The 106,620-nt window shown below is 63.5% G+C and carries 99 protein-coding genes and 3 pseudogenes (1 of these 102 only partly in view); 46 read left to right on the forward strand and 56 right to left on the reverse strand.

The window, feature by feature from the left end; genetic code table 11:
- The 4 genes from CK222_RS19750 to CK222_RS19765 all read left to right on the forward strand — a co-directional run.
- Positions 1-2,140 carry the 3' portion of an FAD-dependent oxidoreductase gene (locus tag CK222_RS19750; RefSeq protein ID WP_095801501.1) on the forward strand. 299 nt of this gene lie to the left of the window's left edge, so the window shows 2,140 of its 2,439 coding nt (coding positions 300-2,439); the start codon falls outside the window, past its left edge; the stop codon is at positions 2,138-2,140.
- The gene (locus CK222_RS19755; protein ID WP_095801502.1) at positions 2,140-3,249 is read left to right on the forward strand and encodes a mandelate racemase/muconate lactonizing enzyme family protein; all 1,110 of its coding nucleotides are present in this window, start codon (positions 2,140-2,142) and stop codon (positions 3,247-3,249) included. The genes CK222_RS19750 and CK222_RS19755 overlap by 1 nt, the downstream gene beginning before the upstream one ends.
- A gap of 102 nt (positions 3,250-3,351) precedes the next feature.
- A complete protein-coding gene (locus CK222_RS19760) occupies positions 3,352-3,675 on the forward strand; it encodes a DUF2934 domain-containing protein (RefSeq protein ID WP_067321922.1) in 324 nt (107 codons plus the stop codon).
- A 100-nt stretch (positions 3,676-3,775) separates the two neighbouring features.
- Positions 3,776-4,060, forward strand: a complete 285-nt coding sequence (locus CK222_RS19765; RefSeq protein ID WP_095801503.1) for a photosystem reaction center subunit H — start codon at positions 3,776-3,778, stop codon at positions 4,058-4,060.
- A 145-nt stretch (positions 4,061-4,205) separates the two neighbouring features.
- Here the strand turns inward: CK222_RS19765 and CK222_RS19770 are convergent, their stop codons facing one another.
- Positions 4,206-4,478, reverse strand: a complete 273-nt coding sequence (locus CK222_RS19770; RefSeq protein ID WP_067321928.1) for a PilZ domain-containing protein — start codon at positions 4,476-4,478, stop codon at positions 4,206-4,208.
- A 166-nt stretch (positions 4,479-4,644) separates the two neighbouring features.
- Positions 4,645-4,794 carry a hypothetical protein gene (locus CK222_RS19775; protein WP_095778956.1) on the reverse strand — a complete coding sequence of 50 codons (150 nt, stop codon included), beginning with the start codon at positions 4,792-4,794 and terminating at the stop codon, positions 4,645-4,647.
- A 203-nt stretch (positions 4,795-4,997) separates the two neighbouring features.
- Here CK222_RS19775 and CK222_RS19780 point away from each other — a divergent pair, with 203 nt between their 5' ends.
- A complete protein-coding gene (locus CK222_RS19780; protein WP_095801504.1) occupies positions 4,998-5,180 on the forward strand; it encodes a hypothetical protein in 183 nt (60 codons plus the stop codon).
- Between the two features lie 178 nt (positions 5,181-5,358).
- Here CK222_RS19780 and arsC read toward each other — a convergent pair whose 3' ends face one another.
- From arsC to CK222_RS19795, 3 genes are read right to left on the reverse strand one after another with little or no spacing between them, the layout of a single operon-like run.
- Positions 5,359-5,769, reverse strand: a complete 411-nt coding sequence (arsC, locus tag CK222_RS19785; RefSeq protein ID WP_095801505.1) for an arsenate reductase (glutaredoxin) — start codon at positions 5,767-5,769, stop codon at positions 5,359-5,361.
- Positions 5,766-6,464: an MIP/aquaporin family protein gene (locus CK222_RS19790; protein ID WP_095801576.1), complete on the reverse strand. Its 699-nt coding sequence runs from the start codon at positions 6,462-6,464 to the stop codon at positions 5,766-5,768. Before CK222_RS19790 ends, arsC begins: the two co-directional genes overlap by 4 nt.
- Positions 6,461-6,811, reverse strand: coding sequence for a metalloregulator ArsR/SmtB family transcription factor (locus CK222_RS19795; protein WP_067321941.1), 351 nt, complete (start codon positions 6,809-6,811; stop codon positions 6,461-6,463). Before CK222_RS19795 ends, CK222_RS19790 begins: the two co-directional genes overlap by 4 nt.
- A gap of 42 nt (positions 6,812-6,853) precedes the next feature.
- Between CK222_RS19795 and CK222_RS32360 the strand changes: the two genes are divergently transcribed.
- Positions 6,854-6,991, forward strand: a complete 138-nt coding sequence (locus CK222_RS32360) for a hypothetical protein (protein WP_156751036.1) — start codon at positions 6,854-6,856, stop codon at positions 6,989-6,991.
- A gap of 492 nt (positions 6,992-7,483) precedes the next feature.
- Positions 7,484-7,642 carry a hypothetical protein gene (locus CK222_RS32365; protein WP_176477678.1) on the forward strand — a complete coding sequence of 53 codons (159 nt, stop codon included), beginning with the start codon at positions 7,484-7,486 and terminating at the stop codon, positions 7,640-7,642.
- A gap of 15 nt (positions 7,643-7,657) precedes the next feature.
- Here the strand turns inward: CK222_RS32365 and CK222_RS19800 are convergent, their stop codons facing one another.
- Complete coding sequence (locus tag CK222_RS19800) at positions 7,658-7,840, reverse strand: hypothetical protein (protein ID WP_095778960.1); 183 nt, start codon at positions 7,838-7,840, stop codon at positions 7,658-7,660.
- A gap of 549 nt (positions 7,841-8,389) precedes the next feature.
- Between CK222_RS19800 and CK222_RS19805 the strand changes: the two genes are divergently transcribed.
- Complete coding sequence (locus tag CK222_RS19805) at positions 8,390-9,790, forward strand: sensor histidine kinase (protein WP_095801506.1); 1,401 nt, start codon at positions 8,390-8,392, stop codon at positions 9,788-9,790.
- Positions 9,787-10,431: a response regulator transcription factor gene (locus tag CK222_RS19810; RefSeq protein ID WP_066992920.1), complete on the forward strand. Its 645-nt coding sequence runs from the start codon at positions 9,787-9,789 to the stop codon at positions 10,429-10,431. Before CK222_RS19805 ends, CK222_RS19810 begins: the two co-directional genes overlap by 4 nt.
- A gap of 182 nt (positions 10,432-10,613) precedes the next feature.
- Here CK222_RS19810 and CK222_RS32370 read toward each other — a convergent pair whose 3' ends face one another.
- The 3 genes from CK222_RS32370 to CK222_RS19825 form a co-directional block, all read right to left on the reverse strand.
- Positions 10,614-11,087 (reverse strand): hypothetical protein, encoded by a 474-nt coding sequence (locus CK222_RS32370; RefSeq protein WP_095801507.1) that lies wholly within the window; start codon positions 11,085-11,087, stop codon positions 10,614-10,616.
- Positions 11,088-11,678: 591 nt separating this feature from the next.
- On the reverse strand, positions 11,679-12,185 hold the full coding sequence (locus CK222_RS32375; RefSeq protein ID WP_067321952.1) for a hypothetical protein: 507 nt from the start codon (positions 12,183-12,185) through the stop codon (positions 11,679-11,681).
- A gap of 311 nt (positions 12,186-12,496) precedes the next feature.
- Positions 12,497-13,384 carry a DMT family transporter gene (locus CK222_RS19825; protein WP_095801508.1) on the reverse strand — a complete coding sequence of 296 codons (888 nt, stop codon included), beginning with the start codon at positions 13,382-13,384 and terminating at the stop codon, positions 12,497-12,499.
- A 581-nt stretch (positions 13,385-13,965) separates the two neighbouring features.
- On the opposite strand from CK222_RS19825, the gene CK222_RS19830 reads away from it, so the two are divergent.
- The 4 genes from CK222_RS19830 to CK222_RS19845 all read left to right on the forward strand — a co-directional run bounded on the left by CK222_RS19830 (position 13,966) and on the right by CK222_RS19845 (position 19,136).
- Positions 13,966-15,117, forward strand: a complete 1,152-nt coding sequence (locus CK222_RS19830; RefSeq protein WP_095801509.1) for an acyltransferase — start codon at positions 13,966-13,968, stop codon at positions 15,115-15,117.
- Positions 15,114-16,229 carry a glycosyltransferase gene (locus CK222_RS19835; protein WP_245433104.1) on the forward strand — a complete coding sequence of 372 codons (1,116 nt, stop codon included), beginning with the start codon at positions 15,114-15,116 and terminating at the stop codon, positions 16,227-16,229. Before CK222_RS19830 ends, CK222_RS19835 begins: the two co-directional genes overlap by 4 nt.
- 112 nt (positions 16,230-16,341) lie before the next feature.
- Positions 16,342-17,367 carry a glycosyltransferase gene (locus tag CK222_RS19840; protein WP_095801510.1) on the forward strand — a complete coding sequence of 342 codons (1,026 nt, stop codon included), beginning with the start codon at positions 16,342-16,344 and terminating at the stop codon, positions 17,365-17,367.
- Complete coding sequence (locus CK222_RS19845) at positions 17,364-19,136, forward strand: ABC transporter ATP-binding protein (RefSeq protein ID WP_245433106.1); 1,773 nt, start codon at positions 17,364-17,366, stop codon at positions 19,134-19,136. Before CK222_RS19840 ends, CK222_RS19845 begins: the two co-directional genes overlap by 4 nt.
- Before the next feature lie 232 nt (positions 19,137-19,368).
- On the opposite strand, the gene minE is transcribed toward CK222_RS19845, so the two are convergent.
- The 3 genes from minE to minC all read right to left on the reverse strand — a co-directional run bounded on the left by minE (position 19,369) and on the right by minC (position 21,423).
- Complete coding sequence (minE, locus tag CK222_RS19855; RefSeq protein ID WP_042638296.1) at positions 19,369-19,641, reverse strand: cell division topological specificity factor MinE; 273 nt, start codon at positions 19,639-19,641, stop codon at positions 19,369-19,371.
- Positions 19,638-20,453: a septum site-determining protein MinD gene (gene minD, locus CK222_RS19860; RefSeq protein WP_095783344.1), complete on the reverse strand. Its 816-nt coding sequence runs from the start codon at positions 20,451-20,453 to the stop codon at positions 19,638-19,640. Before minD ends, minE begins: the two co-directional genes overlap by 4 nt.
- A 106-nt stretch (positions 20,454-20,559) precedes the next feature.
- Positions 20,560-21,423, reverse strand: a complete 864-nt coding sequence (gene minC / locus CK222_RS19865) for a septum site-determining protein MinC (RefSeq protein WP_066992899.1) — start codon at positions 21,421-21,423, stop codon at positions 20,560-20,562.
- Between the two features lie 543 nt (positions 21,424-21,966).
- Between minC and CK222_RS19870 the strand changes: the two genes are divergently transcribed.
- Positions 21,967-22,176, forward strand: a complete 210-nt coding sequence (locus CK222_RS19870; protein WP_066992896.1) for a cold-shock protein — start codon at positions 21,967-21,969, stop codon at positions 22,174-22,176.
- A 218-nt stretch (positions 22,177-22,394) separates the two neighbouring features.
- Positions 22,395-22,583, forward strand: coding sequence for a hypothetical protein (locus CK222_RS19875; protein WP_066992893.1), 189 nt, complete (start codon positions 22,395-22,397; stop codon positions 22,581-22,583).
- Positions 22,584-22,678: 95 nt separating this feature from the next.
- Here the strand turns inward: CK222_RS19875 and CK222_RS19880 are convergent, their stop codons facing one another.
- The 4 genes from CK222_RS19880 to CK222_RS19895 all read right to left on the reverse strand — a co-directional run bounded on the left by CK222_RS19880 (position 22,679) and on the right by CK222_RS19895 (position 26,585).
- On the reverse strand, positions 22,679-24,199 hold the full coding sequence (locus tag CK222_RS19880; protein ID WP_095801512.1) for an FAD-dependent oxidoreductase: 1,521 nt from the start codon (positions 24,197-24,199) through the stop codon (positions 22,679-22,681).
- 90 nt (positions 24,200-24,289) lie between these two features.
- Positions 24,290-25,162 carry a ferritin-like domain-containing protein gene (locus CK222_RS19885; RefSeq protein WP_095801513.1) on the reverse strand — a complete coding sequence of 291 codons (873 nt, stop codon included), beginning with the start codon at positions 25,160-25,162 and terminating at the stop codon, positions 24,290-24,292.
- A gap of 305 nt (positions 25,163-25,467) precedes the next feature.
- Positions 25,468-25,893 (reverse strand): globin family protein, encoded by a 426-nt coding sequence (locus tag CK222_RS19890; RefSeq protein WP_095801514.1) that lies wholly within the window; start codon positions 25,891-25,893, stop codon positions 25,468-25,470.
- An 83-nt stretch (positions 25,894-25,976) separates the two neighbouring features.
- Entirely contained in the window at positions 25,977-26,585 is a 609-nt protein-coding gene (locus CK222_RS19895) for a TetR/AcrR family transcriptional regulator (protein WP_164746757.1), read from the reverse strand.
- A 207-nt stretch (positions 26,586-26,792) separates the two neighbouring features.
- Here CK222_RS19895 and CK222_RS19900 point away from each other — a divergent pair.
- A pseudogene (locus CK222_RS19900) lies at positions 26,793-27,918 on the forward strand (alpha-hydroxy acid oxidase).
- Between the two features lie 150 nt (positions 27,919-28,068).
- Here CK222_RS19900 and CK222_RS19905 read toward each other — a convergent pair.
- Together CK222_RS19905 and CK222_RS19910 are read right to left on the reverse strand one after the other, a co-directional pair.
- Positions 28,069-28,908 (reverse strand): BA14K family protein, encoded by an 840-nt coding sequence (locus CK222_RS19905; protein ID WP_095801516.1) that lies wholly within the window; start codon positions 28,906-28,908, stop codon positions 28,069-28,071.
- A 78-nt stretch (positions 28,909-28,986) separates the two neighbouring features.
- On the reverse strand, positions 28,987-30,093 hold the full coding sequence (locus CK222_RS19910; protein WP_095801517.1) for a KamA family radical SAM protein: 1,107 nt from the start codon (positions 30,091-30,093) through the stop codon (positions 28,987-28,989).
- Positions 30,094-30,277: 184 nt separating this feature from the next.
- On the opposite strand from CK222_RS19910, the gene CK222_RS19915 reads away from it, so the two are divergent.
- Entirely contained in the window at positions 30,278-31,213 is a 936-nt protein-coding gene (locus tag CK222_RS19915; RefSeq protein WP_095801518.1) for a hypothetical protein, read from the forward strand.
- A 66-nt stretch (positions 31,214-31,279) separates the two neighbouring features.
- Here the strand turns inward: CK222_RS19915 and CK222_RS19920 are convergent, their stop codons facing one another.
- Positions 31,280-32,836, reverse strand: a complete 1,557-nt coding sequence (locus tag CK222_RS19920) for a serine hydrolase (RefSeq protein ID WP_095801519.1) — start codon at positions 32,834-32,836, stop codon at positions 31,280-31,282.
- Positions 32,837-33,224: 388 nt separating this feature from the next.
- On the opposite strand from CK222_RS19920, the gene CK222_RS19925 reads away from it, so the two are divergent.
- Complete coding sequence (locus tag CK222_RS19925; RefSeq protein WP_095801520.1) at positions 33,225-34,118, forward strand: hypothetical protein; 894 nt, start codon at positions 33,225-33,227, stop codon at positions 34,116-34,118.
- Positions 34,119-34,159: 41 nt separating this feature from the next.
- Here CK222_RS19925 and CK222_RS19930 read toward each other — a convergent pair whose 3' ends face one another.
- From CK222_RS19930 to CK222_RS19940, 3 genes are all read right to left on the reverse strand, one after another.
- On the reverse strand, positions 34,160-35,587 hold the full coding sequence (locus CK222_RS19930) for a hypothetical protein (RefSeq protein ID WP_095801521.1): 1,428 nt from the start codon (positions 35,585-35,587) through the stop codon (positions 34,160-34,162).
- 376 nt (positions 35,588-35,963) lie between these two features.
- On the reverse strand, positions 35,964-36,473 hold the full coding sequence (locus CK222_RS19935) for an Hsp20/alpha crystallin family protein (RefSeq protein ID WP_067322042.1): 510 nt from the start codon (positions 36,471-36,473) through the stop codon (positions 35,964-35,966).
- An 89-nt stretch (positions 36,474-36,562) separates the two neighbouring features.
- Positions 36,563-37,039 carry an Hsp20 family protein gene (locus CK222_RS19940; RefSeq protein WP_066992873.1) on the reverse strand — a complete coding sequence of 159 codons (477 nt, stop codon included), beginning with the start codon at positions 37,037-37,039 and terminating at the stop codon, positions 36,563-36,565.
- Between the two features lie 347 nt (positions 37,040-37,386).
- Here CK222_RS19940 and groES point away from each other — a divergent pair, with 347 nt between their 5' ends.
- The 3 genes from groES (at position 37,387) to htpG (ending at position 41,545) form a co-directional block, all read left to right on the forward strand.
- On the forward strand, positions 37,387-37,701 hold the full coding sequence (gene groES, locus CK222_RS19945) for a co-chaperone GroES (protein WP_095801522.1): 315 nt from the start codon (positions 37,387-37,389) through the stop codon (positions 37,699-37,701).
- Positions 37,702-37,753: 52 nt separating this feature from the next.
- Positions 37,754-39,382 carry a chaperonin GroEL gene (gene groL, locus CK222_RS19950; RefSeq protein WP_066992865.1) on the forward strand — a complete coding sequence of 543 codons (1,629 nt, stop codon included), beginning with the start codon at positions 37,754-37,756 and terminating at the stop codon, positions 39,380-39,382.
- A 270-nt stretch (positions 39,383-39,652) separates the two neighbouring features.
- The gene (htpG, locus tag CK222_RS19955; protein ID WP_067321997.1) at positions 39,653-41,545 is read left to right on the forward strand and encodes a molecular chaperone HtpG; all 1,893 of its coding nucleotides are present in this window, start codon (positions 39,653-39,655) and stop codon (positions 41,543-41,545) included.
- A 160-nt stretch (positions 41,546-41,705) separates the two neighbouring features.
- Here htpG and CK222_RS19960 read toward each other — a convergent pair whose 3' ends face one another.
- The gene (locus CK222_RS19960) at positions 41,706-43,328 is read right to left on the reverse strand and encodes an ABC-F family ATP-binding cassette domain-containing protein (RefSeq protein WP_095801523.1); all 1,623 of its coding nucleotides are present in this window, start codon (positions 43,326-43,328) and stop codon (positions 41,706-41,708) included.
- A 216-nt stretch (positions 43,329-43,544) separates the two neighbouring features.
- On the opposite strand from CK222_RS19960, the gene CK222_RS19965 reads away from it, so the two are divergent.
- The gene (locus CK222_RS19965; RefSeq protein WP_164747035.1) at positions 43,545-43,871 is read left to right on the forward strand and encodes a GYD domain-containing protein; all 327 of its coding nucleotides are present in this window, start codon (positions 43,545-43,547) and stop codon (positions 43,869-43,871) included.
- Between the two features lie 28 nt (positions 43,872-43,899).
- On the opposite strand, the gene CK222_RS19970 is transcribed toward CK222_RS19965, so the two are convergent.
- From CK222_RS19970 to CK222_RS19985, 4 genes are all read right to left on the reverse strand, one after another.
- Positions 43,900-44,643 (reverse strand): 2OG-Fe(II) oxygenase, encoded by a 744-nt coding sequence (locus CK222_RS19970; RefSeq protein WP_095801579.1) that lies wholly within the window; start codon positions 44,641-44,643, stop codon positions 43,900-43,902.
- A 79-nt stretch (positions 44,644-44,722) separates the two neighbouring features.
- Positions 44,723-46,153 (reverse strand): patatin-like phospholipase family protein, encoded by a 1,431-nt coding sequence (locus tag CK222_RS19975; RefSeq protein ID WP_095801524.1) that lies wholly within the window; start codon positions 46,151-46,153, stop codon positions 44,723-44,725.
- An 85-nt stretch (positions 46,154-46,238) separates the two neighbouring features.
- The gene (locus CK222_RS19980) at positions 46,239-46,766 is read right to left on the reverse strand and encodes a hypothetical protein (RefSeq protein WP_095801580.1); all 528 of its coding nucleotides are present in this window, start codon (positions 46,764-46,766) and stop codon (positions 46,239-46,241) included.
- Between the two features lie 5 nt (positions 46,767-46,771).
- Complete coding sequence (locus tag CK222_RS19985; protein WP_095801581.1) at positions 46,772-47,194, reverse strand: OsmC family protein; 423 nt, start codon at positions 47,192-47,194, stop codon at positions 46,772-46,774.
- A gap of 206 nt (positions 47,195-47,400) precedes the next feature.
- Here CK222_RS19985 and CK222_RS19990 point away from each other — a divergent pair, with 206 nt between their 5' ends.
- Both CK222_RS19990 and CK222_RS31795 read left to right on the forward strand, forming a co-directional pair.
- Positions 47,401-48,645, forward strand: coding sequence for a cytochrome-c peroxidase (locus CK222_RS19990; RefSeq protein ID WP_095801525.1), 1,245 nt, complete (start codon positions 47,401-47,403; stop codon positions 48,643-48,645).
- Between the two features lie 130 nt (positions 48,646-48,775).
- A complete protein-coding gene (locus CK222_RS31795; protein WP_141247090.1) occupies positions 48,776-48,973 on the forward strand; it encodes a hypothetical protein in 198 nt (65 codons plus the stop codon).
- Positions 48,974-49,061: 88 nt separating this feature from the next.
- On the opposite strand, the gene CK222_RS19995 is transcribed toward CK222_RS31795, so the two are convergent.
- Positions 49,062-49,649 (reverse strand): dihydrofolate reductase family protein, encoded by a 588-nt coding sequence (locus CK222_RS19995; RefSeq protein ID WP_095801526.1) that lies wholly within the window; start codon positions 49,647-49,649, stop codon positions 49,062-49,064.
- 101 nt (positions 49,650-49,750) lie between these two features.
- Between CK222_RS19995 and CK222_RS20000 the strand changes: the two genes are divergently transcribed.
- A complete protein-coding gene (locus tag CK222_RS20000) occupies positions 49,751-50,167 on the forward strand; it encodes a helix-turn-helix domain-containing protein (RefSeq protein WP_095801527.1) in 417 nt (138 codons plus the stop codon).
- Positions 50,168-50,303: 136 nt separating this feature from the next.
- Complete coding sequence (locus CK222_RS20005; protein WP_095801528.1) at positions 50,304-51,026, forward strand: 3-keto-5-aminohexanoate cleavage protein; 723 nt, start codon at positions 50,304-50,306, stop codon at positions 51,024-51,026.
- 40 nt (positions 51,027-51,066) lie between these two features.
- On the opposite strand, the gene CK222_RS20010 is transcribed toward CK222_RS20005, so the two are convergent.
- The 4 genes from CK222_RS20010 to CK222_RS20025 all read right to left on the reverse strand — a co-directional run bounded on the left by CK222_RS20010 (position 51,067) and on the right by CK222_RS20025 (position 54,616).
- Positions 51,067-51,468 carry a GFA family protein gene (locus CK222_RS20010; RefSeq protein ID WP_095801529.1) on the reverse strand — a complete coding sequence of 134 codons (402 nt, stop codon included), beginning with the start codon at positions 51,466-51,468 and terminating at the stop codon, positions 51,067-51,069.
- 78 nt (positions 51,469-51,546) lie between these two features.
- Positions 51,547-52,539 (reverse strand): adenosine deaminase, encoded by a 993-nt coding sequence (add, locus tag CK222_RS20015; protein ID WP_095801530.1) that lies wholly within the window; start codon positions 52,537-52,539, stop codon positions 51,547-51,549.
- A gap of 143 nt (positions 52,540-52,682) precedes the next feature.
- Positions 52,683-53,741, reverse strand: a complete 1,059-nt coding sequence (locus CK222_RS20020) for a Gfo/Idh/MocA family oxidoreductase (protein ID WP_067325422.1) — start codon at positions 53,739-53,741, stop codon at positions 52,683-52,685.
- Between the two features lie 89 nt (positions 53,742-53,830).
- Positions 53,831-54,616 (reverse strand): ThuA domain-containing protein, encoded by a 786-nt coding sequence (locus CK222_RS20025; protein WP_095801582.1) that lies wholly within the window; start codon positions 54,614-54,616, stop codon positions 53,831-53,833.
- Between the two features lie 217 nt (positions 54,617-54,833).
- Between CK222_RS20025 and CK222_RS20030 the strand changes: the two genes are divergently transcribed.
- Positions 54,834-55,589 (forward strand): DUF4239 domain-containing protein, encoded by a 756-nt coding sequence (locus CK222_RS20030; RefSeq protein WP_067325426.1) that lies wholly within the window; start codon positions 54,834-54,836, stop codon positions 55,587-55,589.
- Between the two features lie 3 nt (positions 55,590-55,592).
- On the opposite strand, the gene CK222_RS20035 is transcribed toward CK222_RS20030, so the two are convergent.
- The 8 genes from CK222_RS20035 to CK222_RS32385 all read right to left on the reverse strand — a co-directional run bounded on the left by CK222_RS20035 (position 55,593) and on the right by CK222_RS32385 (position 64,077).
- Positions 55,593-56,834 (reverse strand): glycosyltransferase, encoded by a 1,242-nt coding sequence (locus CK222_RS20035; RefSeq protein ID WP_095801531.1) that lies wholly within the window; start codon positions 56,832-56,834, stop codon positions 55,593-55,595.
- A gap of 292 nt (positions 56,835-57,126) precedes the next feature.
- Complete coding sequence (locus CK222_RS20040) at positions 57,127-58,713, reverse strand: tlde1 domain-containing protein (protein WP_245433107.1); 1,587 nt, start codon at positions 58,711-58,713, stop codon at positions 57,127-57,129.
- Between the two features lie 507 nt (positions 58,714-59,220).
- Positions 59,221-59,469, reverse strand: a complete 249-nt coding sequence (locus CK222_RS32380; protein ID WP_067325433.1) for a hypothetical protein — start codon at positions 59,467-59,469, stop codon at positions 59,221-59,223.
- A gap of 303 nt (positions 59,470-59,772) precedes the next feature.
- Positions 59,773-60,252, reverse strand: a complete 480-nt coding sequence (locus CK222_RS20050; protein WP_067325436.1) for a DUF2231 domain-containing protein — start codon at positions 60,250-60,252, stop codon at positions 59,773-59,775.
- Positions 60,253-60,641: 389 nt separating this feature from the next.
- Positions 60,642-61,895, reverse strand: a complete 1,254-nt coding sequence (locus CK222_RS20055; RefSeq protein ID WP_095801533.1) for an NAD(P)/FAD-dependent oxidoreductase — start codon at positions 61,893-61,895, stop codon at positions 60,642-60,644.
- Positions 61,892-62,626: a methyltransferase domain-containing protein gene (locus CK222_RS20060; protein ID WP_095801534.1), complete on the reverse strand. Its 735-nt coding sequence runs from the start codon at positions 62,624-62,626 to the stop codon at positions 61,892-61,894. The genes CK222_RS20055 and CK222_RS20060 overlap by 4 nt, the downstream gene beginning before the upstream one ends.
- Entirely contained in the window at positions 62,623-63,690 is a 1,068-nt protein-coding gene (locus CK222_RS20065) for a type III polyketide synthase (protein WP_095801535.1), read from the reverse strand. Before CK222_RS20065 ends, CK222_RS20060 begins: the two co-directional genes overlap by 4 nt.
- 228 nt (positions 63,691-63,918) lie before the next feature.
- Entirely contained in the window at positions 63,919-64,077 is a 159-nt protein-coding gene (locus CK222_RS32385) for a hypothetical protein (RefSeq protein ID WP_176477679.1), read from the reverse strand.
- A 237-nt stretch (positions 64,078-64,314) separates the two neighbouring features.
- Between CK222_RS32385 and CK222_RS32390 the strand changes: the two genes are divergently transcribed.
- The 3 genes from CK222_RS32390 (at position 64,315) to CK222_RS20080 (ending at position 66,062) form a co-directional block, all read left to right on the forward strand.
- On the forward strand, positions 64,315-64,461 hold the full coding sequence (locus tag CK222_RS32390; protein ID WP_082954140.1) for a hypothetical protein: 147 nt from the start codon (positions 64,315-64,317) through the stop codon (positions 64,459-64,461).
- 570 nt (positions 64,462-65,031) lie between these two features.
- On the forward strand, positions 65,032-65,250 hold the full coding sequence (locus CK222_RS20075; protein ID WP_095783325.1) for a hypothetical protein: 219 nt from the start codon (positions 65,032-65,034) through the stop codon (positions 65,248-65,250).
- Positions 65,251-65,357: 107 nt separating this feature from the next.
- Positions 65,358-66,062 (forward strand): SOS response-associated peptidase, encoded by a 705-nt coding sequence (locus tag CK222_RS20080; protein WP_095801584.1) that lies wholly within the window; start codon positions 65,358-65,360, stop codon positions 66,060-66,062.
- Here the strand turns inward: CK222_RS20080 and CK222_RS20085 are convergent.
- Positions 66,059-66,319: a hypothetical protein gene (locus CK222_RS20085; RefSeq protein WP_141247091.1), complete on the reverse strand. Its 261-nt coding sequence runs from the start codon at positions 66,317-66,319 to the stop codon at positions 66,059-66,061. The two genes, CK222_RS20080 and CK222_RS20085, sit on opposite strands and share 4 nt — an antisense overlap.
- A 3-nt stretch (positions 66,320-66,322) precedes the next feature.
- Positions 66,323-66,583 (reverse strand): hypothetical protein, encoded by a 261-nt coding sequence (locus tag CK222_RS20090; RefSeq protein WP_127246657.1) that lies wholly within the window; start codon positions 66,581-66,583, stop codon positions 66,323-66,325.
- Between the two features lie 137 nt (positions 66,584-66,720).
- Between CK222_RS20090 and CK222_RS20095 the strand changes: the two genes are divergently transcribed.
- A complete protein-coding gene (locus tag CK222_RS20095; RefSeq protein WP_095779104.1) occupies positions 66,721-66,921 on the forward strand; it encodes a hypothetical protein in 201 nt (66 codons plus the stop codon).
- A gap of 14 nt (positions 66,922-66,935) precedes the next feature.
- Here CK222_RS20095 and CK222_RS20100 read toward each other — a convergent pair whose 3' ends face one another.
- The 3 genes from CK222_RS20100 to CK222_RS20110 form a co-directional block, all read right to left on the reverse strand.
- A complete protein-coding gene (locus CK222_RS20100; RefSeq protein WP_095801537.1) occupies positions 66,936-68,375 on the reverse strand; it encodes an FAD-binding oxidoreductase in 1,440 nt (479 codons plus the stop codon).
- Positions 68,376-69,030: 655 nt separating this feature from the next.
- A complete protein-coding gene (locus tag CK222_RS20105; protein ID WP_067330684.1) occupies positions 69,031-69,963 on the reverse strand; it encodes a dimethylarginine dimethylaminohydrolase family protein in 933 nt (310 codons plus the stop codon).
- A gap of 31 nt (positions 69,964-69,994) precedes the next feature.
- A complete protein-coding gene (locus CK222_RS20110) occupies positions 69,995-71,581 on the reverse strand; it encodes an amidohydrolase (protein ID WP_176477680.1) in 1,587 nt (528 codons plus the stop codon).
- 82 nt (positions 71,582-71,663) lie between these two features.
- Here CK222_RS20110 and CK222_RS20115 point away from each other — a divergent pair, with 82 nt between their 5' ends.
- From CK222_RS20115 to CK222_RS20135, 5 genes are all read left to right on the forward strand, one after another.
- Positions 71,664-72,560: a LysR substrate-binding domain-containing protein gene (locus CK222_RS20115; RefSeq protein WP_066999260.1), complete on the forward strand. Its 897-nt coding sequence runs from the start codon at positions 71,664-71,666 to the stop codon at positions 72,558-72,560.
- 390 nt (positions 72,561-72,950) lie between these two features.
- On the forward strand, positions 72,951-74,045 hold the full coding sequence (locus CK222_RS20120) for an ABC transporter ATP-binding protein (protein WP_095801538.1): 1,095 nt from the start codon (positions 72,951-72,953) through the stop codon (positions 74,043-74,045).
- Positions 74,046-74,113: 68 nt separating this feature from the next.
- A complete protein-coding gene (locus CK222_RS20125) occupies positions 74,114-75,226 on the forward strand; it encodes an ABC transporter substrate-binding protein (RefSeq protein ID WP_066999254.1) in 1,113 nt (370 codons plus the stop codon).
- A 23-nt stretch (positions 75,227-75,249) separates the two neighbouring features.
- The gene (locus CK222_RS20130; protein ID WP_067330676.1) at positions 75,250-76,083 is read left to right on the forward strand and encodes an ABC transporter permease; all 834 of its coding nucleotides are present in this window, start codon (positions 75,250-75,252) and stop codon (positions 76,081-76,083) included.
- A gap of 4 nt (positions 76,084-76,087) precedes the next feature.
- The gene (locus CK222_RS20135; RefSeq protein WP_095801539.1) at positions 76,088-76,894 is read left to right on the forward strand and encodes an ABC transporter permease; all 807 of its coding nucleotides are present in this window, start codon (positions 76,088-76,090) and stop codon (positions 76,892-76,894) included.
- A 250-nt stretch (positions 76,895-77,144) separates the two neighbouring features.
- Here the strand turns inward: CK222_RS20135 and CK222_RS20140 are convergent, their stop codons facing one another.
- Together CK222_RS20140 and CK222_RS20145 are read right to left on the reverse strand one after the other, a co-directional pair.
- Positions 77,145-77,420, reverse strand: coding sequence for a hypothetical protein (locus CK222_RS20140; protein ID WP_095801540.1), 276 nt, complete (start codon positions 77,418-77,420; stop codon positions 77,145-77,147).
- Positions 77,417-77,776, reverse strand: a complete 360-nt coding sequence (locus CK222_RS20145) for a metalloregulator ArsR/SmtB family transcription factor (RefSeq protein WP_095801586.1) — start codon at positions 77,774-77,776, stop codon at positions 77,417-77,419. Before CK222_RS20145 ends, CK222_RS20140 begins: the two co-directional genes overlap by 4 nt.
- 423 nt (positions 77,777-78,199) lie before the next feature.
- Between CK222_RS20145 and CK222_RS20150 the strand changes: the two genes are divergently transcribed.
- The 3 genes from CK222_RS20150 (at position 78,200) to CK222_RS20160 (ending at position 79,380) form a co-directional block, all read left to right on the forward strand.
- Positions 78,200-78,418 (forward strand): hypothetical protein, encoded by a 219-nt coding sequence (locus CK222_RS20150; protein WP_245299680.1) that lies wholly within the window; start codon positions 78,200-78,202, stop codon positions 78,416-78,418.
- A 115-nt stretch (positions 78,419-78,533) separates the two neighbouring features.
- Positions 78,534-78,779 carry a DUF982 domain-containing protein gene (locus CK222_RS20155; RefSeq protein ID WP_059186167.1) on the forward strand — a complete coding sequence of 82 codons (246 nt, stop codon included), beginning with the start codon at positions 78,534-78,536 and terminating at the stop codon, positions 78,777-78,779.
- 358 nt (positions 78,780-79,137) lie between these two features.
- Positions 79,138-79,380 carry a DUF982 domain-containing protein gene (locus CK222_RS20160; protein ID WP_066999301.1) on the forward strand — a complete coding sequence of 81 codons (243 nt, stop codon included), beginning with the start codon at positions 79,138-79,140 and terminating at the stop codon, positions 79,378-79,380.
- 445 nt (positions 79,381-79,825) lie between these two features.
- Here the strand turns inward: CK222_RS20160 and CK222_RS20165 are convergent, their stop codons facing one another.
- The 3 genes and pseudogenes from CK222_RS20165 to CK222_RS20175 all read right to left on the reverse strand — a co-directional run bounded on the left by CK222_RS20165 (position 79,826) and on the right by CK222_RS20175 (position 82,128).
- The gene (locus CK222_RS20165) at positions 79,826-80,791 is read right to left on the reverse strand and encodes a glycosyltransferase (RefSeq protein ID WP_095801541.1); all 966 of its coding nucleotides are present in this window, start codon (positions 80,789-80,791) and stop codon (positions 79,826-79,828) included.
- A gap of 95 nt (positions 80,792-80,886) precedes the next feature.
- Positions 80,887-81,138 (reverse strand): annotated as a pseudogene (locus CK222_RS33540) (DapH/DapD/GlmU-related protein); the annotation flags it as partial.
- A 330-nt stretch (positions 81,139-81,468) separates the two neighbouring features.
- On the reverse strand, positions 81,469-82,128 hold the full coding sequence (locus CK222_RS20175) for an FkbM family methyltransferase (protein ID WP_127334990.1): 660 nt from the start codon (positions 82,126-82,128) through the stop codon (positions 81,469-81,471).
- An 816-nt stretch (positions 82,129-82,944) separates the two neighbouring features.
- On the opposite strand from CK222_RS20175, the gene CK222_RS20180 reads away from it, so the two are divergent.
- Positions 82,945-83,136 carry a helix-turn-helix domain-containing protein gene (locus CK222_RS20180; RefSeq protein WP_095801544.1) on the forward strand — a complete coding sequence of 64 codons (192 nt, stop codon included), beginning with the start codon at positions 82,945-82,947 and terminating at the stop codon, positions 83,134-83,136.
- A 1,067-nt stretch (positions 83,137-84,203) separates the two neighbouring features.
- On the opposite strand, the pseudogene CK222_RS20190 reads toward CK222_RS20180, so the two are convergent.
- Positions 84,204-85,224, reverse strand: a pseudogene (locus CK222_RS20190) (IS630 family transposase).
- A 487-nt stretch (positions 85,225-85,711) separates the two neighbouring features.
- Between CK222_RS20190 and CK222_RS20195 the strand changes: the two are divergent.
- Positions 85,712-86,077 (forward strand): hypothetical protein, encoded by a 366-nt coding sequence (locus CK222_RS20195; protein ID WP_245433108.1) that lies wholly within the window; start codon positions 85,712-85,714, stop codon positions 86,075-86,077.
- A 346-nt stretch (positions 86,078-86,423) separates the two neighbouring features.
- Here the strand turns inward: CK222_RS20195 and CK222_RS20200 are convergent, their stop codons facing one another.
- Genes CK222_RS20200 through CK222_RS20210 form a run of 3 tightly spaced genes read right to left on the reverse strand, consistent with a single transcriptional unit; the run spans position 86,424 to position 93,861 of the window.
- Positions 86,424-87,686 carry an adenylate/guanylate cyclase domain-containing protein gene (locus tag CK222_RS20200; protein ID WP_095801546.1) on the reverse strand — a complete coding sequence of 421 codons (1,263 nt, stop codon included), beginning with the start codon at positions 87,684-87,686 and terminating at the stop codon, positions 86,424-86,426.
- On the reverse strand, positions 87,683-88,072 hold the full coding sequence (locus CK222_RS20205; RefSeq protein WP_095801547.1) for a response regulator: 390 nt from the start codon (positions 88,070-88,072) through the stop codon (positions 87,683-87,685). The genes CK222_RS20200 and CK222_RS20205 overlap by 4 nt, the downstream gene beginning before the upstream one ends.
- Entirely contained in the window at positions 88,069-93,861 is a 5,793-nt protein-coding gene (locus tag CK222_RS20210; RefSeq protein WP_095801548.1) for a GAF domain-containing protein, read from the reverse strand. Before CK222_RS20210 ends, CK222_RS20205 begins: the two co-directional genes overlap by 4 nt.
- 1,881 nt (positions 93,862-95,742) lie before the next feature.
- Between CK222_RS20210 and CK222_RS32395 the strand changes: the two genes are divergently transcribed.
- The 4 genes from CK222_RS32395 to CK222_RS20230 all read left to right on the forward strand — a co-directional run bounded on the left by CK222_RS32395 (position 95,743) and on the right by CK222_RS20230 (position 102,129).
- Positions 95,743-95,898, forward strand: coding sequence for a hypothetical protein (locus CK222_RS32395; protein WP_176477681.1), 156 nt, complete (start codon positions 95,743-95,745; stop codon positions 95,896-95,898).
- Positions 95,899-95,925: 27 nt separating this feature from the next.
- Positions 95,926-98,832: a DUF5801 repeats-in-toxin domain-containing protein gene (locus CK222_RS20220; protein WP_095801550.1), complete on the forward strand. Its 2,907-nt coding sequence runs from the start codon at positions 95,926-95,928 to the stop codon at positions 98,830-98,832.
- A 118-nt stretch (positions 98,833-98,950) separates the two neighbouring features.
- Entirely contained in the window at positions 98,951-100,804 is a 1,854-nt protein-coding gene (locus CK222_RS20225) for a type I secretion system permease/ATPase (RefSeq protein WP_095801551.1), read from the forward strand.
- Positions 100,801-102,129, forward strand: coding sequence for an HlyD family type I secretion periplasmic adaptor subunit (locus CK222_RS20230; RefSeq protein ID WP_095801552.1), 1,329 nt, complete (start codon positions 100,801-100,803; stop codon positions 102,127-102,129). Before CK222_RS20225 ends, CK222_RS20230 begins: the two co-directional genes overlap by 4 nt.
- Positions 102,130-102,507: 378 nt before the next feature.
- On the opposite strand, the gene CK222_RS20235 is transcribed toward CK222_RS20230, so the two are convergent.
- Positions 102,508-104,472: a BTAD domain-containing putative transcriptional regulator gene (locus CK222_RS20235; protein WP_095801553.1), complete on the reverse strand. Its 1,965-nt coding sequence runs from the start codon at positions 104,470-104,472 to the stop codon at positions 102,508-102,510.
- 160 nt (positions 104,473-104,632) lie between these two features.
- Between CK222_RS20235 and CK222_RS20240 the strand changes: the two genes are divergently transcribed.
- On the forward strand, positions 104,633-105,610 hold the full coding sequence (locus CK222_RS20240; protein WP_095801554.1) for an EamA family transporter: 978 nt from the start codon (positions 104,633-104,635) through the stop codon (positions 105,608-105,610).
- A gap of 762 nt (positions 105,611-106,372) precedes the next feature.
- Here CK222_RS20240 and CK222_RS32400 read toward each other — a convergent pair.
- Positions 106,373-106,528 (reverse strand): hypothetical protein, encoded by a 156-nt coding sequence (locus CK222_RS32400; protein ID WP_176477682.1) that lies wholly within the window; start codon positions 106,526-106,528, stop codon positions 106,373-106,375.
- Positions 106,529-106,620 lie beyond the last annotated feature (92 nt).

The following is a 106,620-nucleotide window of genomic DNA, read 5'->3' on the forward strand; positions in this document are numbered from 1 at the left end:
CGAATTCAAGAGTTATATGAGCGTGGCCGACGTCCAGGGCATGCGCGCTGAGTTGCTGACGCCGGGCGAAGCGAGGCAGCTGGCGCCGCTGCTCGACAACGACCACATGCTGGGCGCGCTTTATCATCCCGATGACGGCCATATCGCGCCGGCCGATGTGACCATCGCCATGGCCAAAGGCGCGCGGGATCTGGGTGCCGAGGTGTACTTGAACACCGAGGTCACCGGCTTCAGGCGCACGCCCGGCGGCGAATGGCTCGTCCAGACTAACAAGGGCGACATCACCTGCGAGCACGTGATCTCCGCGACCGGCAATTATGCGCGCCAGACCGGCGCGCTGCTCGGCCTCGACATCCCGGCGATCCCGATCCTGCATCAGTACTGGATCACCGAAGCGGTGCCGGAAATCGTCGAGCGGAAAAGGCAGGGCCGCCCCGAAATGCCGATCCTGCGCGACGAAGGGTTCGAGGGGTATCTGCGCGAAGAAGGCGACGGGCTGATGTTCGGGCCTTACGAGCGCACGGCGAACCTGAAACTGTTCGCCGAGGACGGCGTCCCTTCCTGGTTCGGCGCCGACCTCGTCGAAGAAGATTTCGAGGCGGTGTCGTGGAACTGGGAGCAGGCTCTGCAGCTGGTGCCGGCGCTGGGGCGCGTCGGCATCAAGGCCAATGTGCGCGGACCGTTCCAGATGACCGCGGACGAGCTTCCCTTGATGGGGCCGGCCTGGGGCCTGCCGAATGTGTGGCTGGCCGAAGGCGTGCCGGGCGGCATCCTGTGGGGCGGCACGATCGGCTATTACCTGTCGGAACGGATCGTCGAAGGCGGCAACAGCCTCGACACCTCGGATCTCGATCCGCGCCGCTTCGGCGACTACGCCAACAAGGCCTGGACGCGCGAAAAGGTCCGCGAGGCCTGGGGCACACATGCGGAGCAGAAATATCCGGGACAGGACATGCCCGCCGCCCGGCCGCAGAAGACCGCGCCTTCCTATGACAGGCTGACCGAGCTCGGCGCCGTCTGGGGCGTTCTCAATGGCTGGGAGATGCCCAACTGGTTCGCACGCGACGGCGTCGAAGCCAAGGACCAGTATAGCTGGCGATGGACGCCGAAGGGGAACCTCGTCGCCGAGGAAGTCCAGGCGGTGCGCACTGCCGTCGGCCTGGTCGAGATGACGCCCATGACCAAGTTCGAGGTGTCCGGACCGAACGCGGCCGCCTGGCTGGACAGGATCATCGCCAATCGCTTGCCGGCGGTCGGAAAGGTGACGCTGGCGCATCACCTCACTGCGGGCGGCGGCGTGCAGGCGGAGTACATGGTGACGCGGCTCCGAGAAGACCTGTTCTACCTGATCTCGACGCCGCGCGCCGAGCGCTGGAATTTCGACGATCTCTCAAGGCTGCTGCCCGCCGACGGCAGCATATCACTGAAGAACGTCACCAACGATCGCGGCTGCTTCACCGTCGTCGGGCCCAAGGCACGCGAAGTGCTGCAGCCGCTGACCGAGATCGATCTTTCGAACGAAAAGTTCCCGTGGTTCAGCGTGGCGACCGGCAGCGTCGCCCTGGCCAGCGACGTGCGGCTGCTGCGCGTCAACTATGAGGGCGAGCTCGGCTGGGAACTCTATCACCCGCTGTCCTATCAGCGGCAGCTGCTGGATGCCATCCTCAAGGAGGGCGAGAAGCACGGCATGCGGCTTGTCGGGCTGCATGCGCTGGAGTCGCTCAGGCTCGAAAAATCCTATCGCGCCATGTATCGCGACATGAACCCTGAGCTCAACGCGCTGGAGAGCGGGCTCGAGCGCTTCATCCGCCTCGACAAGGGCGATTTCGCTGGCCGCGAGGCGGTGCTGAAATACAAGGCGAGGAACAACCAGCGCCGGTCGGTGACGCTCAAGATCGAAACCGACGGCGCGAGCACGCTTGCCTCTGAGGGCCTTTATATCGACGGCGAACTTGTCGGGCGCATTACGTCGGGCGGCTACGGCTATGCGCTCGGCCATGACGTGGCGCTGGCCCTTCTGCCGGAACGTCTGAGCAAACCCGGCACCAAGCTCGAGGTCGCCATTTTGGGAGAATGGAAGATCGCCGAGGTGATCGCGGACTCGCCTTACGATCCGACCTCGGCCAGGGCGCGTATGTGATGCGCGTCGATCGGATCAACGTCTATTCGGCGCAGCTGCCCGTCAAAGGCGGCGTCTACCGCATGGCCAGCGACGACGTGGAGTCGCTGGACTCGACGCTTGTCGAGATCGTGACCGAAGACGGTTTGACCGGTTGGGGCGAGACCTGCCCGATCGGACCGGTCTATCAGCCGCACCATGCGCTGGGCGCTCGCGCGGCGATCGCCGAAATCGCCCCGGGACTGATCGGTGCGGAGATCGCTTCGATCAGACTGCTTGCGAAACAGATGGACGAGCGCCTGAACGGACATGGCTATGCCAAGGCCGCGTTCGACATGGCCTTTCTCGACCTGCTCGGCCAAAAGCTCGGCGTGCCGGTCTCGACGCTGCTGGGCGGCGCGCTGACCGATCGCGTGCCGGCCTATTATTCGCTGATCGTAGGTCCGCCGGACGAAACGGCGAGGATCGCCGCCGACAAGGTGAAGGCCGGCTATCCGCGCCTCCAAGTGAAGATCGGCGGGCGCAACCTCGAAGAAGACGTGGCCGTCGTGCACAAGGTCTGGGAAGCTGTCGGCTACAAGGCGCGCATCGCGGTCGACGGCAACCGGGGCCTGACAATCGCGTCGGCAATCCATCTCGACCGGCTTTGCCACGCCATCCCCTTCGTCTTCGAACAGCCCTGCAACACCATGGATGAAGTCGCTACGCTGAAGGGCCGCGTGACGCATCCGGTCTATCTCGACGAGAGTACCGAGGACCAGAACGCGGTGCTGCGAGCGATCTCCATGGGCATCGCCGACGGCTTCGGCTTCAAGGTGACGCGTCTCGGCGGCCTCACGAAGATGACAACCGTGCGCGACCTTTGCGCCATTCGCTCGCTGCCGCACAGCTGCGACGACGCCTGGGGCGGCGACATCATCGCGGCGGCCTGTGTCCATCTTGCTGCCACGGTCGAGCCGCGCCGGATGGAGGGAGTCTGGATCGCCCAGGAATATATCGACGGGCATTTCGACCGGAAGAACCCGGTCGTGATCGAAAAGGGCTTCATAGCCGTGCCGCAGCGGCCGGGCCTGGGCGTCAAACCGGAACCCGGGACATTCGGCAAGCCGCTGGCGACTTACGGAGCCTGACCACCGGCCAGGCTTTGGCTGGCGCCAGCCGATCACTTCTTGGGCCTCGGGGATCGTTCCGCCTCATCCCGCGTTGAGTGGCACGCAAAGGGAGGAACGGCAATGGATGATGATCGGACCGAGAAGATCAGGCAGCGTGCCTATGAGCTCTGGCAGCGCGAGGGCAGCTTGCATGGCGACCATGAGCGGCACTGGCGCCAGGCCGAGATGGAGATCGATCGCGAGGCGGCGCTGCCGCTCACGGCAGACGATGCGCTGCCTGGAACGCGCGAGATCGACAGCGCGGATGTGCTGACGGTCGAGGCGCTTGCAATACGCACCGGCATATCGGCCCAAGAAGCGCAGGAGTTGCTCGACAGGCTGGGCAGCGACCGCGCCGCGATCGAGCAGGCGGCGCGGAGCATCCGGGCACGGAAAGGGCTGTAGGTCAGGAACCACGACGCGTGCGACGGTTGCCGGCATTCGACGTCGGCGGAACCCTCGTTGCCATCGACAGTTCCCCCTGTCTAACCACAGGAGACCTGTCATGGATCATACCAACCACGTGAGGCTGACAAACGCCGAATTGACTCCCAGCGTTCTCGAAGGCGCCACCATCTACGGCCCCGACGACGAAAAGATCGGTTCGGTCGACCACATGCATGGCAGCCAGGTCGTCATCGATGTCGGCGGCTTCCTCGGCATCGGTGCAAAGCCGGTCGCCGTCAGCGCCAACCAATTGGATTTCATGCGCGACGAGGACGGCGACGTCCACGCCGTGACCAGATGGACGAAGGACCAGCTGAAGTCGATGCCCGAGCATCACGACTGAGCACGGGAGGGTCCGACGAGAGCCGGGCCTCCATTCAGCAGGTCGCGCTCGGCGGCCTGCACGTGGCCCCCGCGCTCAACGAGACGACGGCGGTGGAGAGGCCGGCGACGCCGCTCTGCCCCGTTGCCGGGGCTAACGAAGGCCGTCAGCCCTTCATTGAATTGCTGTAGACCTGCACGCCGACGCGCTCGTTGCGGCGCCAGCGCACCACGGCCCGATAAACGGCGTCGTCATCGGGAACAATGAGCGTGAAACGGTCGGGCAATTCCACCTGCGGCCCGACGCGCAGTTCGGCGCCATGTTCGTGCTGATTACGGACGGAGCACCTGATGCTGGCGTCGCCGGTGACGATTGTCGCCTCCTTCAGCACGAATTCTCGTGAATGAAGACGGCGCTCTAAGTGGGGAAAGGTGGCCATGATGCACTGGTCCCGAAACTTGCCCGGCAGGCTCAAACTTGCTTGCCCGACGCACCACCCTAGCGCGGACGTGTTTCCGTTCCGTTAGCGTTTTCTAATCACTGCCCACTCGCCGATCCCGTTTCCGCACAGGCGGCGCCGGACCGAACGAACTTGTCGCATGCCGCTAATGCCGCTTGAAATACTGCACCTCGCGCTCGTGCTTTTCGGCAGCCTCGCGCGACTTGAAGGTGCCGAGATTCCGGCGTTTGCCGGTCCTCGGATCCACCTTGCGCGAATAGAGCCGGTAGTCGCCGGACTTCAGCTTGCGGATCATGGGACACCTCCTCTGCTCGTAAGTCTATCCACTCGACCTGTCCGGGGTTCCAGCAGCGAACGTGATCCATTTCACGGAAGCGCCGCGCCGAATGTCGGAATCGACGCGGCAGCGACACGATTGGGTCGGATTATTTGTACTCAAACGACTTCCGCGGCGTTAGTCTTTGCGTCCGCGAGCATGCCGGACTGGAGGAGGGTGAGATGGCGACGGCCAAGCTTCACGGCGTTGAACTCGTCAAGGGCCAGAGGTGGACGGTGCGCGTCACCGCCTACGGCACTACGCTGACCTTCCCTTTCGAAGCCGAGCAATATGCGCGCTCCTATGCCGACGGTCAGGCCTTCCGCCTTGGCGTCGAGGTGGTCGAGTTGAAGGACTGCGCCTGAGCGGCTGCCGGCGTAGCGATCGCCGCCATGGGTTCGCCGCGCGACAAATCTATTGCCAAGCTCCGATAGCGGCGGACCTTATGCAGAAACTGGCAAGAAGTCGGTGTCGTGCCGCATCACTTTGTCGACCCGTTCGCAAACCACGAGCCTCGATCTACTTCATGAAGCATCTGGCGCTCTAGGTTTGCGGCAACCAGGCGACCTTCTCGCCATCCTCCTTGATGAATTCGCGCACGGGGTTGTCGAGCAGCGGCAGCACCGCCTCCGACGGCCGGCAGAGCCTCGTGCCCTTGGGCGTCTCCACGATCGGCCGGTTGATGAGTATCGGATGGGCGAGCATGAAACCGATCAGCTCGTCGTCGCTCCATTTCGGATCGGCGAGGCCAAGCTCCGCGTAGGGCGTGCCTTTCTCCCGCAACAGGTCGCGCGGGGTGATGCCCATCGCCGCGATCAATTCGAGTAGCCGTTCGCGGCTCGGCGGCGTCTTCAGGTATTCGATCACCATCGGCTCCTCACCGCTGGCGCGGATCATGGAAAGCGTGTTGCGCGAGGTGCCGCAAGCGGGGTTGTGGTAGATGGTGACCGTCATGGCTCGGCTTTCAGTGGCTCGGATTGCTCGATGGATTCGGGCCGCAGCAGCCATCCCATCAGCGCCAGCGCGATAAAAGCGCCGAGCAGTTCGGCGACGATGAAACCCGGGAGATCGGCCGGCCTGATGCCGGAAAAGCTGTCGGTGAGCGCACGCGCCACGGCGACGGCCGGATTGGCGAAGGACGTAGAGGCGGTGAACCAGTAGGCGGCGGTGATGAAGAGGCCTACCAGCCATGGCACAGCCCGTCGCTCGAAGCGGAGGCCGGCGAGAATTACAGCGACCAGGCCGAATGTCGCGACAATCTCCGAAAACCATTGCGCCGGTCCGGCGCGCAGCTTGGTCGCGATCTCCAAGGGCGGCAGGGCGAACATGAGGTGCGCGGCGATCGTGCCGGCGATGCCGCCGGCGAACTGCGCGGCGAGATAGGCAGGCAGATCGCGCGGCGGGAGCGACCGGTTCAAACAGAAGACGAGCGAGACGGCCGGATTGAAATGCGCCCCGGAGATCGGTCCGAGGATGGTGATCAACACCACCAGCATGGCGCCGGTCGCGAGCGTGTTGGCGAGCAGCGCCAGCGCGGTGTCATGCGTCAGCGTCTCCGCCATGATGCCGGAACCGACCACCGTTGCCACCATCAGGCCGGCGCCCAGGGCTTCAGCAACGGCACGTCGCGGCAGATCGTAAGAGATCATTGCCGGGGCCCCTCGCCCGGCCGGCAGCACGGGGCGGCGAGCGCCGGCGCGCAGATTTCCGGCCGGCCCGAGCAGCAATCCTCCATCAGGAAGCGGATCAGAGCGGAAAGCGCATCGTATTCCGCGCTGTAGACGATCGAGCGTGCGTCGCGGCGCGTGCCGACCAGGCCGGCGCGCTCCAGTTCCTTGAGATGGAAGCTGACATTGGACGGAGATACCTCGACCTGTTCGGCAAGCGAACCGGCGGCGATGCCGTCCGGCCCGGCAACCACCAGCAACCGAAGCAGTTTCAGCCGCGTTTCCTGCGACAGCGCACCAAAGGCCATCAGGGCTTGTCGCTCATCCACGTTTCAACAATCCTCGAAATATTGAAACGAGGCATAGCCGACATGCTCACTCCTGACAAGAAATATCGTCCCCGCTCCTCCATTGGATCCTCGGACCTGACCATCGGCGATCTGCTCCACACGCTGGCTGATTACCAAGACAAGCCGCTGGTGTTTCGTTACGACGCGGCCGGCCGGTGAAATTTCCACCCCAACTAGGATAGTGGGCCGGTTTGAAATCGCGGGTTAGCCAAACTCCCCGTCCATCACGCTCTATTGAGCGAATGTGAATGATCCCCAGCTTCCTCTGAACCCGTGATTGTGATGAATATCCGACCGCCAGAGCACACCCAACAATGTCGCTCTCAGCAAGGAAAAGGGCTCGCGCCTAAACGCCGCGAGCCCTTCTCTTTTTACGTCACGCGCTTTTTTGTAAGGGCGGCGCACTGTTGGCTTCTCGGCTTCGACAAGCGCAACGATGATCGCGCTTCTCCCAAAGCTTGTCGGTGACGCCCGCTTCCGCCTGTTTCCGGACGGGGCCTAGGCGAAAGCGCCTATTCTGATTGGGGTGGACTTTCAAACGACCCACTACCCAAATTAGCGATCTCTTGTATTTCTTGAAAATGAGGACCATGCTTTGCCCAATGCGTGGCAACCTGATGCGCAGCCGGGTGGATAAAAGGGTAAGGCGCCATGGAATTCGCAGTCTGCTATGACCACAGCGTGATCGATCTGGCTTGGTCGATCTTCCTCGGCATCACGACGGTTTTCATGTTCCTGGCGCCATTGGCCGTTGCGCGGCTGATAGCGATCTCGCGCGGGGCACCTGTCGCACGTCTTCAGACGGCCTGACAGCCGAGGCCTTTCCTAGCCGACGATTTTTAGCCCAGGCACTTCACCGAACAGCGCCGAGCAGTCGATCTCGTCCAGGAAAAGCGCGTTGGGATCGAGCACCAGCCACGATGTATGCATACGAAGATCCCTCAGCCTTGCGTTCTTTTCGGCGCGCGCCTGGCGCTCCGCCTCGGCAATCGAGGCCAAGCCTGGCATCTCGGCCTTGTGAAGGTGAGAACTCCTCGACATAGCGAGGCAAAACGCGGTCGCCCTATTTTGCGTTCCAGCCCATCCGCCTGAAAACAAGTGCGGTGATCATACCCGCCGAAAAGCCGGATGGCCAAGGCCACCCCAAGCCGCCGCACGTTTCATTCGCGCCGCCATCGCTACGAGCGGCCCGGCTCGAATCAGCGCAGACCCAGAAAACTCAAAATGGCGATCACGATGACGATAGCACCTACGATCCAGATGATGTTGTTCATGGTCCTCTCCACATGTCAGCGGTCAGGAAACGCGCCTGCCAAGGGGGCATAGGCCGAAGTTTCTTTCGGGAGCCCTCGCAAAGACCTCAACACTTAGAAACTGCTAATGTTCCGCCCGCATCTGTGCCGGGGGCCGGACTAGGCGTTCTTGGCACCTGGAAGCGGTTTCTGCAGCCTCGACGGCCGCGCTGTTAACCGCTCGCCTGAAGGCCGGACCAAGGTCGGTGTCGCAATTGCCGCGGCTGGCCTATACTCTTTGTCCGTGGTGGGGTGAATCGCGCGAATGCTCAGGGAGACCTTGAAGCGACTTGTGCAAATCTGGAGCGGGCTGTCGCTGGCCTGGCAGTTTGTGATTGCCGGCGGCATCGGGCTTTTGGCGGTGATGCTCGTGGTTGGCCTTTGGGTGACGTCGCAAATCCGCGAAGGCGTGATGCACAACTCCGCCACCACGACGGCGCTCTATGTCGACAGCGTGATCGCGCCGCTGCTGCCGGACCTGCGCAAGAGCCGCGAGCTCGACGACACGGTCAAACGGGCGCTGGACGAGACGCTCGGCCAAGGCGCGCTCGGCAAGAGGCTAGTGTCATTCAAGCTGTGGCGGCGCGACGGCACGGTGCTTTACGCCGATAACTCGAAGCTGATCGGCAAGACGTTTCCGCCCAACCCCAATCTGATCTCGGCCTTTGCCGGCAATGTCGTGGCGGAATTCAACAACCTCGCCGACGATCCTGAGACCAGCGAAGAGAAAGCGGTGACCGCGCCGTTGTTCGAGATCTACAACCCCGTGCGCGAACCCTGGTCGGGCGAAGTGGTGGCGGTGTCGGAATTCTACGAAGTCGCCGACGATTTCCAGGAGACGCTGAATTCAGCACTCAGATGGACCTGGCTGGTGGTGGCCGGCGCCACCGCCGCCTCGCTGGCGCTGCTGTCGGGCATCGTGTTTCGCGGCAGCCGCACCATCCAGACGCAGCGTGCCGCGCTGGAAGCCAAGGTCAGCGAGTTGCAGGAGGCGCTGGCGCAGAACTCGTCGCTACGCCAACGCGTGCAGCGCGCCTCGCGGCGAGCCACTGCCATCAACGAACGTTACCTGAGGCGCATCGGCGCCGACCTGCATGACGGCCCGGCGCAGCTGGTGGCACTTGCCGCGCTCAGAATGGACAGTCCGGTGCTGGTCGACCCCGCCACGCCCAAACCGCAGCGCGAGGCGGAAATCGCCGGCATCCATAAGACGCTGGGCGAAGCGATGAGCGAGATACGCGGCATCTGCAACGGCCTGGTGCTGCCGCAGATCGAGACGCAGGCGGTGGCCGACATATTGCGGCTGGCGGTCGCCGAGCATGAGCGCCGCACCGACACCAAAGTGCTGCTGACGCTGCCAGAGCGCTTGCCGGAACTCGGCACCTCAGAGAAGATCAGCATCTATCGTTTCGTGCAGGAAGGACTGAACAACGCCTTCCGGCACGGCAAGGGCAAGGGCCAGCAGGTGAGAGCCACGATGAAGGGCGGCAAGCTTTTGGTCGAGGTGCAGGACACCGGCCCGGGCTTCAATCCTGCGCGAAGCGAAGGCCTCGGGCTCGCCGGTCTCAGGGAGCGTATCGAAAGCATTGGCGGGCAATTCGAGACGCTTTCGGGGCCGGGGGGAACGAGACTGGTAATCACATTGTCTGTCGAGGAGCAGCCGTGACCGCACCCATCCGCATCGCTATTGTCGACGACCATCCGCTGTTTCGTGAGGGCGTGGCGCGCAGCCTCGGCGAGATCGGCGGCTTCGAGCTTGTCGGCGAAGGCGCCAGCGCCGAGGACGCCGAAAAGCTGGTCCGCGCCAGCGCGCCCGACGTGCTGCTGCTCGACATCAGCATGCCCGGCGGCGGCCTCAATGCGCTGGCCAGCATCCTTTCGGCGGCGCCTGAGCAAAAGATCGTCATGCTCACCGTGTCCGAGACCAATGCCGATGTCGCCCAGGCGCTGAAGGCGGGCGCGCGGGGCTATGTGCTGAAGGGCGTCGGCTCCAAGTCGCTGGCCGAGATCCTGCGCGACGTCGCCAACGGCCAGAGCTACGTTTCGCCGACGCTTTCGGCCCGGCTGCTGTCGGATCTCTTGCAGCCCACCAGCCGCAAGCCCGACCCGCTCAGCCAGCTCACCGGCCGCGAGGCCGAGATCCTGGGGCTGGTGGCGGAGGGCCTGAGCAACAAGGAGGTCGCGATGCGGCTGTCGCTGCAGGAAAAGACGGTCAAGCACCACATGACCCGAGTGCTCGCCAAGCTCAACGTGCGCAATCGGACGGAGGCGGCGCTGCTGATGCATGAAGCGAGAGAGAGGAATTAGTGAATAGTGGAAAGTACAGTGAATGGTGAAGCGTCGGCGCGTTCCCATTCGGTGAAGTGCGTTTCGTTGATTACTGTTCCCTATTCACCATTCACCGTCATTTCAAAAGCAAATCACCCCCGCCTCTGAAGGCGGGGGTGACATGCGAAGGCGCGGGAAAAGGGGGTAGCTTCTCTCGGCCCTCACAAGCCTAGCAGACGGGCCAGATCCTTCTCGGTCGCCCGGCGCTCGACGATGGTGCGGCCTTGCGCATCGCTCATCTCGAAGCGTCCGTTCTCGATCTCTTCTTTCATGCCGTTGCGGTGGATGATGGTGATCCTGTTGCCGTCGATCTCGACTATGTCGCCCGTCGCCGCATTGACACGGCTGGCGGCCTTGCCGCCGGGGCTGGTGTTGCCTTTGCCGCTGTTGTTGCCAGGACCGGCATTGGCATTGCCGCCACCGGCATTGCTGTTGCCGGAATTGCCGCCAGCGTTTCCGCCGCCGCCGTTGCCGCCGCCATTGCCGTTGCCGCCGCCGTTGTCGGCATAAGCGGTGGCCACCAGAAGCTTGGCGAGGCTATTGGACGTGAAATGACCAGGCGCGGCAAAAAGCGCCAGCGCGGCCGCGGCGCGCAGCGTAAGGCGGACAAACCTTTTTGAGGCGGGTTCGCGCATGCCGTCCTTGGTTCATGCCGGTTCCGCCTCGGCCCTGCCGAAGTTCCGCTCTCAGCCCGCCAAGGCGGAACCGGTGTCTTGACCAGACAAGATTCACGCTTTGGTAAGGTTACGGAAGCGGCCCACGACCCATGCCATGTCCGGTCGGACCTTTTTGCAGTCACTTGGGGACCATTGTCGCACCAGCCGAGAACACAACTGGAAGCTGCGACTGCCGTCGCGTTAACCAAATCGCTTGGAAAGCGGCCAGCAATTCATTATGACTGTCGCACGCGAGAACGGCGCGGACACTCAACGAACCGCGGCATGCTACGGCGCATGCGCCCTCCTGGACGAAAAAGCGCCGTAACCTTTGGTTTGCGCGTGAAATGTTTCCCCGGACTGCGGGGGCATGCGCCAAGAGCCCGCCTTATCCGGCAGCCGTCTCAAGGGCCCAAAAAAGTACCCCCGCCAAAAGGCGGGGGCAAGGTGAGCAGCGGGAGTTCTGTCGTAAGACGATCAGGACCGAAGAGACGAAGCAAAAGGTGGCAACCTGATTTTGCAGCGCTGGCTTTTGGCCCCTTAAGATCTAATCCAGATAGAACCTCGCTCTCACAAACTCTTTAGGCGATCGAGATCGGCCACTGTGGCCTTGCGCTCGACGATGGTGCGACCAAACTTGTCCTCCATCCTGAAACGGCCGTTCTCGATGCTCTCCTTCATTCCGTTCCGGTGCGTGACCTGGATGCTATTGGCACTGACCTCGACCTTGTCGCCGGTCGCCGCATTCACATGATCATCGACATCGCCGGTTGCTGCAGTGTTCGTTGCGCCCTTGCTGTTGCCGCTGTTTCCGTTTCCGTTGTTACCGCCCGAGTTGCTGTTTCCGCTGTTGCCGCCCGAGTTGCCGTTCCCGTTCCCGCTGTTGCCGCCGCCGCTGCCGTTACCGTTGCCGCCGCCGCTGTTCCCACCGCCATTGCCGTTTCCATTGCCGCCTTTGCCGGCATAGGCCTTGGCCACGACAGGACCGTCGAAGGAGAGATGAAAAGGCGCGACAACAAGCGCCAGCGCAACGAGCGCCCGCAAGACATGCCTGCAGCCCATGCGCGATACGCGCATCCCAATCTCCCCTTGCCAGCCATCCGACCCTTCGGCCGAACTACCCCGCCGGCAATGTCGCAACATCAGCATCCCTAATCAACCCGTCGTGGGGAAGTGGCCCACGACCCTTGTCTTGCTTTTTAAGACCTTTTTCGCAGCCATGTCGGACCTAAGTCCTATCTCAACCACCAGATGTGATCGGGCACGGCTGCGTGCACGGCTTTTTCTGGCGTGGATACCCGCGTGCACGGCTTCGCGCAACGCGCTACGAGTGGTTGTTCTCTGCTCTCCCAAAACCGCCGCGCCCTCAGGCGATATGGCATTGATCCTTAACAGGGTGACGGAACCGGCGCTCTCGCCGTTACGGCCGCGCCGAACGCGGCGGCAATCACGGCGCCAACACCGGCGCATTGCAAAACGCTCAAGCTCTCGTGCAGGAAGAGAAACCCGGTCAGCGCGGCGCCTGCGGGTTCCAGGCAGACGATCATGCCATAGACTTTCGCCGGCATTCTGGCGAGCACCATCATCTCCAGCCAGAAGGGCAGCGCGCTGGAGAACAGCCCGACGACGACCGCGGCCGCCATGACATGCGAGTCGGTGAGATAAGGTTCGGCTGCGGTGAAGCCAAAAGGCAGCGCGACGAGCGCGGCGATCGCCATGCCATAGGCCGAGGTGCGGGCGCCAAGCTCGGCGCCGGCCTTCTGCGCACAGATGATATAGAGCCCCCAGCAGGCGCCGGCGGCAAGCGCAAGCAGCACGCCGATCGGATCGAGCCCGCGGCTGATATCGGCGAACGGCGAGAGCAGCACGATGCCGGCGACCGCAAGCACCACCCAGACGAGGTCGAGAAGGCGCCGCGAGCCGAGTGTGGCGACAAAAAGCGGGCCGGTGAATTCGAGCGCCACGCAGATGCCCAGCGGAATGCGCTCGAGCGCGGCATAGAAGAGCAGGTTCATCACCGAAACGGTGACGCCATAGACGGCGAGCCAAGGCAGACCCTTTCGTGTCGGCAGCACTTTCCATGGCCTGAGCACTGCCGCCAGCATCAGCGCGCCGATGAGGAGTCTCAGCATTGTTGTGCCGTCCGGCCCGAGGACCGGAAACAGGCCCTTGGCGAAGGCCGCGCCAACCTGCACCGAAAGGATGGCACCAAGCAGGCCGAGGACGGGCAAGGCTCCCAGCTGCGCCTGCGGTTTTGCACTCGGCGTCGACGTCACTTCTCCTCCACCCCCCGCGCCCCGGTCCGAGGCGGCGATAGAGACTGGCGTTGCCCCTGTCGTGAGGCAACGGGGGACCGGATGCTGGGACAGGCCTTTCAAGTCTCGCAACTGGATTGCTGCGCCGCACAAGACTTTGAAATTCAATATACTTTTCACAACGCGATTTGAATAGTCTTTGGCTAAATGGAGCGTTACTGTCAATATCGCCAAAACACCCGCTACGGTTGTCGCAATGCGTCACAGCATCCGTAGCGATAAATACTTCAAAAATCAGACCAACCGACCATCACCATATAGGACCATAGGCCAAACTTCCCAAGTCAACTGTCGTCTGCAACCCTCCAAATCACAGCTTTATTTCAAACTCGTAAGCATTGTGTGTTGCGCCGCAACATAAGCGGAGACAGATGTTAACCAACATGGGCAGTGGAGGATGCCGCTACGTTGAGCCGAATGGGCATTCCGCTGACAGCCAAGGACGGCACTCTCGCCCCGGACGGAGATTCGTCGACAGGCGGAGTCGGCGTGCTTTGCAGGTCCAGCGCAGGATCTTACGACGGAGCCTGGGGGCCCCGCCAATGACAGGTCAGCGCGACATCCAGCTTGATGCAGTGCGAGCTGTAGCCGTCACGCTGGTGCTTTACGCGCATTTCCTTGCGCCGAACGGCACCTCCTTCCTCGGCCATCTCGGCGTGCGGCTGTTCTTCGTGCTCTCCGGCTTCCTGATCACCCGGCTTTTGCTTGACGCGCGTGACGGCAACGCATTCGCTTCCGGGCCGGCCCTGCGCGCCTTCTATGCAAGGCGCGTGATCCGAATTTTTCCGCCTTATTTCGCGGTGCTGGCCCTGGTCTGGCTCACCAATCTGGAACAGTCCAGCTCGTCGCTTGCCTGGCATGCGCTTTATCTCTCGAACTTCTGGTATGCGCTGCGCAACGACTGGAACCCCTGGCTGCTCTGCCATTTCTGGAGCCTCAGCATCGAGGAGCAGTTCTATCTCGCTTGGCCGCTGATCGTGCTTCTGGCGCCGCGCCGGCGTATCGAGGCGATCACGATCGGCGTCATCCTCTTCTCGTTCGCGTACCGCTTCTACTGGCCGCTCACCGCCAACCCGGCGCTCGCCCGGGACCTGTTGCCGCCGGCCTCTATGGACGCGCTTGGCTGCGGCGCCCTACTTGCCGTTCGCCGCGCCAGGGGCGCCGATGTGCCGCGCTGGATGCGGCTCGGCTGGCCGGCTTTCGCGGTCGTTTTCCTGCTCGTCGTCTGGTCCGATCCAGGACCGGCGAACTCGGGATGGGAGTGGGCGCACTGGGCGCTGGTGCAGGTGCTGCCGCTGGTGCCGCTGGTGGCGATTGTCGCCGCCTGCTCCAACGGCCTCGGCGGCAGGCTCGGCAAGCTGGCCGAACTGCCGCCGCTGCTTTTCCTCGGCCGCATCAGCTACGGCGTCTATCTCTACCACCCGATCCTTCTCGCCTACGCCGTCAAGGCGCAGCCCTGGATCCCGCTCAACGTGTCGGAGCAAGGGCCTGGCCGCTTCGTTGTCGCAGGCGCCGCCACGCTGCTTGCCGCCTCTCTCTCCTGGGCGCTGTTCGAAAAGCCGCTCAACGGTCTCAAGCGCTATTTCCCCTATGTCGCGCGGCCGCGCGCGGGCATGGCGGGCGAGACAAGTTGGGTCGGCCCGCCGGCCGGGGTATCCGCGCTGGACCTGCAGCAAACCGAGGCGCGACGATGATGGCAAGCGCCACTCCCCTCATCTCCGTGCTGCTGCCGGTCTACAATGCCGAGCCCTATGTCGGCGCTGCAATCCAATCGATCCTGCGGCAGGATTACAGCCGGCTCGAGATCATCGCCATCGACGACGGTTCGACCGACCGGTCGCTGGAGATCCTCGACCGCTGCCGCAAGGCGGACAGCCGCGTATCCATTGTTTCGCGCGAGAATCGCGGTCTCGTAGCCAGCCTCAATGAGGGGTTGGCGAGCGCGCAAGGCGAGCTCGTCGCGCGCATGGACGCCGACGACTTCGCCTATCCCTGGCGGCTGTCGCGCCAGGCGGCGCTGTTTGCAACGCGTCCCGAGATCGGCTTCTGCGGCTCGATCGTCGACATGCTGGTGCGTGGGCGTATCGCGTCCGGCAGGCTCGACCCGGTGTTCCGCCTCGACCTTGCCGTGCTCGCGAAATTCTTCACGATCTTCATGCACCCGACCGTGGTCTACAACCGCCGGGTGATCGGCGAGGCCGACCTTGATTACGACGCCGCCTACCGGCATGCCGAGGATTTCGACCTCTTCCGCCGGCTCGCCGACCGTTATCCGGCGGCCCTGATGGAGGAGAGCCTGCTGGTCTACCGCGTGCATTCCGGCAGCGTGACCAGCCGGCATGTGAAGGAGATGCGGCGCACGCATCTCCGGATCGTCGGCGAAAACCTCGAGCGCGAAGGTCTGACAGACGATACCAAGGACCTGCGCGCCATCGGCGATCAAGTTTCCGTCGCGACGGTGGCCGGGGCGGCGGCCTTCATTCGCGCGCTGGAAGAGCGGATTGCCGCGCTGCCCGCGGCGGTGCGCCCGAGCTTCGAGGCCGGTGCGCTCAACCTCTTCTATTTCCTCTACCAGCTCGTCAACGACGAGGAGCAACCCGCGCTGACGCATGAGCTTTTGACGCTTTCCGCGAAATGGAACGCGATCCGCCGCCGCGAGCAATATGCGTTGCGCCCCGGGGCCTGGGCACCGTGGCTCAGCCAGGCTTCGATGTGGGCCGGCAAGCAGGCCGACAGGCTCGCCTACCGCTTCAAATCCACGCCGGCGGCATCGGTGCTGGCGCCTTACAGGATGGAGGCGGCATGAGCAGCTTTGGCCGCGTCCACTCGCCGGCGGTGGAAATCGGCGAAAGCCGGCGCGACAGCCAATCTCCCCTCACAAGCAGGGAGGTCAGCAGCCTCAGCGCTGAGCCCTCTCCATGAACGACGCGCGCCATCCCCTGCCGCGGCACCCGGCCCTGCCCGCGCCTCCCTGGCCCAGGCAGCGGCCGCAGGTCTCCTTCATCGTCTGCACGCGTGACCGCGCGGCGGTGCTTGAAGCCTGCATCGATTCGATCCGTGCCGCCTGTCTTGCGCATCCCGCCTTCGCCGCCGAACTGGTGGTGGTCGACAACGGCTCGCGCGACGGCACGGCGGAATATCTTTCCCGGATCGCCGCGAGCTCCGACATTCCACTTACGGCGATCTCAGAGCCGCGGCCCGGGCTGGCGGCGGCGCGCAATGCGGGGCTGGCGCGGGCGCGCGGGCACGTGCTGGTCTTCAACGACGACGACTGCAGGCTCGACCGCAACTACCTCGCCGACCTCCAACGGCATTATGCAAGCGGTGAGAAATGGCTGATCCGCGGCGGCCGCGTCGAACTCGGCGATGCGCGCGACCTGCCCTTCACCATCAAGCGCTGCGACGAGCGCCAGCGGCTGACGCCCGCCGTGCATCCGGGCGGCTTCGTGCTCGGCTGCAACATGACCATGCATCGCGACGTCGCCGCTCGCATCGGCCCCTTCGACGAACGCTTCGGCGCCGGCGGGCCGCTGCGCTCGGCGGAAGACACCGACTACCTGGTGCGCGCCATGCTCGCCGGCATGGCGGTGGAATATGTGCCCGACATGACGATCTTCCATCACCACGGCCGGCGTGGCCGCAAGGCGATCGATCGGCTGCACCGCGACTATCATTTCGGCAATGGCGCGCTGTGTCTCAAGCATTTCCGCCGCGCGCCATGGCTGCTTCGCCATTTCTATTGGGCGGCGCGTGCCGCCACGCGCGAGCTGATCGGCGGCCCGCGCTTCGACCAGGATCTCAGGCTCTCGCACTGGCCGATCGTTTTGATGAACCTCGCGGGCGCGGCGAAATTCATGACGCTCGTGCTGGCGGGGCGGCCCGATTGGCAGCCGCGGCACGCCCAGGAAGCCGCCGAGGCCAGGACGGAGGCCGGCGCGCCATGAGCGGGCACCCGACTCTGGCGATGCTGCGGCGGGCGCTCGGCCGCCGTCAGCTCGGCCTGCTGCCCGCCGTCGTCGCGCTCGGGCTTGCCAGTGCTGCGCTCGAAGGCTTCGGCATCGGGCTGATCATCCCGCTGCTCGGCATCATCATGGGACATGGCGAGGCGACCGGCATGGCTGGCCTCTCCGCCCTGCTGCAGAAGGTCGGCGCCGGGCTGGGCGAGCGCGAGCGGCTGATCGCGATTTCGGCCGCGATCCTCGGCTCGATCCTGCTCAAGAACCTGCTTGCCTTCGCCAATGCGGTGCTGACCGCGCATATCTACGGCAAGGCCGGCCAGTCGATCCGCGGCGCGCTCGCCGAACGCCTGCTCAGTGTCGGCTATCCGTTCTTCCTGAAGGAGAGCCCAGGGCGGCTGCTCAACATCATCTCCAACGAATCCTGGCGGGCGTCGGACGCCATGCAGGGGATGCTGGGCGCGATCGTCAGCGCCTCGGCGGCGGTTATACTGCTTGCCTTCCTGCTGCTCTTATCCTGGCAGATGACGCTGCTGGTGATGCTGGGGCTGGCGCTGGTGCAAGCGGCACATATGGCGCTGTCGGCGCATCTCAGGGCGCCGAGCCGCAGCGTCGCGGCCCGCAACAGCGCTTTAGCCTCGCAGATGCTGCACCTGGTGCATGCCGGCCGTCTCATCCGGATCTTCGGCCAGGAGGCGCGCGAGAAGGCCGCCTTCGAGAAGGCGTCGGACAGCGTGCGGCGGGCGGCCTTCACGCTTTCCAGCCGCCAGGGCGCGCTGGCGCCGCTCACCGAAGTGCTGCACGCGGTGCTGTTCCTGGCGGTGGTGATCGGTGCCTGGCTTGCTGGCCTGAGCTTCCCGTTGGTCGCCGCCTTCCTCATCCTGCTTTACCGCCTGCAGCCGCATGTGCGCGCGCTGCAGATGACCTGGAGCCAGCTGCAGGGGCTTTCCGGCTCGCTGGAGGAGGTGAGCTGGCTGCTCGACCCCGAGGGCAAGCCCGTGCCGCCCACGGGCAGCCGCCCGTTCGCGGGACTCGGCGAGAAGATCGCCTTCGAGGGCGTCAGCTTCAGCTATGCCAATGAGGAGCAGCGCGCGGCGGTGCTGCATGCGGCGAGCTTCGACATCGTGAGCGGCCGCTCGACGGCGCTGATCGGCCGCTCCGGCGCCGGCAAGACGACCATCGTCAACCTGCTCTGCCGCTTCGTCGAGCCCGATGGCGGCCGCATCCTCGTCGACGGCGCGCCGCTCGGCGAGATCGACCCGGCCGAATGGCGGGCCCACATCGCTTTGGCCAGCCAGGAGCTGGAGCTGGTCGACGGCACCATCCTCGACAACATCACCTACGGCAAGGACACGGCCAGCGCGGAAGAGGCGCGCCGGGCGGCGATGCTCGCCGAGGCGCATGGCTTCATCGAGACGCTGCCGCAGGCCTACCAGACGGTGGTCGGCTATCGCGGCGTCAACTTGTCGGCCGGGCAAAGGCAGCGCATCGCGCTGGCGCGAGCGCTGCTGCGCGACCCCGACATTTTGATCCTCGACGAAGCCACAAATGCGGTGGACGGGCTCTCGGAAGCGGCAATCGTGGAAACGCTGAAATCGCGCGCCGGCCGCCGCACCACGATCGTCATCAGCCATCACCACTCGACCATCGCGTTCTGCGACGACCTGGTGATCCTGGAGCATGGGCGGGTGAAGAAGCAGGCGCCGTTCGCGGAACTGGCGGCGCGCAGCATGGATGAGCTGTACCAGCCGGAGTGAGGGCTTTCTTTGCGAGGGAAGTGGCGAAGGTTGGCGCGAGACACCCCCCTCTGCCCTGCCGGGCATCTCCCCCGCAAGGGGGGAGATTGGCAGCTCCGGCTGCCGCGCTCTTCCTGCTCCGTCGGAAGTTGGCGAAAGCGGCGACGACATCTGATCTCCCCCTTGCGGGCCCTTGCGGGGGAGATGTCCGGCAGGACAGAGGGGGTGCTGTCCCGCCGGCTCTAAACCAGCTTCACCCCGCCATCGCCAGTGGCGCGGCGCTCTTGTTGGGGATCTGAATGTCGATCTCCAGCGTCGACATGGTGGCGCCGCGATCCATCGAGACCTGGAGATAGTCCTGGTCGATCTGCACATGCTTGGCAATGACGGCCATGATCTCCTCGCGCAGGATGGAGACGAGGTCTGGCTGGCCACGGCTCTGGCGTTCATAGGCGAGCAGCAGCTGCAGCCGCTCGCGCGCCACAGGCGCACTGGTGCGCCGCTTGAAGAGGTCGAGAATGCTCATGCCGCCCTCCTTCCGAGAAGCCGTTCGAGGAAACCCTTGCGCTCGAAGGGGACGACCACCGGCAGGTCCTCGCCTTCCAGGCGCCGTGCCGCTTCGAGGTAAGCCTTGGCGGCGATGTTGATCGGCTCGCTGAGCGTCACCGGCGCGCCGAGGTTGGAGGCCCTGAGCACATCCTGGCTTTCCGGGATGATGCCGAGCAGCGGCGTCGAAAGTATCTCCAGCACGTCGTCGATCGACAGCATCTCGCCGCGCGAGGCGCGCGCCGCGTCATAGCGCGTGACCAGCACGTGCTTCTGGATTAGCTCGCCCTGCTCGGCCTTCATCGTGCGGGCGTCGAGCAGGCCGATGATCCGGTCGGAGTCGCGCACCGAGCTCACTTCCGGGTTGGTGACGATGACCGCCTCGTCGGCGAAGCGCATGGCAAGCTGAGCGCCGCGCTCGATGCCGGCCGGGCTGTCGCAGAAGACATAGTCGAACACCGAGCGCAGCCGGGCGATGACTTCGGCCACACCCTCCTCGGTCAGCGCGTCCTTGTCGCGCGTCTGCGAGGCCGGCAGCAGATAGAGCGTCTCCAGCCGCTTGTCGCGGATCAGCGCCTGCGACAGTTTTGCGGTGCCCTGGATAACGTTGACGAGGTCGAACACCACGCGGCGCTCGGCGCCCATGATGAGGTCGAGATTGCGCAGGCCGACGTCGAAATCGACCAGCGCAACCTTCTTGCCGGTCTTGGCCACGGCAGCGCCGAGCGCGGCCGTCGAGGTTGTCTTGCCGACGCCCCCCTTGCCTGAGGTGACCACGACTACCTTGCCCATATATCCAGCCTCCGTTGGCGATTTTTATTCTCTGGCCGTGCCGGGCACGGCGGACTCATGAAGGACAATGGCACTCGAAACCGGTCCGAAGCTTGCGGCCAAAGACTCAGCCGAGCGGCACCACGCACAGCGCATCGTTTTCGAGGAAGGCCTGCACCGCCTTGCCGCGCGAAACGCCTTCCATCTCCTCGGCCGTGGTGTACCAGCCGTCGACGGCGAGCAGCTCGGCCTCATTCTTGCGGCAGAAGATGCGCGCCGATGTGTTGCCTTCCGAGCCGGCGATCGCCCGGCCGCGCAGCGTGCCGTAGACATGGATCGAGCCGCCGGCGACGATTTCCGAGCCGGACGCGACCGAGCCCAGCACGATGACGTCGCCATGCGGATGAAAGACCGACTGCCCCGAGCGGATCGGCGCCTTGATCATCAGCGTGCCGGCGGAAGGCTCGTGCCGTGCCGGTACAGCACCCTGCCCCGACCCGGCCGGTTCCGACTTGGCTGCTTCGGCGGCTCGCGCGTTCTGCGCATCGAGCTTCGCCAGTTCATCCTGCGGCGCCCTCATTTGCCCCGGCTGCACGTCCTCGACCGTAGCCGTCTCGACCGTGATCTCTTCCGCCTTCGCCTTGCGCGCGGCCCTGCCCAGCAACCCCTCGGCGGTCGCCTCCTTGGCGCCGGCGAGCAGCGGCGGCAAATCGGGGCCGAGCTCGGCGCCCTCGAGCTCGATCGCATAGACGCGGATGCCGCGCCGGGCGAGCGTGCCGACAAGTGCAGCGATCTCCTCCGGGCCCGGCTTCAAAGTGTTGAGATCCAGCACTACCGGGCGGCCGTTGAAATAGCCCGGCGAGTTGCCGATCCAGTGATCGAGCCCCTCCAGCCACTCGTCGATCGGCGCCTCCGGCGTCAGCGTGAAAGCGACGAAGGAGCGGGCGCGGAAGCGGATGGATTTGTTGTGCAAAGGGGCGGCGAAGGTCACGGCCAGACGAATCCTTACTCAATGGTTAAAGGGTGCCGGGCGAATGGTTAACAAAAGGTTAATTTTGCGGGTGGCGGCCGCTGAGGAACTGGCGCGGCTAAGTTTTGTGGCGGGGTGGTCACAGTGCCTGCCCCCGTGTCTAACCAGCACACAATTCGACACGAGGCGTGAGCTGGTAGGAGATGCTCAGCGGGGCTAGCGGGCCAACAATCTGCTCGGCATTTCGGAGCTTGTCGGCGGCGGATGAATATCTGTATTTCGGCGCTTTCATCGGCGCCGGGCGGAAGCCCGCTATAGGAGTCGGGCGGCTCAGGCGCAATTAGTCGCCCGGAAGCTTTCAGGACAACGGCCTTCGATAATATTATTTCGCATCGCCTTGTCGCCGCTGCGGTTAAGCGCTATGTTTTTCAAATCGAACTTGTTGAACGAACGTTGTTTCTGCGCCTTGGCGCCCTGACGATCTTCCCTCTCAATTTCGAAGACTGCGACGTTTGGCACGCAGCCAGGCGGCGATGATTTGCGTCGATTTGAAAGGAAAATCGTATGACTACTGGAACCGTGAAGTTTTTCAACGCCACGAAAGGCTTCGGCTTCATCGAGCAGGGCAATGGGCAGCCGGACGTGTTCGTCCACATCTCCGCCGTCGAGCGCGCCGGAATGCGCTCGCTAGCGGAGGGCCAGAAGGTGAGCTTCGACATCGTGAAGAACCAGCGGAACGGCAAAAGCTCGGCGGAGAATATCCAGGCGGGCTGATGCCGTGCATCCATGGCCTTTGACCGCGGATGTACCGGCATTGGCCTTGGAGCACTTTGATCTTGCGGATGTCTTCGTCCCGAAACCGGCTCCCGATTTCGGGCAACATGTTTTGGGGTTTTACGCATGTCTTCCCCTAACCGGTTTCCGATTTCGGGAGATATGCTTTGAAGGTCGGGCTTGCCCGGCCTTCTTCATTTCAAATTGCGAGGTAGACCATGGCCGAAACCAGTGTGTTCAAGCCGAAGGGCGACGCCAAGAGCGAAGCCACCACGAAGACGGCGCGCACGATAATCGAGGGCGAAGCGGCAGCGCGGCAGGCAAAGACGGAACGGCTCCGCGCGGCCAGGCTCGCCCGCGGGCCGGTTGAAGCGGAGCCAAAGAAGAAGCCGGCAAGGCGAAAATAGCGACAGAGGTCTCCGGGGAAGTCCCACTTCTCCCGACGCGATTCGGCTCGAGTTCTCGCGGCTGGGGATCGCCGATCCAATGCCCTCCAGCCGAACTATCCCAAAGGCCGGATGGCCGGGCCGTTGAGGACAGCTCCGTCCGGCGCGAATTGCGAGCCGTGGCAGGGGCAATCCCAGCATTGCTCGGTCGAATTCCAGTGCACGATGCAGCCGAGATGCGTGCAACTGGCCGAATGCCGGTGCAGCTTGCCGTCGCGATCGCGGCACACGGCGAACTTGCTCAAGCCGTCCTGAAGTATGCCGCCTTCGCCGGGCTCGAGGGCGTCGGCCGACTTGACCTCACCGGGCAGCAAATAGCCGGCAAGGTTCTTCACCGTCGTAAGGTTCTCATTGACGTAATGCGCGAGCGCGGCGGGCGGCGTCCGGTCGGGGGCGTAGACGGCTTCCCAGGAGTTCGATCCGCCCACGATCAGATCGCGGATGAGCAGTCCGGCCAAGGCGCCATGCGTCATGCCCTGGCCGGAGTCGCCGGTGGCGATGAAGACGTTGCCGTTGCCGGGGCTGCGGCCGATGAAGCCGCAATAGTCGATCGTTTCGAGGACCTGGCCGGACCATCGCGCTCGTTCTCCGCCAAGACCGGGCACCAATGCCCTGATCCAGGCTTCGAGCGCGACAAAGCGCGCCGCGCCGTCATCCGCTTCGCCCGATTTGTGATCGCGGCCGCCGGCTATGAGACAGTCCGTCTTGCCGGGGCCGGGATTGAGGCGGACATAATAATAGGGATCGTCCATATCCCAGTAGAGCGCATCCGGGAGGGTTCCCCTGGCAATGTCGAAAGCCATTGCATAGGTGCGGTAAGGCGCCATCTTGCTGTGGATCTTGACCCAGGTGTTGATCGGGGAATTGGTGGCAAACACTGCGTTCGAAGCCGTTACGGTGGAGCCGCCGTCGCATTTCAGGCGAACCTTGTCCCCCTCCTCGATTTCGGTGACGGCGCTGTCAGCGAATGCCTTGCCGCCTCGTTTCTCGAAATCGGCCAGCAGCGCGCGCAAATATTTCAGCGGGTGGAAGGTCGCCTGGTCTGGATAGCGCAGGATGGGCGCCGATTCATGGCCCTTGAGCGGCACACCCTTGCCATGCTCAGCTTCGGCGCCGATCTTTGCCGCAGCCGCATACTCCTTGTTGCATTCTCTGGCGGCCTCTTTCTCGTCCATCCATGCGGCCGGGAACAGGAAGCCGTCCAGCCGGCGGAAATCGCAGTCGATCTCCAGCGTGGCGACATGGCGTTCGATGCGGTCGACGGCGGCCTGCTGGCTTTCCTGGAATCCGCGCGCCAGAGCCTCGCCGCGCATGTCGATCAGCGCGCTCAAGCCGTCGTCGCAGATGGGTGCCAGATGGGCGGTCGTGCGCGATGTCATGCCGCCGAGCAAGGGGCCGCGATCCACGAGCACCACCCTGCGTCCCGCCAAGGCCAGTTCGTAGGCGATGGAAACGCCGGCGATGCCGGCGCCGATGACGGCTACGTCACAATGCTCATCCTGCTCGACGCGAGGCGCGTTGGGCAAGCTGGTGTCGAGTGTCCAAAAAGATCTGGTCGCTTCGCTGCTGACGTTCATTGCCTGCCTCGTCGAAACGAAATCAGATGCCCGCGCCGAATGCTGCTCGGCGCGGGTTGCAGATCATCGTGACCGGCTCCACCCTAACGGCTAGGTGCTCTTGAGCGTTCCGTTCATCCCGTTCGGGTAAAAGCCGCCCTTGCTCACACCCGACTGATCGGTCAGATAGACGATGCGCAGCACCTCCTGCGGCGTCCTTGTGAAGGCAATCGCATCCGGCGTCGAAGGAACGACGTTGGCCTTGCCGTCGACCTGAATGCCCTGGTCTTTGTCCTCGTTCCCATCGATCTTGTCGCGTGCGTCGGAAACCGCATTCGCGGCCTTCCAGGCCTTTTCGCCCATGCGATAGAGCGACGACCGCGCCATTCCCATGTGATAGGCCTCGACCGCGAGAATTCCAGCCGCGGCAGCGAGGAATTCCTTGTTCTTCAGGACAGTCGCCGCACCGGCGTAGGCCGTCACACCGACGTCCTCGAACAGCATACCGCCGAGCACGAAATTCATCTGATTGCCAAACGCATCGAAATCGTCGCCGAGGCCGGCCGCCTTGGCGACCGCGGCAAAGCCGGCATCGAAATCGATCGCCGGCCGGTCCACCGCGTTCGACGCCAGCGTCTTGCGATAGAACCTGACATGGGCAAGTTCGTTTTCCGCGACCTCGCGCATGAATTCACCGAGCGCGGGCGTATCGAAGGCAACCTTTTTGCCGCCGACGACGTCGCCGGGTTTGGAACCGATGTCCGAGTCCTCGATGCCCTTTCCCGTGGTGCCGCGGAGGTAATATTCGGCCTCCATATATTCCAGGTTGAGCGCGAAGCGAAAAATGTCTTCGTCTTTTATGTCGTCCTGCGCGGCAGCAGACGAAGTCGAAGCAACGCCGGCCGCTGAAGCAAGGGTCGCTCCAAGACCGATTTGCAGTGCCCGGCGGCGACAAACATGAAGTGAAGGCGTGACAGCGGTCATAGCTTCCTCCCGAAGCCCGCCTGTCAACCGGTTTGGCCTCAATGAGCGGGCCAGCCGCCAAACTTCGCAGAAGGCAGAATGTTCCTGAAAGCAGCCGATATGGCTTTGTCTCGGCGAAGTCTGTGCGACCGTAAAACGGGCCGGTCGCGGTTTTGCGCAGCCAATGGCTCGAGCCCTGTCGCCCAGGTCGGCGCCGGGCTTGCAGGCAGGGCGGCGACGGGCGCCTCGCCGCGACCTCCGGGCCATGAACAAGGCCCAGGAGATCGCCTGCCGCGCTCGGCTTCGCGCTCCAGCCTGACGAGAGCTCAAGCCGCCAGCTCCACCTCACGGGCTGCGACGATCATGACGCCGGCGAGCAGGCCGTAGGCGGCTTGCCAGGCCTCGCGGACCTGAGGCGTGAAGGCCTCGCCCAGGCCCGCCTCCAGCGTCTCGATCAGCGCGTGGCCGACGATCGGATAATGATGCTCCTCGACGCCATAGCCGACATGGCGCCTGGCGAGATCCTGCACGGCGGGCAGGATGGTCTCGGCGCGGGAAAGGCCATGCACGACGAAGCCCAGCGCCGCCATCAGCTTGGCGCCCTGCCTGCTCATGTCCGTTGCGCGAAACAGCCCCTTGAGGCTGGCGTCGATGGCAAACAGCTTCTCGTAGAACAAGGCCGCGGCCGCCTCCTTGATCGGCACGACCTCGCGAAAACTGTCCTGCACAAGCCTGATCTGGTCGGGTGTCATCGGCGTGCTCCTCCGCATTTGCTAGGCTGCAAACATCCGGCGCGAGCGTTTCGCTGGCATGCCGGTTGTGGAGCGGGTGTGTTTCAGGCGTGTGTTGGGCGGGTATCGTGTTGCGGAAACTCCACCTCGGCTGCCATCAGCCGCTTCGCCGCATCCGCCGCGGCGCTGCAATAGCTCTGGTCGCCGTGGATCAGGATCATCACCATGGCGCCCTCGATCAGCAGGAATAGCTCGCGGGCCCGCTCCTTCGGCGACGGCACCTTCGCTTCGGCGAGCAGCATTTCCAGATGACGCTCCATCAGCGCCTTGTGCTGGCGCGCGATCACGCGCGCGGGGTGGCCGGACAGGTCGGCAAGCTCGATCGCCAGCCGGGTGAAGCCGGAGCCCGCCCAGCGCGGCTTGGACGACCACTTGACCAGCCCCTCGAAAAGCTTGTCGATCAGCACGTCCGCGCCGCCCGAAAACTCGATGCCGTAATTCTGGAAGTCGGCGAATGTACGCTCATGCTGCGAAGCGAGCACGGCGGTCAAGAGCGCGTCCTTGCTGTCGAAATGATAGTAGAGCGTGCGCTTGGTGACGCCGGCGGCATCGGCGATCTCGTCCATGCCAACGCGGAAAAAGCCCCGGCGGCGAAACAGCTTGTAAGCCGCCTGGAGGATCTCGGGCCTGGTCTCGTCGGACGCTCTGGGCATGGGGCGCGCTGCCGTTGCCGTAAGTATACTCGCTAGTGAATTTACATCAGCGGCCACGCGACCTTCAATAATCAGCATTCGCTAATATTTTATGGGAGGACGACGATGGAACGAGCAGTCCCCACGCCACTCGATGTTCCGACGGGCATCGTGACTTTGCCCGACGAGATCAGGGCAACATCGGCGGCGCCGCAACTGCTCAAGGGCATGACCTGCATCGAGGACCTGCGCCGGGCCGCGAGCCGCCGCGTGCCGCGCGTCTTCTTCGACTATGCGGAGTCCGGCTCCTATGCCGAGCAGACGCTGCGCGCCAACCGCGCCGACCTGGAGCGCATCACGCTCAAGCAGCGCGTCCTGGTCGATGTCGAGCAGCGCGACACGGCAACCACGATCCTCGGTGAGAAGGTGTCGCTGCCGATAGCCCTTGCACCGATCGGCCTCGGCGGCATGCAATGGGCCGATGGCGAGATCCTCGCCTGCCGGGCGGCAAAAGCCGCGGGCATTCCCTATACGATGAGCACGATGTCGATCTGCTCGATCGAAGATGTGGCGCAAGCTGTCGGCAAGCCATTCTGGTTCCAGCTCTATGTGATGAAGGATCGCGGCTTCGTGCGCTCGCTCATCGAACGCGCCGACGCCGCGCGCTGCAGCGCGCTGGTACTCACGGTCGACCTGCAAGTGCTGGGCCAGCGCCACGCCGATGTCAGGAACGGGCTTTCGGTGCCGCCGGCGCTCAAACTTCGCACGATCGTCGACATCGCCAGCCGCCCGGCCTGGGCGGCCCGCATGCTTTCGGCCAAACGCTGGACCTTCGGCAACCTCGCCGGCCATGTGAAGGGCGAGGACAGCATCAAGGCGGTGGCGGATTGGGTGGCGCATCAGTTCGACGCGACGCTGAGTTGGAGCGATGTCGACTGGATCAGGAGCATCTGGCCGGGCAAGCTGATCCTCAAGGGCATCCTCAATGTCGACGACGCGCGCAGCGCCAGCAGGGCCGGCGCCGACGCCATTGTGGTGTCCAACCATGGCGGCCGGCAGCTTGACGGCGCGCCGTCAACCATCTCGATGCTGCCGAGGATAGCGGACCGCGGTGGGCTCCGATGTCGAGATGCTGTTCGACGGCGGCGTGCGCTCAGGCCAGGATCTGATGCGGGCGCTGGCTCTCGGTGCCCGAGCCTGCCTGGTCGGACGCGCCTATATCTACGGCCTCGGCGCCGGCGGCGAGGCGGGCGTGGCGACGGCAATCGACATTCTGCGCAAGGAGTTGTCCGTCACCATGGCGCTGACCGGGACAACGAGCGTCGCGGAGATTGATGGCCGAGTGCTGAATTGAGCCGATCATCTCCCGTTCGCGGCGGGAAGGTGCCGAAGGGCGGCGCTAACATTAGCCATTCGATATGCACCCCCCGCTGGTCTACCGACCATCTCCCCCCAAGGGGCGCCTTCAGGAGCCCAGCGTCACTTCGCAGGAACGTGGGCCGCCCTACTCGCACTGCCGGCGCGGGCCGCCGTCATAGGGCTGGTAGGTGTTGTCCTGCGGATCGTAGGAGCGATAGCGGCTGAAGCAGGAGTCGATATGGTCTCCCGACATTTGCGGGCCCAACAGCCGATCCCTGGAAGGCTGGTCCTCCGGCAAAATCTCTTCCGGCGGGCCGCCATAAGTCGTCGCGTAGCCGTCCCGTGTCGTGGCGTAGCCTTCCACCTCGGCCTGGTCGTCAGTCACCTCGCCTTGATTGTTCATCCAGGGCTGATCGGGTTGGCGCCCGTCGGTCGAGGCTGTGCGATCGCCGCCCGGATCGAAATAGGGCGAGATGCAGGGGCGAATCTCCCCGCTGTAGGAGCGGTAGCTGTTTTCTTGCGGGCGGTAGCTGCGATAGCGGTTGGCGCACCATTCGAGATGCGCGGCGGGCAATTGTACCTGCTGGGCCGGCGCCTGCTGCGAAGGCTGTTCAGCCGCATCGGCCTGGCCCGTCTGTGAACCATTGGGCGGAGAGACCTCGGGCAAGGGCTGCAACTGCCGCGGCGCGGCGGCTTGCGGCGTTGGGAGAGCTGCGGTGGTCTGCGTGGCCGTATCCGCCGCTTTGGCCCCCTCGTCCGCCTTAACGGACGCATCGGCGGCCTGCTGGGCCGGGATGCGCTCGAGATCCTGCTTCGCCGGATCGACGGGCCTGGCGTCCTTGGTCCAGAGCTCCGAAACGCCGATCGCCGGCGTTGCCTGGCGCACCGGCTTGGCGGCCAGCAGCCAAGTGGCGAAGGCGAGCCCTGAGGCAAACACGGCCAGGGTCAGCACGAAGCCGCCGACGATTCCCAACAATGCCTTCACGCTGCTCTCCTTCGACCCCCCGCTATACAATGCGGGGGGCGGGATGGGAGTTCCTCTGCCGCCTCTCGAGATGAGGAACTAGGCGACCACCTCGCCATACTCCCTCACCTTCCCGTCCTGCCCGCGAATCCGCCATGTCTCGCTGTCCCGGCCCTCGATGTGGCTGGGGCCGAGCGGCACCTTGCCGCCGCCATCGGGCAAATCGATGACATAAGTCGGGTTGCAGATGCCGGAGAGGCGCTGGCGCAGTTCCGCGGCCAGCGCCTGGCCCTCGGCAATCGTGGTGCGGCGGTGCGCCATGCCCGGCGCCAGATCACCATGGTGAAGATAGTAAGGTTTTACGCCCAGCCGATAGATCAGCTCGCGGCAGAGCTCTTCCAGCACCTCGACCTTGTCGTTGACGCCCTTCAAGAGAACGCTCTGGTTAAGCAGAACAAAACCCGCCTGACGCATGGTCCGGCAAGCCGTTTCGGTGGCCGGCGTAATCTCGCGCGGGTGGTTGAAGTGGGTGACGACCGTCACCATTAGTCTTCCCTGCAGGGATGCCGTCAGGCCGGGCGTGATGCGCGACGGCAGCGCCACGGGCACGCGGGTGTGGATGCGCAAGAGCCGCACATGCGGGATGGCCTCGATGCGGGCGCGGATTTCGGCGAGCGCCTTGTCGGGCAGCGACAGCGGATCGCCGCCGGTCAGGATCACCTCGCGGATCTCGCTATGTTGGGCGATGTAAGCGAGGGCTGGCTCCAGCGCCTCGCGCGTATAGCCGCGGCCGATCGAAGTCAGCGCCTCCTTGCGAAAACAAAAGCGGCAATAGACCGCGCATTGATAGGTCGGAAACAAGAGCACGCGGTCGGCATGGCGATGCGTCAGCCTGGGCACCGGGCTGAAGGCGTGATCGCCGATCGGATCGCCGAGCTCGCCCTCGGCAGTGATCAACTCGTCCGGCGACGGGATCACCTGCGCGCGGATCGGATCGTTCGGATCGTTCCAGTCGATCAGGTCGAGATAGGCTTTCGGCACGCGCACCTTGTGGGCGGCGGCGGCTTGCTGCGCAGCGGCGCGCTCGGCCGGTGAGAGCGGCAGGGCTGCGAGGTCGCGCACATGGCGCACGCCGGCACGCACGTCGTCCTGCCAGGCGGCGTCGGGTCCGCGCGCGGCTTCCTTGAGATCGGTATTTGAGGTCATTGGGGTCTCGGTACGAACTTGCGCGGGATATCGGCCGGATGGATGGCCGGGTCAATCGTTTTGGTTGCCGCAGAGCGGTGGAGTGGCGCGCGAGACCGGCCGGGCCTGATGCCCGGCTTGTCTCGTGGCTTTGAGCGCGACGAAATTGGCGCTAATTTGGCGCAGGCTTCGGGGGGCGAGACGAATGGATTTCAGCGCAGGCCATGGCTACCTTCTCATCGGTGGGCTCATCCTGGTCGGCGCCGGGCTGCTGATCATTTCGCTGATCGTCAATCTGCGCGTGGCGCACAGCGTGCGCGACGAACTGCGCCATCGCGAAAAGCTGCTGGAATATTATCGCAACATCTTTTCGCAGCTAGGCGTGATCCTGATCGGCATCGGCGTTTCGCTGTTCATCTTCTTCTTCCAGCAGAACTATCAGGACCAGCGCAAGCGCGAGACCGAGCTGCAGCAGGTTCTCGCCAAGCTGGCGGCGCGCGTTGCCCGCGGCGCCCCCGTCATCGAAACGCTGGGCGAGTTCGACGAGATACTGGATGAGGGCGGCGCCTATGTCGGCCCCGAACACGGCGGAAGCAACGCCGCGATCACCGCCAGGGGAACGGAGCTCGCCAAGCAGGTCGAAAAGATCCTGCTGGTCGAACGTGATGTCGATGTTCGAGACTTCGAAATCCTGAACCTGTCGCGCGACCTCGAAGCCACCTTTGTCGTCAACGAGATCGATCCGACGCTGTGGTTCAACATCGTGCGCGACGAGAACGAGATCAAATACGCGACGACGCAGTTAGCCCTCGACTACAAGGACCTGCATGAGGCGATCGGCGACGAGGCGGTGGAGGCCGCGGTCGCCAAGCCCGACAAGGAACCGAAGATCAAGCACGAGGTGCTCGACATCCTCTATGACGCCGACCTGCTGCGCCAGCGCAGCAGGCGGTTTCTCGCCCGCGCCTGCTGGCTCTTCAGCAAGGGCAAGAGTTTCGTCGCCCTTGCACCGGTTGATGCGATCGAGACCGACACCAAATCGCAGCAGGAATGGATCGACCGCGCGAAATCGGTGCTGACGCAGACAAAGACGGGCAGCGGCGACTGCTTCAAGCTGCTCCGCTACGGGCAGGCATCCTGAGCCCGCTGGTCTTTGTTTTGATGCTGTCGTTCACCCAGAATCGCCGCACGGCTCTGGGTGAAGCGATCAGTCTCCCACCCGCTGCAGCCTGCCCAGATGATTGTCGTCGAGGAACTCGATCGTCATCGCCGAGGCCTTGCCGTCGGGGCCGACGACGAAGCTCACGCCCGCCGGCCGGTCCGGCGTCTCGGCGTCGGGATGGGTCAGGAACAGATCGGCGTCGAAATGCGTCAGCGAATAGGACCGCGCTCCGGCCGGTCCGACCTCGAGCACAAGGCCGTCGCCCGCGCTCGACACGGTCACGCCGCCGATGAAGTCATTGCCGTAGCGGCCGGAATAGGCGCTGGCCGGCCGGGCCGGCCTTGGCGGAGACGGAGGCGCGGCATATTCGGCCTTGGCCGCGGCGATCGCCGGACCCAGCATCCCGGCATAGATTCCGTCCCAGGCCTCGACCCAGTCCTTTTCGACTTTTCCGTCGAAGACCAGATCGGCAAAGCTGTCGGACAACCCTTCCGGGACACCGGTCGGGAAGGCGTTCGCAAGGATAACGATGCCAAGCTTCTCCTGCGGAAACAGCGTCGCCACCGTACGCGCACCGACGCTGAAGGCGCCTGCATGGCCCCAGCTCAGGCCGTGCCGGCCGAAATCAATATTCCAGCCGAGGCCATAGAAAGACTCGCCTCCGGTTACGGGATTGCGGCCGAGCGCCATCTGAGGCAGATGCGTCTGTCGCAGCGCATCGGAAGCAATCAGCGTCCGGCCGGCATAAACCCCGTCGCCGAGCACCAGGCGCATCCATTGCATGAGATCGCGCGCGCTGGAATTCACGCCGCCCGCCGGTGCCTGAGGATCGACATTGCGCTTGACCTTTGCGGCCCAGACGCCGTCGATCTTGACATGCAGCGCGGCGCGATTGGCGCGGCTGATGAAGTCCGCGTGACGGGAGCTGGTCGCGGCCATTCCAAGCGGGCGGTAGAGCTTTTCCTCCGCGACCGTCTCCCAGGGCTTGCCTGTCGGCTTCGCGGCCGCCACGGCACCCTCGGTCAGCCCGAAATTGCTGTAGGAATAGCCGGCGCGAAAGCTCGACGATGGCGACACAAAGCGGAGGCGGCGAAGGATTTCGGCGCGGTCGTAGCCGATGCCCTCAAGGTCGTCTCCGGCAGTGCCGGGAAGGCCGCTGCGATGCGTGAAAAGATCGCGGATGGTGACTTCGCCGGTGGGATAGGGATCGGCAAGGCGGAAGGCCGGATCGAGATCGGCGATCTTCGAATCCCACGATACCACCCCGTCGCTGACCAGCGCGGCCACGACGGTAGCCGAGATCGGCTTCGAAAGGGAGGCGATCTGGAACACCGTGTCGGCGTCGACCGGCTCCGGTCTGCCGGCTTCGCGATGCCCGAAACCCTTGAGGAAGATCACCTTGTCGTCATGCACGACGCCGATGGCAAGGCCGGGGACGGCACCATCGGCGACGGCGGCTTGCGCCAGCGCTTCGAGCTTCGGCAAGGCGGCGGCGATGCGCGCGGGCGTGACGGGATCGGCCGATGCCGCGTGCGGCCAAAGCGCCAGTCCGGCGATGAAGGCCAAAACCGTCAAATGACAGAGATCCCGACCTAGCCGCATCGCGCGCTCCCTTCCCTGCATTCACCCTAAGATTGTACAGGCCGGCACCGGCCTGGCCAAGCCCTGCGCCGCCCTGATCATCCTCCCAATCGACTGGTGTGGCGCCGGGTGCGTCCCTCACCTCTGGGCCTGCGCCCGCCTTAGAAGATCCGGCCGTCCCCGACATCATGGCTGTGCTCTGGACACGAAAGCTTGCGTTCCTTCGCGCCCCCCTCTGTCCTGCCGGACATCTCTCCCACTTGGGGGGAGATCAGATGTGGCGCCGGCTTTCGCCAATCATCGCGGAAGGCCGGATATTAAATTCGGGTTCTCCCCGGGATTCCGCCACGCAAAAGCCGCCAAGTCAGGCGAAGGCCACAAGGGCTTTGGTTTGAATTGGGGTTATAGAATGCGGCTGGTCTGGGCGTTTTTGTTCGCGCTGGCGAGCGGCGTGGTTTTCGCGGCATCGCCGGAGGACGACTATATCGCCGCGCGCGACAAGGCGATTTCCGACATCGCGGCGCAGGAGAGCTCGAACGCGGAAGTGGAGGCGCTCGATGGCGCCAACACCAAGGCGCTGGCCGATCTGGAAAAGCGTCTTTCCGCCATTCTCGGCCCGCTTGCGGTCAAGGATTTTCCGGCAACCGGCACGATCAATCTGCAGAGCCTGAGCGCCTCCGATATTGGCTTCGGCATGCTGGACGGGCTGCGCTACGCCAAGAGCGATGCCGGCCCGAGCATCGTCGCGACGACCCGCGGGTTGGTCGAGCGCTGGCTGCGGTCCAAGGCTGACGAGGACGATGAAGGCCTCCGGCTGCCCGCCGGCATCGACGAGGCGCTCAAGCTAGACTCCTTCTATACGCAGGCGATCGGCAGCGACGCCGCATTCGTGAAGACGCTCGACTTTTCACTGAAGAAGCCCGAAGGCGCCGGTATCGCCGTCGCGCGGCTCGGCGGCTGGACGCAGGATGTCGGACCGATCTACGACCAGCAGGTCGTCGTCGCGGTCGTCAAGGGCGACCGCGTCCTGATCGCCGAGGCGCCCGCGTCACCGCCCGTGCCGAAGATCGCGGCCTGCGAGGCGCTTTGGACCGCGGCCGACGCGGCTGCCCAGAAATTTCAGCAGGCCTATCAGAACTCGGACCTGAAGGACCAGCAGGCCTATGATTCCGCCAACGCCGCCTGGGAAAAAGGCGACGGCGATTATCGCGCCTGCATGGGCGAGCGCCTGCCGGGCGATCCGGGCTTCCCGGCACTGCTTGCCGAGGCCCAGCAGCTTGCTGACCGGATGACCGGCAAGTAGGCCCAGAGCGATGAAGCGCTGAGCTGGCTAGACACCCTTCCTCAGCTCGCGGCAGCTCTCATGTTGCGCCGGCGCCTGGCGGTGGGTCGCGCCGGCTCCACGATATGCCCGTTGGTGACATGCCCGTTCGTCACGGGCACAACATCCTGCCGGGCCCGGGCGTCCGTCACCCTGTGCAGCCGCTCGTAAGGCAGCAGCTCCTTGATGCGGGCATTCAGCGTCTCGACCTCGGCGCGCAGGTCCTCGCATTCCTGTTTCTGGATATCGAGCTGGATCTGCTCCGACGCCTGCTGCAGCGATAGCTGCGAGAGGTTGGTACTGATCACCGACAAATTCTTCTTGTCCAATTCGCTCTCGTTCCTGAGAACGGCAAGCTTCTCTTCCGCGATCTGCCGCTCGGTCACGGCGTCATTCAACTGCGCCCTCAGTCCTGTCGCCTCGGCGACCGCCTCGGTCTTGTCGATGGAGGCCTGCTCCAGCCGCGATTGCAGCTCCTGGATTTCGGAGCGCAAGCCGCGCAGCTCCGCCCGGCTCCGCGCAAGCTCCGCCGCGCCATCGCTTTCGGCAATGCGGGCGGCTTCGGCTGTCTCGGCAAGCTTGGCCTGCGTCGTCTCCAACGATTTCTGCAGCCGGGCCTCCTCCTTCTCGTGGCTACCGAGCTGGGCCATAAGTTCGGCAATGCGCGTGGCTTCGTTGGCGTGGGTCGCCGCGAACTCGTCGAATTTGTGCCGGGCCTCGGCCTCGCGCTTTTGCGCCTGCTCCAGCTCGATCGAAAGCCCGACCTGCTTCTCGCGCAGCAGCTTGTTCTCGACAGCGCGCCTGTCGGCTTCGACGGTCTTGGCCGTCAGGGTCTTGACGATCTCACCGAACTCAGCCTCGCGCCTGGCGCTCTCATTGCCCATCTCGACCATTTCGAGCCGCACCGCTGCAAGCGCCTCGCGCAGGGACTCCCTGTCCTGGACGAGACTTGCCTCGCGCTGCTGCCAGGCCTCGGCCGCTCCGTCGCGTTCGCGCTGCTTGCGCGTAGCGTCAAGCAATTGTTCCGACAAGGCCTTGTGTTCGGCGCCCAGAGCGGCGTTCTCCAGCTCCAGCTCATTGGCGCGCAGCGCATCGCGATGCAGGGCGTTCAGGATATCGCGCGTCATGTGGTGCGCTGTGGCGATCTCGGCCAGCCTTGACCCGATCTCCTCCAGATGACCCTGTCCGTCGCGGAAGAGTCCGGAAACGGCTTCCAAGGCGGCCAACCGTGTCTGGGTGTGCGGCGTCAGCCGGGAGGCGGAAGCCTCGGACTGAGTCTCGCCCGGCGGATCCTCCTCGCTTGCCGCCAGGTCGGCGGCAGAATCGTATCCCGGGGGCGTCTCTTCGTCAGCCGAAAGACATTCTTCGAAAGCCTCTGCCAGATCCGACTGGAGCTCTTGAAATTCCTTGTCTACGTCCTCGGCCCGTTTGATCAGGGATTTGAAATTCATAACGGCACACCTCTTACGCTCACACCCGCCGTATTACTTAACGAATTGCTAATCTAGCCCTTAACGTTCCGTACGGGAAGCCTGACCAAAAGAAGGAAGGAATTAAGGTTATCGCGGATTTCCAGAGGCTTGCGCGGTGTTCCGTCAGCGGCATCTGCGCTCAGCGCGGTAAACGGTTAGAATGGCCTGCGTCGACCGCACGTCATCGAGCCGCAAGCGAGCACCTGGCGCCCGCTGCGGGCGGATCACTCGTTGGAAAGGGAGCCGTTCCACGCTCCAGCCAGCACCTACGCCAGCGTTGGCCGTTCCATCTAGCGCCGAGGTTCCGTCATGCCGCAGGGGCCGGACCCGTCGGTCCAACCCCTGCATCCAGGCATCAGCTCTTGATTTCGATACGCTTGGCCTGCGACTGCGCCTTCGCGGTCTTGGGCAGCATTACCGTCAGCACGCCGTTCTTGAAGCGGGCATCGATCTTGTCTTCTTCGATCTCGTAGCCCAGCGGGATTCGACGCTCGAAGCGGCCATAGATGCGCTCGGAGAACTGCCGCTCCTTGTCCTCCGTCTCGGAGCGCTTTTCACCCTTCAGCGTCAGCACGCCATCATCAAGCAGCACCTCGATGTCCTTCTCGTCCAGGCCCGGGACTTCGGCCGCCACCTTGATCTCCTTCTCGTTGTCGGAGATCTCAACGCTCGGCCAGCCGGCACCAAAGGCTGATACGCCGCCTAGGGACGGCAAGCCGGAACCGAAGCCCCGGAAGACGTCGTCGAACAGCCGATTCACCTCGCGATGCAGCGACAGGAAAGGATCGCGTTCGCCGTCGCGGAAGACACTTGGAACCTGGTTACCATTGTTTCGGCCCCAGGGAATCAGATCACGAACACTCATTTTTTCCTCCTTTCTGTTCATCCGGAAGACAAGGCCCACAAGCGCCGGGAACATCAGCCGGCGCTTGGCGCAAAGCGCGGCGAGAAGGCTCAGGCCGCCTTGTTGTCGGCCTCGATTTTCTTTGTCGCGGCCTTTGGCGATGATTTGTCCGCCGTGATCTCGATCCGGCGCGGCTTCATTTCTTCCGGGATCTCGCGTTTGAGGTCGATTGTCAGCAGGCCGTTGACGAGGCTCGCATCGACGACCTTGACGTGATCGGCAAGCTCGAAACGACGCTGGAATGCGCGGCCGGCAATGCCGCGATGCAGGTACTCGCCGTTGTCCTCGCCTGCCTTTTGGCCAGAAACCATCAGCATGTTCTGCTCCTGGGTAATGGCCAGTTCGTCCTGGCTGAAGCCTGCCAGGGCCATGGTGATGCGGTAGTCGTCCTCGCCGCTCTTGGCGATATCGTAGGGCGGCCAGTTGTCAGCGGTTTCGATGCGGCTTGCGGTCTCGAGCGCGTTCAGCATTCGATCGAAGCCGATGCTCGACCGGAACAGGGGAGAAAAGTCGAAACTGGTTCTCATAGCTACATCCTCCATTGAGCAACATAGATACGAGGAGCGCCAAGGCAGCGGCGCTCCTTGACCTTGCCGGCCACATCAGGCGCCGGCAGGTTCGATTTGGGAATTGATTCCTTTGCCGTCAAGAGGTCCGGGGCGCGCCCGTCAAAGCTGCATAATTACCTTTGTTTTCACGGCGCTAGCACTCGGCTGTTGCGAGTGCCAAAAAATTTCTTGCGGCCTCTTGAAACCGGCGCGTGCAAAACCAAATCCACATGCGCGAGGCCGAAAGGATCGCGAGCCCCGCTCCGGTCCTTCCGGTCCGGAGTGGAGGAACCTCTCAAAATCTGTTTGTCCCGAAGGAGAACGATATGAAGTTCCATCCATTGCATGACCGCGTTCTGGTCCGCCGCGTCGAGGCCGAGGAGAAGACGGCCGGCGGCATCATCATCCCGGACACGGCGAAGGAGAAGCCGCAGGAAGGCGAGATTATCGCCGTCGGTTCCGGCGCGCGCGACGAGAGCGGCAAGCTCATTTCCCTCGACGTCAAAGTCGGCGACCGCATCCTGTTCGGCAAGTGGTCCGGCACCGAGATCAAGCTCAACGGTGAAGACCTGCTCATTATGAAGGAAAGCGACGTGATGGGTGTGGTCGAGCAGACATCGGCGTTGGGAAAAGCGGCTTGAACCGGCCCAACCCGATCGGTCAATGAAAGGTGCCTGCTGAAGGAGTGTTCCAATGGCTGCCAAGGAAGTGAAATTCCATTCCGACGCCCGCGACCGCATGTTGCGCGGCGTCAACATCCTCGCCGACGCGGTGAAGGTCACCCTCGGCCCTAAGGGCCGCAATGTCGTCATCGACAAGTCGTTCGGCGCTCCGCGCATCACCAAGGACGGCGTCACTGTCGCCAAGGAGATCGAGCTCGAGGACAAGTTCGAGAACATGGGCGCGCAGATGGTGCGCGAGGTCGCCTCGAAAACCAGCGATATCGCCGGCGACGGCACGACCACCGCGACCGTTCTCGCCCAGGCCATCGTCAGGGAAGGTGCCAAGGCCGTTGCCGCCGGCATGAATCCCATGGATCTGAAGCGCGGCATCGACAAAGCCGTCGAGGCTATTGTTCAGGAGTTGAAGACCAACGCCCGCAAGGTGACCAGAAATGACGAGATCGCCCAGGTCGGCACGATTTCGGCCAATGGTGATGCCGAGATCGGCCGTTTCCTTGCTGAGGCGATGCAGAAGGTCGGCAACGAGGGCGTCATCACCGTCGAGGAAGCCAAGACCGCCGACACCGAGCTGGAAGTGGTCGAAGGCATGCAGTTCGATCGCGGTTATCTCTCGCCTTACTTCATCACCAATCAGGATAAGATGCGCGTCGAGCTCGAAGAGCCCTATGTGCTGATCCACGAGAAGAAGCTTTCCAACCTGCAGGCGCTGCTGCCGGTTCTGGAGGCGGTGGTTCAGTCGGCGAAGCCCCTGCTCATCATCGCGGAGGATGTCGAGGGCGAGGCGCTCGCGACGCTGGTGGTCAACAAGCTGCGCGGCGGCCTGAAGGTTGCGGCCGTCAAGGCTCCGGGCTTCGGCGACCGCCGCAAGGCCATGCTGGAGGACATCGCCATCCTCACCGGCGGCACCGCTATCAGCGAGGATCTCGGCATCAAGCTTGAGAACGTCACGCTGGAGATGCTCGGCCGCACCAAGAAAGTGGTGGTCGAGAAGGAGAACACCACGATCGTCGATGGCGCCGGCAAGAAGGAGGAGATCCAGGGCCGCGTCGCGCAGATCAAGGCGCAAATCGAGGAGACCACCTCGGACTACGATCGCGAGAAGCTGCAGGAGCGTCTGGCCAAGCTCGCCGGCGGCGTGGCTGTGATCCGCGTCGGCGGTTCGACGGAGGTCGAGGTCAGGGAGCGCAAGGACCGCGTCGACGATGCCATGCATGCGACGCGCGCGGCGGTCGAGGAAGGCATTCTTCCGGGCGGCGGCGTGGCGCTGCTCAGGGCCGCCAATGCGCTCGACGCGGTGGCTGCCGACAACCCCGACCAGAGATACGGCGTCGACATCGTGCGGCGCGCCATCGAGGCGCCGGCGCGTCAGATCGCCGAGAACAGCGGGGCGGAAGGCTCGATCATCGTCGGCAAGCTGCGCGAGAAGACCGATTTCGCCTATGGCTGGAACGCCCAGACCGGCGAATATGGCGATCTTTTCAGCCAGGGCGTTATCGATCCGGCCAAGGTCGTGCGCACCGCGCTGCAGGATGCAGCCTCGATCGCCGGCCTGCTCGTCACCACCGAGGCGATGGTCGCCGAGAAGCCGAAGAAGGAAGCGGCACCCGCCATGCCCGCCGGCGCCGGCATGGACTTCTAGGACGCTGGGGAGGCGCGGCGCCGACACAGCCAATCTCCCCCGACAGGGTTCAATTGGGGGAGATTGGTCGGCAGGGCAAAAGGGAGCGCGAGGGAAACGGCACCCTTCTGAATTGACAAGAACCGGAAAAGCGAGAAAGCACTCCGCGACAGATCGGCTGGCGGGACGCGCCCCTTTGTCCTGTCGGACATCTCCCCTCATCGGCGGAGATCGGCAGCTTCGACACGCCGCGCCGCGACGGGCCAGAGTTACTATGTGGGAAGATTCTGAATGACGACGGATACCAAGACGACGGAAACCAGGACATTCGAGGCGGATGTCTCGCGGCTGCTGCACATGATGGTGCATTCGGTCTATTCGGACCGGGACGTCTTCCTGCGCGAGCTGATCTCCAACGGCGCGGACGCGTGCGAGAAGCTGCGCTTCGAAGCGATCACCCGTCCCGAGCTGCTGGGCGAGGACGCAAAGCCGCGCATCACCATTTCGGCCGACCCCGACAACAAGCAGCTTGCCGTCGAGGACAACGGCATCGGCATGGGCCGCGAGGAGATGGCCGAGGCTCTGGGCACCATCGCACGCTCCGGCACCCGTGCCTTCATCGAGCGCGTCGAGGCCGGCAAGGCGACTGAGGACTCGCAACTCATCGGCCAGTTCGGCGTCGGCTTCTACTCCGCTTTCATGGTGGCCGATCATGTCGATGTCATCAGCCGACAGGCCGGCAGCGAGGAAGCCTGGCGCTGGTCTTCCGACGGCAAGGGCACCTACGAGATCGCTCCCGTGCCGCTTGCGGCAGCTCCCAGGCGCGGCACGCGCGTCGTGCTGCATCTGATGGACGATGCGAGTTCCTACACCACGCCTTACCGGCTCGAAGGGCTGGCGAAGTCGCAGTCCGGCCACGTGCCGGTGCCGATCACGCTTGTTGAGAAGCCGGGCGCCGAGCCGCGCGATGTCGCCGACGGCACGGCGCTCTGGGTGAGGCCGAAGAGCGACATAAAGCCCGAGGAATATACCGACTTCTACCGCAGCATCGCCGGCCAGTATGACGAGCCGGCCGCCACCATCCACTTCCGCGCCGAGGGTCGGCACGAATACAGCGCGCTTGCCTTCGTGCCGGGCTCGCGTCCGTTCGATCTCTTCGACCAGGACCGCAAGGGTCGTATGAAGCTCTACGTGCGGCGCGTCTTCATCACCGACGATGCCGACGTGTTGCCGCGCTATCTGCGCTTCGTGCGCGGCCTGGTCGATTCCGCCGATCTGCCGCTCAACGTCTCGCGCGAGATGATCCAGGAAAGCCCGCTGCTCGCCGCGATCCGCAAGGGTGTCACCAACCGCGTCCTCGGCGATCTTGGCAAACTCGCCGATAACGATGCCGAGGCCTACGCCAAGATCTGGGAGAATTTCGGCGTCGTGCTCAAGGAAGGCATCTACGAGGACTACGAGCGGCGCGAGCAGCTGCTGAAGCTCGCCCGCTTCCGCTCGACCGCTTCCGGCGAGACGCTGCGCAGCCTGGCCGATTATGTCGCCGCGATGAAGGAAGGGCAGAAGGCGATCTTCTTCATGGCCGGGGAAGACCGCGCCCGGCTCGAGGTCTCGCCGCAGCTCGAAGGGTTCCGGGCGCGCGGCATCGAAGTGCTGCTTTTGACCGATCCGGTCGACAGTTTCTGGACGACGATGGCGCCGGAATTCGACGGCAAGCCGTTCAAATCGGTGACGCAGGGCGCGGCCGAACTGTCGGAGATCCCGCTGCTCGACACCGCGTCCAAGCCGGATGCCGAAATCTCGTCCGAAATCGCGACCTTCCTGGCCTTCGTGAAGACGGCGCTGGGAGACGAGGTCTCGGACGTGAAGGCCTCCGACCGCCTGACCGAAAGCGCGGTCTGCCTGGTCGCACCGGAGCACGGTCCCGACCGCCAGTTCGAGCGGCTGCTCAACGCCGCCGGCCGCCTCGACAAGGCGGCCAAGCCGATCCTCGAGATCAACCCGCGGCACGAGCGCGTCACGGCGCTGGCGAAGCTCGGCGACGGCGAGCGCGCTTTCAAGGAAGACGCCGCGCATCTGCTTTACGACGAGGCGCGCGTGCTGGACGGCGACAAGCCGGCCGATGCCAGGGCGTTTTCGGCGCGGCTTGCTCGCCTGATCGAGCGCGGTTTGGCGAGGGAGTAGTGGGGGCGTTGGGCGCCTCACGAAGCCCGGATCCTGCCGTGACTTCTCACGAGGAGGCGGCGCAAGGGTGAGATCGGTCGCGATCCTTCGCGCCCCCCTCTGTCCTGCCGACGGGTCAAGGCTTCTCCACGCTACTACGCTCGGAGGTCAGAGCGCCGCCCTACCCCCTCAGCCCCGGTGCCTCTTGCCCCGTCCTGGCGACATATTCCGTATAGCCGCCGCCATAGGTGTGGATGCCATCCGGCGTGAGCTCCAGCACGCGGTTCGATAGTGCGGACAGGAAATGGCGGTCGTGCGAGACGAACAGCATCGTGCCTTCATATTGCGCCAGCGCCTCGATCAGCATCTGCTTGGTCGCCATGTCGAGGTGGTTGGTCGGCTCGTCGAGCACCAGAAGGTTCGGCGGATCGAACAGCATCAGCGCCATGACCAGCCTTGCCTTCTCGCCGCCCGAGAGCACGCGGCACTTCTTCTCGATCTCGTCGCCGGAAAAGCCGAAGCAGCCGGCTAAAGCCCTGAGCGGCGCCTGGCCGGCCTGCGGGAAATTGTCTTCCAGCGTCTGAAACACGGTGCGCTCGCCGTCGAGCAGTTCCATGGCGTGCTGGGCGAAATAGCCCATCTTGACGCTCGGACCGCGCGCCACCGAGCCCTCATCCGGCTCGGAGGCGCCGGCCACGAGCTTCAAAAGCGTCGACTTGCCGGCGCCGTTGACGCCCATCACGCACCAGCGCTCGCGGCGGCGGATCTGGAAGTCGAGGCCGGCATAGATCGAGCGGCTGCCATAGGATTTGTGGATGCCCTTCAGCGTCGCCACGCCCTCGCCGCAGCGCGGCGCAGGCTGGAACTCGAAGGCCACCGTCTGGCGACGCTTGGGCGGCTCGACGCGGTCGATCTTGTCGAGCTTCTTCACCCGGCTCTGCACCTGGGCGGCGTGCGAGGCGCGCGCCTTGAAGCGCTCGATGAAGGCGATCTCCTTGGCAAGCATCGCCTGCTGGCGGTCGAACTGCGCCTGCAGCTGCTTGTCGGCCAGCGCCCGCTGCTCCTGGTAGAATTCGTAATTGCCGGAATAGGAGGTGAGCGCGCCGGCGTCGATCTCGATCACCTTCGAAACGATGCGGTTCATGAACTCGCGGTCATGCGAGGTCATCAGCAGCGCGCCGTCATAGTCCTTGAGGAATTTCTCCAGCCAGATCAGGCTCTCAAGATCGAGATGGTTGCTCGGCTCGTCGAGCAGCATGACGTCGGGCCGCATCAGCAGGATACGGGCGAGCGCGACGCGCATCTTCCAGCCGCCGGAGAGTTTTGCAACGTCGCCGTCCATCATCTCCTGGGAGAAGCCGAGGCCGTCGAGCACCTCGCGGGCGCGGCCGTCGAGCGCATAGCCGTCGAGTTCCTCGAAGCGGTGCTGCAACTCGCCATAGCGCTCGATGATCGCGTCCATCTCGTCGGCGCGGTCGGGATCGCCCATGGCGTGCTCGAGCTCGCGCATCTCAGCTGCGACGGCGCTCACCGGGCCGGCGCCTTCCATCACCTCGGCGACGGCGCTCATCCCCTCCATGTCACCGACATCCTGGCTGAAATAGCCGATGGTAACGCCGCGATCGACTGAGACTTGGCCTTCGTCCGGCTGCTCCTGGCCGATGATCATGCGGAAGAGCGTCGTCTTGCCGGCGCCGTTCGGGCCGACGAGGCCGACCTTCTCGCCCTTCTGCAGGGCGGCCGAGGCTTCGATGAAGACGATCTGACGGCCGTTCTGCTTGCCGATATTTTCGAGACGGATCATGGGGCGGTCCGGGAAACTGCGCTGAGATGGCGGGATTTGCCCGGGGCATACGCGAATGAGGCTGCGGAGGGAAGAGGCAGAAGCGCCGCATCCGCGCGCTCGGCTATTCCTTCGAGGCAGAACCCAGCCGCGGTGAAATTGATTGGCGTCGCCGACCGATCGAGCGCTTAGTGCTGGAGCCAACCACTTGATGGGCTCTGGCAAGGGAGGTCAACCATGGCCATGTACCTGACGCGCTTCAGCTACACGCCCGAGACCTGGGCGCGAATGATCGAAAACCCCGAGGATCGCCGCAAGGCAGCCAGCTCATACATAGAATCGGTCGGCGGAAAGCTGCACGGGTTCTGGTACGCGTTCGGCGAACACGACGGGTGGAACCTGTGGGAGGCGCCGGACAATGTTTCGATGGCGTCCGTCGTGCTCGCCATCGGTGCCGGAGGGGCACTCAGCTCCTGCGAGACCACCGTCCTCCTCAGCGTCGAGGAGACGATGGACGCGCTAAGCAGGGCGAAAGCGATCCGTTATCGGCGGCCTGGAACGTAGAGCCGAGAAAAGCCGCCTCGGAGGGGTGTCACCTCGCGTCGTGGAAGATGATACCGAGCGTATGTCGCCTGCCCGAGCGCAGGCGGCTGACGCCGTGGCGCAGGTTGACGCGATAGTAACCTCGCGTGCCCTCCACGGGCCGGTTGTGCACGGCGAAGATCACCGCGTCGCCGCGCTTGAGCGGCACCACCTCGGCGCGGCTCTGCATGCGCGGGCGCTGCTCGGTCAGCACGAATTCGCCGCCGGTGAAATCCTTGCCGGGTTCGGAGAGCAGGATCGCCACCTGCAGCGGAAAGGCGAGCGCGCCATAGAGATCCTGGTGCAGACAGTTGAAGTCGCCGGGGCCGTATTGCAGCAGAAGCGGCGTCGGCTTGGTTTGGCCCTCGTCGTGGCTACGCTTTAGGAAGGCGGCGTGGTCGGAAGGGTAACGGAGCGCGGCGCCCATCTTCTCGTTCCAGTCATTGGCGACGCCGGCGAGCCATGGATAAAGCGCAGTGCGCAGGCCCTCGATCAGATCAGGCAGCGGATAACGGAAATAGCGGTACTCGCCCCTGCCGAAGCCATGGCGCGCCATCACCACATGGCTGCGGAAATGTTCTTCGTGCGGATAGAGCGCGGCGATTTCGGCGCATTCCTCCGGCGAAAGCAGGCCGGGCACGACAGCGCAGCCCTGGGCGTTGAGCTCGGAGACGAGCGCGCGCCAGTCCTGCGCGGCGACACGGGATTCGGCGGAGCGTCCGGCGCGTTTGGTGTTGAGGGAATGGACAGTCATGAGCGCCTCCTTTGATGCCATCAAAGTGGGGCGGAGGCGAAGCGGCGGCCACCCGATTCCTGCGGAAATGGCGCGACCTTTACGGCGAACCAGCCGCAACGAAGCCCGAGCGGCCCTGCGCGCGGCGGAATGCCTGCTGCAGGCGCGGGTTGAGGCGCACCGCCTCGCGGCCGGCCTGGATGGTCCGCTCGACCTGCTCCGGCGTCAGCCTCAGCCGGGTCGGGATGACGTTCAGCGCGGCTGCCTCGTATGGCGGCAGGTCGGCGAAGGAGACCAGTTCAACCACCATCTGAACGTCGCGGCACTTCCAGCCGGACAGGCCGCCGCGGTAGCGCGCTACCGCCGCCGCCGGCAGGCTGCAGCGATATTTGACCAGCTTTTCGCGCCACAGCCGGAATTCGAGCTTGAGGGAATCGAATTCGTCGCGCACCGAGGACGCGATCGAGGTGCCGGCGGTGGCGTCGATCATGTCGACCAGGCCCGGCCCCTGCTTGACCTTGACCCAGTCGGGTTCTTTCCTGCGGCCCGCATCGGCAACGATCATGATCAGCGTTCGCATCCTCACCGCCGCCTGCGGCGACAACGGGCTGTGCGGACTGACGGCGATGTCGAGCGATTCCGCGAAGCCGACCACCGCGATGTTGTCGGTCAATCCGCCGTCGAGCAGCTTGATGTAGTTGACGCGGTCGTTGTTCTGGTAGGACTCCATGGCGCGAGCCGCGGCCTTGACCCGTTCCGGTGCCTCCGGATCGTTGAGACCGCGTTCGATCCAGTCCGGCTGCTTGTAGTTGCATCTAGTTGTCGGCGTGGTCGTTGAGACGACAACCGGCGCGAACACCGCGGGGAACGCCGCCGAGGCCGCCACCGCATCGGCGATACGAAGCTTGTCGAGATCGCTGCAGATGGCCGCGAAACGGTCGTAGGTGAAGCCGAAGGCCGTGCCGTTGTAGATGTCGGATGCGTGGATCCAGACCAGCGGGGCGCCGGGACGTCTGAAGGCGCTGTAAGTGGCACCGTCGAACAGGTTCCTGTCCAGCCACGCAGCAAAGGTGCTGCGGTCGTTGACGCCGCCTTTCCACAGCCGCGCCAGATTGGCCGGAGCGAGCTTGGCGGTGTGCAGCGAGCTCTCGGCATCGCGCAGCAAGAAGCGCTCGCGAAGCTCGCGGTAACCACGCCCTTTGTAGCCGAGATAGGCCGCCGTCACCGCACCGCCAGAAACGCCGCCCACGACGCGCACCTCGTCGATCAGCGTATGCGCTCGCCCGCCGCTGCCGACCTCGACAGCGTCGAGCGCCTGAAGCACGCCGTAGCTGAAGGCGGTGGCGCGCGTGCCGCCGCCAGAGAAGGACAGCGCGACCACGGTCGACCCGTCGGCGGGAGCATCGGGAATGTAGTCCGGCGAGCCAGGCCCGACTTGCGTCACATGGGTGTTGATGGGCTCGACATCATTGGCGACGCATCCGGCCAGCAGCGCTGCTGCCAACACAAGCAAGCCCACACGCCAACGCATCGAGGTCCCCCCGATCGCTCGTTCCCGGGCTCAGTCTATGCGCAGCAGGCAGAGCAAGGCAACGGCCAGCCCCGGGGTCTTCGCCTCAAGCGTTCCGGCGATAGGCCTCCAGTTCCGGATCGAGATCCACCTTCACTCCATTGGTGAAGACGCAGGTCGCCACCATGATGCCGGCGAAGGCGGCGAGGTCGACGAGCAGCGTTTCGTCGTAGCGCGCCTTCAGCGCGACCCAGGTCTCGTCGGCAACGGAATTGGCGTCGGCGGCGAGCACCGTGCCGAAGGACATCAGCAGCGCTTCGTCCGGGCTGGGTTCGATCGCGTCCGGATCGAGGCCGGAATCGATCAGCGCGCGGCGGAAGAAGGTAACCGGGATCTCGGCGCGCATCGTCTCGGCGATCGCCTTCGAAAACAGCCAGATCGCCCGGTCTTCGAGCGTCGGACGCAGGAGATCGCGCAGCGTGAACCATTCGGCGTAGATGCGGTGCGCGGCCGGGGAGTGAAGCAGGATGCGCTTCATGTTGGTCATGCGGCCGCGCAGCGCAAGCTCCCGGTCATGCTCCGCGCGGATTTCGTCGGAGGCGGTCGCATAGTCGATCGCAGAGAGATGCGCCACGGCCCTCATCCCAGCGTCGCGTGCAGCGCCGGCGCACCGCGCAGCGTGTTGGAGACGGTGCAGATCGTCTCGGCGTCCTCGACGATGCGCTGCTTGGTCGCGGCGTCGAGGTCGCCGGCAATCTCCAACCGGATATTGAACCTTTCCACCCGCGACGGCTCGTCCTTCGCCTTCTCGCCGCCGACATCCGCCCTCACCTCGCCAAGCCGGTCGGCGACGCCGAGGCGGGTGGCGGCGATGCGGGCGCTCAGCACCATGCAGGCGGCCAAGGAGGCATAGAGCAGGTCGAGCGGGTTGAAGCCCGGCGCGCTGACCGCAGTCACCACATCGACCGTGCCGCCGGTCGGCGTCGTTACCGCCGGCAAGCCGCCCGGCGGCAGCACGGCGCAGGCGCCGGTAGCACGGGTTCTGATCTTCAGCTCGCTCATCGAAAGTCCTTCGTCCGGTTTGGAGGCCATTGATAGCGGACGGGAATCTATCTCGGCAACCATCCAGGGCACAGCTGCGGTTTTCTTCGTGCGAGGTGGTCCGTGGAAGGGCTGATCTGCCGCGTTCCGGCTTGGCAATTTGCCTCCGCCAGTCAACAATCCGCGGCACCGCGCTGCTGGGCCAATGGCAAACGGGATTGAGGGTCATGACACCACGGAAATTTGCCACGCTCGCCGCTCTCGCCGTCGCTGTTCTTTGGCCCGCCGCCGGCCAGCCGGCGGGCAGCGTCCATCCTGGCCCGATGTCACGCACGCAAGCCTTCGCACGCGCCGAAGCACTGACGGCGATCGGGCGAAAAATGTTCTTCGACCCATCGCTGTCGGCTTCGGGCAGACAGGCCTGCTCGTCCTGCCACGATCCCAACCACGCCTTCGGTCCGGCCTCCGCCGCGCCGGTCGAGATGGGCGGGCCGAACCTCGACCGGCCCGGCCTGCGCGCCGTGCCGTCGGTGCGCTACCTGCAGGCGGCGCCCGCCTTCACCGAGCATTTCTACGATTCCGAGGACGAGGGCGACGAAAGCGTCGACAATGGCCCGACCGGCGGATTGACTTGGGACGGGCGCGCCGACCACGGCAAGGACCAGGCGAGGATCCCGCTGCTGTCGCCGTTCGAGATGGGCAACAAGGATGAAGCCGCCGTGGTCACCGCCTTGCGCAAAGCGCCCTATGCCGACGCGTTCAAGGCGGCGTTCGGCGCGGATATTTTCGACCATCAGCAGGATGCCTTCGACGCGGCGGTCGAGGCGCTCGGCACCTTCGAGCAGAGCAGCGCCGACTTCTACCCCTATTCCAGCCGCTACGACGCCTTCCTTGCCGGCAAGGCGCAGTTGACCGCGCAGGAGTTGCGCGGCCGTGCGCTGTTCGAGGACGCAAACAAAGGCAATTGCGCGAGCTGCCATCTGAGCGAGCCGGCAAATGACGGCGAGCCGCCGCAATTCACCGATTACGGCCTGATCGCCATCGCCGTGCCGCGCAACCAGGCGATCCCGGCCAACGCCGATCCCAATTATCTCGACCTCGGGCTGTGCGGGCCGCTGCGGGCCGACTTCAAGGGCCGGAGCGAGTATTGCGGCCTGTTCAAGACGCCGACGCTGCGCAATGTCGCGCTGCGCAAAAGCTTCTTCCACAACGGCTATGTCCACTCGCTGCGCGAGGCTGTCGCCTTCTACGCCACTCGCGACACAGATCCGGGGCGCTGGTATCCGAAGAACGCGGATGGCACGGTCGAGAAATTCGACGATCTGCCAAAGGCCTACTGGGGAAACCTCAACACCGACCCGCCCTTCAACGGCAGGAAACCAGGCGAGAAGCCGGCGTTGACCGACGCCGAGATCGACGACATCGTCGCTTTCCTCGGCACGCTGACCGACGCGGACCAGGCCGGGCAGTAGGGCGGCTAAAAGCTCACCGCAGACTTCCCCGGCCAAAATAATCGGTGGACGCGTCTTGTTTGTGTGGCTTCCGTCACAGACCGACAGAAAGCATCTGCTACATTAGCATCTCGTTAGAGCGGGGGCTCAAATGAGATTCGTAGCGGTGCAAGAACCGCCTCATCATAGTTGGGCGGTGTTCGACATTGCCAATGACAAGCCCGCCGAACATGCCGGGCGCGCGCTCATCGGTCTCACGTCGCACGAAGCCCGGCGGTTCGCCGCCGCGGCCAACGATGAAGCGGGGTATCGGGAAACCAACGCGCTGGCGTCGCATCCAGGCGGATAAGGCATGGCACTGACGGTTCGCAATTCGCCGGGAAACGACAAGCGAACAAGCGGTTGAGACGGCGTGTTGCCAGATTGATTCAAGTGCCTCACCCGGCCGGCGCGTAGCGGTTCACCACCATGCCGCAGGCATAGGCCTTCGAGCCGGTGAGCTTCAGCCTGGCGAAGCCCGCCTGGTCGAAGATGCGACGGCCGGCACCCAGCACCGCCGGGTTGATGAAGAGCTGGAACTCGTCGACCAGCCCGGCGGCGATCAGCGCCGAGGCGAAGCCGGCGCCGCCGAACACGGCAATGTCGCCGCCCTCGCCCGCCTTCAGCGCATTGATCTCGCGCGGCAGATCGCCGCTCGCGACCCTGGTACGCTCCCACCGCGACGCCTTCAGCCTGTCGCTCAGCACCACCTTGTCAGCTGTCACGATACGCTGGGCGAAGGCATAGAAACGGTCTCGCGGAAATTTCCTCGCCGCATTGCCCCAGTGAGTGAGGTAGCCCTCCTCGGCCATCTTGCGGCTCAGCAGAATCGTGTCGACGGTTTCGAACACGGCATTGAAGTCCTGCTTGAGCTCTTCGTCCCAGTCGCTCTCGTCGCCCCATTCCCAAAGCTGCCAACGACGGTTCCCATCGGCGCCGACGAAGCCGTCGACCGACATCTGCATTTGCAGGATGAGCTTTTTCATTGCGCGTCCTCTCGCATCTCCAAACACGGTTTACTTTTGAAATCATTTGACGTGCGAAAAGAATGTCAATTGAAAATTGATTTACAAACGGAACTAACTTCATGTCGATTAAGGAAAGGTCCGGCTGCCCGGTCAGCCTGTCGCTCGAGCTCATCGGCGACCGCTGGACGCTGCTCATCATCCGCGACCTGGCCTTCGCCGGGAAAAGGCATTTTCGAGAGTTCCTACAGTCGGACGAAGGCATCTCGTCGCGCACGCTCGCCGAGCGGCTGCAGACCCTGGTCGACGAAGGCGTCCTCACCCGCAGCGACGACCCGACCCACAGGCTGAAAGCGATTTACCGGCTGACCGAGGCCGGCATCGATCTTTTGCCGATACTCGCCACGCTTGGCGCTTGGGGCAGCAAATATCGAAAGGCGGATGAGGATTTGGCGCGGGTTGCCAAGGAACTCGCGGCAGGCGGCCAGCCGGCGCTGGAGCGGATGAAAAAGAGGTTGAGGAAAGAGCATTTGGGGTAAGGCGTTCCACGCCGCCAATTGCCCAAAGTCGAGTTCTACGGCGAAGGATCGCGGCGTCGATAAGATCCTGCCCGCAGGTTCCGTTTCCAGTCTATGCACCCCTGCGCTAGACTCCGCCTGAACAGGATCGACCGCCATGATCGTCCAGGCCTGCATCAACGGCGCCCGCACCCCGGATTTTCACCCCGCCCTGCCGCTCGACCCGGATGCCATGGCACGCGACGGCGCGGCCTCGGTTGCGGCGGGTGCCGTCGAACTGCATGTGCATGCGCGCGGCGCCGATCGGCAGGAAAGCCTTGCCCCGGAAGCGATGGACCGGACGGTGACGGCGCTGCGCCGCGCCTGCCCCGGCACGCTGATCGGCATTTCGACCGGCGCCTGGATCGAGAAGGACGACAGGCGCACGATTGCCGCCATCGCCGGCTGGCATGAGCTGCCCGACTACGCCTCGGTCAATCTCAGCGAGGCGGCGGCGCCCGAAGTGATGGAAGCGTTGCGCACCCGCGGCGTCGGCATCGAGGCCGGGCTGGCGTCGATCGGCGATGCGCTCAGGCTGGCCAGCCTCGATCATGGCCGCCGGGTGCTGCGCGTCCTGATCGAGATTTCCGAGCAGACGCTGGAGGAGGCCTTTGCCGTCGCCGACGGCATCGAAACGCTGCTGCAACGCGAAGGCATTCACAGCTGGATCCTGTTGCATGGCGAGAACGCGACCGTGTGGCCCTTCGTCGAGCGGGCGGCGGCGCGGAAGTTTTCGACCCGTGTCGGGCTCGAGGACGGTAAGGAGTTGCCTGATGGGACGGTGGCGGACGGGAATACGGCGCTGGTGAAGGCGGCGGTGAGGATCTATCGCCGGGCTTGACTTGGCTCCTCGCCCCATGGGGAGGACCCAAGGCCAAAAGTCAGCCGAACTTCGTCAGCGGCTTGGCGGTTATCTCGACCCATTCGCAGCGCCGGCTACGGTGGTAGAAGGATTGGAAGGGCGGCGGGAACGACGGATCCGCGAACGCCCCTACCGGAATTGCAGTTAGGCCGGGCTGCGTGTCGATGCGATAGTGCACTGTGGTCCCGCAATCAGGGCAGAAGCTGTAGGTTATCTGCCCGCCCTGCTCGCCGGTGCGAGTGAACTGCAGCGCGCGCCCGTCTATCGTCACATCGGCCTCGGCAAAGCGCACATTGTAGCTGAAGGCGCTGCCTGTGCGCCGCTTGCAGTCGAGGCAATGACACACCGAGATGCGCACCGGCTCGCCCGCGCAGGTGGCCGACAGCTGACCGCAGGAACATTCGGCGCGTCGCGTGACCATGCTGGCTCCTTTCGACCGAGTCTCGGCACCTTATGCAGTTCGGCGGCGTGGTGAAAGCACCTATCCGCCGAGCGTCGCCTACCCCTGCCAGGCCGTCAGATCCGCCAGTATCCGCGCCTTCACCGCCGGGTCGGCGTAGCTCGCATGCACCGATGTCGCGGCGAGCTGGCGGATGGTTTCACTGTCCCAGGCGAAGGTCTCGGCGCAGGCGGCGTAAGAGGCTTCGAGCGTCGTGCCGAGCAGCGCCGGATCGTCGGTGTTGATGGAGACGGGAACGCCGGCTTTGCGCAGAGCGTCGATCGGATGCTCGGCAAGCGAAGGATAGACGCCGAGTGCGATGTTGGAGATCGGGCAGACGCCGAGCGGAATTCGCCTCTGTGCGAGCAGGTCGACCAGAGCCGGCTCCTCGATCGCGCGAACGCCATGATCGATGCGATCGGCGCCAAGCAGCTCGATGGCGTCGCGAACGCCCTCGGGACCGCTCGACTCGCCGGCGTGGACGGTGCGTCGCAATCCGGCCGTGGCGGCGCGGCGGAACGCCTCGGCAAAGCGCGGACCGGTGCGCCCGGCGGCCGCCTCGTTGCCGTCGATCGAAAGGGCCACGACGCGCGGGTGCCTGATCCTGCTCAGCAACTCCACCAGTTCGATGGCGTCCTCGGCCGACTGGGTGCGCAGCAGGCTGATGCAGAGCCCGACCGGCGGGTATCCATCCTGCTCGGCCGCCGCGAACCCGGCATCGAAGGCGTCGATCATGCCGGCGGTGTTCCGGTGCCAGTGCGGCCAGTGGGTCGGATTGACGATGACATCGGCGTAGCGCACGCCGCTCTTGGCCATGCGCCGCGCAAATTTATAGGCGGTGATGGCCAGCTGCTCGCGCGTACGAAACGTGCCGCACAGCCAGTCGAGCATTTCGAGGAAGCTCTTCAGATCATGCGCCTCGAAGAGCCTGTCGCGCGGCGCGCGCAGCGGGATGCCAGCCTCCTCGCAATTCCTGATCACGTCGTCGGCCTCGAAGCAGCCCTCGACGTGGATGTGCACTTCGGCCTTCGGCAACCCGATATAGTCGGTCAATGAAGCCTCCCGAGCTTTGTGGCCGCATCAAATCACGAAAGGCGAGATCAAGGCTTCAAGAAATGATTGAAAGATTTGTGTGTGATGGCCGCCAGTCTTCCCCCCGTTGCGGGCCGTTGCGGGGGAGATCGGCAGGTTCGGCCTCATTGCGTGTCCGCGTGGGCTCTCAGCTCGGCGCGCTTCTCGTCCGACACCACCGCCAGATCCAGCACCTTCTGCAGACCCGCCGCATGGCGGAAATTGGGCTCGGCCTGCACGCCGCTTTTCACCGCCTCGACGAAGCGCTGGTAGTTGGTCGGCACGGTGCCGGCGTCGAGCTCTTCCCATTTGGCGTCCTCGACATTGGCACCGATGCAGCCCTTCAACATCGAGCCATTGAGATTGTGCACCACCTCGATGCCGCCCTTGTCGCCATAGATGCGCAGCCTGAGCTCGTTGAGATGGCCGCTCGCCCAGCGGCTGGCATGCACCACGCCAAAGGCGCCGTTGGCGAAATCGAGCGTCATGGCGAAGCTGTCATTGGCGTCGAGCTGGTAGTCGCCGATGCGGTTGCCCGGCGCCTTGTCGAAGGCGCGCAGCCGGCAGAATACGTGGTCGATATCGAGGGCGGCGCCATAGCTGGCGAAGTCGAGGATGTGGATGCCGACGTCGCCGAGCACGCCGTTTGAGCCGTGGCCGCGCGAGAGCCGCCAGAGCCACTTGGGGTCGCTTCGCCAGTCGCCCCAGAATTTCGATACCAGCCAGCTCTGCAGATAGGAGGCCTCGACGTGGCGCACCGTGCCGATCTCGCCGGCCTGCACCATTTGTCGCGCCTTCTGCAAAGGCGCGACGTTGCGGTAGGTGAGGTTAACCATGTTGACGACGCCGGCGGCTTCCGCCGCATCGGCCATCTCGCTTGCCTTGCCGAAATTCTCGGCCAGCGGCTTTTCGCAAAGCACCGGCTTGCCGGCGGCGATCAGCGCCATCGTGGTCGGGTGATGGATGCGGTCGGGCGTGACATTGGCGACCGCGTCGAAACCGTCCCAGTCGAGCGCCGCCTCCAGCGAGGTGAAGCGCTTCGGGATCTTGTAGGCGTCGGCATACTCGCCGACGCGGGCTGGATCGACATCAACGGCACCGACGATGTCGACGCCTTCGATAGCGCCGAAGCGGCGGGCATGCTCCTGCGCCATCCAGCCGGTACCGAGTATCAAAAGCCGCATTTTGCTCCTCCAGAGGAATTGGTTCGATTCAATGATATGAGGCGGGCGATCTAATTGTTGCTTGTACGCAATCCCAAACAGAAAACGGTTTAGCGGAAACCAGCCTCGCCGGGCGCATGCAGCTTGCCGCCGCGTTCGACGATCGGCTCCAGCGCCTTCTCCACCGGCACGTTGGGTGCTTTGAGGATGGCGGAATTCCTGCCCTGCGGGTTGTGCGCCCACTTCACTGCGTTGCGCAGCACCTTGTGCACGGTCGCGTCGTGGTAGGTCGGATAGGTTTCGTGGCCCGGGCGGAAGTAGAAGACATTGCCGGCGCCGCGCCGGTAGGTAAGGCCTGAGCGGAACACCTCGCCGCCCTGGAACCAGGAGATGAAGACTGTCTCCAGCGGCTCCGGCACGGCGAACTGCTCGCCATACATCTCCTCGTTCTCGAGCTCGAAATACTCGCCGATGCCTTCGGCGATCGGATGGCTGGGGCTCGTCACCCAGAGCCGTTCGCGCTCGCCGGCCTCGCGCCATTTGAGCGTGCAGGGCGTGCCCATCAGCCGTTTGAAGATTTTCGAGAAATGGCCGGAGTGGAGCACGATCAGTCCCATGCCTTCGAAGACGCGGCGTGCGACGCGCTCGACCACATCGTCGGCCACCGCGCCATGGTCCTTGTGACCCCACCAGACGAGCACGTCGGTCTCGGCGAGGCGGGATTCAGGCAACCCATGCTCCGGCTGCTCCAGCGTCGCGGTCGAGGCGGAGATCGCCTTGTCGGCGTTGAGCGCGTTGGCGATGGCCGTGTGCATGCCTTCCGGATAGATGCCGGCGACCACCTCATTGGTCCGCTCATGGATGTTCTCGCCCCAGACGACAGCGCGAATTGTCATGGATTGCCTCGTGATGGTGAGAGGGTGGAGCCGCCCGGCGCAATAGATAGCGTCTTCGGCCGGCATTGGAAGCGGTTTTTGCCCTTCGCTCCGCTGCACATGACGACGAGCCAGAAAGCATCGTTGGCGAACAACCACATACGCCTGTATGCTTCCGCTTTGATTCAACCACCTCCACCCAATTGGCAACCGTCCTTTCCCGTGCGCAATATCAGCTATGGGCGAAGTGCTTATAGGGGCGGCGATTTTTGCTTGTCTGGCCGGGGCGTCGCTGGTCAGCCTGATGGTGCATGAGCGCTTCCCTGCTCACCACCTTGGCGACGATACCAGCGCGGTGGTGCGGCTCGCCGCGAACCTCTTCATGGTGATGTCCTCGCTGGTCCTCGGCCTGATGATCAACTCGGCCAAGAACACGTTCGAATCCATCAACGTCAACGTCCACACCTTCGCTACCGATCTCATTCTGCTCGACAGAACGCTCCGACACTATGGACCGGAGGCGGACGGCGCCCGGCAATCGCTCACCGCCTATGTGCAGCGCGTCGTCGATACCTCGACCGCCGACAGCGACACGACGGTCGTCCCGAACAGGCTGTCGGAACTGCTGCTCAATCAGGTCGGCGATATCGTGGGCGGATTGACCCCTGCGAACGCCAGGCAGACCGCCACGCAACAGGCGGCGACGCAGCAGTTGCAGAAGGTGATCGCGCAGCGCTGGATCCTGGCCGAGCAGTCCGAGGGTGCCATCCCCGCGCCGCTGATCGCGCTGCTCGTTGCCTGGCTGACGCTGATCTTCGCCAGCTTCGGCTTCCGAGCACCGTGCAATGGAACCATCATCTTCACGTGCCTCGTGTCCGGGGCGCTGGTGGCCGCGGCAATCTATCTGATCATCGACATGGACAGCCCCTTCTCCGGCCCGATCCAGGTCTCGCCGGCGCCCCTGCAGAGGGCGCTGGCGGAACTGACGCAGTGAAGGTCAGGCACGACCGAACATCTCGATCAAAAGTTTCGCCGCCACCGCCGCGCCGTCGGCGCGGACCGAACGGGCAACCTCGCTCGCACGGATGTGGGTTTCGGGCGCCAGCGCCGTCTCCATCGCCGCCGACAATGACCCCGCTGTCGGAACCGGGCCGTCATGAGCTGCGCCGATGCCGAGCTCGGCCACCCGCCGCGCCCAGTACGGCTGGTCGCCGATCTGCGGCACCACCAGTTGCGGCGCTCCTGCCCGCGCGGCGGCGACGGTCGTTCCGGCACCGCCGTGATGCATGACGGCGGCGACGCGGCGGAACAGCGCCTGGTGGTTGACATCGCCGACGGCGAACCAATCGTCCCGGTCGTCGGTAAGGCCAAGCTCGGCCCAGCCACGCGCGATCACCGTGCGCCGGCCCTTGGCGCGGACCGCCTCGATGGCCGCACGGCCGGCCTCCTTGGCCACGGCAATGGAGCCGAAGCCGACATAGACCGGAGGCGGGCCGGCTGCGAGGAATGCCTCCAGCCCGTCGGGCAGCGGCCGCTCGTCGGCCAGGATCCAGGCGCCGGTCTGCCTGGCATCGGTCAGGTCCGAAGGCAGCCACGGCCCGAGCGCTGGGTCGCAGGCGAGCAGGACCGGATCGCCGTAGACATAATCGCGGACATTTTCCACCGCAGGCAATCCGAGCGACGCGCGCCAGCTGTTGATCGCTTGGCCGAACAGCGCGTTCTTGGTCGCGATATCCGTCTCCCACAGCAGCCGGTTGTCGGTGACCCCGGCTGGAAGCGGATGTCCCGGATATTCATGCGGCCGGTTGTGCGCCGACGGCAGCCATATCGGACAGAAGGTGGCAAGGATGTAGCGCATGTGCCGCTGCCCGGCGACCAGCCGCGCGGCGGCACAGGACGGAAACAGGCCGCAGGCCACCACGGCATCGCAGCCTTCGGCAGCCGCCATGAGCGTATCATATTGCCTGGCAAGGATCTCGGCCGCCTGGCCGGAGATGAGTGCGGCCACGTCCTTCGGCGATTCCGATGCCCTGCGCCGCGTCATCTCCTTTACCCATTCGCGCACCGGTGCGAAGGCCGGCACCAGCTCCACACCGGCACGGGCGCACAGCGCTGCAAATTCTTCATCGCCGGGGACACTCACCCGCACCTCGGCGCCGAGCGCCTGCAGTCGCTCGCCCAGCGCCACCACCGGCTCGACATCGCCGCGCGAACCGTAAGTCGACAGTAAAATCCGCATGCAAACTCCCTTTCCTAAACTGAGGTCAAGGGCAGCGTAAATACGGCATTGCCGGGGGCTTGCCGCAAGCCCGGGCTGCGCCATATATGCTTCCTGGGAGAGGGAGTTCTCCTTTTCCTCATCCGCAATTCGATGGCACCGGTCACTGCCGCTGTTGCAAGAGACGTGGCGAAGACTTCAAGCGCGTACGTCGACCGCGCCGCGCGTCAACGGCGGTAAAGACCGCAAACCGTCAAGAGATCAAAGGCAGCCTACCGGCAACAAGCTGCTGCCGGCATAGTGGCGGGCGGGGTCAGCCCTGGCGGCCTTCCTGGGCGACCTGGGTGGGCGACCCGTTCAGGCGCGGCACAACGACCAGGCGCTTGATCTTCCCCTTCTTGAAGGCAGAGAGGAAGCGGCCATAATCCTTGAAGGCCACGCAGCCGCTGGATTGGGCTGGGGCGCCGCGCAGCAGATAGGTATGGGCGAGCAGACCGTTGCGGTTAAATTTGTTCCTGCCGCTGGTCGGCGTCAGCCGGATGGCCTCGACGCCATGGAAGCGCGATTCGCGCAGCGACAGATTGTAGGTGTCGGGCGGCGTCGGGCCGGAATTCTTGCGGTTGGCGAAGCGCGGCTGGTCGGCCATGGCGCCCTTCCCCGAATGCGCCTCCAGTTTGGAGCCATCGGGCATGTAGACCGTCGCCGTCGAGATGTCATAGACGGCGACGCCATTGCCCGTCGAAGGACTGTTGAACAGACCCCTAAAGGCGTTGCCGAGACCGCCGCGCTCGGGCGTGTCCGGCTTGGCGTAGGCGAGCATCTCGGAGGCTTGCGCCTTGCTGCGCTTGGCCGGCGCGGCCTCAATCGGCTTCGCACCCTGCACACCCGGAAGCGCCTGGTCGGAGCTCCTCAGCGAGCGCGGCGTCTGCGCACCTTCGGCGGAGTCGACAACGGTCGGCTGCGGCTTGGCCGGCTGCGGTTTGGCCGACTCCGGTTTTGCAATTTGGGGCCTTGCCGCCTGGCTTGCCTGCGGCTTGGCCGGTTCCGGCTTCCTCGCGGCATTCTGTTCAGGCGCTTCCGTCGCGCGCCCGAGGGCGGTGCGCGGCCTCAAACCAGGCACGGCGATGCTGTCGGGCAAATCATCCTGCGGCGGCAGCGAAGCGACCTGCACTTCAGCTTGTCCGTCGTCGCCGGAAGCGCCGGCCGTCATCTCAGGCGCGTCGCCGCTGGCGAGCGCGACGGCGCTCGGCACGTCGACCGTCTCTTCGGGCATGACATTGGCAAGCGCCAGCGCCAGTTCGGACGCGCGCTGAACGTCGACCTGATTTCCGCCAAAGCGTGACTCGGCCGGGCCGCTCAAGGTCAGCCCACTCCGGCCCGAACCGCTGTCGGCCGCGCCGCCGAAGCGGCTTGCCGACGGCAAGCTCGCCAGCAGGACCGGAGCGTTCTCGGCGCGCCGGAAGGCATCGGCCAGTTTCTGCGGCGAAAGCCCGGCGCGCTTGATGACGCTGTCGAAACGGTCGGCGACGTCCGCGGCGGAAGCCGCGACAACCTTCTCATGCGATACGCTATCCGGTGCCGGTTTCAGCCGCGCGGCCTTGCCGTCATGCACCAAGCTGGAGGGGTTTGGCGTGGAGCTCGCAAAGCTGGCTGCGAGACTGAGGCAGCCGGCATCGCAGCCGCGGGTGAGCGAGCCCGTCTTGTGCGCGCCGTTCGCGGCAAGGCGCGGCGCCCAGGCGTTCGCGACCTTGCGGCGCTGGTCGCCAAGCACGATGCTGCGCGGCGCAAGCATGCTCTGCGGCAATCCGTTGGAGGCGGCGGTGAGCGAGGTACTCACGGAATAGAGGCCGGCCATGGTCGCGACCGACCACAGGGCCAGGGCAGCGCCGACAGCAGGCACTACAACCCAACGATGACCACCAGATTTCTTCGAAGTTACCCCCTCTTCAGGAGCGTCACCCCGGTTCTTCAAACGCAAAAACGCCATACGACCACTCTCAATCGGCATGCCGGTTTGCGGACCTGGCACCCGTCACGATCACAGCTCGCCTGGTGCCCCCTGCACCTTCACGCGTCTGTTGCCGATTGATTCAAAAGATGGACAAAGATGGTTAACCAATCCCTCCACCAATCGCCATTGTGGCGACGGTCCATACGAAAAAAGAGCCCTCCATGGTCTCCGCCACGGTAAAAATGCTCTCCCTCAGCTGCTTTGCTGCCCGTTTTTGCGGGCCGAGTCAAGCAAGCGCGAAGGTTCTACCCTTTCGGGCGATCGCCAGCTAAGGACGGATTGAGGTTAAAAAACGGCAGGAAGAGCCTGGCGCGACCAGCTGCGACATCTCTTCCAGGGCGGCAGATCGCAACGCCAACAGCTATGCGGGAAGACAGCCTTCGCCGCGCCCGACAATCAAGGACGGAGCTGTCGAGCCGGATTGCGTCGCGACGGTGCGGTGCGGTGCTCCGCAAGCGATTGCAACAACTCCGCTTCGGCGCTGAAGCCGTTTTGGAAGGCTTCGATCACGTCGGAGGCAAGCTGTTCTCTTTCGCCCCCGTCTTTTAACGCCAGACGGCGCTCGTTGCACAACTGATCGAATACTTTCTGGAGAAGCTCCAGCTCGACTGGCGTGAATATTCCGCTGTGCTTGGTGAAAGCCATGACGCCTCCCTGCCCTTAGATGGGCGAAAGCGCGATCTACTCTTTCAAGCGTCTACTCTTTCAAGCGTCCGTGTGCCTCGTCTGGGTGCGGACGACAAGGCATCCTACACCTTTCCGGCCGGCCTATCGATTCCGTCGTAGTCGTAGATCGGACCGTTCGAGCTGCCCCGCTTCCGTCGGGCAACGTCGCGGGCGCCTTGGAGCTGTTCAACTTTTGAATCGCTTGCCCCAATCCAACCGATTGTTTTTGCACAGCTCACAGCGAATCCTGGAGCTGCTTCAATCACCGGCAAACGGGCGCATTCAGCGCATTTGGTCCGAATCGTCGGCAACGCCGACGTGATGCCGATAGACCATTCCCCAACCCTTCCAGCCGGTGAACAGAAGAATGAGGACAACGATCAGCGACAGGACAAGGCCGACCGGCACAACCGCTGCCTCCGCGTCGGCATATCGCGAGTACCAGTTGTAGAGTTCGATGAGAACGACGACCACGTTGCCGCCGGCGTGAAGCCATGCGTCCTGGAGATTGCGGATCTGGGTGTCCCCCAGGACATCGGTCAAGCCGGCAAGAGCCGCCAGCACGGCCATGATCAGACCTGCCCCCAGCAGCCAGAGCGTAGCGGTGACCCAGCCCGGATTACCGGTTCGCCAGAAGATAAGGTCGCAAACGAAGGTCGCGACGAAGAAGGCGATCGGGAACGGTATCAGCATTGCATGAACAGGATGGCCGGCAATGCTTGCCGTGCTGTGCGGATTGCGAGGGATCGTGTGCTGGACCATCGTATGGCCTCCTCGAGGCGTGGCGAGCGCCGCCCTCAGGCCACATCACAACGCATCAGGGGCTCGGCGGCAGAAAGCCGGATATATGCAAACTCCGGTTGAGCCGGAATGTTCCATAACCCGACTGCGCTGCGCGGGACGGAATTCACGCACCGCTATAGGCGAGTATGCCAGTGTGGGCTCGACTCGAAAGCGAGCTGAATGATAGTGTGCTCTTGTCGCGCGCGATCGAACTGCGGGTGAGGGCAAGGTCCGCAGCGCTTCCTGGCGCACGCCGCAACTGGAGCAGCAACGGATTACGCCACTTCGGTGATTGCGGACAGGCACGGCAGCGGTGAGGTCGCCGCCAAAATTCAGTCGACATCATCGTGGCTGAACTCTAGGCCAACCTATCGAGCCAGGCGCGCATCGGCCAAACCGGGGACAGGTTTCGTCTTGCCGCTGAGCCGCGCTCCAAAGGTGAGCGTGCGTGGAAAATTGCGGACGACTGCCTCCATCAACGCGGCGCCGCCGGGGCCGAGGGCTAACCGAGCCAGGGCTTCGGCGGCCAGGACCCGCGTGGAGAATAATCTTCGCCAGACCGCCTCGTAGCGTTTGCCGGCCGCTTCCCGTCCCGCCCGCCCGCTCGCCGCCCCGCCGAGTTCCTGAGCCACAAGCCAGCCGGACTGAAGCGCCATCGATATCCCCTCGGCGATAATCGGATGCGACTCGCCAGCGACATTGCCGACGCGGAAGATGTCTGCTTCGTAGCCTGCGCGGATCCCCGGCCGGATCGGACCGGCGGCGAGCCACGGACCATCGAGACGGGCATCCGCCAGCGCGTCCCGCGCGCCCCGGCATGTCGCCATGATGTGACGCTCGACGGCTTCGGCCGCCGGGACATGGCCGCCGCGTTCGCGGGCAAGGCTGCCGCGCCGCCGGGCAAGCACGTCGCGCCTAATGCAGCACGAGATCGATAGGCGGCCACGGTCGGCGAGCACCATGCCGCCGTAGCCGCCGGGAAAAGTGAGCAGCGGCATCAGATCGGGCGGCAGCGCCGACCCGGTGAAATGTGCCTTGAACCCGAGCAGGTCCGAGGAGCGGCTTTGTTTCCCGAGCTGGCTCGGCAGCGGCCCCGGCTCCCACGAACCGTGTGCAGCGACGATTACCGATGCCCGCAGGGTCATCCCCTCCTCGCCGGGACTGCCGCTTGTAGCCTGGATCCGCAGCGCCTGGCGGTCGCCATCCCTTTCGATGGCGACGGCACGGCAGGGCTGGAACTCTTCCACGCCAGCCGAGCGGGCCGCGTCGAGCAGCAGCGTGTCCAATATGTCGCGGCCAAGCGCGCGGCCGAAGCCGTTTCTTGCCGCGGGTCCGGATCGCGCGCCCGGCATCGGCGCCTCGATGCTGGCATTGCCGGAAAAGAGGCCGACCCGGCGTATTTCCGGACCGGCCTCGCCGCGCCAAGCATCGCCGATACCCAGCCGGTCAAGGAGCGCGAGGTTGCTTGCCGAGATGTATTCGCCGCATACCTTGCGGCGCGGAAACGCGCTCTTCTCCACGATCGCCACAGCCCATCCGCGCCGGGCGAGCGCCAGCGCCGCCGACGTGCCCGCCGGGCCGGCGCCGATGATGATCGCATCGTGGGTGGATGCGCGCTTCACGGCTTTTCCCTGGGCGCATCCCCGACCTGGATCGCCGAGGCCCCGACAAAGACATGCGAGAAAGGCCCTGCGCGCCGTTCCTCGAGCGGGTTGCCGCCGGCGGCAGCCCAAAGATCGGAAAGCTCGTGGCCGCGAAAGCCGGCGCGGACGCTTTCAACCGCATCATGTCGCGTGACGTCGTTGACGCCGATTGCCGGCAGAAGCCGGGCCGCGACCAGTGCAAAGCCCGCCCGCAGCGGTTCCGTCGCCAGGATGAGCGGCGCCTTGGGCCGCAAAAGCGAGAACAGGCGAAGCAGTGCAGCATCGTTGAAATGATGCAGGAACAGGTTGACCGTGATCGCGTCGAAGGCCCTGCCATCCGCCCTCTCTGCCCAATCGACGACATCTGCGGTGATGGTTTCGATCGTCCATCCCAGCCCGGCGAAATCCGCCGCGAGCTTCGGCGTGGCGAGGCCGATGCGATCGAGCATCGTCAGCTCCACCTGGCGCCAATCGCGTGCCATGCGCCTCGCCACCTTGAGCATGAAGGTGCCGTCACCGGCGCCGATCTCCAGGATGCGGCCCGGCGGCCTCGCCAAAAATTTCCGCATGAGCGAGGCCATGATCGGCGCCTGGAACATCAGCGCGTTGATGCGGGCGAGATCGCGGCGCGAGCGGATTGCCCGCGCATCGTCGGCCGCGAGCCCGTCCAGGATTTCCGGAACGAGGCTGCGTTCAGCGAGCGCACTCATGAAACGGTCCTGAACAGCATGGTCTCGGCCGTCAGCCCGGGCCCGAACGACATGCCGCAGCCGAGCAGCCCGCCCGGCTTCTTCAGCATCTTCTCCATCACGAACATGACGGTTGGCGACGACATGTTGCCATATTGGCGAAGCACCTCGCGCGAGGGCTCGAGCGCGGCGGGCTCGAGTTCAAACGCCCTTTCGACGGCGTCGACAATGCTGCGGCCGCCGGGATGCACAGCCCAGAGGTCGATCGCTTCCGGCGCCCGGCCTGCGAGGATCGCGTCCCGGTTGCTGCGCAGGGCTTCCTGGACAGCGGCCGGCACCTTGCCGGAAAGAACCATGTCGAAACCTTGGTCGCGGATATCCCAGGTCATCAGCTCGCGCTGCTCGTTCACGACGGCGCAGCGGAAGGAGTCGAGCTCGATGCCGGGCGGCTCGGCGGTGACGATGCTCGCCGCGCAGCCGTCGCCCCAGAGGCAGAAGCACAGCAGCTTTTCCAGTTCGGTGGTTTCCCTGATGTGCAGTGTGCAGATCTCGATATTGACCAGCAGTACCCTTGCCCCCGGATCGGAGCGTACGATGTGGCGTGCAAGCTTGAGGCCGTTGACCGCAGCGTAGCAGCCCATGAAACCGATCATTGTGCGTTCCACGCCGTCCGCAAGGCCGCAGCGCTGAACCAGGTCGAGGTCGATGCCGGGCGCGGAGAAACCGGTGCAGGTGGTGACGATGAGGTGTGTGATGCGCGAAGCCTCGTTGCCGAGATGCAGCCCGTCGACGCCCTTTTGTGCCAGCGTGGGTGCGGCCTCTGCGAACATAGCCATTCTGGCGGCCGTCCCGGGAAATGCCCCGCGCTTGAAGATCCCGCCGAGATCGACCGACGGCCCTTCGGGATCGAGAGCCGGGGCAAAGCAGGAGAAGCGGTGGTCAATGCCGGCAAGCCCGGCCATGCGTTCGAATAGTTTCCTGCGGTCGCTGCAGAGCATGGAGGCCGCGTAGCGCAGGTAGAACTGGTGGACTTCATGCTCCGGAACCGCCGTCGCGATCCGGTTGATGTAGGCGTTAGCGGACATGTACTGTCTCCCTGGGCCTCGGCGCGGTGCGCGCTGTTGCCGGAGGGGTTCCTTGCTCATGAGCGCGCTTTTGCAGGCGCCAAGCGCTGACCGTTGCCTGTTCGATAAACGTTTCGGAAAACCGGTTTCTTCCCTGGCGTGCAACCCCGAAACTAAAAGATTTGAAAGGGATGATAGGCAAAATCAAAGTGTTACGCGCCCTAGCAGCAGGCAAGGATTTCGGGTCGATCACTTGCTGCCCTGCACCGTTCCGGGCACGATCAAGGCTCCCTGATCGCGCTCTGAATATTTGAAGCCGATAAAGAACAAGGCGATGATGATGAGGCCGACCGCCAGCACGATGGCGAGGGTCCTTCCCGGGTTTTCGGCAGGCGGCCTATCTAGCATGGTGGTTCGCCTCGCATATAAACCTGGCGAGGGCGGGAAGGGTTCCCAGGCGGGTAGAACGCTCGCCCGGTCCGACATTGACGGTCTCGGCAAGGAAGCGGGAAGCGCACGCACCCCAGCGGGCGAATAGCGACTGACCGGCGATAGCTGCAAATTGCATCAATCGAATTGTGAGAAAATTAATCAGGGCTTTCTAATATTGTTGGTCACCCGGCAACGAATTCCGGTAACGGACCCATGACAAAGAACCTCGGCAACGCCAAGCCCAACGCCCCTGCGGGCGAGATAAGATCCTCGCCATTCGGCAGGATAGCGCCGGCGCTGTTCCCGCTGGCAGTCGTGGCGCTGGGCTACCTCGTGGGCAAGCAGTTCTTCGGTTTCTGATGCTGGGCAAATGTTCTGTGGAGGCGGGCCGGAGCCTCGCGCGGGCCGGTGGTCGTATTCGGCCGTTTGCGCCCCTCCCACTGCTTTGGTCCTAGGGCCTAGGTCGTTCTTGCCCTTGCATTAGTACAAGCGCATGTTCGAAGTAGCCGGCAGGCTCGCAAACTCCGGTCAGGCCCGGCCGCCGAACCCAAAACACCCCCCCAGGCTGCCGGGCCGCCGGCGCGCCTCGCAAGCAAAGCCCCCCAATCCGCAACCAGCGCTACTGCCGTGGCGAACCTGCACGCGCTCACAATCGCTCCAAAGCGCTCGAGAGGCGTATCGTTGCGCGGACCGGGCGCCGCATCGAAGTCGAATTCTACCTAGGGTGCCGCTCAAGCTTTCAGTGTCTGGATTTTATCCATTTTGAACGGCGCTTACCGGAAATCTGTATTTTCGACATCAAGTGTGCTCGTGCCTTGCAACTATTCTCCTGCTGAGGATAATAAGCGGTTGCTTGCGGCGACCCTTCGTGCGTTAAATCGTATTGCTGTTCGAGGATGCAATTCTTAGGGCGACGAGCTGGAGCTGCACATGGTGGCAGGCGAACCAGACAGTGTCCGCGTAAAATTCATCAACGGCCAATGGCTGGTGCGCGTCGTCGAAGGCGGCCGGCTGGCCCATCAGTTGTTCAACATCCACGCGGAAGCCGAAGCCTTCGCCGAGGAGGAACGCCACCGGCTGGGCCTGCCGGGCGAGCCGCCGGCCGCGGAGCCGGTCGAGCCAAAGCGGCGCCGCGGGCGCAGACACTGAGCGCCCAATATCCTCAATTTCGTGTGGCTTGCCTTCGCCTCACCGGCAACCAGTTTGCGCTCCGCGGAAAATGCGGGAACAATCGGCGGGACGGGGAAGTGCTGCCGATGTGCAATCTTTACAACATCACCACCAGCCAGGAAGCGATCCGCCAGTGGTCGCGAGCGCTGCGCGACATTTCGGGCAATCTCGAACCTTCGGTCGACATCTATCCGAACCAGCCGGCGCCGGTGGTGCGCAATGCCACCGACGGCAGCCGCGAGCTCGCCCGGCTGCGCTGGGGCATGCCGACGCCGCAAGAACGCGTGCGCGGCAATGCCGATCCGGGCACGACCAACATCCGCAACCCCCAATATGCCCACTGGCTACCTTATCTCGGCGTCGAGAACCGCTGCCTGGTGCCGGTGACGAGCTTTGCCGAACCCTCGCCAAAGCCCGGCGACAAGGATCCTGAAACCGGCGTGCAGAAGAATTTCTGGTTCGCGCTCGGCGAGGACCGCCCGCTGTTCTTCTTCGCCGGGATGTGGACGCCCTGGTATGGCGTGCGCAAGGTGAAGGAAGGTCCGGGCGACCACGAGCTCTACGGCTTCCTGACGACCAGGCCGAACGCGTTGATCGCGCCGATCCACGAGAAGGCGATGCCGGTGATCCTGGCCACCGAGGCGGAAACCGAGCTGTGGCTGACAGCGCCGTGGTCGGAGGCGAAGACGCTGCAGCGGCCGGCGCCGGACGACGCGCTGGTGATCGTGGACAAGCCGGCGACGCAGATCAAGTTTCCGGCGGAACCGCCGGCGCAGGGGTCGTTGTTTTAGCTCCTCGCCTTCTGCAGCACCCAGATATAACCCTTGGGCGGATGGTCCTGGTCGATGAACTGGGTCTTGACCTCAGTGTCCTTGCGGCCGCAGCGCTTGCAGCGGAAGCGGATGGTTTCGAGCGGCTTGTTCCAGCCGACCACCTTGGCGACGTCGTTCGCCTTGAAGCGGCCGGCGTGGTAGCAGTGGCGGCATTCGGCTCTGAGCAGCATGTTGGCCTTGGCCGCCCGGCCGACGCTGTCCATGGGTCCGGCCATTTCTCATGTCCGGTCTGAATAATCCTCAGGCAGCGGCAGCAGGCCGAGCCAGGCGGCGCGGAAATCGAGGTCCCTGCCCGCCACCGCGCCCATCATCTCATGCAGCCTCTCCACCAACCCGTTGAGCCGCCAGTACATTTCGCCGTTGGTCTTGAGATTGAGCTGCGCCGCCAGCACGGTCTGGCGCAGTTCCAACGCATCGCGAATGATCGCCTCCGCGTCCGACCGGAACAATCTGTCATAGCGGCTTCTCCGTCTGCCCAACGCGGCTCTCCGTGATCCTGAGCAACCGCCCCATCTGCTGACAAAATAGGAACCCGTTCCTCGCTGAGTCAATTCGTCGTTGACAATTTTGTTCCCTTTTTGTTCACATGCTAGTGGAAACCTGCGGAGCACCCGAGATGGATCACATCGTCAGGCTCGACAGCCGCGAGGAAGCGGCGCTTCAGGCAATCGCCGAGCGGTTCATCGCCCGGCACAAGGGCGACCCGGTGAAGGCGCTGAAGGAGATGATCGTGTTCAACGGCCATCTCCAGCAACGGCTCGACGCGCTCCAGGCTTCAAGGCTTCGTCAACGAGACGCGTCGGGACGGCGCGGCTGAGGCATGCTGCCCCGTCAGGCGGCCCGCAGTCCTTCCTTCGGACGCAGGTTCTGGTTCATGCGGAACAGGTTCTGCGGATCGTAGCGCTGCTTGATCTCGAGCAACCGGCGATAATTGCCGCCATAGGCCGCTTCGACACGGTCGATCTCATCCTCCGGCATGAAGTTCACATAGGCCGTTCCGGCAGCATGAGGCTTTGATGCTTCATAGATGTCTCGAGCCCATTCGATGCAGGCCTTGTCCATGGCCGGTTCGCGCCAGCGGGCGTGAACATTCATGACGAAATGCGAGCTCCGCTGCGGAAACGCCGTCGCTTCCGCCGGGACGCGGCCAGCGACGCCGCCGACATGGCCGAAGAATATCTCGCATTCGGGACCCGGAAGCCTGGATATCGCGGTCGTGGTGATCTCGATCGCGCTGTCGGAAAGCTCGGTGAAGTCATGGCTCTTCCAATAATTGCGGGCGCCAGGCGCGAGCAGCGGATCGAAGGCCTGCTGCCAGCCCGTGAACGGGTTGGGACCGACGACGTCGGCGATCGGCGTGCCGATGGCGCGGAGCTTTTGCGTCGCCTTTTCGCCAGCCTCGATATCGCCGCAATAGCACATGGCCAGCACCAGCACTTCCTTGCCGTGCCATTCGGCCGGCAGGAAGGGCAGCGGCGGCGCCTGCCGCATGACCACCCAGCAGGTCAGTTCGTCGGGGGCGGTTTCGAGCGCGGCGCGGTATTCCCGAAGCACCTTCCCGGCATCGGCGAAGGGATGGACGACAAGGCCCGACAGCACTTGCGGCCCGAACTGGTGAAGTTTGAACTCGAACCCCGTGACGACGCCGAAATTGCCGCCGCCGCCGCGCAGCGCCCAGAACAGGTCCGCGTTCTCGGTCTCGCTGGCGCGCAGCAGCTTGCCGTGCGCGGTTACCACGTCGGCCGAAACGAGATTGTCGATGGTCAGCCCGTATTTACGGGTGATCCAGCCGAAGCCGCCGCCCAGCGTCAGGCCGGCAATACCGGTGGTCGAGTTGATGCCGGTCGGCAGCGCCAGTCCGAAGGCCTGTGTTTCCCGGTCGACATCGACAAGCGTGGCGCCGGGTCCGACCCAGGCGCGCCGCGCCGCGACATCGACCCGCACAGACTTCATCATGGAGAGATCGATGACGAGGCCGCCCTCGCAGATGGCGCTGCCGGCAATGTTATGACCGCCGCCGCGCACGGAGACGAGAAGTCCGTTCTCACGGGCGAAATTCACCGCGGCAACGACATCGGAGGCGCCGACGCAGCACGCGATCAGCCCGGGCCGCCGGTCGATCATGTCATTCCAGATGCTGCGCGCGCCGTCGTAGCCGGCGTCACCCTCCCGCAGAACCGTGCCGCGTATTTGCGTCGAAAGCGTTTCCAGGGCGGCGGCGTCGACCGTGGTCTTGCCGCCCTCAAGGGCAGTGAAGCTCATGGCATTCATGAATTCCTCCCGTTCTTGTTGATGAGCCCCCTCCGCCCGAATTTTAGTGTGCGCTCATGTTCGGCATCCCGCAAGTTATCGCGGGCAGCGAGCCGGCCGTGCGGGCCTTGCTCAACAAACGATTGGCAAGAACGGCACGCGCGTTGCCAGCAATCTTGACGGGCAGGAATAACAGGCTTTCAATCAAGAGAGATTATCGCTGCGGATATAGGGGAACGCCGCATGAAACGCATGTTGTTTGCCTGTTCGATATCGTCTGTGCTGCTATTGTCAGCGAACCGGGCGTTTGCGTTCAATTTCGGCTTCGTCAGAGTGCCGGACTGGATGGATCCTTATATCGGCGTGCTCGTTGCCGTCACCCTCTTCTTCTGGCTCGGACTGGCGGCGACAAAGCCGAGCGGCGTGCCGTTCAAGCAGGTGCGGTATGTGAAGATTTCGCCCATAGCGAATTTCTTCTACCTCGGCATCGCCTTCTTCTTCACCATCATGATGATTATGCTGTTCGCCGGCATGGGCCTGGGCGATACGCTGAGTGGACCGGCGCAGCGTAGAGAGAGAGCGAAACGGGACAGATCGAAGCTCTTTCGCGCCCCCTTCTGTCCTGCTGGAGATCTCCCCCTCAAGGGGGGAGATTGGCAGCTTCGGCGCCGTGCGCCTATGCCTTCACCCGCTTCAGCGCCTGCGCCATGCAGTGAATGCCGCCGCCGGTCTTGGAGATCTCGCTCATGTCGACGGCCGCCACCTCGAAGCCGCGTGCCTTCAGCTTTTCGATCAGCGTCTTGCTCGAGGTCGGGGCGATCACCCTGTCCTTGCCTAGCGACATGAAGTTGCAGCCGAGCGCCATCGTATCCTGGAAGGGCACGTCGATGATCTCGTGGCCCTTGCCCTTCAGCCAGTCGACGATGCCGGGCTCGGTGCAGGCAAGGCAGACGGCGGTGAGCTTTTCGGCGATCGGCACCACCATCAGGTCTATGTGCACGTAGTATTCGTCGATGAAGGCGATGCGCGTCTCCCAGCCTTCCTTGTCGAACCAGGCCTGCACCTGGCGCGCGCCCTCCTCCTGCGTGCGGGCGCCGCCGCAGCCGATCAGCACCACGCCTTCCTCGATGACGTTGAAGTCGCCGCCCTCGAAGGTGCCGGCGGTCACCATGTCGTAGATCGGGATGCCGAGCTTCTCATAGGTGCGGATGGCGGCGTAGTTCTCGCCGCGCCGCCACCAGTTGGCCATTGCGGTGATGAACGCGCCGTAGGGCGTCATGACGCTGGAGTCGCGCGAATAGACCTGCATCGGCAGTTCCGGCGTCGGCTCGTGCCAGTGGATGGTGACGCCGAAATGCTCGTAAGCGGCGACGAGGTCCTTGTGCTGCGCCTGGGCGATCTGGATGTTGCAGGGCGCCTCGCGCAAATGCTTTCTGGACAGCGAACTGGTCGAAAGATGGCGAAGGAAATTGGGCGAGCCGAGCAGCACGTCGGTCAGAACGTCGGTCTCGTTGGCGAAGCCCCAGGCAGTGAGCGGCTTGGTGCCGCCATTGGGATTGCGGCGCTGCAGCGAGAACGGCTCGGCGACGATGCGGTCATGGACGGTCATGGTGTTCTCCTCGGGGTCGGTCTGCTTGAGATCATTGGCTGCTCGGTATCCACCAGTCGCGCCCGCGCCCGGTGGTGACATATTCCGGCCAGCGGAAGTTTATCGGCGGCTCGTAGTCACAAAGCGGCGCGATCCAGTTCGAGCCGCCGGCGCCGCCGCCGGTTCGCTTGACGAATTCGTCCATGGCCGCATCGCGCGTTGCCTTGTCTTCCAGTAGGCGAAGCGCGGTGAGCGCGACGGTCTTGGAGGCGCAGGTCACCATCGGGTCGATGGTGGCCGCAATGCCGCCCAACGCGTTCATCACCCAAGCGGGATAGGCGTGACCGTTGGCCGAGCGCAGCGCCGGGCGGGCGACGTAGAAGCGCGATGTCGGCGCGTGCCAGCTCATGTCGGTATAGTCGTCCGAGGTCGAGTTCACCTGCGAGGGCGGCAGGTCGCGCCGCAGGATCGCCTCGGCCTCCTGCGGCGTGATAAGGCGCTCCAGCTCGTCGATGAACGGATTCTCGGTCGCCTCGCCGCCAGCATTGACCTGGACCTCGCGGGCGATCGCCCTCGCCTCTTCGTTCCACTGTGGCGGACCGACGGTCGAGAGCGCTTCATAGGTGATGCCGGCCATGGCGTGGTTGGCCAGTCCCGGGCGCGACTTCGACACCCAGTGGCGTTCGTAGCGGGAGCCGCTCATCCTGGCGGCGGCTTCCGCGTTTCGGTCGAGCACGGCGGTCACCTGCTCGGCCATGGCGATCGTCGGCACGCGGATCATGTACTGGATCTCGGCAAGACCCGCCGGCAGATTGTCGGCGGTCGCCTGGCCCGCGGTCAGGATCGCTTCGCTGATCGACCAGCCGCCCTGGTGGGTCAGCATGGAATCGCGCAGCGCCTTGGAAGCCATGTACATCATCATCAGCGCGTCGTTGGCACCTGGCGCCCTGACCGCGGAATGCGCCTGCGGGATCGGGGCGCCATCGCTTGCGCGACCCCAGTTCTGAGGCTCGTCGCAAATGAAGCGGTAGATCATCGAATACGCCGCGCCGCAATGCGTGTCCCAGCGCGCGGTGTTGCAGAGCGGCAGCATATAGAAGGGATGAAAGGAGATCATGCCGGCAAGGCCGTCATAATAGCCCTTGGCGGCATGGATCGGCTTCGAGCCCCTCACCTTCTCTGCCGGCTCGCCAGTGAAGCGCAGCGTGCCTTGAATGCCATGCTGCTGCATCGCGGCCTTGGCGGCGAGCAGCCCGCCGAGGCTGCCAATGCCGAGGCCCGAGTGCGGATCGGTATGGCCACCCGCCTCGACGCTGAGCCCCGCCCGCGGTTGCTTGACCGTCACGGCATCCTGGCAGTTGCCGGGCACCGCGTCGTATTCGGCATACATGCCGATCGTCGGTCCTTCGCCATTCGTCCAATGCGCGCAGAAGGCGGTCGGCATGCCGCCCGAGCCCTCTTCCACCGAAAAGCCCTCACGCTTCAGCCGGTCGACATACCAGGCTGCGGACTGGTACTCGCGCCAGGCGGTCTCGCCGAGGTCGAAGATGGTGCGCGTCCAGGCCGACAAGAGCGGCTGGATGCCGTCGATGCAGGCCAGTGCCGTTTCCTGCGCTGATGTCGTCACCGGTTTCTCCATGCCGCAAAGAAAGCAGTGAAGCGGCTCTTCAAAAAGTGATATGTTTTCCCGGCTCGTGCAAATTCGGTTCACCTGAGGCCTCTTGCGCATACCTTCCACGCAGGCGCTTCGCGCCCTCGACAGTTTTGCTCGTCACGGCAGCGTGTGGCGCGCGGCCGATGAACTCCACCTCACCCGCAGCGCCGTCTCGCATCAGCTGAGGCTGCTCGAACGCGACCTCGGCTTCGATCTCTTGCAGCGCATCGGCAAGGGCGTGGCGCTGACGCCGCGCGGCCAGCGCTACGCCGCCGATGTCAGGAAGGCGCTGACCGTGCTCGGCGACGCGGGGACGCAGAACAGCGGCGCCGGCGTCGGCGGCTCCTTCGGTATCTCCTGTCCGCCGGGCTTCGCCTCGATGTTCCTATGCACCCATATCGGCGAGTTCCAGCAGATGTATCCGGACGTCGCGCTCTCGGTGCTGACGCCGCGGCGGCTCGACGATGTCAGCAATCCGGAGGCCGACGCCTTCATCGCCTTCGGCGTCGGCAACTGGCCGAACCGCGCGGTGGAGCTGCTTTGCGAGGTCTCCTTCACGCCGCTCTGCAGCCCGACGTTGCTCAACAAGGTGGGCGGCTTTTCCAAGCCCGCCGACGTCCTGCGCGCCAACCTGCTGCATCTCAGCGATACCGAGGACTGGGCGCGCTGGCTGGCGCTGTCCAAGGTGGAAAATCCCGACACCGAAGGCGGCATCTTCTTTTCCGACATGAACCTCGTCTTCTCGGCGGCAATCGCCGGCCAGGGCATCGCCATGGGAGACGAGCTGACCGGCCGCCGGGCGCTGAGCGAGGGCAGGCTGGTCAAGCCGTTCGAAGCGACGGTGCCCTCGCCGCGCTCCTACTATCTGGTCTTCGAGCATGCCAAGGCGGGCCACCCGGTACTCAATGCCTTCAGCGACTGGCTGCGGGCGAAGCTTTTGGAAAGCAGGCTGGCGAAGTATTGAAGGCGGGGACGCCGGCACGCCTTAGGATGTCCCTCGGAGTGCCAACCGTCCGGTCGTCATCCCCGGGCTTGACCCGAGGATCCATTCCGTGGCGATCGCGAAAGGCACGCTTGATCAGAATTCTGCACCGTTGCAGCTCCCAGAGGTCACGGCATGGCAACCAGGGTCTGCGCGCGTCGCTTCGCTCCTTGCTCCGCCCTGAAATGGCGACGGCATGAACGCCTTCGCCAATCGCGAAGGTTGGCGAGCCCGCCGAACGCCCAAGTTTGGGAGACGCTCGCGCCACCTGCCCATCCGTGAATCAAATTTGCCGAACAGACGAAAACTATTCGGTTGCGGTGAACGCGCGCCGTGCATACGATTTGAAACAAGCGTGAGGACGAAGGCAGGATGCAGCAACCCGGCCGGGCCGCAGAGATCAAGGCGAACGGGATAGGCAAGAGCTTCGGCTCGTTCCGGGCGCTGGACAATCTCACGCTCGATATCGGCCGCGGCGAGTTCCTGACGCTGCTTGGGCCATCCGGTTCCGGCAAGACCACCTTCCTGATGATCTTGGCCGGCTTCGTGCAGCCGAGCGAGGGCAGGCTTTTCAGCGACGGCACCGACATTACCGACCGGCCGGCCGAACAGCGCGCCGCCGGCATGGTATTCCAGGGCTATGCTTTGTTCCCGCATATGAGCGTGGAACAGAACATCGCCTTTCCGCTCAAGGTGCGCAAGAAGTCCGCTTCCGAGATCAAAAGCCGTGTCGGCGAGATGATCGAGCGCGTCGGTCTCAAAGGCCACGAGAAGAAATTGCCGGCGCAGCTTTCCGGCGGCCAGCAGCAGCGCGTGGCGCTCGCCCGCGCCCTGGTGTTCGAGCCGGGCGTGCTGCTTCTCGACGAGCCGTTCTCGGCGCTGGACAAGAGCCTGCGCGGCCAGATGCAGGCCGAGATGAAGCGGCTGCACCAGGAGACCGGCACCACCTTTGTCTTCGTCACTCACGACCAGAGCGAGGCGCTGGCGCTTTCCTCGCGCGTCGCCATTTTCAATCACGGCAAGCTCTTGCAGGTCGGCAGGCCGGACGAGGTCTACGACCGGCCGGCCAGCCGCTTCGTCGCCGAGTTCCTGGGCGAGATCAACATGCTGCCCGTGAAGGGCGTCAAGCCCGCCGATAATGGCGCCACCGGTGTCTGCGAGGACCGGGCGGTCAACATGCGCTGCAAAGCAGAAAAGGTCCGCGGCGACGCTATCCTGGCAATCCGGCCGGAACACATGTCGATCGCGCCGGAGGCAGCGGCCGGCGAAAACGGCATCGCCGCCACTGCTGTCGCTTCGACCTATCTGGGTGCGGCGACCAAGCTCGACCTGACCACGCGCCAGGGTGCGAAGGTCACCGTCTCGGTGCCGAACGAGGTGGCCGCGGCAGCGTTGAGCAAGGGCAATTCCGTCTGGCTGACCTGGCCGGCGGAAAAGGGCTTCCTCCTGCCGGACGGAGGACAATGAGCGCCGAAGCGGCGTGAATTCGCCGCGTCGGTTTCCGGATCAGATCAATTAAAACAAGGGGAACTGACATGAACGAGACCAAGAAACAGACCATCGACTCCCTCGCAGAGAGGGCAAAACGCGGCGAGATCTCGCGCCGGCAATTCGCGCAGCTTGCAGGCCTCGTGCTCGCCGGCACGCCGATGCTGCTGCGCTCGACCCATGCTCAAGCCGAGACCAAGGGGCTGGTGCTGGTGAATTGGGGCGGCGACGCCATCACCGCTTACGACGCCGCCTACGGCCAGGCCTTCACCAAGGATACCGGCATCCCGGTGAAGATGGACGGCTCGGGCCCGACCGAGGGCGCGATCGCCGCGCAGTTCAAGAGCGGCGCGCCGACCTGGGACCTGGTCGACGTCGATCCGTTCTCGGCCATTACGCTGGGCGGCCAGGGCATGCTCGAGCCGATCGACTACAAGATCGTCGATAAGAGCAAGATGCGGCCGGGCTTCGGCTGGGAATTTGCCGCGTCGACCTATTTCTTCTCCTACGTGATCGCCTACGACTCGCAGAAGTTCGGCTCCAATGCGCCGACCGGCATGGCCGACTTTTTCGACGTGAAGAAATTCCCCGGCAAGCGCTCGCTCTACAAATGGGGTGTGTCGAGCTGGGAAGCCGCCCTGCTCGCCGACGGCGTGGCACCCGCCTCGCTCTATCCGCTCGACCTCAAGCGAGCGCATGACAAGATCGCCGCCTTCAAGGAAAACGTCGTCTCCTATTGGGGCGGCGGCGCCGAAAGCCAGAGCGTGCTGCTCAACGGCGAGGCTTCCATGGCGATCGTCTGGTCGACGCGCGCCTCGCTGATCGAGCAGGACTCGGGCGGCCAGATCAAGTTCATCTGGGACCAGGGCCTGATCTCGCCCGGCGCGCTCGCGGTTCTGAAGAACAACCCCGGCGGCAAGGAAGCTGCGATGAAGTTCATCGCCAGCACGCAGGATCCGCAGAAGGAACTGGTGATGTTCGAGAAGCTCGGCCAGGGCCCGGCCAACCCGGCGGCCGACGCGCTGATCCCGGCCGACAAGAAGCGCATCAACCCGGTCGATCCGGAAAACATGAAGAAGCAGATCCCGCTCGACATGGAGTGGTACGCCAAGAACTACGGCGCGGCGCTCGACGAATACACCAAGATCATCTCGGCTTGAGCGGGCGGAGATGCTGAACTGACATGAGGGGCACCCTCTCCGACAGGACGGGCGCGGCGCTGTTGATGGCGCCGCTGCTCCTGTTCCTGGTCCTTGCTTATGCCTGGCCTTTCCTCGGCGTGGTGAAGTGGAGCTTCACCTTGCCGACGCCGGGACTCGGCCAATATGGCGCGCTGGTCAGCGATCCGCTGGTGCAGTCGGTATTCGTCCGCACGTTGCGCATCGCGGCGATCGTCACCATCGTTTCCGTCACCGCCGCCTATGCGATCACGGTCGTCTGGGTGCGCGGCAGCCCGGTGCAGCGCGTGCTTGCGGAATTCTGCATCCTGGTGCCGTTCTGGATCTCGGTGCTGACGCGCGCCTTCGGCTGGGTGGCGCTGTTGTCCAACCGCGGGCTCATCAACACCTGGCTGCAATCGATCGGCTTCATCTCCGAGCCGCTGACGCTCGTGCGCAACGAGTTCGGCGTCATCGTCGGCATGTCGCATTTCCTCATCCCCTTCGCGGTGTTTCCGCTGGCTTCGGCCATGCGCAGCCTCGACGAGCGCGTGCTGCTCGCGGCGCGCGGTCTTGGCTCCAGCCGCATGCGCACCTTCTGGACGGTGTTCGTGCCGATGACGCGCTCGGGCATTATCGGCTCGGCGATGATCACTTTCGTCTTCTCGCTGGGCTTCTTCGTCACGCCGGCGATCCTCGGCGGCGGCCGCAGCGTGATGATCGCCGAACTCATCTATCTTCGCATCTTCCAGAGCCCGGACTGGGGGCTGGGCGCGGCAATAAGCGTCGTGCTGGTGGTGTTCGTCGGCGCGCTGATGGCGCTCTTGTTCCGCTACGTCAAACCGAAGCAATTGGTGTAGCAAGATGCCCACCTACCGCCCCGGTCCCGTCTCGCTCATCCTCGCCGTCCTGGTGGCGCTGTTTCTGCTTATGCCATTGCTCGCCGTCATCCCGGTGTCGCTGACGCCGAGCCGCATGTTGACCATGCCGACCGGCGAACTGTCGCTGCGCCACTACCGTTCGCTGATCGAGGATCCGCGCTGGCTGGAGTCCATCCTGCTCTCGATCCGCATCGGTGTGGTCAGCAGCGCGATTTCCACGGCGCTCGCGCTCACCTTCAGCCTCGGCGTGTGGATGTTCCAGCCGCGCTTCACCGCCGCCCTGGTCGGCTTCGTCCTTTTGCCTATGGTGGTGCCGCCGGTGGTCTCGGCGGTGACCCTGTATTTCCTGCTCACCTCGGTCTCCGGCATCTCATCCTTCTTCGGTTACGACACCTGGCTGGGTGTCGCGATGGCGCATTCGGTGATGACGGTGCCCTTCGCCACCGTTCTGATCCTGGTCTCGCTCAGCCAGCTCGATCGGCGCATCGACCTCGCCGCACGAGGCCTGGGCGCCAGTGTGTGGGAGCGCGCGACGCGCATCATCATGCCCAACATCAAGTTCGGCATCGTCACCGCGGCGCTCCTCTCCTTCGTGCTCTCCTGGGAAGAGATCGGCGTGACGCTGTTCATCACCTCGGTGAACGCCATCACGCTGCCGCGCCTGATGTGGATGGGCCTGCGCGACAACATCGATCCGGCGATCGCAGCCCTTTCGGTGATCCTGATCATCATCACCGTGCTGGTGCTCGCCGCGCGAAGCGTGATTACGCGCCGGCGAGCCGCACCGTAAATCCGCGGCTTTGTCCCAAAACGAAAGAGGCCCGCCGGGAGCGGCGAGCCTCTGACGGTGCCAAAGTGGAAGTCTGGCCCGTGGTGATCCGGGGGTGTGGATCGCGTAAAGTCTAGCCACCCGAAGTCCGGCGCGCGATTTACAAATCCGTAAACTTCGCGCCACCTGAGCGAGCGGGCGGAGGCAGAAAAGAGACGTATTATCATCGCCTTGCGAGCATCCGCGACCGCGCCGGCGCAGCATCCTTCAATCAAAAGTGATGGGAAGAGCGCGACAAGTCGAGCCCGATCGGCGACGACGGCCAGCCCGTGACGACATGACGAAATCCGGCCGCTACCGGTTTCCCCGGCAGCAGCATTCTGGCCAGGATCGCGTCCCGGCGAATGAAGTGATCATAAAGTGCCGCCAGGGCAGGTATGCCGGTCGGCGCATTGCCATCCTGTTTGCATCGCGCCTTCAGAGGGCGCGCCGCGCAGGCGAAGCAGGCGAAGGCTGCTCGCCCTCGCCTGCGGTCGGAGCCGTTCAAGCGGCCTGCGGCGGCCGCATTCTTTCGAAAAGAGCCTGCCGGGCCGGGCCGGCGAGCGGCCTGTCCATGGTCAGCAGCCCGTCGAGCAGAACGAGGAGCTCACGCGCCGCGGACGACTTGCAGGAATAATAGACCATCTGGCGGTCGCGGCGGGTGTCGACCAGGCCAAACCTGCGCAGTTTGGCCAGATGCTGGGAGAGTGCGGACTGGCTGAGTTCAACCTTGTCGGCGAGCGCGCCGACAGACAATTCGCCCTCGGCCAGGTAGTTCATAATGAGCAAACGCTTCTCGTTGCCCATTACCGCAAGAAAGGCTGCCGCGCTTTCTGCGTTGGCGGTAAGTTTCTTGGTCACCATCGGTTTCCCCATGTTCATGCTCTTCCGAGGCCACGGGGGCAATGGCTTCGGAATTCCAGAGCATTTGATGGGCCTGCTCCGACACGCAGTCGGAACCTGCCCTGCTTCTTTGTTCGACCAAAACCCTCCGTAACCCGGTTGCCACCACGTCGGGATCTTGGTCTCGGACAGCCTGCGCCGCGTTGTTGCGCGACGCAAGTTGGCGCAGACTCGGAATAATTCCGCGCCGCTAATGAGTATCAGCGCTTCGTCCTTTCAGCAAGATAGCGAAGCTGGCCCCATCTCCGGCATGCTGTCGAGCACACAACGAGACGAAAACCTGACCGGCCGGGCGCCGCGAAAGACGCACGTTGTCGCCGTTTCCTTGAGGACTCACCCCGTTTCCGAACCCGTGCTAATGTTTAGCCGGGGAGCAAGGGGGACATGAGCTGGAGGAAGAAGCCCGTGTCCAACATGTCGCGAAACACATTCACGCCCGCCGAGACGGCGCTGTTGGGGCGTGTCTTCGAGAGCGGCCGCATCGATGGAGAAACCGAAGAGCAGAAGGAGGCGCGCGCCTCCCGCATCATCGCCAATTACATGGCCGGCATCACCGATGAGACGGAACTCATCGAACTGTCCCGCAAGCCGCTCGGAAGATAGGCGGCAGCCACGCCCGTTACCGGCGCGCTGCTCACATCCTGTTGAAATATCGGGATGAAACTTGCCGCGCGGTGGCGCGTTTATCATCCGCTCACAACGCATTAGGGGTTTCGCGATGATCCAGGGATGGTTTTCCAGGCCGGTCGAAGTCGCCGTCGGCGTGGCAGGCTCGATCCGACACATTTCCAACGCCCAGCAGGCTGTGGAACTGCTGACGGGCCAATGGCGCGACGCCGGCAGCGCGCAGCATGGCGCGGCGCTGCGCGCCTGCCGCCGGGCAATGAGCGGCGACGTTCCGGCCGACAACGCCAGGGAAGCCTTCATCAGCGCCGCGCGCGAAGCGCATGTGTTGGTCGAATAGCTCCAAGGCGGCATCCTGTCTTCTGTAGAAGAGCGACACGACGCGCGAATTGACCGGACGCTTCCGCGCCGGCCGAAACCGCTGCCTGACGCGTTCATCCGCCTGTCGGCTCCGATCTCGCCGCGGACGACAGCGCGGCCAGTGACGTTGTCACATGTTTTTTGCGCGGCGCCGGCGCAATGAATCCGCTACGTGAGCAACTCCGGCCGGCCCATCGCTAATCTCTAAAATTTTCCGGAACATTATCGGCAGTGTTTGGTTAATGCGCGGGTCCGCCGATCATCCGGGGCCCGCATCCCAACAGGCGCCTGCCGGCGCCGTTGCTTATCAAAAGACCAACATACGAACGGAGCATGTGATGAACGACGTCTGGTTTTCCGAGCCGGTCGTGATCGATTTCGAACCAAGCGGACATCGCAAGGTCTCAAGCTGCTTCGAGGCCGTCGAATGCCTCGACCTGCGCTGGCCAAGGCGGGCGCGCGACCGCGCCTGGCGGTCGGCAAGCCGCGTCTGCCGCGACGCGCTCGACGGCTTGAGAAGTCCTACCGAAGCCCGCAAAACCCTGCGCAAGGCAGCGAAGGCCGCCGGCCTGCTGGCCTGAAGCGTGTCGCGATCCCGTGCGGAAAAATCCGCCACCTGGACCGTCTCGAATTACCGCCCAGAATTTGCTCCCGGCGGCCCGTAAGCCAGAAAATTCGGAACATTGCAGCCGCCGACCTGTTACTTCTCCGTAGTCTCCTGACTACACGGGTTCCAGACCCAAGCCGAGCCCGTTCCGGCTTCCCATCGCCGGGGCGGGCTTGATTTTGTGCGGTATCGATTGCGGCATCCCAGCGAGTGAGAGCAGCGACCGACGCATACTTTCAGCACGCCCTTGCGGACATCCAGACGGGGCTACATGAAAACGCCGGCCGCTGGACTTTCGGGGCGCCTGTTGTTCAGGCCGTACCATTTCAACGAGCCGGCCGCCGGCGCTCAATGCGAAGAGAGAGTCATGGTGAACGGGCGGCTAATATCCACAGGATGCGGCCGATTTGGAAAGAAGATCAGCCAAACCCGCCGAGCACCTCCGGGAATTGCACGGCCATCGCGCCCTCTTCCGCTTGCCTTGCGTAGATCCGGTGCATTTTCGCCGCGTCGTAGCGCGCGCGGCGGCGATGCACGTCGTTACCGAAGAGACCGCCGACGGCATCGAAGCGCCGGAGAAAGCGTTTCGTTATCCCGCGCTCGAACGGCAGCCGCTGCCGGAAGGGCTTATTCCAAGGCGTATCCTCTGCCAGATCGCGCCAGATCTTGAGGGCTTCAAGCTCGACTCCAATCTGGCTGCCCCAAGGCTTGCCGCCCGCGAAATGCCGTGCATAGGCCTGAGAAAACCGATAATCCCGGGCGCCATTCGACATCAGATTCCAGTTCGGGTGCATCGTCTGCCATTTGCCCTCGAAGGCGACATTGAGCGCGTTCTGGTCGTTCATTTGTCCGTCAACGGCGAGCTTTCGGGCCTGCTTCAACAGGTCTTCCTCTCGCACCGGCCGCATGTTGAAGACGATAATGCCGGCATTGAAATAGGGCGCGCCCGGTTGCATCGACATCTCGTCTCGGTAACCCGGGCGGAAGTACATGTAGTCGTCGTGGGCCGCTAGGAGGTGCGCGTGGATAGGCTGGTCCACCAGATCGGCAATGTCGCGGTTGAACAGAACGTCGCAGTCGATATGTGCGATGCGATCGTATACCGCGAATTCGCTGAACCGGTCGGCGAACAGGCGGATGAAAGTGGCGACGCTCCCCGGGCGAAAACGGTAGCCCGAGTCAGCCATGAAGTTCGTCACGTCCACGATCCGGACACGGTCTTTCAGCAACCGATACGCAATGCCGACATCGTCCTGATTTGCCCCGAGATGCATGATGAAACCAGGTGTCGTTTTGCGCGAAACGTCGAGAATTCTGCGCGCTGCTAGGCATGCATACGGAAAGTACTTGGCATCTGCCGCCAGAAAAAAACACGAATTGGTCATTTGAACCGTTTGTGAGCCTATTTAGCCCTAGTGCCTGTCACAAAATGCTTCTCGATGAAAGTTTCGATGGGACCAGTGAGGGCGCCCGCCTCTCTTTTTATTTTATCGTCCTCCCACTCCCACCACCGGATTGCCAGCAGCTTCGAGATGACGTCTTGCGAAAAGCGATATCTGATTAGCCGGGCCGGAGACCCGCCTACGATCGCATAGGTCGGCACGGTCCTAGTGACCACCGCCCCGGCGCCTACCACCGCGCCATCGCCGACCTCAACTCCTGGTAAAATTATGGCGCCGTGGCCGATCCAGACGTCGTTGCCGATCGTGATGCCGCCTGGTTTGCCGCCATTTCCGATCGGCTCCGGTTGGTTCAGTATCCGGCTGTGGATTGGAAATGAGGTGGCGCTGCCGGTCGAATGCTGACCGGAGCACATGAAAAGCACGTCACCCGCGATCGAGCAGAAGGCCCCTACTTGCAAAGGTGATTCCTTCGATGGGAACAGAACCTTTCGCCACGTCACGCCGTAAGTGTGGCGGCCGATAGCAACATTCTCCGGAAGTTTAGAGCGGGCATCCCGCAACCATTTGGAAAAGATAGACATATGCAGAGCTCCCCGCAGCCCTTCTGCGATTTAGCAGTAAATGAGCCAGCCATAGCTCTCGTGATTCTCAGCCTGAGATCACCCCCAGCCCAAGTCTATATTGTTAATCCCGTCTCTACTGATGCGGTCGCGAAGCACGGCGATCCGATTGGCCAAATCCAGCGAAAGCCTTTCGTGCGTCTCCACCAGAACATGACCGATGGACCGATAGATGCCGTTATCGAGCATGGACTCGATGCATTCCGCTTCCGCACCCTCAATGTCCATCTTAATAACGGCAATCGGTTCCTCGATCCCTCTCAGAAACTGCACGAGATCGATCACTTCGACTTCAACGGCGGGGCCGTTCGCGTGCTCGGGCACCTCGAACAGAGATGACCACTCGGTCATCCGGACATTTTTCGTGTCGGGCCTCTGATTAAGGATTGCCGTCCTCGCGGAGCCGCCTACCGCGTTTGGAATGATCGTTACCCGCTCGTCATTGCCGAACCGGCCCTTCAAGATCTTGAGAGCCCTAGGGTCCGGCTCAAAGGCGATTACCTTCATGCCATAGCTGAGAGCGTGCCGGGTAACGTCGCCTACATTGGCCCCGAGGTCGATGAAAAGGCCATGGCGCGGAAGGGATTTCATCAGCTGATGAAAGTCGAACTCAGCCTGCCTCTTCGGACGCGGCGGACGATGCCATCTGCGATACAGATGCCAGCGCAATACAAATTCGAGATAACTTTCCTGTAACACTCTGAGTCCGTCTGCCCTTCGGCGCGGATATACTGGGCACCGCGCGCGTCTTCAAGCATCCAAATTCCCCAAAGCGCCGTGTTTCCACTTGGATCAGATATTCAGGTCATCGGCGGGCGATCACCTCGGGAACGATCGCTTTCATGCCATCATCGAGCGTTCCGTGGGTGTCGAAGCAGGCGCTGAGCGCGAACTTGCCGCCGCTTCGGCCGCAAGTGGAACCGCGAAAAGGATTAAAAGTTGGAAATCGGTTCTTTTTCGAGTTGGAACCCTTAGCCGGGAAAGCGCTAAGTGATTGAAATTAATGGCGATCCCGGCAGGATTCGAACCTGCGACCATCGGCTTAGAAGGCCGTAGGCAAACCGCAGAATTCTGGGGTTTCCGTGGTTCTCAGCTGTAAACGGGGCCCGCCGAAACACTGAAGAATTTGGCGCCCCTGTAAACGGGGATTGGCTCGAAATCGTGGTCGAAAACTAGGCTTCAGTCCCATGTCTGGCTTGTCCCAAGGGCGGCATCGCCTCGGCCGTCAAGATCTCGCCATTGTCAGCAACCAGTTGAGCGATCGCGCTGCTCAATTTCAGATGGTAGCAATAGGGCATACGAAGGCTCCGCCTTTCGGAACTCCACGGGCGTTGAACTGATTGGGTTTTTTGGGGAACGCAGCCCCATTTCGAGGCCCCTAAGCCCATACCTTGGAGGAACGTCATTTCACCTTCTGTTCCTCCTAGAGCGTCTTGCATTGTGACGGAATCGGAAGGGATTCCCAAATCAGGCAGAGTTTGATTCAACCTGCTGGCTGGACGGAGGCCAGCATGGATGACGGCTGGCTACTCGCAGGATTTGCGCGACCGTGTGATCGACGCGGTCATGAAGGAGGGAATGAGCCGGCGTGCTGCGGCACGGCGGTTCGGGGTCAGTGAATCGGCGGCGATCAAATGGGTTCAGCGAGCTGAGCGCACCGGCAGTCGCAGAGCAATGGCCACGGGCGGCCGCCGCCTGAAGTGCTGAAGCCGCATCACGACTTCCTGATGGCGGTGCGGGCGCAGCAGCCCGACACGCGGATGGTCGTTCAAGTCTTTGACCAATGCCCTAAGCCTGCTTGTGCAACCTGCGCTCGCGGGCTACATCTGCCAGATACACTGTGGCGTCCCGATCATTTGCCTGCGCGAGGGCGTTGGCGATGTCGCTGGCGTTCAGGCCCAAACGCTCGGGAGCTCTCGATCTTTCCCTGCACCCTAGAAGATCTGACCTTAGTCAAACCGCAGGCGCATATCATGGTCGGCGAGATGCCCCCCTGGCTCGACTTCGGGGATGATCTGCCTTGTTTCGAGAGAGGTCTTCACGGCAAGCCGTCCATCGGCCATGGTCCTTCCAATCTTCCGAGGGTCAGCGTCGAGAGCGTCAGAGCCAATAGTGAAACGACCAACGCCGCCAGAGATAATTTTAAAAGGGGCAACGCCCCTCATTGAACCTCGCGGGCCGCAGTCACAGTCACGAAATCAGTCGTCCCGGCAGGTGGGCGACCCAAGTCAGATGAGCGCACCGACATTTTTTGGACAACACAGCTTCTAGGTACTGGCGGCTTCGCTATTGCCACGCCGAACCCGTGTTGTCAGCGACGGGAACGGCCGAGCTCACGCGCGGCATGAGACTGCCGCGCGCGACACAGCCCGCTCGCAGGCAGCTCTGGCCGCACAACGGCTTGCTAATTTCATCAACGAGGCATTATTCCCCTAGGCCGCAGGCTTTGGACGCAATAGCCCCGTGCCGGCCTCGAGCTTCTTGCCGAGCGTGTCTTCTACGAAGGGAGATTTCGTTGTCATGGCAATCCTCGCGAGAGGGCCGCCGCATCGGTGAGGACTATACTCCTCGACTGGGCATCGATCGCAAGAGGGCTATTGGCTTACCGATCACTACGCGCGATTGAACTTGTGCCCCTCGGTGCGAAGAAGCACGTCCACCTGAATCTCTGATACGCTTCGAACTTCATATGGGGGATGATCGTTCGGTACAACGTCATTAGACGCTCGCAAATATGGTAGCGGCCTGGACGCGCTCTCTAGAGCGGGATGAAGTCATCTCCGGTCGTATCCTGCATTGGCGAAGTAGTTTGAGCACTCGGCGGGTGTCGTCCGGTTGAGGATTTCGCCGATCGCCTGGCAGACGGTCTCGGCCGTCCGTTTGGCCGCCTTTCGAAGCCAGTGTTTGAGCTTGGCGAAGAACTGTTCGATGGGATTGAGGTCGGGTGAGTATTTGGGCAGGAGAATCAACTTGGCCCCTGCCTTGCGAATGGTGCGACGCACGGCCTTGCCCTTATGCGAGCCGAGATTGTCCATGACGACGATGTCGCCGGGCTTCAGGGTCGGAACCAGCACGGTCTCGATATAGAGGCGGAAGCGCTCGCCATTGATCGGCCCATCGATGAGCCATGGCGCGGTGATGCCGTCATGGCGCAAGGCGGCCAGGAACGTCATGGTTTTCCAGTGGCCGTGCGGCACCTTTGCCTTGATGCGCTGCCCAACTGGCGCCCAGCCTCTGAGTGGCGCCATGTTGGTCTTGGGCGCACCAGTAGCGGGCCTACGATCATCACCTTGCAACCACCATTGCGGCCTACGATCATCACCTTGCAACCACCATTGCGGCTCCAGGTTTCGTCGATGAACACCAGGCGGGCAGGATCGATGCGGTTCTGATAGGCCAGCCATTGCGCCCGTCGGCGCGCTACGTCGGGGCGATCCTGCTCGGCCGCGACCAACGTCTTTTTTTGTACGACAGACCCTCGGCGTGGACGAACTCCCAGACCGAGCGATAGTCGACCTCAAGCCCTCGTTCGGCGAGCTCGGCGACAAGCCCGCGCAGCGTGAAGGCCTGCTTGCGGCAGCGCTCAATGAGCCAGTCGCGCCAGGCCCCCGATAGCTTCTTCGGCTTGGAACCACCGACTTTGCGCGGTGCTACGCTGCCGGTTTCCTCATCGAGCTTCACCCACTCGATCGCAGCGCTGTAGCTGACCCCGAAACGCTTCGCAGCTGCGCGCCGCGACATTCCCTCCTTCACCGCCGCCACGACGCGCTCTCGCAGATCCATCGATAGTGCCATCCATGCTGGCCTCCTTCCCAGCATGAATGGTGAATCATAAACCCGCTGATTTGGGAATCCTCAACGACTCCCAACAATTTCATCCCGCTCTAGGAACAAACCACTCTGCTTCCTGTGGCTCATTCATGTAGGCGGGGCGAGGCGGCCTGACAAAATAACCGTCTTTCGTTTCCCTGACGTCGTCGGGGTCGATTGGATGGCAATCCTTGTTGCCGCAGCAATCATAATGAAGAACCGGGTCAGTTTTGCCGGTGTACCAATCGTGAGCGTTCGCACTGTTGGCTAAGGCAAGCCATATCAATGCAGTAGGCCACTTGAACGGCGCCATGGGATTTAGCCCCCTCGCATTTGCTATAGCATATTAGTGAATTCTAATCTAGGAAGAGAAGTCGCAATTCCCGGCGCGAAAGTCCAACGGCCACCAAGCATGTCCGCGAATGGCGTTGTGGATGATGACGACTGCGGTCACCGCTGGGGGCGCCCTTCGATGCATTTGGTCAGCACGCGACAACGCGCAGGACTGGCAGGCTTAGTGGCCGCGGCTGCGGCGCTGGAGAGTGGTCCTGCGTTAGCGCACAGCGCGGATCGGGCCTGGACTTATCCGCCAGCATGCTGTCACGGCGATGCAGTGACCGGCGAATGCGGCAAGATTCCCGCCAGCACGGTTACGCCGCGACCGGATGGCTATGTCATCGTCTTGCGTCCGGGCGATCATCAGAAGGTCACTCATCAGGACCGCTATTTCGTTCCTTACGACGTGGTGATCCCATCTGGTGATGACAATTTCCACATCTGCCTGCATCCCACCGAAGAAGATGAGAATTGCTTCTTCGCGCCGGCCGATGCGATGTGACCCCTGTCAGGCTTGTCGGAAGTCCTTGAGGGAGGCGTGGCGAAGCTTCCCTCATGAAAGGTGGTCGGCAACCGAGCTAGGACAGAGACCCGTCCCGCCGGCCTTCACCGGGTCCTCACCCCGCAAATCGGAGGAGAGGTGGCCGCGCAGTGGCCGGAGAGGGGAGCGCTCTGTCTTGATCCTTCAAGGGTTGCGCATTTCAGTGCTGAGTTCCCGCCCGCTTAGTTCTGCACCCTCCGATCAATCTCCTCGGCGCTTCTTGTCCCTGTCAGCGCCATGGTCGGTTAGTTGGGATCGCGCCTCGATGCTGATTGGCGGAACCACCAGCTCTACTTGTGTGGTTTCCTCAATCCATCTGGATGCGGATGCCTTTTGCTCCATTGAGCAACCGCTTCAGGTGAAAGCTCGCCAGCTGATCGCCGGGGCGCTTTCCAACTTCCGCGGCGAAGGCTCCAATCGCGCCCGGATCGTCGGCTTCCAGGCGCGCGAACGCCGATCGGTACCCATCGGCTGAATCGTCCTCGCCCCGACCGGGCGGCAACGGCTCGTACGCCCTGAGCGGCTCGGTCCTGCCCCTCAGCACGAGGTCGCCGACCGGGCGGCCGCGGAAATCCGGCACCGCCCGCGCCACGCTCTCGCTGACGCAGATGCGCGTGCCGAGCTGCTTGTTCGCGGCCTCGAGCCGCGCCGCGATGTTGATGGTGTCGCCGTAGGCCGTGTATTCGAAGAAGCGAAGGCCGCCGAAATTGCCCACTATCGCCAGTCCGGCATTGACCCCAATACGCGTCGGCCCGAGCACGATGCCCTTCATTCGCCACTCGACGCGGAAGGCCTCGGAGAAGGCGTCGAGCTCGAGCGCGCAGGCGACCGCGCGGACGGCGTGGTCGGGTTGTTCGCTGGGTGCGCCGAACAGGACGTGCAAGGCGTCACCCACCACCTTGGCCACCGTTCCCTCATGCCGGAAGACGATGTCAGTCATTCCCGCAAGATAGTCGTTGAGGTAGTCGTTGAGCAGCTCGCCGAGCGTGTCCGACTCCATCGTCTCGACGAGCGTGGTGAAGCCGGCGATGTCGGTGAAAAGTGCCGCGACCTCGCGTCGTTGCCCGGCTAGACCCGCCGCGTCGGCATCGCTTGCCAGGCGTGCCGCGAGGTTCGGCGAGAAATAGCGCGACAGCGCAGCGTGAGCGCGTTCGGCCGCGGCTTGACGCCGCCGCGCCTCGCGCAGCGTCTCCAGATGCCTGAGCGTCTTGGCGATCGTCGCCTCGAGGTCGATGAAATCGATCGGCTTCATCAGGAAATCGAATGCGCCGCGGTTCATGGCAGTGCGGATGTTGCCCATGTCGCCATAGGCCGAGACTATGATCGTCGACAGCTGCCGCTCGGCTTCCTGGAGCTTCTGCAGGAAGGACAAGCCATCCATGCGCGGCATGTTGATGTCGCAGACGATCATGTCGACGTCGCCGTTCCGCTCGAGCAGTTCCAGCGCGTCCAGCCCGTCGCGGGCAAACAGGAAGCTGACCGACCCGTCGCGGACCTGGTGCCGGAACTTCTGCAGCAGGAGGCTTTCGAGGTCCGGCTCGTCGTCGACGACAAGGATGCGGGCGCTCACGCTGCCCTTCCGATCCGCGTCTCGATCTCCGCACGCAGGGCGATGAAATCGATGGGCTTGGTCAATAGCGCCTCGGCACCCGACTCGAGCGCCCTGCGCTTGGTTTCGGCGTCGCCGTAGGCGGTGATCATGATGACAGGCACATCGGGACGCGCCGCGCGTGCCCTCGGCAGGAGATCGAGGCCGCTCATGCCGGGCATGTTGATGTCGGAGAGGATGAGGATCAGCGTGACGTTTGTGGCCTGCTCGATCAGCGCCAGCGCCTCCGAGCCCGACGGCGCAAACTCCATCGTGAACCGGCCGTCGCGGAGGTCGTGCCGGAACTGCTGCTTGAACAGCGCCTCCACGTCCGGCTCGTCGTCGACTACGAGAATGAGAAGCGTCACGGGTTTGCCTCCTGCTTGCCGAGCGAAGCGGCGCTTCGGGGCAGAACGATCCTGAATTCGGTGAACTCGCCCGGCTCGGTCGCCACCTCGATGGTGCCGGCATGCTGTTTCACCACAATGTCGTGGCTGAGCGACAATCCTAGACCGGTCCCCTCTCCGGCGGGCTTGGTCGTGAAGAAGGGATTGAACATCTTCTCCCTCACCTCGGGTGGAATACCGGTGCCGTTGTCCCGGATCCTGATCTCCACGCGATCGCCGAGGTCCTTCGTCGAAGCGGCGAGGACCGGCTCGTAGGCGTCGTCCGTCTGTGCCTGCCGGCTGGTCGTGGCATGGAACCCGTTCGAGATGAGGTTGAGCAGCACCCGCGTGATTTCCTGCGGATAGAGATCGACCTCTCCGGCCGCAGGATCGAGATCCCGTTCGAGCGTGATGTTGAAGCCCTGCTTCTCCGCACGCGCGCCGTGATAGGCGAGGTTCAGGCTCTCCTCGACGACGGCGTTGATGCTGGTCGGCCGATGCTCGCCGGAACCCTGCCTGGAATGCAGGAGCATGTTCTTGACGATGGAGTCGGCGCGCCGGCCGTGCTGCTCGACCTTGGCAAGATTGCCGCGCAGCATCGTCATCAGCTCGTCGATCTCGGTGCGGACCGACGGGTCGGCCGCGGTCCGGTCAATGGCCTCGTTCAATTCGGAGAGCAGGTCGCCCGACAACGATGCGAAGTTGTTGACGAAGTTGAGCGGGTTCTTGATTTCGTGCGCGATGCCGGCCGTTAGCTGGCCGAGCGAGGCGAGCTTCTCCGTCTGGATCAGGCGATCCTGGGCCGTGCGAAGATCTTCCAGAGAGCGGGATAGCTGCTCGGAGCGGTTGCGGACCGCGTCGAAGAGACGGGCGTTCTCGATGGCGATGGCCGCCTGGTTGGCGAAAGTTTCGACGAGCTCGACCTGGCGCGGTGTATAAGGGCCGGGGGTGCGGCGTCCCAACGCAAGCACGCCGACCGCTTCCCCCTCGCGCAGGATCGGGACCGCAAGAACCGCGCGGAAGCCCCCCATGGCCGAGGCCTCCTGCCTCGCATATTGCGAATCCAGCCGGACGTCCGGAACCTGGACCGTCCTGCGGTCCAGCGCCGCCCGTCCGTGCAACGTGCCACGCCCGAGCGCATGAGGATGTGCCGCTTCGTAGGCGCGATACTCCTCGGAGAAGCCGACCCAGGCTACGACCCTGTAGAGGTCGCCGTCCCTGCGCGAAAGCGATCCGCAATCCGCGGCGCACAGCCGTGCAGCCGACTCAAGCAACGTCTGGAACACGACCTCCAGATCAAACGCCGAGCGGCTGATCACCTTGAGGACGTCCGCGGTTGCGGTCTGCTGCTCCAGGGCCTCGCTCACCTCGGCCGTGCGTGCCTGCACCTCCTCGAATAGCCGCACGTTTTCGATAGCGATGACCGCCTGGTCGGCGAATGTCTCCACCAGCTCGATCTGCCTGACCGCGAAGGGATTCACGGTCGTGCGCGTCAGGATGAAGACACCGACTGGATTGCCCTCGCGCAGCAAGGGCACACCGAGCACGGTCCGGAAGCCCGCCAGCTTCTGGCCTTCGCGGAGGGCATATTCGGGATCGGCAAGCACGTCGGCGACTTGAACGGTCCTCCTTTCGAGCAGGACGCGTCCGGCTATCGAGCCTCTCCCCGGCCCTTTGTCGGCCCTCTTCATGTAGTCGTCGAACTCGGCCGAGTAACCCCAGCGCGATGCTTCGAAGATGTTGTCGCCGCTCTGACGCATGACGGTCGCGGTATCGGCTTCGCACAGCCGCGCCACCGACTGCGCCAGCGTATCCAGAACGGCCTGGAGATCGAACGTAGAGCGGCTGATGATCTTGAGCGCGTCGGCGGTTGCCGTCTGTTGTGCCAGAGCTTCGCTGAGTTCCGTGGTGCGAGCCTGCAGCTCGTCGAACAGCCTGACGTTCTGGATGGCGATCACTGCCTGGTCCGCAAACGTTTTGAGTAGTTCGATCTGCTTGTCGCTGAACGGCCTGACCTCATCGCGCCTGACCGCAATCGCACCGATCGGCTCGCTCTCGCGCAGCAGCGGCGTGGAAGCGATCGTGTGGAAGCCGAACTGCCATGCCAGAGCGTGGCTGAGAGGATACTCCGCCTCTTCGGCCGTCATGTCGTGAACGTGCAAAGTCCGCGCGTCAACGACCGCGCGGCCGGTGATCCAGTCCCGGGTTAGGGGCATCGGAGGGAGCTGGAACGGGATCGGACCGTAATGAGCTTTACCGACCAGTTTCCCGTCCTGGATCAGAAGGATGGCCGCGTCGCTAGTATCACAAAACCGGGCGGCGCTCTCTGCGACGACCTGGAGAACCGGCTGGATGTCGGTCGGCGAAGATGCAATCACCTTGAGGATCTCACCGGTCGCCGTCTGCTGCTCCAGCGCTTCCGAAATCTCTCTGTTGCGCGCCTGTACCTCGTCGAACAGCCGCGCGTTCTCGATCGCGATCACCGCCTGGTCAGCAAAGCTCTCCAGGAGTTCGATCTGGCGCTGCGCAAACGGCCCGACAGCTCGTCTCGCCATTCCGAAGACCCCTATGACCTCATCGCCCCGCCTGAGAGGCACCGAAAGTACCGCGCGGAAATTGCCGGTGGCGGCTGCTTCAGGCCTTTCGTATTCCGCATCCAGCGATACGTCGGGCACGTGGATCGTCGCCCCTTCAAGGGCTGCACGACCCTGGAAAGTGCCTCGCTCTATCGGGTGCGGATGAGCCATCTCGTAGGCAAACAGCTCCGGCTCCTGACCCGAGCCTGCCATGAACCGCAGGGCGTCGCCCTCGCGCAACGTGATCCCACCCATGTCGGCGCCACACAGACGCACCGCCGAGTCGGATAGCGTCTGCAAGACCGGCTGAAGATCGAAAGCCGACCGACTGATCACCTTGAGCACGTCCGCGGTAGCGGTCTGTTGATTGAGCGCTTCGCTCAGTTCACGCGTCCGCGCCCGGACCTCCTCGAACAGCCTGACGTTCTCGATGGCGATCACGGCCTGATCGGCGAAAGTTTGAATGAGGTCGATCTGCTTGTCGGAGAAAGGGGTGACGTGCCGGCGCGCCAGGATAAGAACGCCGATCGGCTCATCCTCTCGCATGAGCGGCACGCCCAGCACCGTGCGGAACCAGATGGTCTTCGCCGAATCCAGAAAGGTGTAATCCGGATCGGCAAGAACATCAGTCACGTGAACGATGTTGCGGTCCAGTTGTGCGCGCCCGAGGACGGTACCGCGTCCGGGCGTAAAATGCTTGTCCTTAACGAACTCCAGCCAGTCGTTGGGAAGGTTGTAGTTTGTGGCGTAGTAGTAGCCTTCCGCTTCTTGCCGCGCGATGCCGGCCATGTCGGCTTCGCACAGCTGCGCAGCCGAAGCCGTCAGAGTGTCGAGCACTGTCTGCAGGTCAAAGGTCGAGCGGCTGATCGATTTCAGGACGTCAGCCGTCGCCGTCTGCTGCTGCAATGCCTCGCCGAGCTCGCGCGTCCTCGCCTGGACTTCCTCGAACAGCCTGACGTTCTGGATCGCAATCGCGGCCTGGTTGGCGAAGTTCTTGAGCAGGTTGATCTGCTTGTCGCTGAACGGGCGAACCTCCATACGCCTGATGACCAGCGTCCCGATGGCCTGCTCCTCCCGTATCAGCGGCGTGGCTGCCATCGTCATGTGCCCGAACCGCTCGGCGAGTTCCTTGCTGATCGGGAATTCCTCGCCGGCCGCTGCGACATCCACGATATGCACCGTCTCCCGGTCGACGAAGGCGCGACCGGGAACCCAATCGCGGGTGGTCGGCATCGGCGGGAGATCGAAGGGAATTTGCCCGTGATGCGCTTTGGGCACGAGCATGTTGTCCTTCTCGAGGAATATGATTGCGTCATGGGTGTCGCAGAATCGCGCGGCGCTCTCGGCCACCACTTGCAGCACCGGCTGGATGTCCGTCGGTGACGCGGCGATGACGCGCAGGATATCGCCGGTCGCCGTCTGCTGCTCCAGGGCTTCCGAGATCTCGCGATTGCGCGCCTCCACCTCCTCGAACAGGCGCACGTTCTCGATTGCAATGACAGCCTGGTCGGCAAAGGTCTCGACGAGCTCGATCTGTTTTGGCGAGAAGCCCCTTGGCTTGGATCGAGTAAGAGCGAAGACTCCTATGACAACTCCTTCGCGGAGCATCGGGACAGCAAGTGCCGTACGGAAGTCCAGAGTCGGGTGCTGTTTCAGGAGCGTATATTCGGGGTCTTCCAGTACATCCGGAATTTGCACGGTCCTGCCTTCGAGCAGCACCCTGCCCACGCACGTCCCGCGACCTGGTTCGTAGACGTAGTCCTTCATAGAGGTAGGAGAAGCGGCATGGGACTCATCAAAGGTCGCAAGCTCGACGACTTCGCCGCTCGCTTGCCGGATAGCGATGGAAGCACTGTCGGCCTTGCACAGACGAGCGACCGAGCTGGCGAGCTCGTCAAGCACGGCCTGCAGGTCGAACGTCGAGCGGCTGATGACCTTGAGCACATCAGCAGTCGCCGTCTGCTGCGTCAGCGCCTCGCGCAATTCGGCACTGCGGGCCTGCACCTCCTCGAATAGCCGCACGTTCTCGATCGCAATCACCGCCTGGTCGGCGAAGGTCTTCAGGAGTTCGACCTGCTTTTCGGTGAAAGGCCTCACTTCAGTGCGACGCATGACTATGGTCCCGATTGCCGTACCCTTGCGCAACAAAGGGCTGGCCAAAATCGTGCGGTGACCGAGCCGCACGGCCATTGCCCGGCCTGAGGCGTACTCCGAGCCGGCGGACTGGAGGTCGCCCACCTGAATCGTTTGCGCATCCACCACGGACCGACCGGCGGTCCAGTCTCTGGTCACCGGCCAGCTCGTAAAGTCGATCGGGATCGGTCCAAAATGAGCGCCGAGCACCAGGTCGTCGCCCTCCCTCAGCAGGATTGCTGCATCATAGGCGTCGCAAAGTCTGGTGGCCGTTTCCACCACCGCCTTCAGTACCGGCTCCAGCTTGGTCGGTGATGCCGCAATGACGCGCAGGATGTCGCTCGTCGCTGTTTGCTGGTCGAGAGCCTCCGATATCTCCCGGCTGCGTATCTCGACCTCCTGGAAGAGCCGGGCGTTTTCGATTGCGATCACCGCTTGATCGGCGAACGTTTCCACTAGGGAGATCTGACTTGTGCTGAACGGCGCAACGGCCCTGCGAGCGAGGACCAGGACGCCGATGGCCCTGTTGTCCCGCATTAGCGGAGCCCCTAGGAACGTGCGGTAACCTGCCTTCCTCGCGGGCTCGAGAAACGTGTATTCAGGGTCCGCAAGGACATCGGCAACCTGGACGAGCGCGCCGTCCAGGAGCACCCGCCCAACAACGCTGCCGCGCCCCGTATCGAGGCGCCGATCCCTGTTGTAGGCCAGCCAGTCATCGGCAAAACCAAGGCTGCTGGCGCAGTAGAACCCGTCGCTCTCGCTGCGACGGCATATTCCAGCCATATCTGCTTTGCACAGGCGAGCAGCGGATACGGTTAATCTGTCGAGGACGATCTGCAGGTTGAACGCCGAACGACCAATGATCCTCAGCACATCAGCAGTTGCATCGAGCTGAGCATGTGCTTGCGCAAGTTCGCCGCGTAGGACGGCCTCCGACGAAGGTTCTTTCCCGCCTGCCTTCTTGCCGATTCCGCGGCTTTTCTGGACTGAGCCAACTTCAGTGTCGTCGAGGTGGACTTGACGCCCACGATTAGCCTTCGACACCTTTGGGCGCGACTCCATGGTTCCAACTCGTCAGACGCTGCCTCCGCAGTGGCAACCATATTAGCAGCGCCTCATGCAGGCAACGGCTCGCGGGCGAGCGCGAGATTGATGTTCTCGAACCAGGCATCGCTGGCTCTTGATCCCTTCCGGTCGCCAAACAGCCTATAGATCGACACTTGGCCGAGGAGTCCGACCAAACTTTAGGCATCCTGTCGCGCCGGGGCCGACAGTTGCTTGTCGCCCTCGGCGCAGATCCCGGCGAGCAGCACTACCGCATCACCGGGTTCCCGCCTTCGTCATGACGCGCAACAACACGTGGGTGCGGAATATGAGCGGGCGGAGGCCAATCGCTCGCTAGCGCTTACCGACGTCGGTTGACATCTAATCTGTCTCGGCCAAGTTTCACGGCGAAGGAGTGACGGCCTATGTTGTGGCCGTTCGGTCTTCCGCCCGATCAGATGCGGGATCCGGTGATCCCGAATATCAGTTTGGAGCGCTGATCGGTGCCGTTGACGGCGATAAGAAGCCGGCGAGTAACTCCCAAGGTCATCGAGCTCCGGCGGGCTTGCATTCAGGAACCCTGAGAATCGCTTGTCTGCGGCTCGGGGTGCTTTGCTGATGCGTCAGGGTCGTTGCAATAAACGGAGTTTTTGATCGAAGACCAGGTCCTCTAAGCCTTGTTCAAAAAGGCAGAAGAGCTTGAGCGTGATTTCTTCCCGCTCATCCTTGCGGCATGATGCGATGCTTCTCGCGGTACTCGTTCAAGGCTTTGGTGAGGATGTCGAGTTGCACGGAATCCCCAGGCCGTGTGACTAACACGCTTGCTTCCAAGTTTGGGGCGAGAGCCATGGTGACTGCTTCCAAACGCCCGCGTGCCTGGTACGGACGACATGAGAACTGCATGCTTGAAATATGACCACTACGAGGCAATTTAGCTCGAGTGAGGTCCGATGCGCAAACCTGGCTTGTGCATCGTCCTGCTTATTTACCACAGCATATCAGTTCAAACAGCGTTTCGTCTTCGACGTGGTTGTTAAGATCATGATCTGCACTGTACGGGGAGAAATTATGTGCAGATACCCACCTGGGCCGGAAAGATTCACGCGATTTCAGTCGCTGTCGCAGCGGGATCTCTGCAACTTGGGTGACGGGTCCTGATCGATTATTGTATAAAATCCCGGCTCAACAATCTGTCCGCTTGATTACCGGCTGCCCGTGTTGCACGACTGCACACCCCACCTTCATGATTCCGGTCAAAGCCCTCCCTTTAGCGCTGAGGTGCCCTGAATCGATGACTGCCGTTATCGCTGAGATGGTTGGAATTTCTGATGCCCAAAAGTTCGCTTGCCCGTGAGCTCTGCCAAGTCGACACTCCTACAGCGCCAATTCCATTATGGTCATCGGCGGCCGTCGCTTGCGTGGGGCGGTCTCTCGTTGCTCAACTCCGCCGGCAGTAATCAAAGGGACAAAAGTCCCACTTAAGAAGGGGACCATTTCCACTTCATTCATGTCCCAAAACATCAAAGGTCTAAGTTTAACTTTCCACAAATGAGAGTAAACTTTTTGTGCTCATGTTGTGAGCGGGAGGCGTACAGGCAGTCAATAGCCTGTTGAAGAGGGGCGGGGTTGAGTATGCCCTCATCGTTGGTTCTTGGTGCCCGCCGCTGGTGGGTTGCCGATGCGCGTAGGACGCATCCGCCTAGAATTGCTTAGCGGGGCACGGAGCGGGGGAATGGCGGCCCCCTCAACACCCTCTACCCCGAGCTAATCCGCAAAACTCCAGTTTCCTTTAACGATGACGCGCAGCCCCGGCTTGCGGGCGGATGCGCGCCCATGCGGCCGGTTGCCAGTGTTGGGGCTGATATATCGCGCCAGCCGCATTGAAACGGAGAGGGGATCATGACGATCACCATCTTCCTCAACGGCACGCTGGTCCTCGACCGGACGTCGCGGATTCAGACGACGCCGCCGCTACCAGCGCCGATCCCATGGCCTCCGGATGAGAGTCCGAAGCCGCGCACAACCGCGGCTACGGTGAACGATGTGCAGAACTGACCAATCACCCCGGAAAGGACGAACATCATGGCTACCATCACTATCGTAGGCGATCTGGTACTCGACCAGTCCGCCGGTACCACCGACGACGACGTCGCTATTTCCGTCGTAAATGGCGTCATTAGCGGCAGTCTCGACGCCGCATTTCTGACCTATCTCAATGGTCTCAACCTGTCCGCCGCGCAGTTGGCCTACGCCGATACCGCGGAGGCGGCCAGTCAGATCGGTCTCGTCAGCGTAACGCCGTCATCTGGCGAAACTATCGCTGAGCTGGAGTTCTCACCCCTGAACCACGCCTCGTCCGGTCTGTTTACTCTTGACGGCGAGGAAATCTTCCTGACCACGGTGCAGAACGGCAGCGCGGTGGAAGCGAGGGATGCGAGCGGCGATCTCGTCGCAGCCTTTTACATCATTCCTAATGCCACCAACACGTCGGGCACGGTCCAGGCGATCACTTTCGAGGCGATCGATCACCCGACTAACCCTGACCCCGACGACAGGGTGGACTTCAGCGATATCCTGAAAGTCCGCGCCTTGTCCGAGGTGTCGACGCCGATCGGCGACCACATCAACGTCGACGATGACGGCCCGACAATCACGGCCAACGGTTCAGAGCCGACGCTCACCACCGACGACACCGACACCCCCAACAGCAGCGACACCGACAACTTCGCGGGTGCGTTCACCTCCGACGCCGGCACCGACGGTCTCGGCGCAGCCGGCATCACCTACGCGCTCGGTACACCGGGCGGCGCATCTGGCCTGATCGCTACCGATCTCAACGAGGGTATCAACCTGGTCGACAACAACGGCGTTATCGAGGGTCGCACGGAGACCACAAAAACTTTGGCGTTTACGGTTGCCGTGGACGCCGACGGTGACGTCACGCTCACCCAGCTGCTTGCCATCAAGCACGACCCCAACACCGGGCCCGACCAGTCGACCGGCCTCTCGGCCGCCAACCTCGTCACCCTGACGGCGACGATCGTCGACGCCGACGGCGACACCGACTCGGATACCGCGAATATCGGCGACAACCTTGTCTTCAAGGATGACGCGCCGAGCATCAGCGCGCCGCTCGACAACCTGATCGTGAGCGTGGACGAGTCAACCCTAGGCACCAACGACACCAAGAGCTTCGCAACCCAGTTCAGCTCAAACGCCGGTAAGGACGGTTCAGCCGGTATCACCTACGCCCTGAGCGTGGTCGCAGGTGCGTCGGGTCTGGTCGACACGCTGACCGGACAGGCGGTCAACCTGTCGGTCAACAACTCAGGTGTCGTCGAGGGCAAGACCGCTGTCAGCGGTGATTTGGTTTTCACGGTGAGCGTGGACGCCTCCGGTCAAGTCACGCTCGACCAGATCCGGGCTGTCATCCACGACCCCAACAACGGGCCGAACGATACCGAGACCCTGACGACGGACAACCTGATCAAGCTGACGGCGACCATCACCGACAAGGACGGTGATAGTGCCTCGGCTATCCTGAATATCGGCCAGAATCTTGTCTTCACCGATGATGCTCCCACGATCACGAAGCCATTCGACGGTGACCCCAGTACCGTAGCAATCGAACACGAGACCCTGCACAACGTACTGAACACACCGGCTGACGGAGCCTTCAAGTACAGCATCGGCGCGGATGGTCGCCTGGTTTACGACGCCACCCACTCCGACTTCGGTGATGCTGGTGCAGCGGCAGGTATCCAGCAGCTGGTGCTCACCGGCACGGTCGATAACGCGATGAACCCGAATATCACCAACGTCCAGACGGCACTCGTTTCGGAGAGCGCCACCAGTGCGCAGTTCTCCTTCTCGTTCCACTACGACAAGGATCCGATCACCGCCGGCGTGCAGGACGCGACGGCGGGTGGCACGTTGACCTTCGACAAGGTTGCGGGCACGTACTCCATCCAATTGAACGACGTGATCGACGGGTTCAGCTTCAACGTCTTCCACTCTTCGGAGCTGTTGGCGAAAGCACCTCCCGGCAACACCGGCCACCCACAAATCGTGGTGACGGAGTTGGATCACGCTGATACCGGCCCGAACCCGGCCGATAGTGACGGGTTCTATGTGCAGTTCACGGCGAACTCGAACCCCAGCGGCAGCCCCTTCGGTTTTAACGGGACGGGTGACGGTTCACCGATTGCAGGTGATACAACGTTCAACACCGGGCAGTTCGTCACCAGCAACTTCGAGGACTGGGTATCCGCCACGCAGTCGACCAACGGCGTGGCCGGTGACACGATCCAGAAGGGCGAACTGCTCACCCTGCGGTTCTTCAACCAGAACATTCTGGGCGACGTGAACCCGGGTGCCCCGGGTGGTGGCGACGAGAAGCTCGTGCCGACTGACAAGGTGGACGCTATCGCCATCAAGTTCGACGGCATCGGCAACAGCGAAGATCTTATCGTGATCCTCGACCTGATCGATGACAAGGGTACCGTATCTACCGCCGACGACGTGCACACCACGAAGTCGATCTACGTGCAGAACGCGGACTTCTTCAAGGGCAATACAGTGCCTTCGCCCTATAGTACGGAGTTCACGCTCGACAACAACGACGCCCTCGTGATCATCGAGAGCAACGACTACAACACCTCCACCGAGCACTATCAAGTTCAGGGTATGCAGATCATGCAGTCCGGCAACGGGCTGTCCGGCGATGCCATCAACCTGAACCGAGTGACCGACAATCCGAACACCGTGGCGGTTGAAGGTTCAAGCACTGGCGTTGCGAGCGGCACAGGTGGCGGCGCGCTGCAAACTTGGGAAGCCGCGGATAACGACGTTCTCAAGATCACGGATATCGGCTTCATCCAGACGACTTCCGGGCAGATCGGCGCGAATCTCGACTTCGCGGTCAACATCCAGGATGCCGACGGGGATACGACGGGCGTCCAGCACCTGCTGGTCGACGTCGTTGCCTAGCATCTGACCAACGGGAGGCGGTTCACGCCGCCTCCCATCTCCACATCGAGATAATCACTCGCTCCGCGCAAAACGGCTCAAACCAAAGCGTCAACCTCTAACACACGGCATATACAGCATGATGAAGTCCCCACGACCCTCTGCCCTGCAGGCGGTGATCAAAGAAGCCAGGCGCGCTATAAGGCCGCTTATCTGGTTCAGCGCCGGTATCAACATTCTGATGCTGACCGGCGCGTTCTACATGCTCCAGGTCTATCACCGCGTGTTGAGCAGCCACAGCTTGGAGACGTTGGTGATGCTGTCGCTGATGGCGGCGGCAGCGCTCGCCACGATGGCGGGGCTAGAGGTGGTCCGCGCGCGTCTTCTGGCCAAAGTCGGGACATGGTTGAACGCGCGCTTGGCACCGGTTCTCCTGGCCGCATCGGTTGAATACGCCGCCTCGGCTCCCGGTCAGATCAACGCCCGCGCGCTGCGTGATCTCGACCAGGTGCGGAATTTCTTTACCAGCCCGAGCATCTACCCGATCCTCGACGCACCCTGGGCACCGATTTTCTTGGGCGCCATCTTCCTCATGCACCCTTGGTTGGGCTGGCTGGCAACCTGCGGCGGTATCGTGCTGTTCGCTCTGGCGTTTCTCACCGAGTACCTGACCCGCAAGCCAATGGCGGAAGCCGCAGTCGCCCAGATGCGGGCTTACATGCAGGCCGAGCAAACGATCCGTAACGCCGAGGTCGTCCAGGCCATGGGCATGTTGAATCCCCTGCTCGAGAGCTGGAAAGCCCAGCAGGACGAAGCTAACAGAGGACAATCCCTCGCCAGCAACCGATCCAGCACCATCTCGGCCCTCGCGCGCGCTTTCCGGCTGGCCTTGCAGATGGCCGTTCTCGGCCTCGGCGCCTATCTGGTGCTGAGAAACGAAGCTTCACCCGGCATCATGATCGCCGCGTCAATTCTGATGGGTCGCGCATTGGCCCCGGTTGAACAGGCGATCGGCACCTGGAAAGCGACGATCGGGGCGCGGGCTGCCTACAAGCGTCTCGCCGCAATTGCCGGTCAGCGACCGGAGGCCACATCGGCCCTGCCGTTGCCGCGTCCGAAAGGCAAGTTTGAGGCCGACAACATTATGCTCGCCAGGCAGGGTGGCGAACCGATCCTGCGAGGGATCAGCTTCCAACTCAAGCCCGGCGAAGCAATGGCCTTGATCGGCCCGAGCGCGGCAGGCAAGACGAGTCTGGCGCGAGTGCTGGCTGGTACTTGGCGCCCGACCGGCGGTCGCGCGTTGCTCGACGGCATGAGCGTTGTCGAATGGGCGGCCGAGGATCGTGGTCGACACGTCGGTTACCTGCCACAGGATATCGAGCTCTTCGCCGGTACTGTCTCCGAAAACATCTGTCGCTTCGCGCCGCTTAACCCGACGGTCTTCAACAACGTGGTCAAGGCCGCGCAATTGGCCGGCGTGCACGAACTGATCAAGGGGCTGCCGAAGGGCTATGCCACGGAGATCGGTGAAGGTGGTGCGGCGCTGTCGGGCGGACAACGCCAGCGCATCGGACTGGCGCGGGCGCTCTACGGCGACCCAGCGTTCCTCGTGCTTGACGAGCCTAACTCCAATCTCGACCACGAAGGCGAGCAGGCACTAGCTACAGTCATTGGTGGGCTCAAAGCGGCGGGAACGACCCTGATCTTGATCTCGCACCGGCCAAGCATCTTGGACAAGGTCGACAAGGTATTGGTGCTTACCCACGGCGCACAGGACCTGTTCGGCCCGCGCGACCCCGTGTTCAACGAACTCGCCCGGCGCGTCCGTGAGGCGAATCAACTCCCGACCGTAGCGGCGAACGAACACAGCATCCCCAATCCGGCCCGCCGATACGCTTCCCAAAAACTGTCGCCAAACTTCAATCTTGTTTCCGGCGCCTTTCCCGGTCGCGATGCAGGTGCTGCGCAACCATCTAGCCAGGAGCAGCCATGAACGTGGTCCCGCTACCCCGCCCGCCAGCCTCGGTGCTTGAACCAGTACCCCTGCGCCTCGGGGCCGTGAAGCTCACCGGGTTCGCAATCATGTTGCTGTTCTTCGGCCTAGGCGGGGGGTGGGCGGCGCTGGCACCGTTGGACAGCGCCGCTGTGGCACCAGGCGTTGTCAAGGTCGCTGGCGACCACAAGCTCATCCAGCACCTCGAAGGCGGCATCATCGCGGAGTTGAATGCGGCCGATGGCGATATCGTCAAGGCGGGCAAGGTCCTCATCCGGCTCGACAGCACCCAGGCAAAGGCACAGCTTGACCTTATCCAGAACCGGATTGCGGCGCGCGAGGCGCTGGCCGCGCGTCTCAGGGCCGAGCGTGACGGCAAGGCCGAAATCGACTTCGATCCGGCATTGCTTGCAAGTCCAGCCGCCGCAAGAGACGCGGTCGCCGCGCAGCGCGACGTGTTCGCGGCGAAATACCACAATTTGGAGGACGAGCGGAAAATTCTCGGCCAGCGCCGCCGCCAGGCCGCGGAAGAGATAACTGGGCTTGAAGAATTGATCGTCACCGAGGACAAGCAGATCGAAGCAATCGAAGGGGAAACAAAAGATCTCGAAAGTCTGCTCGAGAAGGGGTTGACCACCCGCGAGCGGAACCTGTCACTCAAACGGCAGCAACGGGAGATCGAGGGGGAGCGCGCCACCCACGTTGCGGCGATCGCTCGCGCCAGAAGCGGCATCTCCGAGATCGACATGCAGATCTTGAACCTCAACACTGTGCGGCTAAACGAGGCCGTCGATGAGTTAAGCAAGGTCGAGGCGGAGTTGTTTGACCTCGGACAGCAGGCGCGTTCGGCGAAGGACGTGCTTACCCGTACAGATATCGTTGCACCAGTTGACGGCATCGTCATGGACCTGAAGGTCCACACGGCAGGCGGAGTCGTGAAACCCGGTGAGACGTTGATGACGGTCGTCCCGCTCGGGCAACAGCTCGTGGTCGAGGCTTTGGTCAAACCGGAGGATGTCGAAACGATCGCGCCCGGGCAGCCTGCGCACGTCAGCTTCCCGGCCTTCGCCCGCTATAACCTGCCACCACTCGAGGGTCTTGTGGGGGTCGTGTCTGCGGACCGAATGGTGGATGAGCACAACGGGGCGCCGTACTTCGCCGCGACCGTGTTGATCGACAAGGGCGAACTCGCCAAGCTTGAGGGCCGCAAGCTGCTGCCGGGAATGTCGAGCGAGACGATGATCCGCACGGGTGCTCGCACCGTGCTTTCCTACCTAGCCGAACCGATCACGCAAAATTTCCGCCGGGCCATGCGGGAGAAATAGTTCGTCCCAACGCCGTTGGCGTAAACTTCCGCGCTCATGTTCTGAGCGGGAGGCACACAGGCAGTCAATAGCCTGTTGAAGAGGGCAGTGTTGCGTATGATTATCGATCCTTGGTTCCCGCCATTGGTGGGTCAGCGATGCGCGCAGGACGCATCCTCCGAGAAATGCCTGACGGGGGAGCGGGGGAGCAGCGGACACCCTCTACGAGTTAAGCCACTAACTCCAGTTTCGTTCAACGATGACGCGCAGCACAGGCTCTGCCGATGGATGCGCGCCCATGCGGCCGGCTGCCAGCGTTGAGGCTGATTTGGCGCCTGTCGCGTTGAAACCAAGGAGAATTTGCGTCTGGGCGGCAAACGCGCTTGTTCGGCTGCACGGTTAGGAACCCGGAAGCCCGGCTCTCGACAGCATATCGAGGAACCGGGAGTGATGATCATCCCTCACATAGCGCGGCATGAAGCCAGGGCAGACATTGCCCAGGTTGAGATGCGGAAATTGCGACAGGCAATGATGCATGGCGCGTGAGGCTTCTTCCTTGTTTCCAGTCGCCGAAGCTGCGGCAGCCCAATAGAGAGCGCCGCGAACGAAACCGGGCTTTGTCCTGGCGACCCTGCGGGCGACCTCGAGCGCCCGGCGATCGTCGCCGCCGGCAAACAGCGCGACAGCCAGCCCATGGTGACGCCAGAAGTCGATGACATCATGCGCGCCGAGCCGGATCGCTTCATTGGCCGCGCGCAGCGCTTCGCTCACCTGGCCTCGCAGGCCGTAGAGCTCGCCAAGGTCGCCATGGCCACTCGGATAGCTCGGGTTGAGGCTGACCGCGTGACGGCATTCGACAATTGCCTCGTCGACCCGACCGTCACACAAATAGGCAAAAGACAGGATGCAGCGGGCGATTTCATCGTCCGGCACGGTCCGTACCGCGTCTTCGGCAAGCCGGATCGCGTTGTCGACATGCTCCCGCTTGCCGGCCAGCGCGCCGAATGCAAGCCCCATGGTCGTCGCGATGGAGAGTGTCCGCTTTGCCCGGGCATTTTCGGGCGCGATCAACAGAGCCTTCTCGGCGAGTTCCTTCGACACCAACAGCGAGTCCCTGGTCATCAGGAAGTACTTCATCAACGCTTCATTCACCAACCTGCGCACCTGGGGAGAGCCTGCCGGGCTCTTGTCGCGAACTTTCCAATTGGTCAGTTGAAGCTCGAGGCTGACCGCCAGCACAACCGACTGCGCGATCCTGTCCTGGAATTCGAGCGCGTTCTCCGAGTGGCCGTCGAATTTCTGGGCCCAGACATTGTGACCGTTGGCGGCGTCGACAAGCTGGATGTTCACCCTCAGCTCGTCTCCGGATCTCTGGATGCTGCCGTTGAGCGTGTAGCGGGCCCGCAAACCAGCCGATGATGCCTCGCCGACGACCGCAGTGAGCCCCGAGAGCACGATATAGTCGGCCACTTCCGAAAGAGCCGTGGTGATGTCATGGACGAGACCCTTGGCGAAGAAGTCGTCGGCTCGCTCTCCCGTCAGATTGACGAAGTCGGCGACACCGATGGATGGACGCCCGAGACGGTGACCGGCCGGAACCATATTTGCCGGCTGCTGAGCTGAAGAAGCATCGGTGACAGAGAGGGTCTGCCAAAGCGCTCGTGTCTCCGGGCCGACGTCGACACCAAATTCCTTCTTCAATACGCTTCTGCATGCCTCGAAGGTTCGCAACGCCTTGTCTCGCTGTCCGCAGGCAATAAGCAGTTCCATCTTTAGCCGGTAGGATTCCTCTCTCGTCGGCTCCATGGCCAGGATCCGATCGGCCACGGCCAATCCGCTTTCGGGATCCACGAGACGAGCGAGCTTCTCCATCGACTCGAGAGCGCGGCCCAGCAGCCTTTCGCGTTCCAATGCCGCCCAATCATCGAACGCATTGCTGCCGAGGTAATAGCCATCGAGAAATGGCCCGGCGTAGAGTGCCAGAGCCGTTTCGAGTTCCGAAGCAGAACGGGCTGACAGGCCCGTTTCGAACTCCTCCACGTCAACTCGCACCGCGCCCGGCCTGATGCCGATCAGTTCCTTGTGGGAATGGATGATATCCATGCCTACTCGTGACAGATCCCGGCGCAGGACGCTGAGAGTTTGCCGCAGACTGTTGCGCGAGTGTTCGCTGTCGCTATCGCCCCACAAAAGGTCGGCCAGCCTCTCTCGTGGCGCCGCCATGCCCGGACAGCGGGCCAAATACGCGAGTATCGCCGGGCCCCGCTTTCCGGTCAGCCAGACCGGACCGCCGGATTCCTTCTCAATCTGGAAACCGCCGAAGAGCGAGACTTTACTGGCTGCGATGCTTTCCCCATTTCGCATTTGTTTGCAGCTTTTCAGAATGACGAAATTCTAACTCAAAACTAACGCTGCGGAAACTCCGGCGTCCCGGCCCCAAGCGCTGCCGTAACGGCGCTCCGATTAGACTTCGCTGAATTAGAGATATCTGAACCTAACACAGGTTCGGTCCGGGGTGCGGCGAATGTCAAAGCTCACGGCCAACTCGCTGCTGCTGCTTGCCGCCGGGCTGTGGGGCTTCGGCAATGTGGCGCAAAAGACGGTGCTCGATCACCTCGATGCGCTGAGCGCCGTTGGGCTGCGCTGCCTGATCGGCGGACTCCTTGTGCTGCCCTTCGTGCTGACCGAACGGCGGCTCCCTGCCGGCGCAGCCCAGCTTTCCAGCCTGGTCCGAGTGGTCGTGTTGTTTGCCGGCTCCATCATGCTGCAGCAGCTCTGCTATCTCGGCGCCACCGTCACCAATGCAAGCTTCCTGGTCAGCACCGCAACGGTGATAACGCCGCTGGCCGCTTGGCTGCTCGTGGGCGAACGTCCGACCGCCGCTCTCATGCTCGCAGCCGGATCGACCGTGATCGGCTGCTTGCTTCTTGCCGGTGGGATCGCCGGCCTCAGCGGCGGCGATCTCACCGCCCTCCTGTCGGCCGGCTGCTATGCGCTATGGACGGTCGAGCTCGGGCGGCACATGCAAGCCCATGCCCGTCCCTTCACGGCCGCGGCGGCACAATTCTTCGGCGTCGCCGCGCTCGCGCTTCCGCTCGGAGTTATGCACGGCAACTTGTCCCTCGCAGCGGCTTCCGATGCCGGCCCTGAACTGGCGGTGCTCGGGGTTTTCTCCACCGCGGTGGCCTTCGGCATACAGATTGCAGCTCTGCGCTTCACATCGGCCAGCCATGCCGCTGTGATCGTCAGCGCCGAAAGCATCTTCGGCGCCATGGGCGGGGCGATCTTCCTCGGCGAGCAGTGTTCAGCGATAGGCGCGCTGGGGGCGGCGATCATCCTCGGTTCGATCCTGTCGGTCGCGATGTCGACCCGTGCGCCTGTGCACCTTGCCTCGCGACCCGACGCCGGCGCTTCCAATGCCGGAGTCCGCGTCTTTGCGGCCGGCTGGCGGACTCCTGCCACCGCCGCTCCCGAGGAGGCGTTCCATGATCCTTGCCGGTGATGCGCCGCGCTCGTCTGCCATCCATTTGCTCTCGGGGCCTTTCACCCCGACGGGTACGCCTTTTTGGGAACTACTTTCTTTCCATGCAGCAACTAAACTTAAATGCTCGGAAGGAGTGCTGACATGTCAAATGAGAGCACAAGACTCACGGAAAAGAACTCCGAAAAGCTTGTTTCAGAGGGCGAGGCGCGCCGGGACTTTTTGAAGAAAGCGGGGCGTTTTGCGGCGGTGACCCCACCAGCCATAACCCTCTTGCTCGGCACGAGCCTGAACTCTAGGGCGATCGCCAAATCGGGGGGCTCACGCCCGGGCAATGGATGGGGTGACACGAACCACATACATCTCGGGCCCCCCGGGAAGAACTAGCTTCCTACGTTGTCGCCTGATTTTGAGTGTGCGCACACTCCCGAAGAAAAGCCCGGTTCTGCGTTACTCGCGTCGGGCTTTCTTTAGGGCCTCTGCCACGGCTGTCGACTCAGCAGGCGGTGATTGACATGGCCCATTTGCAGCGTCCAGAAATCTGAAATCGCTTGCCCGTCGGTGTTCCCCACTGGGACATAAGTCGTACGGCTAACAATTTGGTCCCTTCGCCGAAACCAAATCCTCGCCACAGCATTTGATGGAGCCGGCGAGGAAAAGCGTCACCTTCGTCGTCGGCAGCAGCTAGATAGATGCCAGCCATCCCCGTTGCCAGGGTGACGGGCATCCGTGTGAGTAGATGAGTACCGCGTAAATGGCCAAAGCCCCGGCGCTGATCACTCTTCAGTGCTGGGGCTCTTCATTCTCCCCGCTCACCACCCCGGCGCCCGATTCCGCGTTGATCCGCATGATCGGACGCCCGGCTATGTCGCGGATCGTGCACAGCAAGTCGCGGCTCTCGTCCTTGGGGTGGTGCGTTCCGACGATGAGTCTGCTCACGATTTCGAGGCCTCTATAGGCCCTTACACATGTGTCAATGGTTCGGGCTCCGAGGAAAATAGTGCATGTTCTGTGGCCCCCAACGTGGCCCA

This window comes from Mesorhizobium sp. WSM3866 (genome assembly GCF_002294795.1).
Taxonomy (GTDB): domain Bacteria; phylum Pseudomonadota; class Alphaproteobacteria; order Rhizobiales; family Rhizobiaceae; genus Mesorhizobium.

Coding starts and splice junctions, on each gene's coding strand:
- CK222_RS19755 (WP_095801502.1), top strand. CDS start 2,140: ATGCGCGTCGATCGGATCAACGTCTATTCGGCGCAGCTGCCCGTCAAA.
- CK222_RS19760 (WP_067321922.1), top strand. CDS start 3,352: ATGGATGATGATCGGACCGAGAAGATCAGGCAGCGTGCCTATGAGCTC.
- CK222_RS19765 (WP_095801503.1), top strand. CDS start 3,776: ATGGATCATACCAACCACGTGAGGCTGACAAACGCCGAATTGACTCCC.
- CK222_RS19770 (WP_067321928.1), bottom strand. CDS start 4,478: ATGGCCACCTTTCCCCACTTAGAGCGCCGTCTTCATTCACGAGAATTC.
- CK222_RS19775 (WP_095778956.1), bottom strand. CDS start 4,794: ATGATCCGCAAGCTGAAGTCCGGCGACTACCGGCTCTATTCGCGCAAG.
- CK222_RS19780 (WP_095801504.1), top strand. CDS start 4,998: ATGGCGACGGCCAAGCTTCACGGCGTTGAACTCGTCAAGGGCCAGAGG.
- arsC (WP_095801505.1), bottom strand. CDS start 5,769: ATGACGGTCACCATCTACCACAACCCCGCTTGCGGCACCTCGCGCAAC.
- CK222_RS19790 (WP_095801576.1), bottom strand. CDS start 6,464: ATGATCTCTTACGATCTGCCGCGACGTGCCGTTGCTGAAGCCCTGGGC.
- CK222_RS32360 (WP_156751036.1), top strand. CDS start 6,854: ATGCTCACTCCTGACAAGAAATATCGTCCCCGCTCCTCCATTGGATCC.
- CK222_RS32365 (WP_176477678.1), top strand. CDS start 7,484: ATGGAATTCGCAGTCTGCTATGACCACAGCGTGATCGATCTGGCTTGG.
- CK222_RS19800 (WP_095778960.1), bottom strand. CDS start 7,840: ATGCCAGGCTTGGCCTCGATTGCCGAGGCGGAGCGCCAGGCGCGCGCC.
- CK222_RS19805 (WP_095801506.1), top strand. CDS start 8,390: ATGCTCAGGGAGACCTTGAAGCGACTTGTGCAAATCTGGAGCGGGCTG.
- CK222_RS32370 (WP_095801507.1), bottom strand. CDS start 11,087: ATGCGCGAACCCGCCTCAAAAAGGTTTGTCCGCCTTACGCTGCGCGCC.
- CK222_RS32375 (WP_067321952.1), bottom strand. CDS start 12,185: ATGCGCGTATCGCGCATGGGCTGCAGGCATGTCTTGCGGGCGCTCGTT.
- CK222_RS19830 (WP_095801509.1), top strand. CDS start 13,966: ATGACAGGTCAGCGCGACATCCAGCTTGATGCAGTGCGAGCTGTAGCC.
- CK222_RS19835 (WP_245433104.1), top strand. CDS start 15,114: ATGATGGCAAGCGCCACTCCCCTCATCTCCGTGCTGCTGCCGGTCTAC.
- CK222_RS19840 (WP_095801510.1), top strand. CDS start 16,342: ATGAACGACGCGCGCCATCCCCTGCCGCGGCACCCGGCCCTGCCCGCG.
- CK222_RS19845 (WP_245433106.1), top strand. CDS start 17,364: ATGAGCGGGCACCCGACTCTGGCGATGCTGCGGCGGGCGCTCGGCCGC.
- minE (WP_042638296.1), bottom strand. CDS start 19,641: ATGAGCATTCTCGACCTCTTCAAGCGGCGCACCAGTGCGCCTGTGGCG.
- minD (WP_095783344.1), bottom strand. CDS start 20,453: ATGGGCAAGGTAGTCGTGGTCACCTCAGGCAAGGGGGGCGTCGGCAAG.
- CK222_RS19870 (WP_066992896.1), top strand. CDS start 21,967: ATGACTACTGGAACCGTGAAGTTTTTCAACGCCACGAAAGGCTTCGGC.
- CK222_RS19875 (WP_066992893.1), top strand. CDS start 22,395: ATGGCCGAAACCAGTGTGTTCAAGCCGAAGGGCGACGCCAAGAGCGAA.
- CK222_RS19880 (WP_095801512.1), bottom strand. CDS start 24,199: ATGAACGTCAGCAGCGAAGCGACCAGATCTTTTTGGACACTCGACACC.
- CK222_RS19885 (WP_095801513.1), bottom strand. CDS start 25,162: ATGACCGCTGTCACGCCTTCACTTCATGTTTGTCGCCGCCGGGCACTG.
- CK222_RS19890 (WP_095801514.1), bottom strand. CDS start 25,893: ATGACACCCGACCAGATCAGGCTTGTGCAGGACAGTTTTCGCGAGGTC.
- CK222_RS19895 (WP_164746757.1), bottom strand. CDS start 26,585: ATGCCCAGAGCGTCCGACGAGACCAGGCCCGAGATCCTCCAGGCGGCT.
- CK222_RS19910 (WP_095801517.1), bottom strand. CDS start 30,093: ATGACCTCAAATACCGATCTCAAGGAAGCCGCGCGCGGACCCGACGCC.
- CK222_RS19915 (WP_095801518.1), top strand. CDS start 30,278: ATGGATTTCAGCGCAGGCCATGGCTACCTTCTCATCGGTGGGCTCATC.
- CK222_RS19920 (WP_095801519.1), bottom strand. CDS start 32,836: ATGCGGCTAGGTCGGGATCTCTGTCATTTGACGGTTTTGGCCTTCATC.
- CK222_RS19925 (WP_095801520.1), top strand. CDS start 33,225: ATGCGGCTGGTCTGGGCGTTTTTGTTCGCGCTGGCGAGCGGCGTGGTT.
- CK222_RS19930 (WP_095801521.1), bottom strand. CDS start 35,587: ATGAATTTCAAATCCCTGATCAAACGGGCCGAGGACGTAGACAAGGAA.
- CK222_RS19935 (WP_067322042.1), bottom strand. CDS start 36,473: ATGAGTGTTCGTGATCTGATTCCCTGGGGCCGAAACAATGGTAACCAG.
- CK222_RS19940 (WP_066992873.1), bottom strand. CDS start 37,039: ATGAGAACCAGTTTCGACTTTTCTCCCCTGTTCCGGTCGAGCATCGGC.
- groES (WP_095801522.1), top strand. CDS start 37,387: ATGAAGTTCCATCCATTGCATGACCGCGTTCTGGTCCGCCGCGTCGAG.
- groL (WP_066992865.1), top strand. CDS start 37,754: ATGGCTGCCAAGGAAGTGAAATTCCATTCCGACGCCCGCGACCGCATG.
- htpG (WP_067321997.1), top strand. CDS start 39,653: ATGACGACGGATACCAAGACGACGGAAACCAGGACATTCGAGGCGGAT.
- CK222_RS19960 (WP_095801523.1), bottom strand. CDS start 43,328: ATGATCCGTCTCGAAAATATCGGCAAGCAGAACGGCCGTCAGATCGTC.
- CK222_RS19965 (WP_164747035.1), top strand. CDS start 43,545: ATGGCCATGTACCTGACGCGCTTCAGCTACACGCCCGAGACCTGGGCG.
- CK222_RS19970 (WP_095801579.1), bottom strand. CDS start 44,643: ATGACTGTCCATTCCCTCAACACCAAACGCGCCGGACGCTCCGCCGAA.
- CK222_RS19975 (WP_095801524.1), bottom strand. CDS start 46,153: ATGCGTTGGCGTGTGGGCTTGCTTGTGTTGGCAGCAGCGCTGCTGGCC.
- CK222_RS19985 (WP_095801581.1), bottom strand. CDS start 47,194: ATGAGCGAGCTGAAGATCAGAACCCGTGCTACCGGCGCCTGCGCCGTG.
- CK222_RS19990 (WP_095801525.1), top strand. CDS start 47,401: ATGACACCACGGAAATTTGCCACGCTCGCCGCTCTCGCCGTCGCTGTT.
- CK222_RS31795 (WP_141247090.1), top strand. CDS start 48,776: ATGAGATTCGTAGCGGTGCAAGAACCGCCTCATCATAGTTGGGCGGTG.
- CK222_RS19995 (WP_095801526.1), bottom strand. CDS start 49,649: ATGAAAAAGCTCATCCTGCAAATGCAGATGTCGGTCGACGGCTTCGTC.
- CK222_RS20000 (WP_095801527.1), top strand. CDS start 49,751: ATGTCGATTAAGGAAAGGTCCGGCTGCCCGGTCAGCCTGTCGCTCGAG.
- CK222_RS20005 (WP_095801528.1), top strand. CDS start 50,304: ATGATCGTCCAGGCCTGCATCAACGGCGCCCGCACCCCGGATTTTCAC.
- CK222_RS20010 (WP_095801529.1), bottom strand. CDS start 51,468: ATGGTCACGCGACGCGCCGAATGTTCCTGCGGTCAGCTGTCGGCCACC.
- CK222_RS20020 (WP_067325422.1), bottom strand. CDS start 53,741: ATGCGGCTTTTGATACTCGGTACCGGCTGGATGGCGCAGGAGCATGCC.
- CK222_RS20025 (WP_095801582.1), bottom strand. CDS start 54,616: ATGACAATTCGCGCTGTCGTCTGGGGCGAGAACATCCATGAGCGGACC.
- CK222_RS20030 (WP_067325426.1), top strand. CDS start 54,834: ATGGGCGAAGTGCTTATAGGGGCGGCGATTTTTGCTTGTCTGGCCGGG.
- CK222_RS20035 (WP_095801531.1), bottom strand. CDS start 56,834: ATGCGGATTTTACTGTCGACTTACGGTTCGCGCGGCGATGTCGAGCCG.
- CK222_RS32380 (WP_067325433.1), bottom strand. CDS start 59,469: ATGGCTTTCACCAAGCACAGCGGAATATTCACGCCAGTCGAGCTGGAG.
- CK222_RS20050 (WP_067325436.1), bottom strand. CDS start 60,252: ATGGTCCAGCACACGATCCCTCGCAATCCGCACAGCACGGCAAGCATT.
- CK222_RS20060 (WP_095801534.1), bottom strand. CDS start 62,626: ATGAGTGCGCTCGCTGAACGCAGCCTCGTTCCGGAAATCCTGGACGGG.
- CK222_RS20065 (WP_095801535.1), bottom strand. CDS start 63,690: ATGTCCGCTAACGCCTACATCAACCGGATCGCGACGGCGGTTCCGGAG.
- CK222_RS32385 (WP_176477679.1), bottom strand. CDS start 64,077: ATGCTAGATAGGCCGCCTGCCGAAAACCCGGGAAGGACCCTCGCCATC.
- CK222_RS32390 (WP_082954140.1), top strand. CDS start 64,315: ATGACAAAGAACCTCGGCAACGCCAAGCCCAACGCCCCTGCGGGCGAG.
- CK222_RS20075 (WP_095783325.1), top strand. CDS start 65,032: ATGGTGGCAGGCGAACCAGACAGTGTCCGCGTAAAATTCATCAACGGC.
- CK222_RS20080 (WP_095801584.1), top strand. CDS start 65,358: ATGTGCAATCTTTACAACATCACCACCAGCCAGGAAGCGATCCGCCAG.
- CK222_RS20085 (WP_141247091.1), bottom strand. CDS start 66,319: ATGGCCGGACCCATGGACAGCGTCGGCCGGGCGGCCAAGGCCAACATG.
- CK222_RS20095 (WP_095779104.1), top strand. CDS start 66,721: ATGGATCACATCGTCAGGCTCGACAGCCGCGAGGAAGCGGCGCTTCAG.
- CK222_RS20100 (WP_095801537.1), bottom strand. CDS start 68,375: ATGAATGCCATGAGCTTCACTGCCCTTGAGGGCGGCAAGACCACGGTC.
- CK222_RS20105 (WP_067330684.1), bottom strand. CDS start 69,963: ATGACCGTCCATGACCGCATCGTCGCCGAGCCGTTCTCGCTGCAGCGC.
- CK222_RS20110 (WP_176477680.1), bottom strand. CDS start 71,581: ATGGAGAAACCGGTGACGACATCAGCGCAGGAAACGGCACTGGCCTGC.
- CK222_RS20120 (WP_095801538.1), top strand. CDS start 72,951: ATGCAGCAACCCGGCCGGGCCGCAGAGATCAAGGCGAACGGGATAGGC.
- CK222_RS20125 (WP_066999254.1), top strand. CDS start 74,114: ATGAACGAGACCAAGAAACAGACCATCGACTCCCTCGCAGAGAGGGCA.
- CK222_RS20130 (WP_067330676.1), top strand. CDS start 75,250: ATGAGGGGCACCCTCTCCGACAGGACGGGCGCGGCGCTGTTGATGGCG.
- CK222_RS20135 (WP_095801539.1), top strand. CDS start 76,088: ATGCCCACCTACCGCCCCGGTCCCGTCTCGCTCATCCTCGCCGTCCTG.
- CK222_RS20145 (WP_095801586.1), bottom strand. CDS start 77,776: ATGGTGACCAAGAAACTTACCGCCAACGCAGAAAGCGCGGCAGCCTTT.
- CK222_RS20150 (WP_245299680.1), top strand. CDS start 78,200: ATGAGCTGGAGGAAGAAGCCCGTGTCCAACATGTCGCGAAACACATTC.
- CK222_RS20155 (WP_059186167.1), top strand. CDS start 78,534: ATGATCCAGGGATGGTTTTCCAGGCCGGTCGAAGTCGCCGTCGGCGTG.
- CK222_RS20160 (WP_066999301.1), top strand. CDS start 79,138: ATGAACGACGTCTGGTTTTCCGAGCCGGTCGTGATCGATTTCGAACCA.
- CK222_RS20165 (WP_095801541.1), bottom strand. CDS start 80,791: ATGACCAATTCGTGTTTTTTTCTGGCGGCAGATGCCAAGTACTTTCCG.
- CK222_RS20180 (WP_095801544.1), top strand. CDS start 82,945: ATGACGGCTGGCTACTCGCAGGATTTGCGCGACCGTGTGATCGACGCG.
- CK222_RS20195 (WP_245433108.1), top strand. CDS start 85,712: ATGCATTTGGTCAGCACGCGACAACGCGCAGGACTGGCAGGCTTAGTG.
- CK222_RS20210 (WP_095801548.1), bottom strand. CDS start 93,861: ATGGAGTCGCGCCCAAAGGTGTCGAAGGCTAATCGTGGGCGTCAAGTC.
- CK222_RS32395 (WP_176477681.1), top strand. CDS start 95,743: ATGACGATCACCATCTTCCTCAACGGCACGCTGGTCCTCGACCGGACG.
- CK222_RS20220 (WP_095801550.1), top strand. CDS start 95,926: ATGGCTACCATCACTATCGTAGGCGATCTGGTACTCGACCAGTCCGCC.
- CK222_RS20225 (WP_095801551.1), top strand. CDS start 98,951: ATGATGAAGTCCCCACGACCCTCTGCCCTGCAGGCGGTGATCAAAGAA.
- CK222_RS20230 (WP_095801552.1), top strand. CDS start 100,801: ATGAACGTGGTCCCGCTACCCCGCCCGCCAGCCTCGGTGCTTGAACCA.
- CK222_RS20235 (WP_095801553.1), bottom strand. CDS start 104,472: ATGCGAAATGGGGAAAGCATCGCAGCCAGTAAAGTCTCGCTCTTCGGC.
- CK222_RS20240 (WP_095801554.1), top strand. CDS start 104,633: ATGTCAAAGCTCACGGCCAACTCGCTGCTGCTGCTTGCCGCCGGGCTG.